We start from the raw sequence: 113,755 nt of genomic DNA on the forward strand, positions 1-113,755 counted from the left end.
GCGGGCGCCACTTCGGATTCGGCCAGGAACTTCAGCGCGGCCAGGTCGCGCGCGGTTTGCTGGATGGCGGCTTTGTCTTTGAGGCCGTTCTTTTGCACCTGCGCCAGCGATGCATCGACCTTGTCCGTGGCCCGGCGCAGCCTGTCGGCCAGCGGGTTCAGGCCCTTGCCGCGCAGGTACATCTCGAGCGGCACCAGGGCCTCGCCGGCGGCGGGGATGTCGGCGCTGGCGGGCAGGGTGGTCACGCTGCGCAGGCCGTCCCAGGTAGCGGCCCAGGCGGCCAGCGTGTTGCCGCTGGCGGTGCGGGGGTAGTCGGGCGTGCGAGCGCCAGATCCCGACCCGGCGGCGCGCAGCGGCTTGTCCATCTGCGCCCAGCGCAGGCGCTCGATGCCGCCCACCCACTGGTTCACGAATTCGCTGATGGCCTGTGTGGAGCCTTCCTGTTCGTCTTCGGCGCCCCAGTCGGTCGCGGCGGCGTCGGTAAAGGCCTTGGTGAGCGCCGCCGATTCACGCGCCACGTCCTGCGCCACCTCGTGGGCGTAGCTGCAGGCGGGGCTGCCGGGCTGGGCCGGGCGTGTCCACAGCAGCCATTCCAGCGCGGGCAGGCCCTTGGCGGGCGTGCCGATGCGCTCGAACGCCCTGGCGCCCTGGGGCTGGGCGGCGATGGCCTTGTCGATGAGCACAGGGCGCGTGGGCGCGAAGTCGATGGCGCGCTGGCTGCGGCGGCTGATGACGGGGCCCACGGACACGGCCGCCAACTGCTCCCACGCGCGGGTTGTGGCCTGCCAGGTGCTGCGTGCTGCGCTCAGCGCGGCCTGGCCGTCCGCCGCCGGTGCCTGGCACAGCGCCGCCACAGTGGGCACCAGCGTGCGTGCGCTGCGGTCAAAGTCCTGTGCGCGGGGCAGCGCCCAGTGGCCGTAGATGCCTTGCAGCGCGTGCACCGTGTCGTAGAAGGGCACGGCGTTGCGCTGCCAGGCCGGTGCCGTGGCGGGCACCTGCGCCTGGGCCGCCAGGGGCGCCAGGGCGGCCAGCCAGAGGCTGGTGCGCAGCATGTGTTGAGCGGCTGTCATAGAGACTCCACAAATTTCACCAGCGCATCGCGGTCGGCCTTCTTCATCTTGAGCACCTGGTCCTTGGCGCCCTCGGCCTCACCGCCATGCCACAGCACGGCTTCGAGCACGCCACGCGCGCGGCCGTCGTGCAGCAGGCGGGTGTGGCCGTTCACGTCCTTGATCAGGCCTGTGCCCCACAGTGGCGGGGTCTTCCACTGGCGGCCGTTGGCGCCAAAGTCGGGGCGGTTGTCGGCCAGCCGCTCACCCATGTCGTGCAGCAGCAGGTCGGTGTAGGGCCAGATGCGCTGGCCGCTCAGCGCTTTGCTGGTCAGCTGCGGGAAGGGACCACTCTGGGTGACGTAGCTCGGGCGGTGGCAGGTGGCGCACTGGGCCTGCGCAAACAGGGCTTGGCCGCGCAGCACCTGCGCGTCGTTCACATTGCGGCGCGCGGGCGGGGCCAGCGTGGCCTGGTAGAAAACCACATCGGCCAGGGTCTTGTCGTCGATCTCCACACCGGGCTGGCCTTGTTCTCCACCGCTCTTGCCGCTGGGGGCTGCCAGGCAGTCCTTCTGCGTGGGCGTGCAGGCCTCCTGCGCGAAGTGGAGCGAGGTGATGCCCATGTCGCCCAGGAAGGCGCCGCCCGTCTGGTGCGCGATGGTGGCCACATTGGCTTTCCAGCCGAAGCGGCCCAGCATCGTGCGGCCTGATGGTGCATCCCACACCTGGTTGGGGGTGCCCTTGATGGGGCCGGGGGCGGCTGCCTGGTCGGCGGCATGGGCGAGGATATCGGCCTCGGCAATCGCTTCAAGCAGGCCCACGCCGATGATTTGCGGCGCAATGCGCGGGCTGGTCATGACTTTGGGGTGCATGGGGCCGTAGCCCAGGTCGGCAAAGCCGTAGGTGGGCTTTTGCAGTGTGTAGGGCGTACCGTCGGCGAACTTGCCTTTGATGGCGTCGTAGCGCAGGGTCACGCGCCCTTCGGGTTGGACGCCCTGGATGGCTGCGTTGTTGAACTGGTCCCCGTACACGGGGTCGTGTTTGGGCCCGCCGTGCGCGTCGGTGCCGGGGATGGACAGGCGGATCAGCAAGGCCACGGTCGGGTCTTTGGTCTCGCCCAGGCGGTTGAAGATGGCTGGCGGCTCACCGCGCCCGTCCTGCACATGGCAGCCACCGCAGGACCGCGCAATGAAATGCGGGCCCAGCCCGTCGCGCGCCTTGGTGGAGGCGGGCGCTTCCACCCAGTTGCGGCGGAAGAACGAGTTGCCGATGACAAAACGCGTGCGTTCCTCATCGCTGAGGTTGGCGGCGGGGAAGGAAAAGGCGTTGCGCCCGGTGGCGAAAACGGTGGTCTCGCCGCCGGTTTTCTCGCCCAGCGGGTCGGGCGGTGGTGCCGCAGTCAGCGACTGCAGTCCCAGGCCGCCGAGGGCGACGGCAACGGTGCTGGCTGCTGCCACACGCAGGGCGCGCTGGCGGCGAATGGCTGGCAGGAGCAACATGTTCAGGGCTGCACCAGCGTGAGTTTGGTGATGCCGATGGCGTTGGCCGCGGCCACCAGGTCCTTGGCTTGGCTGGTCAGGCTGTCGATGGTCTTCTGGATGCGCTGGCGGCCCGGAGCGTCCTTGCCGCCGATGATCTCGCGGTCGAACGGCGCCTGGATGCCTTCGGCGGCAGCAACTGATGCAGTGATCTGCTTCGTGGTCTTGTCGGCCAGCGCTGCGTCCTTGGCGGCCACCAGGTCGCGCAGCGACGGGCCTTGCAGCACGCTGCCGTCCGCGCGCTTGTACTGGCCCAGCCACACGTTCTGGATGCCCAGTGCGTTGGTCACCGCGTCGCGGTGGGTGTTGTCGGAGAAGCACGAATGTTCGTCCTCCTGGTCCTGGCTGTTCAGGGCCACTTCCAGGCGCTCGCCGGCCAGTTCGCCACGCGAGAGTGAGCCCAGGCCCACCAGCATCTTGCGGATCGACTCGTTGCCGCCGCGCACGAACCTGGCGCGGTAGTTGTTCTTGGCGTCGGGTGCCCAGGCCTTCACCAGCACGGTGAGGTCGTCGATGAGCAGGTCGGTCACCACGTTCAGGTACTGGCGCCGCCGGTCGGCGTTGGGGGCCTTGCCATCCACAAAGTCTTCAAAGTTGCGGTTGCCCGGGCCGGTGTCCGACAGGTCCTGGCCCCACAGGAAGAACTCGATGGCATGCCAGCCCGTGGCAATGTTCTCCTCGCCACCGCGCTCGTTCTGGGCCGACAGGCTCTTCTTGGTGATGGCGAACTTGCGGTTGTTGACCAGGCCGGCGTTGGCCTTGCCCTGCACTCTGTCCACAAAGGATTCATCCATGGGCCAGGCATTGATGCGGCCTTCGGGGCCGTTGTCGTTGTCGATGGGGCCGCCGTAGAAGCGGAAAGCCTCGGTCTGGCCATAGAACTCGCGCGCGGCCAGCCACTTCGTGCGGGCGTCGGCCAGGGTCTCGGCCGACGGCTTGGCCGTGAAGGCTGCCACCGCTTCGCGCAGCGCCTGGGCGCTGGCCAGTGTGTCGGCGTAGTTGGAGTGCACAAGGATGGCGTAGTGCGCCGCCACGGCCGCAGGGGCCACGGTTTGCACCGCTTGGGGAGACTGGGCCTGGGGTGTGGTTGCGCTGGCGGCCTGCGCGGCGGCGCCGGTGCTGTAGGCCAGGGCAGTGGCACACAGGGCTGCCGCCAGCAGCGAAGTCTTCAGGGAGGGCGAGGTCATGCAGGGGTCTCCAAGGGGTCGCGCAGGCTGCCGCACGGACAGCCCGGGGGCTGGGCAGGGCAGCGCGAGAAATGGGTGGGAACGGAGGGCCGCACTGGCTGGTGGGGGCCACGCACCGGGTCGTGTCAGGGCGGGCGCGGGAATTGGCTGGGCGGTCTGGGGCAGCGGAAATTATACAAATGATAGTGATTCGTATTTGTTTATTCCCTTGGGTGGGGCCTGGAATCGCGTGTCACGAAACCGACGCAAAACCTTCATGGGGATGTCACCGGGGGTTTCTACGCTCCACAGGCTTTGTAACCAACAACCCCCGAGGAACCCCATGACCCACCGTGTGGATGCGCCCGAACAGGCCGTCGATTTCAACAACGAGAACGCCAACACCTCTTCCAACCCCACGTTTGACGCGGTGCTGGGCGCTCGCCTGTCGCGCCGGGGTCTGCTGCGCGGCGGCGTGGGCACGGTGGGCACGGCCATGCTGGCCGGGTTTGGCGTGAGCGCCTGTGGTGGCGGCAGCGACGATGCCGTGCCTGCGGGCCCCAAGCTGCTGGGTTTTGGCGCCGTGCCCAAGAGCCTGGCCGACGTGGTGGCCGTGCCTGCGGGTTACACCGCCAGCGTGTTGTTCGCGCTGGGTGACCCCATCGCTGCAGGTGTGGGTGCCTACAAGAACGACGGCACCGACGGCGACTTCGACAAACGTGCCGGTGACCACCACGACGGCATGGAGTGGTTTGGCCTGGGCGCGGACGGCAAGCGCAACGACAACGCCACCGAGCGCGGTCTGCTCGCCATCAACCACGAAGCCACGACCGACGAGAAGCTGTCTTCGCACTTCCTGCATGCCAATGGCGGCACCACCACCTTGCCCCGCCCCGCTGCAGAAATCGACAAGGAAACTGCCGCCCACGGCATTGCCGTGATCGAAGTGGCCAAGGCCGCAGGCAAGTGGGCCTACACGCAGAACTCGGCCCTGAACTTCCGCCTGACGGCGCTCAGCCCTATCGAGATCTCGGGCCCCGCACGCGGCAATGCGCAGCTGATCACCAAATACTCGCCCACCGGCACCACCACCCGTGGCACGCTGAACAACTGCGGCACGGGCAAGACGCCCTGGGGCACGTTCCTGACCGGTGAGGAAAACTGGTTCGGCTACTTCACCCGCAGCGCTGCCGACGATGCCGCACGCAGCAACGACAAGAGCGTGACGGCCCTCAAGCGCTATGGCCGCAACCAGGGCGCCGCATCGCGCCATGGCTGGGAGAGCGGTGGCACCGCCGACCAGTACCAGCGCTGGAACAACAGCAAGACCGGCACCTCGGCCGACGGCAGCGACGACTACCGCAACGAGATGAACGGCATGGGCTACATCGTCGAAATCGATGCCTATGACAAGACCCGCATGGCCAAGAAGCGCACGGGCCTGGGCCGCTTCGCGCACGAAAGCGCGGCCTTTGGCAAGGTGGAAGCGGGCAAGCCCTTGAGCGTGTACATGGGCGACGATTCGCGCGGCGAATACATCTACAAGTTTGTCTCCACCGCACTGTGGAACGCTGCCGATGCCAACGCTGCTGACCGCATGGCCGTGGGCGACAAGTACCTGGACAGCGGCAAGCTGTATGTGGCCAAGTTCAACGCAGATGGCACAGGCAGCTGGGTGGAGCTGTCGCTGGCGAACACCGCCATCAGCGGCTATGCCGCCTACAAGTTTGCCGACGCGGCCGACATTGCCATCAACACCCGCCTGGCGGCCGACGCCGTGGGCGCCACCAAGATGGACCGCCCCGAGTGGAATGCCGTGAACCCCGCCAACGGCGAGGTGTACTTCACGCTGACCAACAACAGCAACCGCAGTGTGAACCCCACCGGCAGCCAGTACCTGCCCGACGCAGCGAACCCCCGCGCCTACACCGACATGAAGGGCACGGCCAAACAGGACGGCAACCCCAACGGCCACCTGGTGCGCCTGAAGGAAGGTGCATCCGTATCGGCCTTCACTTGGGACGTGTACCTGTTCGGCGCCGAAGCCGGTGCCGACAAGGCGATGGTCAACATCTCGTCGCTCACGGCCGACCAGGACTTCTCCAGCCCCGATGGCCTGGCCTTCAGCAAGGCCACTGGCATCTGCTGGATCCAGACCGATGACGGCGCCTACACCGACGTGACCAATTGCATGATGCTGGCTGCGGTGCCAGGCCAAGTGGGTGACGGTGGCAAGAAGACGCTGAGCTACACAAAGGCCGATGGCTCCAAGATGGACATCGTGACCCCCGTGGGCAAGGCTGCGACCGAGAGCACGCTCAAGCGCTTCCTGGTGGGGCCAAGCGGCAGCGAAATCACCGGCGTGGCAGAAACGCCCGATGGCAAAGCCATCTTCGTGAACATCCAGCATCCGGGTGAGACCACCGCGCTGGCCAATTTGGGCGACCCGGCCAAGTACACGAGCCAGTGGCCTTCCAATGCGGGCTACGGCGCGGGCAAGCGCCCCCGCTCGGCCACGATCGTGATCACCAAGAACGATGGCGGCACCATCGGGACCTGAGGGTGCTGTGGGAGGCTTGCCTCCCAAGGTGCGAGGGCCGGCCGGTGAGCCGGCCTTTTTCTTTGTGCGGGGAGCTCTGGTGGGCCCCGCGCCGGTAGGGCGCCCACGGTGGTGGCGGGCTCCCGCTCAGTAGTCTGAGCCGTAGGGAGAAGCGGGCCGGGCGCGGGGCGCAGGGGCTGGCGCTGGTGTTGACGAGTGCGCGGGTGGTGCCGATGTGCGAGCAGGTTCGGTGGTATTTCCGGGGGTGGGAGAGTAGTCCATCTGCCCGCGCCCGTCCTTGACGCCTTTGCGTCCGGCTATTTGCCAGGCCGTGCGCTGGCTCACCAGGCCCGCCAGAAACTCCAGCTCTTCGTCGGTGTGGTTGATGGCGCCTGCAGGCGTCAGCAGCCGCCCATTGCGGGGCGTGGGCTCGGCCCAGAAGGCCTGGTGGTAGGACGATTGGCTCACCAGGCTTTCATTGCCTGCCACCAGGTCCACCGTGCCGTAGCAGTTGCAGAAGTAGCCGCGCAGCGCCTGTTCCGAGAAAACTTCGGCGTAGACCCCGGTGCCCCGGATTCCGGCGGTGGCGGTGGGCAGCACGATCTGCCGGTCGGCGCCCTTGCCCCACACGCTGGCGACTGCGCCGCTCAGCACACGCAGCACCTTGACGGCCGCGGGGGTGTCACTCTCCAGCGCCACGCGCGAGTTCTGGCGCACCATGAAGGCGCTGTCGCCCACGGTGAACACGGTGGTCGAGCCTGGGCCGGTCTCGATGCGGTCGTTGGCAGTGATGGTGTGCTGGGCCGTCAGGGGCTCGCCGTTGCGCAGCACATCGCCGCGCAGTTCCACGATGTTGCTGCGGCCCTGCGCCTGGGCGGCCACCCAGCCGCCAGACACCATCCACAGTGCGGCGGCCTGTACGAGGCTGCGCCGCTGGAACCAGGTCAGCTCTTCTTCAGAGCGGCCCTGGAGTTGATGGGGGGGATGGCGGTGTCTCGTCATGGGGCGCCTCGTGCACGGTGGCCGTGGATGGGGGATCGAAGCAGTCACGGAAGGTGAAGACCACCGACGTGAAAAACATGGCCGCCAACATCATGGCGCCGCCCACCATGATGCCACCGGCCGCCGAGCCAGCAAGCCCCGCCACCGCCAGCAGCGCTGACACGATGCTGACCACCAGGCCGCCGAGCAGGAAAACCCCCAGCCAGCCCAGCCCATAGACCACAAACGCGCCAAAGTTGCGCACACAGGCCACGATGCTGAAAAACAGCGCCTTGACGGGTGGCACACCGTGCCAGTGCACCAGCCCCGGCGCATGCCAGAACAGCAGCGACAGCGGCAAGTACAGAACCATGGACAGCCACATGGCGCTCTGGAAGGCCGGGTCCTGCGCCACCTCTTGCGTCAGCTTGGCGCCGCCCAGGTACACCTGGGCAAACTGCCCGCCGTCGATCAAAGCAGACAGGCCCATCACACCGAGGAAACCCACCGCATACAGCGCGCCCAGCACCAGCATGTCACGCAGTCGCTGGCGGCCAGTGCGAAACGCCACCAGCAATACCGTGGGCATCGGAAACCGCCCCTGCGTGGCCTCGGCGGCCGCCACCATCATGGCCAGCGTGGCCGACGGCAGCAGCGCCAGCGCAATGGCCGGGCCCACCAGGGGCACCATGGTGGCCAGCGACATGGAGGCCATGGTCATGAAGAACAGCGCAGCCAGTGCCATGGGCTGCCGCCAGAACGCCCGGATGCCAAGCTTGACCCAGGCCATGCCGGTGCGGGCGGGGACGATGTGGAGTTTCATTGAATGGGGTGCAGGAGAGGATGGGCCCGCTCAGGGGCTGGGAATTTTTGCGTACAAGGCGAGCGTGGACAACAGATTCTCAGCCTCTCAGGCCGCCTTTGCCACCGCGCCGACGGTGCGAGGGCGCAGGCAGGGCTCGGGCGTGCTGCGGACAATAGGCGAGAGGAAATAGGCGGGAATTTACCCCAGCAGCCCAATTCCGCAGTGGCGCAAGGGCAGGAGGGCCGCCGTGCCCGATGGTGTGGGGCAGAAGATCAGGCGTGTACGGGGTGCGCCACGCGGTTGCGCAGCACGCGCTCGAAGTGCGTGGGGTCGTGCGGCGTGAGCATCGATGCCTCGCGCGGCAGGTAGAAGTCCCACAGGCGCGAGATCCAGAACCGCAGTGCACCCGCACGCAGCATGGCGGGCAGCAGTTCACGCTCTGCGGCCGTCAGGGGGCGCACGGCCTGGTAGGCGTCCAGCATGCGGGTGGCGCGCTCGGCATCGTGGGTGCCGGTGGGCAGGTCAATGCACCAGTCGTTCAGGCACACGGCCAGGTCAAACAGCCAGGTGTCCACACCCGCAAAGTAGAAGTCGAAGAAGCCGGTCAGCTCTTCGCCGTCGAACATCACGTTGTCGCGGAACAGGTCGGCATGCACAGGGCCGCTGGGCAGGGCTGCATAGGCCGAACTGGCGGCCACATGGTTCTGGTAGGCCAGCTCGGACCGCAGCAGTGCCGATTGCGCTTCGCCAATGTGGGGCAGCACCACGGGCACGGTCTCGTTCCACCAGGGCAGGCCACGCAGGTTGGGCTGGCGGCGCTCAAAGTCGCGCCCCGCCAAGTGCATGCGCGCGAGCATGGTGCCCACAGCAGCGCAGTGGGCACCCTGGGGCGCCAGCTGGCTCTTGCCACGCAGCTTGTTGACCACGGCGGCGGGCTTGCCACACACGGTGTGCAGGATGTCGCCGCTCTTGTCGGCGCGTGGGTCGGGCACAGGCACACCGCCGTGCGCCAGGTGCTTCATCAGATACAGGTAAAACGGCAGCTGCTCGGCCGTGAGGCGCTCGAACAGCGTGAGCACGAATTCGCCCTGGTCGCTGGTGAGGAAGTAGTTGGTGTTCTCGATACCACCTTCAATGCCGCGCAGCTCTACCAGCTCACCCAGTTGCAAACGGCGCAGCAGCTCGCGCGCCTCGGAGTTGGAGACTTCGGTAAAAACGGCCATCGCTCAGAAGGTGTCGAAAAAGAAGGGGGTTGGCGGGGGAGCCGGTGCCGCAGGCACGGCAATCAGGCCACACACCGCCGCAGTGGACAGGGGCGGCCGCTACGGTCTCAGAACTTCAGCACGTTCCAGACGCGGGGGGCGGTGGTGGTCTCGGCGCCACTGTTGCTGCCTGCACGGCTGCGGGCGCCGTCGGGCGACTGCACTTCGTAGCTGGGCATGCTGCCCGCCTTGGGTTGCACCGAAATCGTCTGCGTTTGCCCGCCGATGCGCAGCTCGTCCACGCGGCTTCCCGCATCTTCGACCTGGATGCGCTCGGTGCGCTGGTTGGTGCGGCCCGCAGGCTGCTCTGTATTTGAGAGCGCCTCGCGCTTATCTGTTGCGCCAGGAGGAGCATTTTGGCTTGTATTCTGGGCCAGGACGGTGCTGGAGGCCATGCCCAGCAGCAAGAGGAGGTGAACAGCGCGCATCGGCCGATTGTAGAGCGCTGCCTGGCCGGCGCCGTGGCGCGGCCCAGCCGTGCACAATTGCCGGATGACTGACAAAAAGACCCTGGTGCTGGTGGACGGCTCCAGCTACCTCTACCGCGCCTTCCATGCCATGCCCGACCTGCGGGCCGTTCCCGGCGACATGACCAGTGCCGCCACGGGCGCCATTCGCGGCATGATCAACATGATGCAGGCCCTGCGCAAAGAGGTGACGGCCGACTACGCCGTCTGCGTGTTCGACGCCTCGGGCCCCACCTTCCGCGATGCCCTGTACACCGAATACAAGGCCACGCGCTCGCCCATGCCCGACGACCTGCGCAGCCAGATCGAGCCCATCCACGAGGTGGTGGACCTGCTGGGCTGGAAGGTAGTGGCCGTGCCCGGCGTGGAGGCGGACGACGTGATCGCCACCCTGGCCAACGTGGCTGCAGCGCAAGGCATTGAAGTCATTGTGTCCAGCGGCGACAAAGACCTGAGCCAACTGGTCAACGAGCACATCACCATCATCGACACCATGAGCGGCAAGCGCCGCGATGTGGCGGGCGTGACGGCGGAGTTTGGCGTGCCACCTGCGCTGATGGTGGACTACCAGGCCCTGGTGGGCGACACCGTGGACAACGTGCCCGGCGTGACCAAGGTGGGCCCCAAGACCGCCGCCAAGTGGCTGGAAGAATATGGCTCGCTCGACAACCTGATTGCCAACGCCGACGCCATCAAGGGCGTGGCAGGCAACAATCTGCGCGAGGCGATTGCCAGCGGCCAACTGGCCTTGAGCCGCCAGCTGGTCACCATGAAAACCGACTGTGCGCTGGCCGACTACATCCCCGGCTTGCCCGCGTTTGACGACATCACGCTGGACGCGCCAGACAACACCGGCCTGCTGCCGTTTTACGAAAAATACGGCTTCAAGGGCCTGGCCAGCGCGATCAAGGGTGCAGCGGCCCCCGCCGCTGCCGCCCCCACCGTCGCCATGCCCGGCCAAAGCGGCGATCTGTTTGCCGACCACTCCGCCAGCACCGTGGCCGAAGAGGCCCAGCACCGCACGGTGGTGTACGACACCATCCTGAACTGGGCCGACTTTGACCAGTGGCTGGAGCGCCTGCACAAAGCGCCGCTGGCGGCCATCGACACCGAGACTGACTCCCTCGACGAGATGCGCGCGCAAATCGTCGGCATCAGCTTCAGCGTGCAGCCCGGCGAAGCCGCCTACATCCCCCTGCGCCACGAAGGCCCCGATGCGCCCGCGCAACTGCCGCTGGATGAAGTGCTCGCCCGCCTCAAGCCGTGGCTGCAAGACCCCAAGCACCACAAGCTGGGCCAGCACATCAAATACGACCGCCATGTGTTCGCCAACCACGGCATTGAGGTGCAGGGCTACGCGCACGACACCATGCTGCAAAGCTACGTGCTCGAAGTGCACAAGCCCCACAACCTGACCAGCCTGGCCGAGCGCCACACCGGCCGCAAAGGCATCACCTACGAAGACCTGTGCGGCAAAGGCGCGCACCAGATCCCGTTTGCGCAAGTGCCGGTGGACAAGGCCGCCGCCTACTCGTGCGAAGACTCCGACCAAACTCTGGACGTGCACAACGCCCTGTGGCCCCTGCTGCAGGCGGACGACAAACTGCGCTTCATCTACGAGCTGGAGCTTGCGAGCAGCGAGGCCCTGTACCGCATCGAACGCAACGGCGTGCTGATTGACGCCCCCACGCTGGCCGCGCAAAGCCACGAGCTGGGCCAGCGCATCTTGCAGCTGGAAACCGAGGCCTATGAGATTGCAGGCCAGCCCTTCAACCTGAGCAGCCCCAAGCAACTGGGCGAAATCTTCTTCGACAAGCTGGGCATGCCCGTGGTGAAGAAGACCGCCACCGGCGCCCGCAGCACCGACGAAGAAGTGCTGGAAAAGCTGGCCGAGGACTACCCCCTGCCCGCCAAGCTGCTGGAGCACCGCAGCCTGGTCAAGCTCAAAGGCACCTACACCGACAAGCTCGCGCAGCTGGCGCTGCCACGCACCGGCCGCGTGCACACGCACTACGCGCAGGCCGTAGCCGTCACCGGGCGCCTGTCCAGCAACGACCCCAACCTGCAGAACATCCCCATCCGCACCCCCGAAGGCCGCCGCGTGCGCGAAGCCTTTGTGGCCCCCGCAGGCCGCGTCATTGCGAGCGCCGACTACTCCCAGATCGAGCTGCGCATCATGGCCCACCTGAGCGGCGACCACTCGCTGCTGCACGCCTTCCACGCCGGGCTGGACGTGCACCGCGCCACCGCCGCCGAAGTGTTTGGGGTGGAGGTCGATCAGGTCACCAGCGAGCAACGCCGCTACGCCAAGGTCATCAACTTCGGCCTCATCTACGGCATGAGCAGCTTTGGCCTGGCCAAGAATTTAGGCATCGAAACCAAGGCCGCGGCCGCCTATATCGACAAATACTTCCAGCGCTACCCCGGCGTAAAGCAGTACATGGACGACACCAAGGCCGCCGCCAAGTCCATGGGCTATGTCGAAACCGTGTTTGGCCGCCGCCTGTACCTGCCCGAAATCAACTCCCCCAACGGCCCCCGCCGCGCCGGGGCAGAGCGTGCGGCCATCAACGCCCCCATGCAGGGCACGGCAGCTGATTTGATCAAGCTGGCCATGGTGGCCGTGCAAAAAGAGCTGGACGCGCACAAGCCCAGCATCCAGATGATCATGCAGGTGCACGACGAACTGGTGTTTGAGTTGCCCGAGAGCGAGGTGGACTGGCTCAAGACCCACATCCCGCGCCTGATGGCGGAGGTGGCGGCGCTGAAGGTGCCGTTATTGGCGGAGGTGGGGGTGGGGGCGAACTGGGACAAGGCGCACTGAGCCGCGTGGATCAGGCCGCCTGCGTACCGGTGTTGGAGGTCCGCAGATCCTGGACCCCAGCAGCAGAGAGCCAGACCAGGGTACTCAGGGAGGTTTCAATTTTTGCCACGATCCCTTCGCGCGGTCCGCTGCGCCAAGCCTCTGACGCGTAGAACTGGTCTTGGCTTGGCTGCAGACCGGCCTGATCCTTGTAGGCGCAGATGAGAAAGTAGCCATTCTCTTCTTGTGCAGAAATGCCGTATGCCACGACGACGGTCTCCCACTGTCTCAGGGGGCTGGACATTGTGGGTTCCTGAAAGTTGGAGATTGCCGAGGCTAGGGCTTGCGGGCAGAGGTGTTTGGCCAGATTCGGACCTCTCCCTCAAGGGACGGAATTCGCTGTCACGGCGGGGACGGCGCAGGCCCTGAAAAAAGAAGCTGCCTAGCCAAACGCGTCTTCACCCGTGGCACACAAGCCACCTCCTGACTTCCTGGACGCCCAGGGCTCCGCGTGCCTGAACCTCACCCGACATCTGGCAATTGAGCGAAGAAAACGGCCGCCCGTTCGTTCGCATCAACTGACCCATTGCAGGCGCCACTCACGAAAAAAATTGCCTCGCAGGGCGGCACCCGCTGCACATGCATTCGCTGGCCATGCCCAATGAGTATGGAAAAGCCCCGCGACTGCAAATCGACGTTGCAAGCTGTTTCACGTCAAGTGCATGTTCACCGTACCATGCCCGGCCCAGCGCGCTCCGCAGGTTTGCGGTCTATGGCCCGCTGGGCAAACCGTCAAAGGTTGACGATCAACTACCAATACAACCCATGCACAAAATCGCTCTCGTCGTAACAATTGAATTCAAACCTGAGTCAAAAGCGTCATTTCTGCAATCTTTGCTGGATCACAAGCAGCGCTGCCTGGCAAGCGAACCGGGCACCCTTCAGTTTGAAGTGCTAGCGCCTACAGAAAGCGCCCAGTCAGTCGTGCTGTTTGAGTTGTATGCAAGCGCTGAAGCTCTGGTAGCGCATGATGCGGGTGGTAGCTTGGCATTGTTCATAGAGCAGGCAGGCCCGTTGATTACCAAGGTCTCGCGCCAACACTGCTCTGTCCTCAGTCCTTGAATTCAGCACCTCCGAGCGCTCTATTCAACAACCGTTTCCAGGGGGGTGCTTGGCGAGTTGCTGCGGGTTCGAGACCACTTGTGGGCAACTCGCTCTTTTTTGGATAGTCGCATCGCCAGATCACTGGCAGCGTAATTTGGCGCGGCGCGTCGGTGGCATTTGCCACAGCCCAGTGGCGGACAAGTCGCGTCGCTACACTTTCCGGGCAATTGCTGGCGATCTCGCCACTCTCCCTACCATTTGACTGGAGCTGTGCATGCCCGATTCCACCCCTTACACCCCCCCCGCCATCTGGCAATGGAACAAAGAAAACGGCGGCCAGTTCGCCAGCATCAATCGGCCCATTGCAGGCGCCACGCACGATAAAGAGCTGCCTGTAGGCAAGCACCCGCTGCAGCTCTACTCGCTGGGCACGCCCAATGGCGTGAAGGTGACGGTCATGCTGGAAGAGCTGCTGGCGCTGGGCCACAGCGGGGCGGAGTACGACGCGTGGCTGATTCGCATCAACGAGGGGGCGCAGTTTGGCAGCGGGTTCGTTTCTGTGAACCCCAACTCCAAGATTCCCGCGCTGCTGGACCGCACCGACCCCGCCAACCCCGTGCGTGTGTTCGAGTCCGGCGCCATCCTGATGTACCTGGCGGAGAAGTTTGGTAGCGCCTTCTTGCCCAAGGACGGCGCGGCGCGGGCGGAGTGCTTGTCGTGGCTGTTCTGGCAGATGGGCAGTGCGCCGTTTGTGGGCGGCGGGTTTGGGCATTTTTATGCCTATGCGCCGGTCAAGATCGAGTACGCCATTGACCGCTATGCCATGGAGGCCAAGCGCCAGCTGGATGTGCTGAACCAGCGCCTGGCGGTGACCGAGTACGTGGCGGGCGATGAATACACGGTGGCAGATATTGCGATCTGGCCCTGGTATGGCTTGCTGGTGAAAGGGCAGGCCTACAACGCCGGCGAGTTTTTGCAGGTGCACGAATACACGCATGTGGTGCGCTGGGCCGAGCAGGTGGCCAAGCGCCCGGCGGTGCAGCGGGGGCGCAAGGTGAACCGTGTGCAGGGTGATCTGGCCAGCCAGTTGCGCGAGCGGCACGACGCGAGCGACTTTGACACGAAGACGCAGGACAAGATCGAGGCGGCAGCAGCAGCTTCTTCCCCCGCACGCTGAGTGTTTTTGCAAGGCGTCACCATGATCACCTTGTACGACTGCGCCACGGCGCCCAGCCCGCGCCGTGCGCGCATCCTGCTTGCAGAAAAGGGCGTGCCCCACAACACCGTACAGGTGGACCTGCGCAATGGCGAGCAACTGGGCGAGGCGTATCGCCAGATCAACCCACAGTGCACGGTGCCCGCGCTGCGCACCGAAGACGGCTTGCTGCTGACCGACAACGCGGCGATCACGGCGTATGCGGAGGCGCGCTACCCGCAGCCCGCCCTACTGGGCGAGACGCCAGCAGAAAAGGCCGAGATTGCGAGCTGGAACTGGCGCATGGAGTTCGAAGGCCTGCAGGCCATTGCCGAGGCGCTGCGCAACAGCGCGCCCGCCATGGCCAACAGGGCCTTGCCCGGCGCAGTGGATTACCCACAGATCCCGGCGCTGGCGGAGCGCGGGCTGGTGCGTGTGGGGCAGTTTTTCAATCTGTTGAATGATCGATTGGCAGGCCGCGAGTTCATTGCCACTGACCGTTTCAGCGTGGCCGACATCACGGCGGTGGTGGCGCTGGACTTTGCGCGGGTGGTCAAGCACAAGCCGGGGGAGCAACACCCGCATTTGCTGCGCTGGCGCGCGGCCATGGCGCAGCGGCCGTCGATGTCGCTCTAACTATCGCGCTGCTCCAGTCCCCGTTTTAGTCGCAATGGGTGGATGCAAGGATTGCGCATCGGGCCTGTTCCTTGCATTGTTAGTTGATGCGCCTTCGCCACATAGAAGTCTTCAACGCCGTCATGCTCACCGGCAGCGTGAGCGCGGCTGCCCGCCTCATCAACGTCACGCAGCCTGCGGTCAGCCGCATCCTGGCGCATGCTGAATTGCAGCTGGGCTTTCCGCTGTTTCACCGGCTCAAGGGCAAGCTGGTGCCCACCACCGAGGCGCAGACGCTGTACCCGCACATCGAGCGCCTGTTCACCCAGCTCGACGATGTTCAGCGCCTCGCCAACAGCCTCAAGAGTGACCAGCGCGAGGGCGAGTTGCACATCCTGAGCGTGTTGGCCCTGAGCTACGAGGTGTTGCCGCGTGCGCTGCGGTTCTTTCGCCAGAAGCACCCCGATGTGAAGGTCACCATCGATGCGCTGCACTCGCCACAGATCGTCTCGGCCCTGGTGCTGCAGGAGGCAGACGTGGGCTTTGTGTTCAGCGCCATTGCCCACCCGGCGCTCACACAAGAGCACTTGGCTGATGGCCGCATGGTGTGCGTGGCGCCCAAGGGCATGCTGGGTGCGGCGCTGGTGGATGCGGGCGTGGTGCACCTGGCCGATCTGGCGGATACGCCGGTGGTGCGGTTGGATGTGCGCGACCCCATCGGCACGGTGGTCAACCATGCCTGCCGCGAAGCGGGGGTGGGGCTGCAGACAGCGATCACGGTGCAGACCTACCACGCTGCGCTGGCATTGGCGCACCATGGCCACGCGGTGGCGGTGGTGGACAGCTGCACAGCGGCTTCGGCCGACCGCAGCAAGGTGGAGGTGCTGGCGCTGGCGCCGCACATTGCTGTACCCATCAAGTCGCTGCGCACTGTGAACCGGCCCAGCTCGCTGCTGGCCAGCGCCATGACGCAATGCATGCGGCAGGCGGTGGCAGAAACCATGGCCTCCGTCGATTTACCCGACGTGGAGTAGTGCGCGCCGGGCCGTGTTGCGCAGGGCTTGTTCGCGATCCCTCACGAGATCGTGAGCAACGATCTCAGGCGGGTGCCAGCAGTTCGGCGACCTGTGCCGCTGTGCCAAACGCCAGCGTGAAGCCCAGCGAGCCATGGCCGGTGTTGAGCAGCAGGTTGTCGGGCCCACTGGCGTGTGGGCCCACCACGGGCAGGCCGGTGGGTGTGGCGGGGCGCATGCCGGTCCAGGGGCGCAGCTCCTCAAACTCGCTGCAGCCCGGGAACAGCGCGCGTGCGGCGTTGCACAGGCTCTCGATGCGTGCGGGCGGGATGCGGGCGTCATGCCCCACCAGCTCGGCCATGCCCGCCACGCGCAGGCGGTGGCCAATGCGTGCAAAGACCACCTTGCGGGCGGCATCGGTCACGTTGACGCGGGGCACCGTGCCAGGGGCGGCGTTGGCCCCGGTGGTATCGAGCGTGATGCTGTAGCCCTTGAGCGGATACACCGGCAGGCGAAGCCCCAGCGTGCGGGCCACCGCGTGGCTGTGGCTGCCCAGCGCCAGCACAAACTGCTGGGCTTCGACCGCACCGGCGCTGGTCTGCACGGCCGCAATGCGACGGCCCTGGCGCACAAAACCCCGGACCTGTGCCCCCAGCAGAAACCGCACGCCACGCGCGGCCAGCACGGCCTGCAGCCCCTGGCACAGCTTGAGGCAGTCGGCTGCGCATTCGCTGGGGGTGTAGATGGCACCGGCGATGCGGGATTGGTAGTGGTGCAGCGCGGGCTCGATCTCAGCGCAGCGGGCGGCCGACACGGCCTGCTGCTGGCTGCCCCAGGCCCGTTGCAGCTCCATCTGCCGCTGGGCAGCGGCCAGACCGGCGGGCGTGTCGTACAGCACCAGCTTGCCGGTGCGGGAGAAGTCGCAGTCGATGGACTCGGCCTGCAGCATGGCTTCGAGCCCGTGGCGGCTCAGTGCGGCCAGGGCCAGCAGGCGTTCGGTGCTGCGTTCGGACGTGTGCCGGTTGCATGCGCGCAAAAAGGCAAGGCCCCAGTGCCACTGGTGTGTGTCCCACTGCGGGCGCAACTTGAGCGGGGAGCTGGGCGACAGCAGCAGGCGGGGCAGCTGGCGCCAGATGCTGGCGTCGGCCAGGGGCTGCACATAGCTGTAGCTGAGTTGGGCGCCATTGCCGCCACTGGCGCCCATGCCAGGCTGGGCCTGGTCGATGACGGTGACCTGGAAGCCGCGCTGCTGGAGTTCATACGCCGTGGCCAGGCCGACAATGCCTGCGCCCAATACACATACCTGCATCTTGTGGGGAATGGATGGTTGACTGATTGCAGGCCAATGTAGGGCGCGGTCTGCGCTTTGAACAATGCCAATGCCGAGCCTGCCTATGCCGGTAAGTTATGTGCTTCAGCCTCCATCGCCCCAGGCCTGGCCTTTGCATGGGGCATGGCGCAAATGGTGCGTGCTGAAGCAATTTGGTGCAGCGGTGTGCACTGCAAAAGAGCCATAACTTTTCATCATGACGCACCCCCGCGAATGAATTGTTCAAAGGCGCCGCGAGTTTTTACAGTGCCCCTGCGTTCTGTTTTTCCTCAACCCGCGTACCCGCTTACCTGCTTTTTTTGCAAAGGGATCCCCATGAAGCTCTCCGCCGTCACGTCTGCTGCCCTGGTGTGGGTTGGCCTGCTGTCCTGCACCGTGGCCCATGCCGACACCCTCAAGAAGATTGCCGACTCGGGCAAGATCACGCTGGCCTACCGTGAGTCGTCGGTGCCCTTCAGCTACCTGTCGGGCCCGGGTGTGCCCGTGGGGTTTTCGGTGGACATTTCCAACGCGGTGGTGGACGCGGTGAAGAAGCGCCTGAACAACCCGGCCATCAAGGTGGAGCTGCAGGCCGTGACATCGCAGAACCGCATTCCGCTGCTGACCAACGGCACCATTGACCTGGAGTGCGGATCGACCACCAACAACACGGTGCGTGGCAAGGATGTGCAATTTGCCATCAACTACTTCTACACCGGCACACGCCTGCTGACCAAGAAGACCTCGGGCGTCAAGAACTACGCCGACCTGGCCAGGAAGAAGGTGGCCAGCACCTCGGGGACCACCAACGCGCAGGTCATCCGCAAGTACAACCGCGACAACAACCTCGACATGGACATCGTGCTGGGCAAGGACCATGACGACTCCCTGTTGTTGGTGGATTCGGGGCGGGCTGAGGCTTTTGCGATGGACGACATCCTGCTCTTTGGCCTGATGGGCAATCAGCGCAACCCCGCCGAGTGGATGGTGGTGGGCGATTCGCTGCAAGTGGAGCCCTACGCCTGCATGCTGCGCAAGGACGACCCGCAGTTCCAGGCGCTGGTCAACGGCGTGATCGGCGGGATGATGAAGTCCGGCGAATTCGACAAGCTCTACACCAAGTGGTTCATGTCGCCCGTGCCGCCGCGCAACCAGAACCTGAACCTGGCTATGAGCAAGGAGCTGCGCGAGAACCTGGTGGCGCAGAGCGACAAGCCCGCACAGTAAGCCGGAGTACGCATGTCTTTGGTGTCTGCAAGCCCCACGCACGCCCCGCAGGTGGTGGGCATCCTGGGCGGGATGGGCCCGGCTGCCGGGGCTGATTTTGTACGCCTGTTTGTGCAGGCCTGCACAACACGCATGGAGGTGCTGGGTATTCCGGTGCGTGACCAGACCTACCCCGAGCACTGGCTGGCGCAGGTGCCCATCCCGGACCGCACGGCTGCACTGAGTGACACGCGCCCCGGTGCCCACCAGCCCGCAGACCCCATGCTGCAGGCCACCGGGCGGCTGGCTGCGCTGGGTGCGCGGGTGGTGGCGATTGCCTGCAACACGGCCCACGCGTGGCACGGCATCCTGCAGCAGCGGTTTCCGCAGATGGTGGTCTTGCATGGCGTGCAGGAAGTGGTGGCCGAGCTGTCGGCGCGCAAGGTGCAGGGCGTGGGGCTGCTGGCCACACGCGGCGCCTACGACGCGGGTCTTTACCAGCGTGAGCTGGAGCGGGCGCGCATCGCCTGCTTGGTGCCCGAAGACCATGAGCGCGAGCAGCTGATGCAGGGCATCTATGAAGGTGTGAAAGCGGGCAATTACCCGCTGGCGCGCCAGCGCTTTGAAGCTGTCTCGATGGCGCTGCAGGAGCGCTACGGCGTGTCCACGCTGATCATGGGTTGCACCGAGATTCCGCTGGCGCTGTCGGAGCATCCCCGGCTGGAAGGGATATCGCTGGTGAACCCCTCGGTGGTGCTGGCCTCGGCGCTGGCCCGGCATGCTTACTGCGATATGCCCACCGAGGGCATTGCCCAGGCCTGAAAATTTTCAGGCCAGAAGCCTTGAGGGTCACTGCAGGCGGCGTGTCTGGCGCATTGGGCCCCGGGATCAGCCCGTCGCATCAAACACCTCCAGCCGGTTGCGGCCGCCATGTTTGGCGCGGTACAGGGCCGCGTCGGCGGCCTGCACCAGGCTGTCTGGCTGGGCCCCAGGGCGCGGCACCACGCTGGCCACCCCCGCACTGAGCGTGATGATGGGCGCCGTGGGCGAGCGGGGGTGGGCCAGGGCGGCCGAACGCAGGCTGTCCATGCAGCGCTGGGCGGCCGTCACCGCATCGGCCACGGTGGCGTCGGGCAGCAGCAGCACAAATTCTTCGCCACCATACCGCGCAGCAATTTCGTCCGCACGGCGGATGTTGCCCTGCAGCAGTTGGGCCACGCGGCGCAGGCATTCATCGCCCGCCAGGTGGCCGTAGTGGTCGTTGTAGAGCTTGAAATGGTCGATGTCGATCAGCACCACGGCCAGTGGCAAGTGGTGGCGGCCGCAGCGCATCCACTCGGCGGCCAGCCGCTCGTCAAAGCGGCGCCGGTTGCTGATGCCGGTCACGCCGTCGGTGGTGGACAGCAGGGCCAGCTTGGCGTTGGCGGCGGCCAGTTCCTGCTCCTTGCGCACCAGCTGGGTCACATCGGTGCGCACACCGGCGATGCCGCCCTGGGGGGTGCGCCGTTCGTCGGCCTGCAGCCAGCGGCCCTCGGGCAGGCGCTGCAGCACGGCCTGATTGGCCGCGCGGTGGTCGGCCACGCGCTGGGCGACCCAGTTCTCTTCGTTGCCTACGGCGTCCAGGTACTGGCCCCTCTCGGCGCCGTAGCGTGCAATCTGCTCAAACGTGCTGCCTGGCACGATCACCGGCGCGGAGATGGGGTAGAGCCTGCGGTACTGCGCGTTGCACACCACCAGCCGGTCGTCGGCATCGAACAGGGCGAACCCTTCGGGCAGGGATTCCACGGCGTCCTGCAGCAGCTGGCGCGCCTGCTGGGCTGCCTCCTGGGCGCTTTCCAGGGCCTGGCGCTGCTCGATCAGGTCGGTGATGTCCAGGCGCACCGCCACCACATAGTTCTCGGGGGTGCGGGTTTCGTAGATGTTGATCCAGCGCCCGTCGGCCAGGCGCTGCACCAGAGTGGACGTGCGGCTGCCGTGCTCGGACAGGCGCTCGGCGATCCAGGCCTCCTCGCGGCCCTGGGCCGAGGGGATCAGGCCCCGCTCCACCGAATAGCGCAGGATGTCTGCAAAGGCCTTGCCCAGATGCTCTGCGTAGTTCATGTGCGGGTACATGCGCGTGAGCTGCTGGTTGAAGAGCACCAGCCGGTCCTGCTCGTCAAAGATCTCGATGCTCACGGGCAGGGCCTCGACCGCACGCTCCAGCAACTGCCGTATGCGCTGGTTCTCTTGCCGGGCGGCATCGACCTTGTGGCGCTGCTCGATCAGGTCGCTGATGTCCAGGCGCACCACCACCGTCATGCCCGAGGGCGTGCGGCTTTCGTGCATGTGCATCCAGGCGCCGTTCGGGTAGTGGCGCACCTCCGGGCCGGGCCGGTGGCCGCGAAGCGCCAGCTCGTGCGCCAGCCACAGCTCTTCCTGGCCGCTGGCCTCCGCAGGGATGCCGTGGCGCAGGCCCGCACGCAGCAGCTCTTCGTAGGTCTTGCCCAGCGATTCAGCCACCGGCAGGTGCGGGCGCAGGCGTGCCATCTGGTCGTTGCACAGCACCAGGCGGTCGTTCTCGTCGTAAATTTCGAGCCCGGCGGGCATGGCATTGACCGCTTCGCGCAGGCTGCGTTCGGCGCGCTCGGCGTCGTGCAGCGCCTGCTTGAGTGCGCGCTCCTTGTGCACCACATCGGTGATGTCGGCACGCAGCACCACCACGCCGCCGCCTTCGGTGAGGCGCTCGGTGATCCGCATCCAGCGGTCGCCTTCGACTTCCTGCACCTCGGGCAGGTTGGGGGCGCGGTGGCGGGCCATGCGGTGGGCCAGCCAGGTGTCCACGTCGGGCCGGGCGTCCACGATGTGGCCGGAACGTGCGGCGCGGCGTAGCACATCCTCGAACAAGGTGCCGTAGTCGAGGGCCATCGAGGTGCCCGTGTTCACCTCGCGGTACTGGGCGTTGCACAGCACCAGGCGGTCGTCGGCGTCATAGATGGCCAGCCCGTCCGGCAGGATGTCGAGCGTGGCCGACAGCTGGGTGTTGGCGCGCTGTGCGGCCGCCTGGGCATCGTGGGCGGTGGCGCGCAGCGCCAACACCTGCCGCACCAGCCACCATGACAGCAGAGCGCTGGCCAGCAGACCGGCGCCTGCTGTGGTGAACGCGATGCGGGTGACCAGGTCCATCGACCGGCTGGCCAGGGCCCAGGTCAGCAAGGCCAGGCCGCCGCTGCCACAAGCCCCCGCCACCAGCAACGCCAGCAGGTGTCCGCGCGGCAGGGTGGAGGGCGTGGTGCGGTGCATGCGGTGGGGCAGTCGCGGCTAGGGGCTGAGGGGCTGGTTTACCTGGCGGGTATGGGGTGGGTGGGTGGGGCGCACGCGGCAAAAGCCGGGCGGTTCGAAGAAAGTCTAGCAGTGCTGCCCCAATTTCGATACCCGAAAATGCCGCCCTGCGGTAAACCCCAGCTGGCTGCAGACGTCGCCTTGAGCCCGCTCCGGGGGCTGCCGCAAGGCGGCCTGCAAAACCCCGCAACAAGCCCTAGACTGCGGGGCTCGTCCCCTTCTTGGCCCCCTTTTTTGGAGAACCCCCATGTTCAATGACGACCTCCACGCCGATGCCCACGCCCTGTTGCCCGGGCGCACCACCGACGCGGGCGCCACCCGCCGCACCGCGCTGCAGGCGGCGCTGGGCCTTGGTTATGCGGCTGCAGCCGCGCCCATCATGGCCCAGACGGCCATTGCCACACCCGCCGATGGGCTCACGGTGGGGGAGGTGAGTTTCACGGTCAACGGCTTCAAGGTGCCCGCCTATCGTGCTGCGCCTGCGGGCAAGACGGGCCTGCCGGTGGTGCTGGTGGTCCAGGAGATTTTTGGCGTGCACGAGTACATCGCCGACACCTGCCGCCGGTTCGCCAAAGCGGGCTACCTGGCCATTGCGCCGCAGTTGTATGCGCGCCAGGGCGATCCCTCGCAGTACACCGAAATCGCCAAGCTCATGGCCGAGGTGGTCTCCAAGGTGCCCGACGCCCAGGTGATGGCCGACCTGGACGGCGCCGTGCAGTGGGCCGCCGCCAACGGTGGCGACGCGGCGCGTGTGGGCATCACCGGCTTTTGCTGGGGCGGCCGAATCACCTGGCTGTATGCCGCACATGGCCCGGTCAAGGCCGGTGTGGCCTGGTATGGCCGCCTGGTGGGCCAGGCCAGCGAACTCACGCCCAAGCACCCGGTGGACATCGCCCCCATTCTCAAGGCGCCGGTGCTGGGTCTGTATGGCGAAAAAGACACCGGCATCCCTCTTGACACGGTTGATAAGATGAAAGCTGCCTTGGCCGGTGGCTCGCCGCAGGCCAAGGCATCGGATTTTGTGGTGTACCCCGATGCGCCCCACGCCTTCCATGCCGACTATCGCCCAAGCTACCGCAAGGAAGCGGCCGAGGATGGCTGGAAACGTGCGCTGGCCTGGTTCAAGGCCCAGGGCGTGGTGTGACCCCTCCCGCGTGACCGAATCCGGCGCTGTGCCGGTGGGTTGACAGCAGCCGCCCCCACGGGGGCGGCTTTTTTGTCGCGGTTTGGGGTGTGTTTTTGAAGAGCAAATAGGCCTTTGCGCCTATCTATAAAGCGTATTTAGCTATGACTTTGGTAGCGATCATCCTGGCCACACTGGCCGCAGGCATTGGCAGCGTGTGGCTGGCCGCGCTGCTCATGCGGCTGGGCCTGGGCGGGCGGGCCGACAGCGTGGGGCCCCAGCACCTGCTCAGCCTGGCGGCGGGCGCGCTGCTGGCCACGGCCTTCATGCACTTGCTGCCCGAGGCGTTCGAGAGCCAGGCGGGCGCCCACGACCTGTTTGCCACGCTGCTGGTGGGCGTGGTGTTCTTCTTTTTGCTCGACAAGGCCGAGCTGTGGCACCACGGGCATGAACACAGCCACCCGGAGCCCGCACCGCAAGGCCACGGGCATTCCCACGATGCCCAACACGGCCATGACCATGGCCATGGCCATGCGCACCATCACCACGGCCCGCGCTCGGGCGGCTGGGCCGTGCTCACGGGCGACAGCGTGCATTGTTTTGGCGACGGCATCCTGATCGCCTCGGCCTTCATGGCCGACCTGCGCCTGGGGGTGATTGCTGCCGTGTCGGTGCTGGCGCACGAGGTGCCGCACCACATGGGCGACCTGGTGGTGCTGCGCCAGACCAGCACCAACCGCCGCATGGCGCTGGTCAAGGTGTCGCTGGCCGGGGCGGTGACAGCGCTGGGCGGCGTGGTGGGCTACTTCCTGGTGGGGCAGCTGCAAGACCTTTTGCCCTACTTCCTGGCGGTGGCGTCCAGCAGCTTTGTGTATGTGGCGCTGGCCGACCTGATTCCCCAGCTGCAAAAGCGCCTCACGGCCAGGGAAACCATTGCGCAGATCGCCTGGTTGATCGCGGGCATGGTGATCGTCACGCTGGTGAGCGGGGCGGCGCACGCGCATTGATGTTGCGGGTGGGCACCGGTGGGTGCCAGCCGGGCCTGGCCCCGCCTTTTCAGAGGGAGTAGCCCCCGACTACCGCCCCGGCAAGCCTATATTTGTCGATTGCTATATTGTTTGTAGCTAACTTCTGTTGATGGTAGCGCGGAGGGGCCCTAAAAAGCTTCCAATCTACCGCGCCAACTCTTCCCGCACCGCTGCCACCTGCCTGCGCGACACCGCCAGCAGCTCGGTCGATCCCTGCAGGCGCACGGCCCAGCCTTCGCCTTCTTCGGGGTCGTAGTGTTTTTCGAGCGCGCGCACGGCGCGGCGGGCCACCAGGGCGTTGCGGTGGATGCGCATGAAGCGCGGCGCGAACTTGGCTTCGATCTCGCTGAGCGAGCCGTCCATGATGTAGCTGCGGGTGGGGGTGCGCACGGTCACGTACTTTTGTTCGGCCTTGAAGTACAGCACCTCGGCCAGGGGCAGGCGCTCGGTACGGCCCCGGTCCTGGATCAGCAGGGTTTCGCCCTCGGGTACGCTGGGGGCTGCGGCCGGCGCGGGGGCGCGGGCGCTGCGCTGCACCTTGGCCAGCGCCTGCTGCAGGCGCTCGCGGCGCACGGGTTTGGTGAGGTAATCCACGGCATCCAGCTCGAACGCGCTCACCGCATGGTCGGCGTGGGCCGTGACAAACACCACCGCCGGGGGCTGGGGCAGGGCCTGCAGCGCATGCGCCAGCGAGAGGCCGTCCTGCCCCGGCATGTGGATGTCCAGCAACACCAGGTCGAACGCGCGCCCCCCCGTGGGCCCCAACTGCGCCAGTGCCTCGCCCGCGTTGGCGGCCTCGGCCACGGAGATGCGCTGGGTGTCGGCGCAGTCGGACAGCAGGGTGCGCAGGCGGCTGCGGGCCAGGGCTTCGTCGTCAACGATGAGGATGTTCATGGCAGCGGTCATGGGGAGTGGGGATCGTCCGGGAGCGGATGCTCGTCGGGTGCAGGCACCGCGCCCCGGCGCAGCGGTGGCGCACCCCGGCGCAGGGGGGGCCGCACGCGGGCCGATTGGCCGGGGCGTTGTCTGGATTCGGGCAACGGCAGCGAGATGCGCACCTGGTACAGGCCATCCTGCACGCCCGCCGTGAATTCGCCCTGCACATCGTGCAGCAGCGCCAGCCGGGCCCGCACATTGGCCAGCGCAATGCCATGCCCTTTGCTACTGCCCGCGCCGGTGTCGTCAGGCGTACCGTGGCGGCCTTCCTTGGGGGGCAGCGTGTTGGTGATGCGCACCACCACGCGGCTGCCGCGCAGCTCGGTCAGCACCCGCAGCTTGCCGCCGCGCGCACTGGGCTCCACGCCATGTTTGACGGCGTTTTCGACCAGCGGCTGCAGCAGCAGCGGGGGCAGGCGGGCGTTGTCGGTGCGCGGGTCCAGGTTCCACTGCACCTGCAGGCGTTTGCCAAAACGCACCTCCTCGATGGCGAGGTAGCGGCGCGCCAGCGTGATCTCTTCGGCCAGCGTGACCGATTCACCTTGCTCCACCAGGGCCACGCGGAACAGGTCGGAGAGGTCCTCCAGCAGCGATTCGGCCTTGGCGGGCTCTTCGCGCACCAGGGCGATGGCGCTGTTGAGGGTGTTGAACAAAAAATGCGGGCGGATGCGCGACTGCAGCTCGGTCAGGCGCGCCGTGGTGGCCGCCGGGGTGCGGCCCCGTGCGCGCAGCACCAGGGCTGCCACCAGCATCGCGGCCAGCAGGGCGCCCGTGGCTGCGCTCGCCAGCCAGGGGGGCGAGGCGGCCATGCCCACCAGCGCCAGCATGCCGCAGCCATAGGCACCGGCCAGCGCGCCCAGCAGCACGCCGGCCGCATACTGCTGCGCGGTGGACAGGCGCTGCAGCACGGTCTTGAGGCTGCAGGCCGTGATCAGCCACACCAGCGTGGCGGGCAGCGCGCCGCCCGTGAGCAGCGCCAGGCTGGCCAGCCACTGCAGCGGGCTGCTGGCGCCATACATGGCCCCCACGCCCACCACCACCTCCACAAACAGCACGGCCCGCAGCACCACGCCGACCTGGCAGGCATCAAACACCAGGGCCCGACCACGCGGCGGCTGCCCGCCCGGCCCGGCGCCCGCAGCGGCCCGCACGCTGCGCACGGACCGTTCTGGAGGCGCAGAATCCGGCAGCGGGGGCGGGGTCGATAAAATTTGCGTGTTTTGCATTGCGGCGCCCGGGTTGTCCGGGTGTCTGAACTTCCGGATTATTGCCCTCCTTATGTCCAAAGCCCAAGCCACCAGCGCTGACTCTGCGCCGTCCCACAACCAGCTCGACACCAAGGCCCAGGCCTGGTCGGCGCTGTTTTCCGAGCCCATGAGCGATCTGGTCAAGCGCTACACCTCCAGCGTGTTCTTCGACAAGCGCCTGTGGCAGGCCGACATCGCTGGCAGCCTGGCGCACGCCGAGATGCTGGCGGCTCAGGGCGTGATCTCTGCCGCCGACCACGCCTCCATCCAAAAAGGCATGGCACAGATCACCGCCGAAATCGAGTCCGGCGCCTTTGAATGGAAGCTGGACCTTGAAGACGTGCATCTGAACATCGAGGCGCGCCTGACCCAGCTGGTGGGCGACGCCGGCAAGCGCCTGCACACCGGCCGCAGCCGCAACGACCAGGTGGCCACCGACGTGCGCCTGTGGCTGCGCGGCGAGATCGACCTGATCGGCGACCTGCTGAAAGAACTGCAAGTCTCGCTGGTGGATGTAGCCGAGCAGAACGTCGAGGTGATCCTGCCCGGCTTCACCCACCTGCAGGTGGCCCAGCCCGTGAGCTTCGGCCACCACATGCTCGCCTATGTGGAAATGTTCAACCGCGATGCCGAGCGCATGGCCGACGTGCGCCGCCGCACCAACGTGCTGCCGCTGGGCAGCGCCGCACTGGCGGGCACCACCTACCCGCTGGATCGCGAGCGCGTCGCCAAAACCCTCGGGATGGACGGCGTGTGTCAGAACAGCCTGGACGCCGTGAGCGACCGCGACTTCGCCATCGAATTCACCGCCGCCGCCAGCCTGTGCATGGTGCACGTGAGCCGCCTGAGTGAAGAACTCATTATCTGGATGAGCCAGAACTTCGGCTTCATCAAGATTGCCGACCGCTTTACCACCGGCTCGTCGATCATGCCGCAGAAGAAGAACCCCGACGTGCCCGAACTCGCGCGCGGCAAGACCGGCCGCGTGGTCGGCCACCTCATGGGCCTGATCACGCTGATGAAGGGCCAGCCCCTGGCCTACAACAAGGACAACCAGGAAGACAAGGAGCCGCTGTTCGACACCGTGGACACGCTCAAGGACACGCTGCGCATCTTTGCCGAGATGGTCGGCGGCCAGCTGAACCCTGCCACCGGTAAGAAGGAGGGCGGCATCACCGTCAATCCGCAGGCCATGGAGCAGGCCGCACTCAAGGGCTACGCCACCGCCACCGACCTGGCCGACTACCTGGTGAAGAAGGGCCTGCCGTTCCGTGACGCGCACGAGACGGTGGCGCACGCAGTGAAGGCCGCCACCTCGCACAACTGCGACCTCTCGGAGCTGCCGCTCACGGTGCTGCAGGGCTTCCACCCCCAGATCGAGAAGGACGTGTACGAGGTGCTGAGCCTGCGCGGCTCGCTCAATGCGCGCAATACGCTGGGCGGCACCGCGCCCGCCCAGGTGCGTATCCAAGTCGCCCGCCACCGCGCGCGCCTGGAAAAGTAAGGACGGCCCCCTGAGGCGCTGTGCGCCTTCCTCCCTCCCGAACTGCTGCGCAATGCGGGAAGGGGGATTCCGCCACCGCAGTGCGGTGGCCGCTGGCCCGGGTCGTGCTTGGTGCACGGGCGATCTCCACAGCCCCCTTTTTTGTTGAATCAACCTGAGTTCTGCCATGACAACAACCTCCCGCCGCAAACTGCTGTCCCGCCTGGTGCGCACCGGTGCCTTTGTGGGCGCCGCACTGGCTGTGGGCCTGGCATCGGCCCAATCGGCCAAACCCATCCGCCTGCTGGTGGGTTTTCCACCCGGCGGCGGCACCGATGCCATTGCGCGCACGCTGGCCGAAAAGCTCAAGGATGAGCTGGGCCAGCCCGTGGTGGTCGAAAACCGCCCCGGTGCGGGCGGCCAGATTGCCGCGCAGGCGCTCAAGGCCTCGGCGCCAGACGGCACCACGCTGTTCCTCACGCACGACCACACCATCTCCATCCTGCCCCAGGTGGTCAAGAACCCCGGCTTCGACCCCGCGCGCGACTTTGTGGCCGTGGGCGGTTTTGCCACCTTTGTGAACGCGTTTGCCGTCTCGGGTGGCACCCCCGCCAAGTCGTTCACCGAATACGTGGGCTGGCTCAAGGCATCGGGCGGTGGCAAGGGGGCGGTGGGCATTCCTGCACCGGCCTCCACGCCGGAGTTCCTGGTCAAGCTGATCGGGCAGAAGTACCAGCTGGACCTGGTGTCCGCACCCTACCGGGGCAGCGCCCCCATGATGGCTGACATGCTGGGCAACCAGATCAGCGCGGGCGTGGCCTCGGTGCAGGATTTCATGGAAAACCACAAGGCGGGCAAGGTGCGCGTGGTGGGCGTGCTGGGCACCAAGCGCCAGGCTGCGATGCCCGACGTGCCCACGTTCGATGAGATGGGCCTCAAGGGCTTTGAAGACCTGCCGTACTACGGCATCTACGCCCCCACCGGCACGCCGCAGAAGTTCATCACCGACTTCTCGAGCGCGCTGGCCAAGGTCGTGGCCCAGCCCGATGTGCGCGACCACCTCACGGCCATGGGCCTCACGGTGGGCCATATGTCGCCCCAGCAACTGGCCGCGCGCGAGAAGGCCTACACCGAGGCCTGGGCGCGCATCATCAAGACCAGCGGCTTCGTGGCGCAGTAAGCCGGCCCAGGCAGGCCGGGGCTGGCGCCCAAGATGCGGGCGGGCCTGCCGCGCGCAGGCTGCGTTCGCTTATGCTGTGCCCGGCCTCCGCGCTCCGGGCGCAGTTCCGGTGTGCGAGGGGTCGCATTTTTTTGCACTCCTTCTTTTCCCATGCCCACCAGCCGCCTTCCTTCCAACTGGATCCAGCATCGGTACCTGCCCCTGGTGGTGGGGGTGTGCAGCGGCGCGCTGGCCGCGCTGCTGGCCTGGGTGGTCATCGACATTTCGCACACCAAGGCCCGGGCCGAGATTGCGGCCCAGGCGCAAAGCCACCTGCTGCAGATCCGCGATCGGCTGGACCGGCAGCTGCAAAGCACCTTGTCGGTGCCTGAAACGGTGGCTGCCTTCATTGCCGCGCAGGGCAGCATGGCGCCCGACATCTTTGCCACCGTGGTCGGCCGCCTGCTGGAGCACCAGCGCAACATCCGCAACCTGGCGCTGGCGCCCGACAACGTGATCGCCGACGTGTATCCGCGCGTGGGCAACGAGCGCGCCATCGGCCTGCGCTACCTGGACAATCCACAGCAGCGCGGCGCCGTGGAGCGGGCCATCCAGTCCCGCCGCACGGTGGTGGCGGGCCCCATCCCCCTGGTGCAAGGGGGGCTGGGCATCATCAGCCGCACGCCCGTGTTTCTGGCCCACCCGCCCGAGCGGCCGCCCGTGGGCGGGCCGCAGTACTGGGGCATCGTGTCGCTCACGGTCAATGCCGACACCCTGTTTGCCGACGTGGGGCTCAACTCCGAGCAGATGGGCTTTCAGGTGGCGGCGCGGGGCCTGGACGCCATGGGCGCGCAGGGCGCAGTATTTGTGGGTCGCCCCCAGCTGTTTGACGAAGCCCCGGCCACGCTCGATGTGCCGCTGCCCGGTGGCGGCAGCTGGATTCTGGGGGCTGTGCCCACGGGCGGCTGGGGCGCCGCAGGCCGTGCGCCCGCATTGGTGGTGATGCTGGCCTATGCCTTTGCGCTGGTGCTGGGTCTGCTGAGTGCGCGGCTGGTGCGGGCGCACCAGCAGGTGCTGGCCCTGGCCAGCCACGACCGCCTCACGGGGCTGCCCAACCGGCGCCTGTTTGAAGACCGCCTGTCGCAAGCCGTGCTGGCGGCCTACCGCGACCACCGCGCCGGTGCGCTGCTGCTGGTGGACCTGGATGGCTTCAAGGCCGTCAACGACAGCCTGGGCCATGGCAGTGGCGACCAGGTGCTGGTGCGTGTGGCGCAGCGCCTGACGGGGCTGGCGCGCGCCAGCGACACGGCGGCCCGCCTGGGGGGCGATGAATTTGCGCTGGTGCTCAACGCCGTGGCCTCGCCCGAGGCCGCCATGGAGCAGGCGCACAAAGTGCTGGCGGCGCTGGTGGCGCCCATCGGGCTCGACAACGGCCAGCATGTGCTCACGGGGGCCAGCATCGGTGTGGCGCTGTTCCAGGGCCCGGCGGTGGAGTCCCTGTCCGCGCTGATGGACCGTGCGGACCGCGCGCTCTACGCCAGCAAACATGGCGGCAAGGGCCAGGCCACGCTGGCCGATGCACCGGCGGGCGGTGCCACGGCGCAGCCGGGCTGACCGGCAGGGGTGTGCGCTGGCACCCCCCTTGGTTCGTCAGTGCAGGGCCACCTGGGGTTCGCTGCGGGGCGCGCCGCCTAGGCCCATCTTCTTGCCCGTTTCGGGTGGTGGCAGCACGGCGGGCAGGCCCAGCGCCTGGATGGCCAGTTCGCGGTGCCAGCCCTGGATGTGCTGCAGGTGGTGCTCCTCGTTTTTCTCCACGGCCTTGTGGGCGGCCTTCAGCGTCTGACCCACGTCGCCCACGGCCACCCGGGCCACCCGGCCCAGCAGCTCCCAGTTGGCGTGGTCCTTGGTTTCGGCGTGCAGCACACATTCGCAGGCCACGCGCTGGGCGGTGTCCGGGTCGCTGGTGCGCTGAGCGGTCTCGATGGCTTGCACCCAGGCGTCGCCCAGTTGCCGGACCACGGCCCGCGCGGCCGTGGGGGCCTGCGGGTCCAGGCCCAGTGCGTCGCACATGCGGCGCACCACACCCTGGTGCGCCTGGCTGTCCCTCAGGTAGCCCTGCCATTCTTTCTTCAGGGCGGGGTGGTGGGCGCAGGCAAGGGCGGCGCGGTACACCCGCTCGCCGACCTGTTCGGTCTCCATCATCTGCAGCACCAGTTCATCCAGCTGGTGGCTGTCGTAATGCACGCGGTTCATGGCATCTCCTTGCAGTGGGATTGGCGTGGGCCGCGCGCTAGGCAGGGGGAGGGCCGCGCAACGCAGCAGCTTGGAACAGGTTTTTGCCAGTGTGCGCACTTTGGGCGGGCCTGTCCATCGGGGGAAAAGCCCGATGGCTACCCCGGCAGACTGCATTGCAGCCCCTATACGTAAGCGCTTGCAACGCTGCGTTGGCCCAGGTGCCGTTTTGTTACGCTCGCAGGTCGCGCCAATCCCCTTCCCCGCGCGGGGGCACTGGGGACGCCTGCCCTGGGCAGCCCGACAGGCTCCCAGTTCCTTCGGAGGGGAAAAATGAACAAGAAACAATGGATGCTGGCGGTCAGCCTGTCGCTGGTGGCCTGGGGGGCGCAGGCCCTGCAGATCAGCAGCTTCTCGCCGCAGGGCGAGGTGGCGCGTGTGCGCCAGGTGGTGGCCAAGTTCGATGCCGCTGCGGTCAATTTTGGCGACCCCAAGGCTCCCGCGCCCCTGAGCCTGAGCTGCAGCGACGCCAACGCCGCCAAAGGCACGGGCCGCTGGACGGGCGAGCGGGAATGGGTGTTTGACTTCGAGCGCGACCTGCCGCCCGGCGTGCGCTGCACGGCCACCGTCAAGATGGGGTTCAAATCGGCCCTTGGCGCTGAGCTGACGGGCACAAAAAGCTATCAATTCAATAGCGGTGGCCCGTTTGTGCAGGTCATCCGCCCCAACCCCTACGAACAGATCGACGAAGAACAGTTCTTCGTGCTGCAGCTCAACGGCCCTGCCACCGTGGCCAGCGTGCAGGAGCATGTGTGGTGCACTGCCGAGGGAGTGGGCGAGCGCATTCCCGTGCGCTTGATCGAGGGTGCGCAACGCGCCGAAATCCTCAAGGCGCTGGGCCTGGAGAAAAGCGCGCAGCAGGATCCGCTGCAGTACGCCACCCTGGCCTGCAACCGGCGCTTCACCTCGGGCTCGCGCATGCAGATCGTGTTTGGCAAGGGGGTGGTCACGCCCAGCGGGGTGCCCAACACGGTAGAAAAGCGCTTTGACTTCAAGGTGCGCGAGCCGTTCTCGGCCGAGTTCAGCTGCGAGCGCGAGAACGCGCAGGCCGCCTGTCTGCCCATCCGGCCCCTGCAGCTGTCCTTCAACACGCCGGTGCCGCGCAGCCTGGCCACGGCCATCCGCCTCAAGTCGGCCAAGGAAACCCTCAAGCCCCAGACCGATGGCGGCATCGAAAGCCAGAAGGGCGATGCGCTGGTCAACAGCGTGCAGTTTGCCGCGCCCCTGGCCGAGAACACGGCCTTCACGCTGGAGCTGCCCAAGGATTTCAAGGACGCCTCGGGCCGCCCGCTGCGCAATGCAGACAACTTCCCGCTCAAGGTGTCCACCGGCGGCATGCCGCCCCTGGCCAAATTTGCAGCGGCGCCGTTTGGCATCGTCGAGCGTTTTGCCGAAGGCCCCGCATCAGACAACCCGCCCGCGCTGCTGCCGGTGACCCTGCGCAATGTGGAGGCCGCCCTGCGCGTGCAGGGCCTGCAGCCGGGCACGCCCGGTGCAGCGGCACCGGCAGGCAAGGTCAGCACGCTCCAGCCCGGCACCGATGCCGAGATCATTGCGTGGTTCCGCAAGGTCAAGCGCTATGACAACTACGTGGTGGACCGCAAGCAGGCCCGCCAGGACGTGACCGGCCCGCTGCCCAAGGTGCTGGACGACGACCGCAGCCATGTGCAGACACGCATGCTGTCGCTGCTGGCGGGCAAGGGTGGCGTGAAGACGCTGGACCTGCCCAAACCATCGAGCAACGACCCGCGCCCATTCGAGGTGGTGGGCATTCCGCTCTCGCCCGGCTTTCATGTGGTGGAGATCGCATCGCAAAAACTCGGCGCCTCGCTGCTGGACGACCGCCATGGCGAAGGCCGCACGATGTACGTGCGCACCTCGGCCCTGGTGACCAACCTGGGCGTGCATTTCAAGCTGGGCCGCGAGAACGCGCTGGCCTGGGTGACCACGCTGGACAAGGGCCAGCCCGTGCAGGGCGCCAAGGTGCGCGTGTCCGACTGCCGGGGCAACGAGGTGGGCACCGCCACCACCGACGCCCAGGGTGTGGCCCGGATCGAGGGGCTGTCGCCCGAGGCACCCACCTGCAGCGGCGATGACTGGACCCAGGCCTATTTCGTGAGCGCACGCTCCAAGGGGGCAGACGGCGTGGAAGACATGGCCTTCACCTGGAGCGACTGGCAGCGTGGCATCGAGCCCTGGCGCTTCAACGTGCCCACGCACACCGGCCCGCGCCCTACCGAGCGGGCCCACACCATTTTCGACCGCACCCTGCTGCGCGCAGGCGAAACCGTGTCGATGAAACATGTGCTGCGCACCGAAACCCGCAAGGGCTTTGGCCTGCCCAAGGAGCGGCCCGAGACCCTGGTGATCACCCACCTGGGCAGCGGCCAGCAGTTCACCCAACCGCTGGCCTGGCGCGACACCGCCACCGGCGGCCTCAGTGCGCAAAGCAGTTTTGCCATTCCGCCTGCGGCCAAGCTGGGCGTTTACCAGGTGGAGCTGCGTAACGATGCGGACAACGAACGCAGCTTCAGCTCGGGCGAGTTCCGGGTCGAGGAGTTCCGCCTGCCGGTGCTGGAAGGCCGCATCGCGCCTGCCGACAAGAAGGCGCTGGTGCGCGTGCGCTCCGTGCCCACCGATGTGCAGATCAACTACGTGGCCGGTGGCGGCGCGGCCAACCTGCCGGTGCGCGTGTCGGCCATGGTGCGCGGCAAGTCGCTGAACTTCAGCGACTACGAGGCGTTCAGCTTCACCCCCCCGCGCAAGCGCGACCAGTCCAACGCCAACAGCGATGACGAGGAGGCCACGGCCAGCCAGGATGCGCGCGTGATTGCCGACAAGCTGCCGCTCACGCTCAACAAGGACGGCGCGGGCAAGGTCACCATTGACAACGTGCCCCAGGCGCGCCAGCCGCAGGAGCTGGTGATGGAAGCCACCTACGCCGACCCCAACGGCGAGGTGCAGACCCTGCGCAGCACACAAACCCTGTGGCCCGCCGGTGTGGTGGCAGGCATCAAGACCGAGGGCTGGGTGTCGGCCCGCCAGAAGATCCGCTTCCAGGCGCTGGCGCTGCAGCACACCGGCAAGCCCGCGCCTGACGTCGCGCTGCAGGTGCAGGCGATTGCGCGCATCACCACCACCACGCGCAAGCGCATGGTGGGCGGCTTCTACAGCTACGACAACCAGACCGAAACCAAGGACCTGGGCACGCTGTGCAGCGGCAAGAGTGATTCGCGCGGCCTGCTGCTGTGCGAGTCCAAACTCGACGAGGCGGGCGAGGTGGAACTGGTGGTGACGGCCACCGACAAGGACGGCAACACCAGCGTGGCCGCATCGTCGGTGTGGGTCACGCGCCAGGGCGAGCTGTGGTTTGGCGGCGAAGACCACGACCGCATCGACCTGCTGCCCGAGAAGAAGAGCTACCAGCCCGGCGAGACCGCCAAGTTCCAGGTGCGCATGCCCTTCCGCTTTGCCACGGCCCTGGTGGCGGTGGAGCGCGAAGGCATCATCGACACGCAGGTGGTGCAGCTCAACGGGCAGGACCCCACGGTGAGCCTCAAGATCCAGCCCGAGTGGGGGCCCAACGTGTACGTGAGCGTGCTGGCCCTGCGCGGCCGCCTGCGCGAGGTGCCTTGGTACAGCTTCTTCACCTGGGGCTTCAAGTCGCCGCGTGAGTGGTGGACCTCATTCTGGTACGAAGGCCGTGAATACCAGGCGCCCACGGCGCTGGTGGACCTCTCCAAGCCCGCGTACCGCCTGGGCCTGGCCGAGATTCGCGTGGGCACGCAGGCCCACCAGATTGACGTGAAGGTGCAGGCCGACAAGGAAAGCTATGCCGTGCGCGGCAAGGCGCAGGTCACCATCACGGCGACCCTGCCGGGTGGCAAGCCCGCCGCTAATGCCGAAGTGGCTGTGGCCGCCGTGGACCAGGCGCTGCTGGAGCTGATGCCCAACAACAGCTGGAACCTGCTCGAAGCCATGCTCCAGCGCCGCAGCTGGGGGGTGGAGACATCGACCGCGCAGATGGAAATCATCGGGCGCCGCCACTATGGCAAGAAGGCCGTGCCCGCCGGTGGTGGCGGTGGCAAGGCGCAGACGCGCGAGCTACTCGACACGTTGTTGCTGTGGGAGCCCGCGCTCAAGCTCGACGCCAATGGCCAGGCCAAGGTGACGGTGCCGCTCAACGATGCGCTGACCACCTTCAAGATCGTGGCCGTGGCCGATGCGTCCACCGGCCTGTTTGGCACCGGCAGCACCAGCATCCGCGCCACGCAGGATTTGCAGATCATCAGCGGCCTGCCGCCCCTGGTGCGCGAGGACGACCAGTTCCGCGCCCAGATCACGCTGCGCAATACCACCAAGGCGGCGATGAAGGTGGAGGTGGCCCCCCGCGCCACGCTGCTGGAGCTGAAGCCGCAGACCATCGACATCCCGGCCGGAGAGGCGCGCGAGGTGTCGTGGAACGTGACCGCACCCGCCCAGCTCGCGCAGACCCGCACCCAGGCCATCCTGTGGGAGATCGAGGCCAAGGACACTGTCAGCGGCGCGCGCGACGCGCTCAAGGCCAGCCAGAAGCTCATCCCGGCCGTGCCGCTCACGGTGCAGCAGGCCACGCTGGTGCAGGTGGATGGCAGCTTCAATCTGGACGTGAACCCGCCTGCTGATGCTTTGCCCGGACGGGGCGGCCTCAAGCTGGCGCTGCAGCCCAAGCTGGCCGAAGGGCTGCCCGGCGTACGCGACTGGTGGGCCCGCTACCCGTTTGCCTGCCTGGAGCAAAAGACCAGCAAGGCCGTGGGCCTGCGCGATGGTGCGTTGTGGCAGACGGTGGTGGCGCAGCTGCCCAACTACCTTGACAGCGACGGCCTGGCCAACTACTTCCCGCCGCGCGATGGCGATGCCAACCGGGGCAGCGACACGCTCACCGCCTACGTGCTGGCCGCCACGCACGAGGCCGCCGCCATCAACCCCGCCTTTGCGCTGCCCGACGATGTGCGCGCCCCCATGGAGCGCGGTCTGATCGCCTTCATCGAAGGCCGCATCGAGCGCAGCTTCTGGAGCCCGCGCAAGGACCTGGACATGCGTAAGCTCGCCGCCATCGAGGCGCTGTCGCGCTACGGCAAGGCCCAGGGCCGCATGGTGAGCAGCATCACCGTGGCGCCCAACCAGTGGCCCACGCACGCGGTGATCGACTGGGTGAATGTCTTGAAGCGCGTGGCCGATGTGCCGCAGCGCGACCAGCGCCTGGCCGAAGCCATGCAGGTGCTGCGTGCACGCCTGTCGTTCCAGGGCACCAAGCTCATCTTCAGCACCGAGCAGGACGACTATTGGTGGTGGCTGATGCAAAACGGCGATGTGAACACCGCGCGCCTGATGCTGGCCGTGATGGACGACCCCAGCTGGAAGGACGACATGGGCCGCCTGGCCAATGGCTTCATCGGCCGCCAGAAGGCGGGCGCCTGGCACACCACCACGGCCAACCTGTGGGGTGGGCTGGCGCTGGAAAAATTCAGTGCCAAGTTCGAGGCGGTGCCAGTCTCCGGCACCACCAAGGCCAGCATGGGTGGCAACACCGCCAGCGTGGACTGGAGCAAGGTCGAGCGTGTGAAGACCAGCGACCTGACCGGCGCGCCCCACCAGGGCACCTGGTTCGGCGCCCCTGCATCGCCGGGCAACCTCAAGAACAACGGCATGTTCCTGCCTTGGACATCCGCTGCTGGCAAAACCGGTGGTAAGGAGCAGCTGGCTGTCGCGCACCAGGGCCCCGGCAAGCCCTGGCTCACACTGCAGTCGGTGGCCGCCATCCAGCTCAAGGCGCCGTTTGCGGCAGGTTATGCCATCACCAAGACCATCACGCCCGTGGAGCAGGCCAACAAGTCGCTGCCAGCAGGCCAGTACACGCGCGGCGACGTGCTGCGCGTGACGCTGGAAGTCAACGCCAGCGCCGACATGACCTGGGTGGCCATCACCGACCCCGTCCCGGGCGGCGCCACCATCCTGGGCAGCGGCCTGGGCCGCGACTCCGCCATCGCCACGCAGGGCGAAAAGGCGCGCACCGGCCCCGGCTGGCCCGCGTTTGAGGAGCGCAGCTTCGAGTCCTTCCGCAGCTACTACGAGTACCTGCCCAAGGGCACTGTCAAGATGGAATACACCGTGCGCCTGAACAACGTGGGCGACTTCGCGCTGCCCCCGAGCCGTGTCGAGGCGATGTACGCGCCCGAGATGTTTGGCGAGTTTCCCAACGCGCGGGTGAAGGTCGAAGCGGCGAAGTAATTCGCTGTTGCACCACATGCATCTTCAGCCACCCCAACCCGCTCCATCACGGCCATGAGCCTCAGCGTATTTGTCGAGCTGCGGTTCTGGCTGCTGGTGGTGTTTTCGGTGGTGCTGCCCGTGGGCATCTATGCGCTGCTGTTGGCCACCCGGTCCATCTCGCGCATGGCGGTGTTGGGCTTTGGCGTGGCGCTGGTGCTGATTGCGGGGGTGGACGTGTACCTGCTGCAGTCGCTCGCGTCGCTGGCCAAGACAACGCCGTCGCTGGCGGACGACGCGGTGTTCCTCTCCGAACTCAGCATCGCGCTGTATGTGCTGCCTGTGGTGTTTGGTGGCATTGGCGTCAACCTGATGTCGCATGTGCTGCTGCGCCACCTGAGCGAGGCAGAAACCCGGTTTGACCGGGAGCATCCCGATGATTGAACGGTGGCGATCTCCCTTGCGCCCCGGGTGGTGCGCGGTGCTGGCTGGCACCCCCCTGGCCGCCCACGCTCATGGGCAGGAGGTGCTGGCCGTGGTGTACGCCCAGGCGGCGGTGGTGGGGGTGTGCCTGCTGCTGGTGTGGTGGGTGCCTGGGCTGCGCGCGGGCCGCTGGGCTGTGGCGCTGGGCTGCGGGGCCGGGGTGGTGCTGGCCTGGGCGCGAGTACTGGATTTGCCCCGCCAGTCCCACGCTGCCGAGACCATGGCCTGGATGGTGCTCTCGCCGCTGCTGGGCGCCGCCGGGGCCGTGCTCTGGGCCTGGGTGCGCCGAGGCCGCCATGGTCGCTGACATCGGCCTGGCCGCGCGGGTGGGGCGCTGGTGGCGGCAGCATGCCCCTAGCCCGTTGGCGTTGTTTGCTGCGTTTTTGATAGCTTTTGCGGCAAGCCCAGCGCGCGCAATACCCACTTTTGACGAGGTGCGGGCTGATTTCAAACCCTCCGACACCGTGCTGCTCTCGCGCGAAGGCGAGGTGGTGCAGCGCCTTCGCACCGACCCCACGGTGCGGCGCGGGCGGTGGGTGCCGCTGGCCGACATCTCGCCCGCGCTGCGCCAGGCGCTGGTGCTGAGCGAGGACAAGCGCTTTTTTGAACACAGCGGGGTGGACTGGCGCGCCGCATCGGCCGCCGCCTGGGGCAACCTCTGGAACCAGCGCACACGCGGCGCCAGCACCATCACCATGCAGCTGGCGGGTTTGCTCGACGGCCCGGACTCCGATTTCCTGCGCCAGAGGCCGGGCGGGCGCACCGTGGTGCAAAAACTGGGGCAGACGGTGGCCGCCCAGGTGCTGGACCGGCGCTGGCGCAAGGACCAGATCCTGGAGGCCTACCTCAACCTCGTGCCGTTTCGCAGCGAGCTGGTGGGCATCGACGCGCTGAGCCGCACGCTGTTTGGCAAGGCTGCCCATGGCCTGGACGACCGCGAGGCGGCCGTGGCTGCCTCGCTGGTGCGCGCGCCCAATGCCCGGCCTGCGCTGGTCGCGCAGCGGGCGTGTGGGGTGTTGCGCGATATGCAGCGGAGTGGCGTCGGCGGTAGTGGTAGCGGTGGTAGCGGTGGTAGCGGTGGGGCCCGCATCGCCTGCGATGCGCTCGACCTGTTCACCACCGCCGCGCTGCAGCGCCGCGCGTTTGACGCGAGCGAAGGTGTGGCCCCGCACTTTGCGCGCCACCTGCTGCGCCAGCGCTTTGGCAAGGACAGCGTGGTGCCCGAGCGTGTGCAGAGCACGCTGCGCGCACCGCTGCAGCGCTTTGCCGTGCAGACCCTGCAGCAGCACCTGCGCGAGCTGCGCGGGCGCAATGTGGAAGACGGCGCGGTGCTGGTGCTCGACAACGCCACGGGCGCGGTGCTGGCCTGGGTGGGCTCGTCGGGCCAGCTCAGCCAGGCGAGCGAGGTGGACGGCGTGCTGGCGCTGCGCCAGCCGGGCTCTACGCTCAAGCCGTTTCTGTATGGGCAGGCGATTGCAGAGCGGCGCCTCACGGCCGCGTCGCTGGTGGATGACTCGCCCGCGCACATCGCCACGGCGGGCGGGCTCTACATCCCGCAGAACTACGACCGGCAGTTCAAGGGCTGGGTGTCGGTGCGCACGGCGCTGGCGGCGTCGCTCAACGTGCCGGCGGTGCGCACGCTGGTCATGGTCACGCCCGATGCGTTCCACCGCCAGCTCGGTGCCGTGGGCCTGCCGCTGCGCGAGAGTGGTGATTACTTCGGCTACAGCCTGGCGCTGGGCAGTCCCGAGGTGCCGCTCTTGCATCTGACCAACGCCTTTCGCACACTGGCTAATGGGGGGCGGCTGAGCCCGGTGGCCCTGGCCTGGCCTGCCACGGGCCGCCCACCCGCGTTCACCCAAGGGATGGACCCGCGCGCGGCCTTCATCGTGGGCGACATCCTCTCGGATGTGAACGCTCGCGCCCGCACCTTCGGCACCGACAGCGTGCTCGCCACGCGCTTCTGGACGGCAGTGAAGACCGGCACCAGCAAGGACATGCGCGACAACTGGGCCGTGGGCTGGTCCGAGCGCTACACCGTGGGCGTGTGGGTGGGCAACGCCAGCGGCGCGGCCATGCACGACGTGAGCGGCACCAGCGGCGCCGCGCCCATCTGGGCGGCGGTGATGGGCTTTTTGCACGCGCGCGAGCCCAGCCGTGCACCCAGGCCGGCGCAGGGGCTGCTGCAGGCGAAGGTGCGGTTTGGTCCAGGGCCCGTGGCAGATGGCATGCTGGGCCGTGCGCCCGACCTCCGCCTGCCGCTGGAGGCCGCGCGCGAAGAGTGGTTTGTGCAGGGCACGCAGCAGCCCTTGTTTGCTATTGATTCAGTAGCTGATAAGCCATATCCATCGCGCGCAGAAGGCCCAAAAAGCTTCAAAAAAGAGCTTGCCCAGGCGGCCGAGGCACCCGGCAGTCCGGCCCGCATCACCGCGCCCGCTCCCGGCACCATCATTGCGCTGGACCCGGACATTCCCCCCGCGCGCCAGCGCCTGCAGTTCACGGCCACGGGCGACGGGCTGCTCTGGCGCATGGATGGCAAGCCCCTGGGCCGGGGCCCGCGTGTGGCCTGGCTGCCCTGGCCGGGGCGGCATGTGGTGCAGATCACCGATGCCCGAGGGCAGGTGCTGGACGAGATCCGCATCGAGGTGCGCGGAGCGGGCGTGGTGGCAGGCACAGGGACATCCCTAACCCGTGCGGCAACGCCTTGACGCGCCCAAAGCCGAGGAATACGGTGTGATTTCCCCATTCAGCGCCCCGATACGGGTCGCCTAAAATGGTTACAAATTATTTCTATGCCGTTTTTGCGCCAGTTCTTTTCGCATCGCCTGATCTGGCTTGCTGTGTTGGTCTCTTTGGGGATCGGTGCGCTGTTTGCGCGCTCGATCTGGACCATCCGCCAGGACGAATGGAACTACGCTGCGCAGACCAATGCCAACCTGGTGCAGACCCTGGAGCAGGGCCTGGGCTGGGTGCTGGATTCGTTCGACAAGTCCCTGGAGGGCGTGGCCCGTGAGGTAGGCCGCCCCGAGGTGTGGGCGCTGCCCGCCGAGCTGCGCGCGCGGGTGGTGTTCGACAACTCGCTGCGCGCCCGAGGCGCGGGGGATGTGCTGGTGCTAGATGCCCAGGGCAACATCATCCTGGATTCCGGCTCGCTCGTGCCGCGCAAGGCCAACCTCGCCGATCGGGACTACTTCCTGGCGTTCAAGAAAGACGGGCACCAGGGCCTGTACATCGGCAAGCCCGTGCCTTCGCGCATCACAGGGCTCAATATCCTGCCCTTGTCGCGGGCGTATTTCCATGCCGATGGCAGCTTTGCGGGCGTGGTGGTGGGGGCCGTGCGCCTGAGTTACTTCAACGAACTCTTTGGTGCGCTGGACATGGGCTCCAACAGCGGCGTGAATCTGTTCCGCAGCGATGGCGTGGTGATCTCGCGCTTCCCCTACGGTGACATGGATGTGGGCAAGACGATTGCCGGGTCGCCCAACATGCTGCGCTTTCAGAAAGAGGGCAATGGCGCTTTTGTGGGCACGGCGGCGCTCGATGGGGTCGAGCGCCTGTATGCCTTCCGGCAGGTTGGCGAGTTCCCGCTCATCATCAACGTGGCCCAGGCCACCGACACCATCCTGGGCAAGTGGTACCGCAGCTCCCTGTGGTTGGGTGGCTTTGCGCTATTGCTGATGGCTGCCTGCCTGGGGCTGGCCCTTTTGTTCGTGCGCGAGCTGACCCTGCGCCAGAAGGTGGCGGCCCGGCTCAGCGAGGCCGAGCACGATGTGCGCACCATCCTCAACAACATGCCGTCGATGATCGGCTACTGGGACGCGCAACTGCTCAACCGCTTTGCCAACAAGTCCCACTTCGAGTGGTTTGGCATCCAGCCTGAGCGGCTGCGGGGCATGCACTTCAGCGAGCTGGTGGGCCCCGAGCGTTTTGCGATGAACAAGCCGTTTCTGGAGCGCGCGCTGCAGGGCGAGCCGCAGCTGTTCGAGAGCACCTTGCTCGACGTGCATGGCGTGTCGCGCCACATCATCGTCTCGTATGTGCCCGACACCGAGGCGGGCGCCGTGCGCGGCATTTTTGTGCAGACCACCGACATCTCCGACCGAAAGCGCATGGAGGACGAGCTGTTTGACGAAAAGGAGCGCGTGCGCCTCACGCTGCAGTCCATTGGCGATGCCGTGGTCTGCTCGGACGCCCGGGGCGCTGTCACTTACCTCAACCCGGCGGCCGAGCGGCTCACGGGCTGGCAGGCCTTTGATGCCGCAGGCCACAACGTCGATGAGGTGGTGTGCCTGCGCAGCCCGGACAACGATGCGCTGCTGCCCAGCCCGTTGCGCACCGCCATCCAGCAAGGCTCTGTGATGGAGGCCGTGCGGGGCATCGTGGTGCACCGCCGCAGCGGCCAGCGCTTTCAGGTGGAGGAAACCGCCAGCCCCATCACCGACCGCCATGGCGCCGTCAAAGGTGCGGTGGCCGTGCTGCGCGACGTGACCGAGGCCGTGGCCATGGCCGAGCGCATGGCGCACCTGGCGCAGTACGACGCACTCACCGACCTGCCCAACCGCGTGCTGTTGCACGACCGCGCCCAGCTGGCCATTGCCCAGGCCCGGCGCGACGGCAAGTCGCTGGCCGTGATGTACCTGGACCTGGATGGCTTCAAGGAAGTCAACGACCGCCTGGGCCACGACGTGGGCGATGTGCTGCTGGTGCAGTTTGCCCAGCGCCTGAAGGCGGCCGTGCGTGCGTCTGACACCGTGTGCCGCCAGGGCGGCGACGAATTTGTGGTGCTGTTGCCCGGCCTGGAGGGCGCCGAGCCCGCGCGCAGTGTGGCGCGCAAGATCCTGGCGTCGTGCGACGCGCCCTTCGAGCTGGCGGGCGAGCCCATGCGCGTGGGGCTCAGCGGCGGCATCGCGCTGTTCCCGCAGCATGGCGACACCTTCGACGCACTCTCGCGCCACGCCGACAGCGCCATGTACGCCGCCAAGCGCGGTGGCCGCATGCGCTTCATGCTGTACCGGGGGGCTGACGTGGAACCCGAGGTGGTGTTGCCCGACGTGGTGGTGGGGGCCGAAGGGTGAGCGGCGGGGGCTGGGTGCATGGTTTGCTACTAAATTTGTAGCTATTACCGCATGTCCATTGCGCGGAGAAGGCACTTTTTTCTTGAAAAGCAGCCGTCCGCGCGCCACGCACAGAGGCTGCGCTGAAAATTTGTTGCAGCCCGTCGAAATAATTTTGATGGCTGCCCCCGGCGCCTGCGCCTACCATCTGGCGCATTCCCCACCCTGGAGAGCCTGCGTGCCTGACCTGTCCAAAATCACCTGCATCGAAGACCTGCGTGCCATCGCCCAGCGCCGCGTGCCGCGCATGTTCTATGACTACGCCGATTCAGGCTCGTACACCGAGGGCACCTACCGCGCCAACGAAAGCGACTTCCAGCGCATCAAGCTGCGCCAGCGCGTGGCCGTCAACATGGAAGGCCGCACCACCCGCACCACCATGGTGGGCCAGGACGTGGCCATGCCCGTGGCGATTGCGCCCACGGGGCTCACCGGCATGCAGCATGCCGATGGCGAGATCCTGGGCGCCAAGGCGGCCAAGGCCTTCGGCATCCCGTTCACGCTCTCGACCATGAGCATCTGCTCCATCGAAGACATTGCCGAACACACGGGCCGCCACCCGTTCTGGTTCCAGGTGTATGTGATGCGCGACCGCGACTTCATCGAGCGCCTGATCGACCGCGCCAAGGCCGCCAACTGCTCGGCGCTGCAGCTCACGCTCGATCTGCAGATCCTGGGCCAGCGCCACAAGGACATCAAGAACGGCCTGTCGGCCCCGCCCAAGCCCACCATTGCCAACCTCATCAACCTGGCCACCAAGCCGCGCTGGTGCCTGGGCATGCTGGGCACAAAGCGCCGCAGCTTCGGCAACATCGTGGGCCACGCCAAGGGCGTGGGCGATTTGTCTTCGCTGTCGTCGTGGACGGCCGAGCAGTTCGACCCGCAGCTCAACTGGGGCGATGTGGAGTGGATCAAGAAACGCTGGGGCGGCAAGCTGATCCTCAAAGGAATCATGGACGCCGAAGACGCGCGCCTGGCCGTGAACAGCGGCGCGGACGCGCTTATCGTCAGCAACCACGGCGGCCGCCAGCTCGATGGCGCGCCATCCTCCATTGCCGCGCTGCCAGGCATTGCCGCAGCGGCAGGCAAGGACATCGAGGTCTGGATGGACGGCGGCATCCGCAGCGGGCAGGACGTGCTCAAGGCCCGTGCGCTGGGTGCACAGGGCACGCTGATCGGGCGCAGCTTCCTGTACGGCCTGGGCGCCTTTGGCGAGGCGGGCGTGACCCGCGCGCTGCAGATCATCCAGAAGGAGCTGGACATCACCATGGCGTTTTGTGGCCACACCAACATCAACAACGTGGACCGCTCCATCCTGCTGCCGGGTACGTTTCCCGTCGCCTGAGCCGGGAGGCGTTACCGGGCGGCTGCCTCCGGTGACGGCAGGCGTTTGAGGGTGGCCAGATAGGCCACCACGTCCTCACGGTCGCGCGCTTTGTCGAGCTGGTAGTCCATGGCTTGGCCGGGGATCAGCGCCTCGGGGTCGCGCAGCCAGGCCTTGAGCGTGTCCCGCGTCCACAGAATCTTGCTTGCGCTCAGCGCGGGCGAATAGTCAAAGTCCTTCAGCGCCCCCGCGCGGCGCCCCAGCACGCCCCGGTGAGCCGGGCCGTCTCCGTGCTGGTCGGCGCTGTGGCAGCTACTGCAGTGCGCGGCATACAGCGCGGCACCACGTTCTACCGACTGGGCGGCAGCGGGGCTGTGGGCCGTCCATAGCAGGGCGGCTGCCACGGCTACACAATGAACAAGGGGCACTGGGCGAGGCAGGGGCATGGCGGGGAGCGACGGGTGGAAAGCGCCTTGGGCGCGAGCAGGCGAACCCTTGCAATACGGCCTCTCCATCCATCTGGATTCATTCGGCCCTGTCCGGGTGGGGAAAATCCGGCGACACGTGACTCTGCTGCCGAGACGCTGTTTGTGCCCCCACTACATCCAAAGTGCCCGCTGTGGCGTATTCACCTACAGCAATGCCCTGCAGGCACTGCCGAACCGACCAATCCCAGAGAATGGGCGCATGAGCACCCTCCACCCAGACAGTGAACTGATGGACCTCCTAGATCGTATTGCCGCGCAGGACGATTCCGCGCTGAAGAGACTGTACGAGCGCACCTCGTCGCAGCTTTTTGGCCTGGCCCTGCGCATCGTCCGCAACCGTGACGCTGCGGAAGATGTGCTGCAGGAGGCGTTCTTGACCATCTGGCGCAGCGCAGGCAGCTACCGCGCATCGCTGAGTCCGCCCATGGCCTGGATGGGGCTTATCGTGCGCAGCCGGGCGCTGGATGCCCTGCGCAAGCGCACCTCCGACCGGGCCGATCTGATGAACGAGCTGGACGATGACATGGCCCAGACGCTGGAAGGCGACTCGCCCAACCCCATGGACGCTGCCGACGCCAGCGAGCAGGCCTTTGCCCTGCACCACTGCCTGGGCAAGCTGGAGAGCAAACAGCGCGAGGTGGTGAGCCTGGCCTACCTGCGCGACCAGAGCCATGGCGAGCTGGCCGAGCAGCTCAAGCTGCCGCTGGGCACCGTCAAGACCTGGATTCGCCGGGGGCTGGAGCAACTGCGTGCCTGCATGGCGCGCTATGCCTGAGGTCGTCGCCATGAACATCACCCAACACCCCGATTTGCTCGACCGCCTGGCCGCCAGCTACGCCCTGGGCACGCTGCGCGGTGGCGCCCGCCGCCGCTTTGAAACCCTGGCGCGCGAGCACGCCACCGTGCGTGCCGCCGCCCTGGTGTGGCAGACCCGCTGGTCGGGCCTGACCGAGCTGCAACCGCAGGTGGCGCCGTCGCCCGCCGTCTGGACGCGCATTGACAACCTGGTGCGGGCTGGCCAGCTGGAGCAGGCCATGCTGGCCGCCCGGCAGGCCGCGCCTGCCCCGGCCTCCGGCGGCTGGTGGCGCAACCTGCTGGTGTGGCGCGGTGCCGCCGCTGCTGGGGCCATCGCCACACTGGCGGCGGTGGTGGTGGGCGTGCAGGTCAACGGCGGCCTGCGCGCCACCACGGGCGCGCAGATCGCGGCCCTGCAGCAGCAACTGCAGTCCGCGCCCCAGATCCAGTACGTGGCCGTGCTGGCGGACGACAAGGCGGCTGCGTCCATGCTGGTCACCTTCGATCCCAAGAACAACCAGCTGGTGCTGCAGCGCGTGGGCGGTTTTCAGGAAAGTGCGGACAAATCCCTGCAGCTGTGGGCGCTGCCGCCCGCAGGCGGGCCGCGTTCGCTGGGTGTGCTGGGGCAGGACAAGCTGCTCAAGCTGGTGGCCCAGGAGGGCGATGTGAAAGAAGTCCCCACGCTGGCCATCAGTCTGGAGCCCAAGGGGGGGGTGCCCAGCGCCACCGGCCCGACCGGGCCGGTGCTGTTCAAGGGCGCTCTGATCCGCAAGGCCACCTGACACCCGGGTTTCAGGCAGTTGCGTACAGGTCTGGAAGAACCGGTGGCGAAAGAAAAGAATAGTTGCCACCGTTGAATCCACGGGTTTCTCTTCGTCGTATTCAAGGTGGGGTGCTTGGCACCCCACCATCCACCTACGAGGAGATCCCCATGCCATTGAAAAAAATCAGTCTGGCCGTGCTGGCTGTTCTGGCTGCCAGCGCAGCGGGCGTCAGTCTGGCGTCCAGCCACCGCGAGGCGCCGTTCATCACGACCCAGCCCAAGGTTGACGGCAGTGATTTCTACCTGTTCAACAGCTACGAACCGGGTCGAGCGGGTTTTGTCACCATGATCGCCAACTACCTGCCGCTGCAGGATGCCTATGGCGGCCCCAACTACTTCAGCCTGGACTCGAATGCGCTGTACGAGATCCATATCGACAACAACGGCGACGCAGCGGAGGACATCACCTTTCAGTTCCGCTTCAAGAACACGCTGAACAATGGTGGCAACGGCATCACACTCGATATCGGCCCTGACGGTGCCCGCAAGAAGGTGGCCATTCCGCTGCGCAACGCCGGTGGCATCAGCGGCGCAGCGGGCGACCCGCTGGCCTACCGCGAAGAGTACGAGATGTTCATCGTGCGCGGTGACCGCCGTACCGGCAAGCGCGAGCAGATCACCATGGCCGGTGGGGGCACCACCTTTACCAAGCCCATCGACTACATCGGTGAAAAATCGCTGGGCAATGCGGCCGCCTACGACGCCTACGCCGGCAAATATGTGTATGGCATCAACATCCCCGGCTGCTCCACCCCCGGCAAGGTGTTTGTGGGCCAGCGGCAGGACCCGTTCCCGGTGTCGTTGGGCACCATCTTTGATCTGGTGAATGCACCTGCCGCCGTCATCACCAGCGAGTCGAATGCTGCGGCCTTCGGCGCGGGCCAGATTGCCAACAAGAACGTGACGTCGCTCGCGGTGGAAGTGCCCACCAATTGCCTCACGGCGGCATCGGGCGAGAAGGTCATTGGCGGCTGGACCACTGCCAGCCTGCGCCAGGCCCGCTTGCTCAATGGCAAGCCAGACTCGGGCCTGCAGACCAGCGAGAAGGCCGGTGGCGCATGGACGCAGGTCTCGCGCCTGGGCATGCCGCTGGTCAACGAGGTGGTGATTGGCCTCAAGGACAAGGACAAGTTCAACGCATCCAAGCCCAAGGATGATGCGGCCAACTTTGCGGACTACGTGACGCACCCCACGCTGCCCACGCTGGTCGAGACGCTGTTTGGCGCAAAGGCCCCCACGAATTTCCCGCGTACCGACCTGATGACGGCCTTCCTCACGGGGCTGCCCACCGTCAATCGCCCCGGCAACGTCACCGGCCTGGGTGCTGGAGGCCCCCTGGCCGAAATGCTGCGCTTGAACACGGGCATTGCCGCCACGGCTGCGGCTGCGCAGAACTCGCTGGGGGTGGTGGCAGGGGATGCGGCCGGCTTCCCGAACGGCCGCCGCTTGGGCGACGACGTGGTGGACGTATCGCTGCGCGTGGCCATGGGTGCGCTGTGCACGGTGACGGGTGCCACGGACACGCTCAAGGTGGGCTGCAAGCCGGGTGATGCCCCGGCAGGAGGGGTAGCGTTTGTGGACGGCTCGCGCACCAAGGCGACGGACTACCGTACGGCGTTTCCGTATGTGAACCCGCCGCTCCCCGGTGCCAAGAACTTCTGATCCGAAGGAGCCACACCATGCAAAAGAACCTTCGGATTCAGCACCTGGCCCTTACTTCGGTGGCGGCATTGGCCATCACCGGTTGCGGCGGGGGCGGTAGCGGCGACAACACGGCAGACCCTGGCAATGGGGGCCCCGTGATGGTGAACGCGTTCGCGTTTGTGCAGCCCATTGTGGCCAGCGGCGCATCGGACACCACCGAACCTCAGGCGGTGGACCAGCTGGTGCTGTCCACTACCGAGACTGAAGAGCCCGATTCGCGGCTCTGACCCTTGCGCGATGTCTTGGCTGCGCCCCGAAGGGGTGTGGCCAGGGCGTGCGTGGGTGATTGTGTCTCTTTCGATATCCGCTGTTGTCACGAGCCCATGAAGAAACCTCATCACTGTGTGTGCGTGGCCTTGTGCCTGGTGCTATGGGCGGGCACGGCCCTGGCGGCCTTGCCGCAGGACTTGCCACCCGGCCTCGATGCCGATGTGGTCGAGCGTCTGCCCGAGCGTGTGAGCGCAGCCCCCGCCACGCCCCAGGCCGCCGCCACCACGGCCCGGCGCTGGATCACGCTGTCACGCGAGACGGCGGACCCGCGTTACCTGGGCCGGGCACAGGCGGCCCTGGCTCGCTGGTGGGGCCAGGCGGATGCCCCGGCCGATCTGCTGGTGTTGCAGGCCACCGTAGAGCAAGGGCGCCATGAATTTTCAGCAGCGCGCGCCACGCTGGAGCGCGCCTTGCAAACCAACCCCGCACAGGTGCAGGGCTGGCTCACGCTGGCCACGCTGGAGCGTGTGGCCGCGCGCTATCAGGCCGCCGAGGCCGCCTGCCGCAACGTAGCCCGCCACGGTGCTGCGCTGTATGCCACCGCCTGCCTGCTTGAAACCCGTTCACTGCAAGGCCAGCACGATGCCGCGCGCAATGGCTTCACCGCACTGCGACAGCAGGTTGCGGGGGATGCTGCCCAGCGGGCCTGGATCGGGTCGCTGCTGGCCGAGAGCGAAGAGCGCGCAGGGCGCGATGACGCTGCCGACGCGGCCTACCGCCGCAGCCTGGCCGATGCCCCCGACGGCTACACGGCGCTGGCCTATGCCGACCAGCTGTTGCGCCGCAATCGTGCGAGCGCCGCACTGGAGGTGCTCAGGCACCAGCCCGACAGCGACTCCGTGCTGCTGCGGCGCGCGCAGGCCCTGCGGCTGATGGGGGACGCCGCGTGGCAGCCCCTGGTGCGCGACCTGGAAGCGCGTTTTGCCGCCATCGCGGCGCGCGGAGAGGGGCTGGACGCCCACGCCCGGGAGCGTGCCATGCTGGCGCTGTGGTTGCAGGGGCAACCCGCCGCCGCATGGAAGGCGGCCCTCACCAACCTTGCCCTGCAAAAAGAGCCACTCGACTGGTGGCTTGCACTGCAGACCTCTGAGCAGTCGGGCGACGCTGCTGCCCACCAGGCCGTGCGGCAGGCCCTGCAGCAAGCAGGACTGCAAGACCTGCGCCTGGCGCGCTGGCAGACCCGGGGAGCCCAATGATGCGCTGCATGCACTGGTTAACGGGCCTCCTGCGCCCACACGGGCGTTCCCTGCGGGCCATGGTGGCTGTCGCGTTGGCTGCCGCAGCACTGGCGCCCAGTGCCTGGGCCCACAAGGCCAGCGACGCCTATCTGCGGGTGGCGGATGCCCCGGCATCCCTGGGCACTGCAGGGGCGGGCGCATCGATAGGCCTTGTGCTGTCGGTGGCCTTGAAGGATGTGGATGCCGCGCTGGAGCAGCTCGATGCCGATGGCGACCGTCAGCTCACATGGGGCGAGGTGCGACAGTCCATGCCCGCCATCGTCCAGTGGGTGGGCCAGGGCATGTTGTGGCAGTGCGACGGAACGGCGACGGTGCCTGCCTGGCGCTTTGAAGCGTTGGAGCAGCGCACCGATGGGCGTTACGCGCGGCTGGCTGCCACGCTGCCCTGTGCGCCAGCCCAGGCGGTCACTCTGCGCTACGGCCTGATGCAGGGCATCGACCCCACACACCGCCTGCTGGTGGGCGGCGCGTTGAGCGGCCAGACGCTGGCAGCCGTGCTGGCCCCTGACGGGCGCTCGGGCACCGACCTGCGCTCTGCGGGCAGCCGCGCAGGACAAGCGGGGGCAGACGGTGCGGAAGGGGCTCAAGGTGCGGACGCAACAGAGCCCGGCGCCACACGCGGCGGGTTGGCCACGCTGCTGCACTTTGTGACCGAGGGGGTGCACCACATCCTGTCTGGCTACGACCACCTGGCCTTTTTGCTGGCACTGTTGCTGCCCATCTCCCTGGCGCGGCCGCAGCCCCGCCACCGCGATCTGCCATTGCACACGGAGTCCGGCACCACACCGATCGCTGAAACCCCGGCCTCCGGCGCCAGGGACCGCTTCGCCGGGATCAAGGCGCTCCTGCTCACGGTGACCTGTTTCACCGTGGGCCATTCCATCACGCTCGCACTGGCAGGCCTGGGCTGGGTCACCGTGTCGGGCAACTGGGTGGAGCCCGCCATTGCCATCAGCATCGGCATCTCGGCGTTGCTGAACCTGTTTCCCGTCCAAGGCCTGCGCAGTAGCTGGCTTGCTCTGGGCTTTGGGCTGGTGCACGGGCTGGGTTTTTCCGGGGTGCTGGTTGAAGCGGGCGTGGCGGGGGCTTCGCTGTTGTGGGCCCTGGCGGGGTTCAACCTGGGGGTCGAAGTGGGCCAACTGATGGTGGTCGCCCTGTGGTGCGCGGTCTCGGTGGCACTGGCGCGCAGGGCGTGGTACCGCTCGGTGGTGGTGCATGGGGGCTCCGTCGCGTTGCTGGTGCTGTCGCTGTACTGGACCGTGCAGCGCCTTGCCTTCGCTGGCTGACGAGAACGGTGGCCAGTCCGTCGTGGGGGCCGGACCCTGATCAGGCGCTAAAGACCCTTTGCGGTACTCTGGATTCACATCTGGACGTCGCCCGTGTGCGTAATGACGCTGTCGTAGCAATTATTTACAAACACGAGGAGCGCCCCATGAAGAGTCCCCTTTCCATCGCCGTGCTGGCTGGCGTTGCACTGGCCTGCAGTGCGGCCCAGGCCGATACCGGCAAGCTGCTGCTCACCGGTGGTGTCAGCACCATCGCCGGATCGGCGGGCGGCGGGCTGACCCCCTGGGCAGTGATTGGCAGCAATGCCACCGAGGGCGAGGTGGGTGTCAGCGCCTATGCCACCCGTGCTGCGACCCAGGATTACAGCCTGAACGGCTATGGCGTGGCCCTGGGCCTGCACGACCGCCTGGAGCTGTCGCTGGCGCGCCAGGACTTTGATGCCTCGCCCGCGATCGCGCTCAACGGCATTGCGCCGTTTGGCGTGACACCCGGCCAGCACATCAAGATGGATGTGCTCGGCATCAAGCTCAAGGTGGCGGGCGACGCGGTGCTCAACAGCGACAGCTGGATGCCCCAGATTGCGGTGGGGCTGGAGCACAAGCAGGTGCACCCGGGCTCCATCAGGTCAGTGCTGGACTTTCTGGGCACCAAAACCAGCGGCACCGATGTGTACGTGAGCGCCACCAAGCTGCTGCTGGCGCAAAGCGTGCTGGTCAATGGCACGCTGCGCTACACCAACGCCAACCAGAACGGCCTGCTGGGCTTTGGCTCGGCCGCACCTGGCAAGAACAGCCGCAGCCTGCAGCCCGAGTTCTCGGTGGCGTACCTGATCAACAAGAACCTGGCGGTGGGCGCCGAATACCGCTTCAAGCCCAACAACCTGCAGGCGCTGGGCGCTGCGGCAGGCCTGGGCGCTGCGCTGCGCGAAGACGACTGGAAGGACATCTTCGTGGCCTGGGCGCCCAGCAAGAACGTGTCGCTCACGCTGGCCTATGTGGACCTGGGCCGCATCGTCCCCGGCATCACCAACAACCGCCGCCAGACGGGTTACTACCTGTCGGCCCAAGTCGCTTTCTGAGGAGTTTTCATGGCACACCCCCGCACCCTCATCGCCCTTGCCATCGCCCTGAGTGGCTTGCTGGCAGCCCCGGCCTTTGCGCAGACCGCTGCAGCGCAAGCGGCAGCCACCGCTGCCGCTGCCCCGGCAGGCCTGTACCAGGCGCTGGGTGAAAAGCCCGGCATCACCCGCCTGATGGACGACTTCGTGAACCGTGTTGTCAAAGACCCACGCATTGGCGGCCACTTCAAGGACGTGAAACCCGCCGCCCTCAAGGAGAGCCTGACCGACCAGATCTGCCAGCTGAGCGGCGGCCCTTGCAAATATGAAGGCGCTGACATGAAATCGGCCCATGCCGACATGGACATCAACAAGGGCCATTTCAACGCCCTGGTCGAGGTGCTGCAAAGCGCCATGGATGCCCAGGGCATACCCTTCGCCCAGCAAAACCGCTTGCTGGCCCTGCTGGCGCCCATGCACCGGGACGTGATCACCACCCGTTGAACCACCATGAGAAATACTCTTGTTTTGATAGCTATCAGTGCTTTGTGGACGGGCGCTAGCGCCGGAAATATCCAGATCCAGGTGCTGGACCGCGAGGGCAAACCCGTGCCCGACGCCGTGGTGGTGATCTACCCTGGCAACGCAGCGGGCACGCCGCCCAATCTGCTGCAGGCCAGCCCCACCATCGAGCAGGAAAAAATGCGCTTTGTGCCTGCGGTGACGGTGGTCTCGGCAGGCACTACGGTGCGCTTCACCAACCAGGACCGCTGGGACCACCATGTGCGCGGCAACCCCACCGGCGTAGCCCCGGCTGCTGCGCCCGGCGCGGCGACCAGTACCAATTTCGAATTACGCCTGGCGGGCAAGACCGACGGAAAGCCCGCCAACTTTGCCGACGTGAAGCTGGACGCGCCCGGCGTGGTGCTGCTGGGCTGCCACCTGCACGGCTCCATGCGCGGCCATGTGTTTGTGACGGACTCGGCCTGGTCGCTCAAGACCGACAACGACGGCATTGCGCGTTTTCCTGCCGTGCCCGATGGTGCCGCCCAGGTGCGCGTCTGGCATGCCGAACAACTGGTGGACCTGCCACGCAAGGCCCTGAACGTGGTGCCCGGCCCCGTGCTCGACACCGTGCAGCTCAGCGTCGTGCCCCGCGTGCGCCGCGCCCCACCGGCCTCACCCGGCAACACACCCGGCAACACACCCGGCGGGCCCATGGGCTCATACAGTCTGGCGCCTGCACAGGACGCCCACGCCCACCACCGCGGGAGCTGACCCACCACCGCAGCGGGTGGTCCACCGGGCGGTGGGTCAGCAAGCAGCCTTTTCGCTAGGGGTTCAGCCCGGCAGCTTGAGTCCGCCCGGGCCCGAGGGCACGGTGTTGGCGCTGCTCTTGGTGCCCTGGGCCGGGGGCAGGGGGTTGGCATTGCCCACCTCCTGCTTCACGCTACCCACCGGGGCATTCAGGTAGAGGTACAGCGCCTGCGCATCCACATCGCTGAGCTGGCCCAGCGATTCGAAAGGCATCACCTGGATGGGCGTGCCATCGGGCCGCTTGCCGGTGCGCAGCATGGCCACAAAGCTGGTGGCGTTGGGGTAGCGCGCCAAGGCGCTGTCGGCGCTGTGGGAGCCGGGGCGGATGTCGGAGGCCGCAGGCCAGTCGGGCGGGCCGCCCGGGATCTTGCCGCCCGACAGGTCTGCGCCGTGGCAGCCGATGCACATGTTGGCAACGTACTGGCCGTTGGCCAGCGTCACGCCCGCAGGCACGGGGCGCGAGGGCGCCAGCTGGTGGTCGATGCGCGCGGCAGCGTCAGGGATCACGCCCAGGCCATACAGCACCCAGGCGGGGCGGGGCAGCTCCACCACCGCCTGCTGGGTGCTCTCCTGGGGCGGCAGCTGGCGGATGTACGACACCAGCGCGTTCAGGTCGTCGTTGGTGAAGCGGTTGTAGTCTTCGCTGGGCATCACCATCACGGGGCGGCCGTTGGGCTTGACGCCGTGGCGGATCACGCTGTTCCAGTCCTCGGGCTGGTAGCGGCCCACCACGCCTGCGGACGTGATGTTGGGCCCCGCGATGCGCGTGCCCTTGCCATCGTTCACAAACTCGCGGCCCGTGCCCTGCGCGCCGTGGCAGTCGGTGCAACCACGCGATGCATACAGGTAGCGCCCGCGTTCAATCGTTTGCGCATCGGTGGTGTAGGCCACGGGGCGCGGCTTGATGTCGATGTAACGGTTGCGCCGCTGCTCGGCCAGGTACAGGCCGCTGGCTGCGGTGGCGGCCACGATCACGCCCAGCAGCATGGCGCCGCCTGCAGTCCATTTGATCCAGCGTTTCATGGTGGTATCCCTCTTCTTCGATTCGACGACCCAATTGCCGTGTTCAGGCGGCGGATTCTGAATTCGAAGCAGCGGTTTGGGGCACCCCATGCCGCAGTGTGTGGCGGGGCCGGTGACATTTGTCACAAACAGCCCGCTGGTGTGAGCAGGCGTTGCCTGCTCACACCCTTCTCAGCGCTCGACGGTCTTGTTCCAGCGCGTGTTCCAGGCGGGGCGGTTGGCGTTCACGCTGTCCCAGTCCAGCGTCACGGCATTTTTCATCCACTGGCTGATCTGGGCGACCTGGGCCGCGCCTTCGCCCACGGCCGGTGCCTTGGGGTTGGTGGGGATCTGCGCGCCAAATTGCAGCACGTTGGCCTGTGCCAGCGGGCTCAGCAAAAATTCGGCGAGCTTCTGTGCCAGCTCGGGCTCGCTGTTTTTCGCAATCACGCACTGGCCGGTCATGAGCACCACCGAGCCTTCCTTGGGCTGTGCATATTCCACCGGGATGCCCTTGGACTTGAGCGCTGCCACCGCCGTGGGTGTGAGCGGGAACAGCGCAGCCTCACCCGTCTGCACCATCTCGGAGATCTTGGCCGAGCTGGGGATGTACTCCAGCACATTGGGGCCGATGGTCTTGGCCCAGTTGTTGAAGCCTGGCTCCACGTTCTTGTCGTTGCCGCCCTGGATGCGGTTGAACATCAAGAAGCCGTGCAGCCCGAAGGACGACGACGGCATGGACTGGAACACCACCTTGCCCTTGAACTTGGGGTCGGCAAAGTCCATCCACGACGTGGGCGCGGCCCAGCCCTTTTCGGCAAACATCTTGGTGTTGTAGGCAATGCCCGTCATGCCCAGGCTCACGCCGCTGGCCAGGTCGTCCTTGAAGCGCGCGGCAGGGTAGATGTCGTTCAGGTGCGGGTTGGGCTTTTGCTTCTCGCACAGGCCCATGCCCATGGCGCGCACCATGATGCCGTCATCGAGGAACATCACGTGCATCTGCGGCTTGTCCTTGTTGGCCTGGGCCTTGGCCAGGATGTCCGAGGACGTGCCGGGCACCACCACCACGCGCGCGCCGTGCAGCTTTTCAAAGGCCGGGAACACGTACTGCGTGTATGCCTTCTCCATGGTGCCGCCGTTCATGCCGATGTACAGCGTCTTGGTTTGTGCAACGGCGGCGCCGCTGGCGGCCAGGGCCGTGGCAGCAGCCGCTGCGGCCAGCAGGCCACGGCGCAGGGAGACAACGTTCGAGCGGAAAGCGAAGTTCATGGTGATTGCCTTTCGGGTGGGGAGGGGGGTGATGAAAGATCGGCGGGCTCAGTGGGCCTGCACTGTGGTTGTGGGGATGGCGCCAGCGGCGGGCGCGGGCGGTTCGTCAAAGCGAGCGAGAGAAAACGCGTCGATGGGTGTGCTGGTCTGCCCGTCGCGCGCCAGTTCGGCCAGCACCTCGCCCACGGCGGGGCCGATCTGGAAACCCGCGCCCGCAAAGCCGAAGCCGTGGACCAGGCCCGGCGTGGTGCGGCTTTTGCACAGCACGGGCTGGCGGTCGGGCAGGTAGCCTTCGGTGCCGCTCCAGGTGCGGATGAAATGCGCGTGTTTGAGCGCAGGCAGCAGCTCGATGGCCTGCTCTGTGAGCGATGCGATGGCGCCGCGCTCCGAGCGCGCGCGGTCGGCATCGAGCCAGAAGCCCGAGCCGCCGCCCAGCACCAGGTTGCCGCGTTCTACCTGGCGGCAGTAGATGCCACCACCTTCCACGCCCAGGCTCCAGCGCATGAAGTAGGGCAGGGGCTCGGTGACCATCATGGCCGGGTGGCCGGAGCGCAGCGGCACGGCTTCGCCAAACTGAGCGGCCAGGGCACCCGCCCAGGCACCTGCGCAGTTGAGCACCACGGGCGCCTGCACCTGCAGCGCAGTGCCCGACTGCAGCGTGAATTGCCTGCCGCTGTGCTCGATGCGCGTGAGCGGCGAGCGCTCGAAGATCTGCGCACCGGCACGCTGGGCTGCCAGCGCGAACGCGGGCGACACCAGGCGCGGGTTGGCCTGCCCATCGTCCACACACAGCGAACCGCCCACGGCCTTGCCGCCCAGCCACGGGCATTCGGTGCGCAGGCGCCCGTCGCTGATCAGCTGGATGCCCAGCTCGAAGTCGCGGCTGATGTCTGCATAGTGCTCCAGCGAAGCCATGTCCGCTTCACTGCGTGCGATCTTGAAATGCCCGGTGCGCGCGTATTCGCCATCGGTGCCGATCAGCTCGGGCAGGCGCGCCCAGATCTGGTGAGCGCGCTGCGCCAGGGGCAACTGGCTCAGCGGGCGGCCCTGGCGGCGCACGCCGCCGTAGTTCACGCCGCTGGAGCGCGAGCCGCACAGGTCGCGCTCCAGCAGCACCACATCCACGCCCTTGCGGCGCAGCGCTAGCGCGGCCGATGCGCCCACGATGCCGCCGCCGACAATGGCGACGTCGGTTTGGATGGTGCGGGTGGGGTGGCTGCTCATGCGCTGGCTCCCGCGTCGGCGCTCTGCCGCACTTGCCGTGCCTGCAGGTGGATTGGTATCGGCTTGATAGGGGCCTGCCCGCGCAGGCGGCCCACCAGCTCCACGGGCTTGCCGGTGGCCTGGGCCAGGATTTCAGCGGCTGCCACGCCGCAGCTGCGGCCCTGGCAGCGGCCCATGCCCACGCGGGTAAGGGCCTTGAGCCGGTTCATCTCGTCGGCGCCGCTGTCGCGCACACAGGCGCGCAACTCGCCCGCCGTGATGTTCTCGCAGCGGCAAACCACCAGCGCATCGGGCGCGTGTGCGGCCCAGTCGGTGGGGAAAGGGAAGGCACGCTCCAGCCCCTGGCGAAAGCGCATCAGATGGCTGAGCTGGCCCCGCAGCGTTTGCATGCGGGCAGCATCGACAGCCGCACCGTGGTCTTGCAGCAGCGCCAGCGCCGCCAGCTCGCCCGCCCACTCGGCGGCATCTGCCCCCATGATGCCCGCGCCATCGCCCGCCAGGTACACGCCTGGCACGCTGCTGCGGCCGTCGGCATCCCGCTCGGGCAGGTGGGCGCGGTGCAGGGGCACCCAGGCAAAGCGGCAGCCCAGCAGGTCGGCCAGCTGGGTCTCTGAGCGCAATGCGTAGCCAAAGCCCACGGCATCGCAGTCCATCGTGTGCTCACGTCCGGCGCCATCGGCCCACACCACACCCGCCACGCGGGTGTCGCCCAGCACACGCACGGGGCGCACACCGCTGTGGATGGGCACGCCGTGCGCGCGCAGCCACGCCACGTAGTACACGCCTTTGGCAAACACCGCAGGCTGGGTGAGCATGGCGGGCACGGCGGCCATCTGGTCGGTGAGCCTTGCGGTATCCAGCACGGCGGCCACGGTGGCCCCTGCCTTCACATACTGGTAGGCCACCAGGTAGAGCAGCGGGCCCGTGCCCATCAGCACCACGCGGCTACCAATCGCACAGCCCTGGAACTTGAGCGCCACCTGCGCGCCGCCCAGCGTGTACACGCCCGGCAGCGTCCAGCCCGGGATGGGCAGCACCCGGTCTGTGGCGCCGCTGGCCACGATGAGCTGGCTGTAGGGCACCGTGCGCGTGGTCTGTGTGGGGCCATGCAGCACGTCCAGCAGGCCGCCCTGGGCATTCCACACCAGGCTGTCGGGCTGGTAGTCGATATGGGTCTGCATGCCATCGAGCGCGCTGTGCACCGCCGTGGCGCGCGCAGCCTCGGTGCCATACAGCGTGGCCGGGGGGCGTTCAAAGTGCGCGGGCGGGCGGCGGTAGATCTGCCCACCGCCGCGCGCGGCCTCGTCGATCAGCACAGGGCGCACGCCATGGGCCGCCAGTGTCTGCGCGGCGCGGACGCCAGCGGGGCCCGCGCCCACGATCACGGGTTGCAAAGAGGGCGCGGTTGTCATGCCTGGCCTCCGGTGGCCAAGGCCATCGTGTCCACGGGCTCGGTGCGCAGTGCCAGGCCCGGTGCAATGAAGGTGCTGCAGGCGCGCAGGCGCTCGCCGCTGTCGGTCTGCACCCAGCAGTCCTGGCAGGCGCCCATCAAACAAAAACCTGCGCGGGGCTCGTGGCTGAATTCGTTGCGGCGCAGTTGCGCATGCTGGGTGAGGATGGCGGTCAGCACCGTGTCGCCCTGCAGGGCGGTGGCGGGTTGGCCGTTGAGGGTGAAGTGCACGGGCGCACGGCTCTTTTCGGCCACACGGTGCAGCAAGGCTGGGCTGGAACTCATGGTGTGGGTGCTCATCTACTTCCGGCCCACGAGGACGCGGTCCAGTCCATACACACGGTCCAGCAGCACCATGGCGCAGGCCGTGACCGCCACCATCAGCGCCGACACGGCGGCCATCAGCGGGTCGATGGATTCTGTGGCGTACATGTACATGCGCACCGGCAGCGTCACCGTGCTGGGCGAGGTGACGAAGATCGACATGGTCACTTCGTCAAAGCTGTTGATGAAAGCCAACATCCACCCGCCCGTCACGCCCGGCAGGATCATCGGCAGCGTGATGCGCGTGAACACCGTGGCCTGGCTCGCGCCCAGCGACAGGGCTGCATGCTCGGCACTGCGGTCAAACCCCACCAGCGCCGCCACCACCAGCCGCAGCGTGTAGGGTGTGACGATGAGCGCATGCGCCACCACCAGCCAGCCAAAGCTGCCCGTGCCGCCGATCAGTGCAAACAGGCGCAGCAGGGCCACGCCCAGCACCAGGTGCGGAATGATGAGTGGCGACAGGAACAGGCCGTTGAGGAAACCGCGCCCGGGAAAGTCGTAGCGCGTGATCGCAATGCCCGCAGGAACGGCCAGCACCGTGGCCAGCGTGGCCGATGCCAGGGCCAGCCACAGGCTGTTCCAGAACGACTGCACAAAGTCGGAGTGCTCGAACACCGCCTTGAACCAGCGCAGCGAGAACTCGGTGGTGGGCAGCGTCAGCGTGTTGTGCGGCGTGAAGGCGACGATGCACACCACCAGCAACGGGGCAAGCATGAAGGTGATGACCAGCGCGTTGAACGCGAGGGCGAGGGGGCCGTTCTTTTGCATCTTGGTTATCCCAAAGACTTTTTGTAGCGGCCTTCAACCAGCCGGTTGTAGCTCAGCATGACCACCAGGTTGGCCACCAGCAGCGTCAGCGCAATCGCGGCGCCCAGCGGCCAGTTCAGCTCGTGCAGGTACTCGTCGTACACCACCGTGGCCACCATCTTCAGCCGCCGACCGCCCAACAAGCCGGGGATCGCGAACGAGCTGGCCGCGAGGCCAAACACGATCAGGCTGCCCGAAAGGATGCCGGGCAGCACCTGCGGCAACACAATGCGCCGCAGCGTGGTGAAGGGCGAGGCCTGCAGCGACAGGGCCGCGTTTTCCACGCCCGGGTCGAGCTTCTGCAACGATGTCCACACGGGGATCACCATGAAGGGCAGCATCACGTGCACCAGCGCAATCACCACCGCAATCTCGGTGTAGAGCATCTTCACCGGGCCGATGCCCACCAGGCCGAAGGCGGCATTCACCAGCCCCTCGGGGCCCAGCAGCATGCTCCAGCCAAACGCGCGCACCACCACCGACACCAAGAGCGGCGCCAGCACCACCAGCAGCAAGATGGAGCGCCACGGGTTGCGCATACGGCTGAGCACATAGGCCTCGGGCGCGCCAATCAGCACACAGATCAGCGTGACCAGACCGGCGATCCAGAACGTGCGCCAGAAGATCGCGTGGTAGTACGAATCGGCAAACACATGGCCGTAGTGCTCCAGCGTGAACTCGCCCGCTTTCACCCCCGTGGCCGGGTCGAAGGCGTTGAACGAGAGCACGGCTGTGAGTGCCAGCGGCACCAGCAGCAGCACGGTGAATAGCAGCAGCGCCGGGCCGGACAGCCACCAGGGCAGGGCCTTTTTGCCCAGCAACTGATGGGGCGTTGCTGCCGTCGTCGTTGTCGTTGCGCTTGTCATGGCGTGGCCTCGGCTTCGGCCATGGCCGCTTCATCGGCAGGCAGCAGGCGCATGCAGTGGTCGGGCCAGTCCAGGCCCGTGCGCTCGCCTTCGTCGAGTGCGCTGCGGCCATCGTTGGGCGCCAGCACCATCAAATCGCCCATGGCCGTGCCCACGCGGTACAGCCACTGGCTGCCCAGGAAGAAGCGCTCGCACACCTCGCCGTCGATGCGGCCCTGCACCGTTGGCACCAGTTGCAGCTTTTCGGGCCGCACGCTCAGCAGCACGGCCGCACCGGGGCGGAACTGCGCGCCCTCCACCTGCACCTCGATGGGCCCTGCGCCCACATGGGTGTGTGTGGCGCTGGCCGTGGTCACCTTGCCGGGCACCAGGTTGGCCTTGCCCACAAAGGTAGAGATGAAGCGCGTGCGTGGGTGTTCATATACGCGGTGCGGGTGGTCAATCTGCGTGGCACGGCCGGCCTCCATCACCACCACGCGGTCGCTGATGGACATGGCTTCGCTCTGGTCGTGGGTGACCATCACCGTGGTGGTGCCCACCTTGCGCTGGATCTGCCGCAGCTCGAACTGCATCTCTTCACGCAGCTTGGCGTCGAGGTTGGACAGGGGCTCGTCCAGCAGCAGCACGGGCGGCTCGATCACCAGCGCGCGTGCCAGCGCCACGCGCTGGCGCTGCCCGCCCGACAGCTCGCGCGGGTAGCGGCCTGCGTGTTTTTCCAGGTGCACCAGGCCCAGGGCCTGGGCGACGCGCTCCTTGCGCTCGGCCTTGGGCACCTTGCGCATCTCCAGGCCAAAGCTCACGTTGTCGGCCACCGTCATGTGCGGGAAGAGGGCATAGCTCTGGAACACGATGCCCAGCCCGCGCGTGTTGGCCTTGGCATGCGTGATGTCGCGCCCCGCCAGCTCGATGCGGCCACTGCTCACCGCCTCGAAGCCCGCCACCATCTGCAAGGTGGTGGTCTTGCCGCAGCCCGACGGGCCCAGCAGCGATACGAACTCGCCTTTTTCCACCGAAAGGTTCATGGACTGCACCGCGCAGGTGCTGCCATAGAACTTGGTCACATCCGTGAGTTGAAGGAAGGACATGCGTGGGCCTTTCTGCTGTCTGTCTTTTCTGGATGCCGTCGCCCGGTTTCCTTGAGGGGATACAGGGCAACAGACGGTGTCTTGGAACGCCAGGCTGCCTGTATTCCAGTTTGTGGAGCGGTGTGCACCGCTGTGGTGCACCTTGTTCCCTGAAATTGGACTTGCCCGGTGATGTTGATTCACTCTATTGCAATATGCGAACCAGCTCGACTCGGGTATTCCATTAAACAGAATTTTTCTTCAATTTATTCCGTTTAATGGAATATGAGGATTAGAATGCAACCCATCTATTCCGCAGGAGTGACGCATGGAAGCAGCATCCGCAGGCACGGGCGGCGTACCCCGGGTCTTTGCCCTTATCCGCGCCCTGGTGGCCGTGCAGGCCGAGGGGGGGCGAGTCACCCAATTGGCGCGCGCGATTGGCCTGACCCAGGGCACCACGCACCGTTTGCTGCAATCGCTGGTCGCTGAGGGCATGGTTGAGCAGGACGAGCGCAGCAAGCTCTATCGCCTGTCCACGGAGTTCTTTGCGCTCGCGGCCAAGGCGGGCAACCCTGGCGACCTGCGCAGCATCTGCCGCCCTGCGCTGCTGCGCCTGAGTGCCAGCCTGGGTGACAGCATCTTCTTGTTGGTGCGCAGCGGGTTCGACGCGATCTGCCTGGACCGCAGCGAGGGGCCGTTCCCCATCCGCTCATTCACTGGCGACATTGGCGGCCGCGTGGCGCTGGGTGTGGGGCAGGGGGCCTTGTCCATCCTCGCCTTCCTGCCTGAGGCTGAGCGCGAGGAAGTGATCCGTTTCAATCTCTCGCGCGTGCGCGAGTACGGCGTGTACGACGAGGTCTATCTGCGCACCGAGATCGAGCGCGTGCGCCAGAGTGGCTATGCCGCGCGCAACACCGGCCTGCTCGAAGGCATGGCCGGGGTGGGGGTGCCCGTGCTCGACCGCGAAGGCCGGGCCGTGGCCGCGCTGAGCGTGGGCACCATCTCTGCCCGCCTCAACGAAGACCGGCTGCCCACCGTGGTCGAACTGCTCAAGCGCGAGGCCGCCGCCATCGGCCCGCGCATCCACCCCTTCGATGCCACCCTGCGTCGGCCTGCGCAAAGCCTGGCGGGGCAGCCGTCTGAGCAACTGCTGGCGCCGCCCGGCGCCGCCAACTCTTCGGTGTGATGGCACGCGCGTGCTGCACCCGACGTGCGGTTCGCTGTGATGACGGATTGGATGTGGCCTGTTGTTCCAGTGCGCAGACCGCCCGCCCAGCCGCTGCAAAAAAGCGCCAAATCCCAGAGGTGTGGTGCCGATAGAACGCAGCACTACCAAGGTGGCTTTGCGTCGCTATAGTCCGCGCTTTCCTGTGCGCAGGCAGCTCCACCGGCAGGTGGATGCAGATTGCGGCACTGCCACCCATTCACCGAGCCAACGCGACCCCATGAGCCTGCAACAAACCACCCCCGGGTACCTCGACCAATGCCGCGCCGCACAGCGTGCCGAACAAGAACAATCCCTGGCCATCACCGACAACTGGGCGCATGTGGACAAAACTAAGGTGCATGCCGACTTCGACGCCTTCTACAAAGAGCTGGCGCCGCTGATCGACGCCAATGCCCCCGAGTCCGAGGCGATTCAGGCACTGATGGAAAGACACTTTGCCATCGTTGCGCGGTTCTACGTGCCATCGCGCGATGCTTACGTGGGCACCGCGCTGTTCTACGCCGACAACGCCGATATGAAGACCTTTCACAACACCTACCACCCGCGCATGGTGGAGTTTCTGGGCGACGCCGCATATTGCTACGCGCTGCAGAACCTGCAGTAATACCTGCAGAGAGCCTCGGCGCAGGCCATTGTGCAGAGATGGGGCATCGCCCCGCAAGGCCTGCAGGTCGTCAACGGGTGGCATACAGCAGCAGGTAAGCCCGGGTAATCTCGCGGCTCCTGCTTGTCGTTTTTTGGGGTCGCACACCCCTGGAGGCTGCTTTGACTCTCAAACCTATTGCACTCTCTGCGACCTTGCAGCCGCCACTGGCTTCCAGCCTGCCGTACAGCTTTGGTAGCCCTGTGCCACTGCACAACGGCGCCTGCCTGCTGCTATGGGTTGCAAGTGCCCTGGCGTTCGCCCTGTTGTTGCTGGTTCCGCGTTGGTGGCAGGGTGCGTGGGTCGGCGTTTTGGCCGCGCTGCTGTTTGTGGGCGTGCAGTGGGCGGGGTTGCGCGTCGCCGTGGGCCAGGACTGGGTGGCCCTGTTCAGACGCCCCCGTTGGCGCGATGTGGCGTTGGCATTGGCCGCCGTGCCGCTGGTGTTGGGCTTGCCTGCCCTGGTGGCGGTGTACGGGCTCGGCATGTCACACCTCAGTGCCAACGCCAGTTTGGATGTTGCGGCGGGCCTGACTTCGGCACAGCTGGTGGTGCGGTTTGCGTTGACGGCCGTGCAATTGCTGGGTGAGGAACTGGTCACCATCCTGCCCCTGCTGGCCACCGTGGCTTTGCTGCACCGCGCTGGCATGCCTGCCCGCTGGGCTGTTGCCTTTGCGTGGGTGGCCACGGCGCTGCTGTTTGGTGCGCTGCACCTGCCCACCTACCAATGGCATGTCGGCCAGGCCCTGCTGGTCATCGGCACCGCGCGTCTGGTGCTCACGGCCGTCTTCATCTACACCCGCAACCTGTGGGCCAGCACCATCGCCCACATTGCCAACGACTGGGCGATCATGGCCTTTGCGCTGGCCTTTTCAAGCAGCGTGGGCACCTGACTGAACGGGCCCTTGGCCTCAAGGAGTTGCTGGTGGACTTTCTCAAGATCCTCAAGTCGTTTGAAGACTTTGTGTACGAAGCCCTGATCTGGCTGGTGTTGTTGCCCAAAACGTTGTGGCGCATCGTGCTGCATCCCCGCCAGATGGTGGCTTACGTGCAGACGGAGCAAACCCGCGAGGGCGACGACCGCTACGGCGACGCCATCAGCCCGCCGCTGCTGCTCATCCTGTGCGTGCTGGTGGCCCATGTGCTGGATCTGGCGCTGCGCAAGCAGGCCGACCAAGAGATGGGCTCGCTGGCCGCCGCACTGCTCAAGTCCGAGCAAAACCTGCTGATGTACCGCACCATGGCCTTCGGCATCTGGTCGCTGGCAGGCGCTGTCTGGTACATGCGCCACAGCCGGCAGCCCATCCACCGCGTGAATTTGCGCAACCCGTTTTACGAGCCGTGCTACCTGGTGGCGCCATTCGCGCTGGCCATGTCCATCAGTACCTCGTTCGCTCTGTCTGGCGGGGTTCTGCCGGCAGTGGGCGTGGGGCTGGCGGGGCTGGCGCTACTGTGGTTTTGTGTCGCTGAGTGGCAATGGGTGCGCGAACGTGCGGGGCTGGGTGCCGGGCATGCCGCGCTGGTGGCAGGGGCACTGGTGGTGCTGGGGCTGGTGGCGAATACCGGGCTGGGGTACTTGTTGCGGCATTTGTGAGCACGCCAATGGGCGATGTACACCGTTGTGATGGACGGGCCAGCGCAAAAAATCATCGGCAGGGCTGGATGTCAGGCTGTTGTGCTCCTCCGCCGCCCTCCAATCCCTGCCGACCTGGGTGCGCTTCGGAGTCAGAACACCGCCAGTGCCCGGGCCACTTGCGCGTGCGCATCGGTGTCAATGACGCAGTTGTGGGCCACCACCACCCGTGTGAAGGGCCAGCGCAACAAACGCTCCGCACTGCGGGCCGCTGCAGCCCGGTCGCGCACCAGCGCACGCACCGTGAGCGGCACGGCCAGCTTGCCCCGCACCCCCGTCAGCGTGGCATAGGCCCGCGTGGGCCAGGGCAGATCACCCGCCATCCACTGCAGCAGGTCCGTCACGATCAGCGTGGCCGATGGCCGGTGAAACCACACCGATTCATTGCCCGCTGGAATGCCCTCGAATGCAAAGTGCTCCAGCTCCGGCAGCCACTCGGGCAGGTCGCCCGCAGGCAGCGCACGCAAGGTTGCGGCCAGGTCCCGCCGCTTCTGCGCAAGCCCTTGCGGGCCGTAGACCACCGCGCCCGGAAAGGCCTGTGCACAGGGCGCCAGAAACAGGTGGTGCATCTTGTTCGGCGCCACGATAAAGGCCACGCTGCCGAGGTCTTGCACCTGGCGCAACAACGCGCTGCCGGGCGGCATCGGAATGGGCGAGTGGATCAAAAGCTTGCGCCCTGGCAGGCGCACCACCGTCATGCGCGTGGTGATGGGAAGGCTGTTGGCCTTGAAGGCGTGGGTGGCGTGCCAGAGGTGGGTGTCGAGGGGTTCAAGTTGCATGGCGCGGGATGGTGCCTTTGCGAGGGGGGTGGGGTCTTGAACGAAGGCGACACTGGGCTCTGGGTGCTGATGTGTCTTGCTCTGTGGGTATGTGGGCAAATGTCAGCGCTGTGTTTGGGCCGCAGAGCCCAGCACCTGGGACATTTGCGTCAGCATCCACCGATGGCCCGGGGTGCTTGCATGCCGGGGATGGAAGAACGCCTTGAGCGTGTACGGCGGCGTGCGCAAGGGCGCTGGGTGGATGGCGAGCGGCAGGCTCGCCGCAGCATGAACCGCCGCACTGTGCGGAAGTGTCAGAAGGAGATCGGTGGCTGCAATGATGCTGGTCGCAGCCAGCATGCTCGGAAGCTCCAGCGCTACATCGCGCGCTTGCTTCATCTGAAGCAGCGCTCCGTCAATCACACTCGTTTCATGCTCCCAGGGAAGAACGGCGACATGCCGTTCCTTCAGGTATTGGGCTAGCGTAAGCTTGCCTTGGATGCGTGGATGGTCGGCCCGCGCGAGCACCACGTAGTCGCCTTCCATGAAGGTGACGGAATCTAGGCCCTTATGGATGGTGGCGCTTTCGTCTGCGAACCCCAGGGCGAAATGCGCGCGGCCACATGCCAGTGCTTCCACGGAATCACGGCGTCGCGAATGCTCCACCTTGATGCGTATCCGGGGCGCCACGGCCGCCACGGCAGCAACCAATGGAGGCAGGAGTGCGAATGTGGTGAAGTCCGTGGCCGTGAAAACGAAGGTTTGCCGACTGCTTGCCGGGTTGAACGAGCGGCCTTCGCCCAGGCTCGTCGAGAGCAGGCGCAATCCATCCTGCACGCCGTCCGCCAGCCTCCTGGCCTTTGCCGTGGGCTCCATGACCGTCCCCTCGCGAACGAACAACTCGTCCAGCAAGGCGGAGCGAAGACGCGCCAGCGCATGGCTGCACGCCGAAGGGCTGATCGCCAGCTCGTCAGCAGCCACCGCCACGCTGCGGTGCCGCAGCAGGGCGTCGAATACCAACAGCAGGTTCAGGTCCAATTGGCGAAGAGCATCGTGCATGCTGTTCACTATAGCCTGAAGAAAATGCAGTACATGCATTGAGGGGCATGCGTACCATTGGCCTGTTCTCACAGTTCTTTTTTTCGCCCCTTTCCTCCACCATGTCTGTTGCCTCCTCTGCTTGCTCCCCTTTTCGCAACGCCATCGCCTGCGATGCGCAGCGCTGCTTTCAGATCGAATCGGCTGCGTACGGCGGTGACGAGGCGGCGACGCTGGAGAAGATAACGAAGCGCATCGCCGACTATCCCGAAGGTTTCCTGGTGATGGAGCTGGAGGGGCAGGTGGTGGGTTTCATCAACAGCGGCTGCGCACACGAGGTTGCTATGGCGGATGATGCATTCAAGCAGTTGGTGGGTCATGACCCTGCTGCGTCGCACGTGGTCATCATGTCTGTTGCGGTGGATCCCGTGCACCAGGGTAAGGGCTACTCCCGTCGCATGATGGAGCGGTTTGTCCGCGGGATGGTAGAGCGGGGCAAGACCAGTATTCATCTGATGTGCAGGGAGCGCCATGTTGGTCTGTATGAACGCATGGGCTACCGGTATGTCAGGCCGTCGGCCTCTGGCCATGCGGGACTTGCTTGGCACGAGATGGTGATGGAGCCGCTGCCGATGTGAGAGCAAGTGCAAGACGCCGACGATTGCCGCTGTGCAGACCTGCAGCTACCTGATATTCCTGAGACTTGAAACCAGCCTTTTCCCATGTACCCAGTTTTTCGCCCCTGTTCCCCTGGGGATGCAGCGGGCTGTCTTGAAATCTTTGACAGCAACACCCCGCCGTTTTTTGATCCATCCGAACGTGCCTATTTCGTGAAGTTCTTGGAGGAGAACAGTTGCCACTACTTTGTTCTGGAGCAGGCGCAGGCCGTGGTGGCTTGCGGCGGATACTGCGAGGATGCGCAAGGTGGCATGGTGCTGGTTTGGGGCATGGTCCGCCGTGACCTGCACCGACGAGGCCTGGGAAAGGTACTGGTCCACCAGCGTGTCCAAAGGATCCTGCAGGCCCATCCCGGCGCCCCCATTCGTCTGGAGACCAGCCAGCACACCCAAGACTTCTATAGCCACCAGGGGTTCAGGGCAATGGACTGTACCCTGGACTTTTACGGCCCTGGGTTGCACCGCGTGGAAATGGTACTCACACCAGCCTGAACCTGCCGCGCATCCTCGCGCAGGGTGGCCCCCCCTATGTTCGCACGTGAGGGTGTGAAGGGCTCTGGCCGTACCCACCTCAGTTACTGTCCGTGCCCCGCACACTCCCCCACCACCCAATCCCTGAACGCCTTCACCAGCGGCGTCTGCGCTCGCGCCTCGGGGTACACGAGGTAATACGCATCGGTGCTGGTCAGCACCTGGTCTGACAGCTCCACCAGGCTCCCCGCAGCCAACTCCTGCTCGATCAAGAAGCGCGGCAGCAGCGCCGCCCCCAGGTGCGACACAGCTGCCTGCGCAATCATGGCGAAGTGCTCGGACTGCGGGCCGCGCAGGGCCAGGGCCGTGGGGGCACCCACCCGCTCAAACCATTCGGCCCACTGGGTGGGTCGGGTGCTTTGCTGCAGCAGCACCACGCGCGTCAGGTCGTGCGGGGTGTGGATGTTGTGGCGGTCGCGGTAGGTGGGACTGCACACGGGCACGGTTTCTTCGTGCATCAGGTATTCGCACACGGCGCCCGCCCAGTGCGGGTTGCCGAAGTGTATGGCGGCGTCGAACGGGGTGCCTGCAAAGTCAAAGGGCTCAGTGCGTGCCGAGAAGTTGACCATGGCCTCGGGGTGCAGGGCCATGAAGCCACCCAGGCGCGGGATGAGCCAGCGTGTGCCCAGCGTGGGCAGCACGGCCAGGTTGAGCAGGCCGTCGGTGCTGGAGAACGCCATGGCTTTCTGTGTGCTGGCCGACAGTTGCTGCAGCACGTTTTGCACATCGGCCGCATAGACGCGGCCCGCGTCGGTCAGCACCACGCGCTGGCGCACGCGGTGGAAGAGGGCGGTGCCGATCTGCTCTTCCAACTGGCGGATCTGGCGCGACACGGCGCTTTGGGTGAGGTGCAGCTCCTCGGCCGCGCGCGACACGCTCTGGTGGCGGGCGGCGGCCTCGAAGGCCAGCAGGTCGGCGGTGGAGGGCAGGAAGGCGCGGCGCAGCAGGGTCATGCCAGGTTATGCGTTGGGGGAATGATGGTTGAAAGCAAAAATGGGGCCTTTTGAGTCATTGCCGCGCATTGGATATAGGGTAAAGGTCCTGATATTTTCAGGCACTTCATTCTGATTTGTGATCAAGTAGTTCCATTTTTTTGCTATCCAGCGCGGCGCGATTGGCGGATATTGGCGCATTCATTGCGTGTGTTCTCCCACGCTGCTGTCTTCTATCCGCCTCCATCCACCCTTGCGAGCCGCCATGTCTGCCACCTCTGTCGCCACCTCCCTCGTGTCCGAAGTCGATCAACTGCTGCAACGCCTGGGCGTGCCCCGCGCCGCCTACACCGGCGGCACGCTGGCGGCCCGTTCGCCCATCACGGGCGAGGTGCTGGCGCAGGTGCCACAGCAAAGCCCGGCCGACGCCACGGCCGCCATCGGCCGCGCGCATGCGGCCTTTTTGGCGTGGCGCAATGTGCCCGCACCGCGCCGGGGCGAGCTGGTGCGCCTGCTGGGCGAAGAGCTGCGCGCCGCCAAGGCCGACCTGGGCCTGCTCGTGACCATCGAGGCGGGCAAGATCCCGTCCGAAGGCCTGGGCGAGGTGCAGGAGATGATCGACATCTGCGACTTTGCCGTGGGCCTGTCGCGCCAGCTGTACGGCCTGACGATTGCCACCGAGCGCCCCGGCCACCGCATGATGGAAACGTGGCATCCGCTGGGCGTGTGTGGCGTGATCTCGGCCTTCAACTTCCCCGTGGCCGTGTGGTCGTGGAACGCCGCGCTGGCGCTGGTGTGCGGTGACTCGGTGGTGTGGAAGCCTTCGGAAAAGACCCCGCTCACCGCCCTGGCCACGCATGCGATTGCACAGCGCGCCATTGCACGCTTTGGCGTCGATGCGCCCGAAGGCCTGCTGGAGCTGATCGTGGGCCAGCGCGACATTGGCGAGGTGCTGGTGGATGATGCCCGCGTGCCTGTGCTCTCGGCCACAGGCTCCACCGCCATGGGCCGCGCCGTGGGCCCGCGCCTGGCAGCGCGGTTTGCGCGCGGCATTCTGGAGCTGGGCGGCAACAACGCGGCCATCGTGGCTCCCACGGCTGATTTGGACCTGGCACTGCGCGGCATTGCCTTTGCCGCTATGGGCACGGCAGGCCAGCGCTGCACCACGCTGCGCCGCCTGTTTGTGCACGAAAGCATTTACGACCAGCTGGTGCCTCAGCTGGCCAAGGTGTACGCCAATGTGCAGGTGGGCAACCCGCGCACGCCCGGAACGCTGGTGGGCCCGCTGATCGACCGCATGGCTTTTGACGGCATGCAAAAGGCGCTGGAGCTAAGCCGTGCGCTGGGTGCCACGGTGCACGGTGGTGGCCGCGTGGAAGGCATCGGCGGTGCCGATGCGTACTACGTGCGCCCTGCGCTGGTCGAGCTGCAAAAGCACGAAGGCCCCGCGCTGCACGAAACCTTTGCGCCCATTCTGTACGTGGTGCGGTACAGCAGCATCGACGAAGCCATTGCCATGAACAACGCCGTGGGGGCGGGCCTGTCGTCGTCCATCTTCACGCTGAACGTGCGCGAGGCGGAGCAGTTCATGTCGGCCGCCGGTTCGGACTGCGGGATTGCCAACGTGAACATTGGCCCCAGCGGCGCCGAGATCGGTGGCGCGTTTGGTGGCGAAAAGGAAACCGGCGGTGGCCGCGAGGCGGGCTCGGACAGCTGGAAGGCCTACATGCGCCGGGCCACCAACACCATCAACTATTCGACCGCTTTGCCGCTGGCGCAGGGCGTGACGTTTGACGTGTAAGCCACGCGCTGCTGGCACCGTTCATGTTGACCGCTAAGGCCCCACACCCCATCGTCATCATTGGCGGTGGTGTCATCGGCAGCGCGATTGCGTACTTCCTCACGCTGCAGCAGCCGGGCTGCGAGGTGGTGGTGGTCGAGCGCGACCCGACGTACGCCCGTGCCTCATCGGCCCTGTCGGCCAGTTCCATCCGCCAGCAGTTTTCTACCGATATCAACATCCAGATCTCGGCGTTTGGCATCGGCTTTCTGCGCAACGTGGGCCAACTGTTGGCGTGCCATGGTGATGTGCCCGACATCGGCCTGCACGAAGGCGGCTACCTGTACCTGGCCACCCAGGCGGGCGAAGCCACGCTGCGCGAGAACCACGCACTGCAAAAGCAGCACGGCGCCGATGTGGCGCTGATGAACCCGCAGCAACTGGCAGAGCGCTTTCCGTGGCTGGCGCTGCAGGATGTGGTGCTGGGCTCACTGGGCATGTTGGGGGAGGGCTGGTTTGATGGCTACCTGCTGCTCACGGCCTTGCGCAAAAAGGCGCAGAGCCAGGGCGTGCGCTACATGGCCGACGAGGCTGTGGGGCTGGATACGGTGAGCAGCGATGGCGTGTTGCACGTAAACGCGGTACGCCTGCAAAGCGGCACCGTGCTGCCTTGCCGCTATGCCGTGAATGCCGCTGGCCCCTGGGCTGCGGCGATTGCAGGCTGGGCGGGCATGGATCTGCCCGTGGTGGGTAAGCGCCGCACGGTGTTCAACCTCGCCAGCCCCGCCGCGCTGCCGGGTTGCCCTCTGCTCATCGACACCAGCGGCATCTGGCTGCGGCCCGAAGGCAAAGGCTTCATATGCGGCTTTGCGCCGGATGCGGACAACGACGCCGACTTTGCCCCGCTGGAGCCCGAGTACGACGCGTTTGACCACCACATCTGGCCCACCCTGGCCGAGCGTATCCCGGGCTTTGAGGCACTGCGCATGCAGGGCGCCTGGGCGGGCTACTACGAGATGAACACCTTCGACCATAACGCCATCGTGGGCCTGCATCCGGCGTGCGACAACCTGGTGTTTGCCAACGGCTTTTCGGGCCACGGCCTGCAGCAGTGCCCCGCTGTGGGCCGGGGCGTGGCCGAGCTGTTGCTCACGGGCAGCTACCAAAGCCTGGACCTGTCGCCGCTGTCCATCGAACGCATTGCGCGCAACGCGCCGCTGCTCGAAAAAAACGTGATCTGAGCGCTATCGTTACTGCCAGTTTTCCCTCGCCCTTTTCTCAACCTGCCAATCACAACACATACGGAGACAACGACATGGCAATTTCCCGCAAGACCTTCACTGCGCTCGCTGCAGGCCTGGCCCTGGCCTGCATGGCCACAGCCCCTGCGCAGGCGCAGACGGTCACCCAGCCCACGCTGGAGAAGATCAAGGCCAGCGGCAAGGCCGTGCTGGGCGTGCGCGAGACCTCGCCGCCCATGGCCTATGCGCTGGGCGCGAATGAAAAATACGTGGGCTACCACGTCGAGTTGTGCGAGCGTGTGCTCAAGGAGATCGCACCCGACGCCAAGCTCGAATACATGGCGGTGACGGCACAGAACACGCTGCCCTTGGTGCAAAACGGCACGTTGGATATTGGCTGCGGTCCCACCACCAACAACACCGCGCGCCAGCAGCAAGTGGCCTTTGCGGTGACCACCTACGTGAGCGAAGTGCGCATGGCGGTGCGCAAGGACTCCGATCTCAAATCCATCAGCCAGCTGGCAGGCCGCACCATTGCGGCGTCCACCGGTACCACCGCTGTGCAGCTGCTGCGCAAGCAAGAGCGCGCACTGGGTGGCGCCCCCATCAAGACCGTGCTGGGCAAGGACCACCACGAGAGCTTCCTGCTGCTGGAGACCGGCCGCGCTGATGCCTTTGTGCTCGACGACAACCTGCTGGCCGGGATGATTGCCAACTCCAAGGACCCCTCGGCCTACCGCATCGTCGGCGAGCCGTTGGGCGCTGAGCCCATTGCCCTGCTGTTCCGCAAGGACGACCCAACCTTCAAGGCCGCGGTGGACGGTGTGCTCACCAAGCTCATGCAAAGCGGCGAGATGGAAAAGATCTACACCAAGTGGTTTGTGAACCCCATTCCGCCCAAGAACATGAGCCTGAACCTGCCGCTGGGCACCACGCTGCGCCAGCTGTTTGCCACCCCCAACGACAAGCCCCTGGAGACCTACCAGCAATGAACGCTCCCATCCTCGCCACAGCCTTCCGCGCGGCCGACCGCCTGGGCGCCATCGGCGTCTCCGAAATTGTGCGCCTGACGCAAGAGGCTAACCAGCTCAAGCGCCAGGGCCAGCCCGTGATCGTGCTGGGCCTGGGCGAGCCCGATTTCGACACACCAGCCCACATCCTGGAGGCCGCGCAAAAAGCCATGGCGCGGGGGGAGACGCACTACACGGTGCTGGATGGCACGGCCGAACTCAAGGCCGCCATCCAGCACAAGTTCAAGCACGACAACGGGCTGGACTTTGCGCTCAACGAAATCACAGCCGGTGCAGGCGCCAAACAGATCCTCTACAACGCGCTGATGGCGTCGGTGAACCCCGGTGACGAGGTGATCCTGCCCGCGCCGTACTGGACGTCGTACGCCGACATGGTGCTGATTGCGGGCGGCGTGCCGGTGGTCGTGCCCTGCACCGAGGCCAACGGCTTTCGCATCACCCCCGAGCAGCTGGAGGCCGCTATCACGCCGCGCACGCGCTGGGTGTTCATCAACTCGCCTTCCAACCCCAGCGGCGCGGCCTACAGTGCCGAGCAACTGCGGCCGGTGCTCGAGGTAGTGGAGCGCCACCCGCAGGTGTGGCTGCTGGCGGACGATATCTACGAACACATCCTGTATGACGGCCGCGCGTTTGCCACGCCTGCTGCCGTGCTGCCGTCACTGCGCGATCGCACGTTGACGGTGAACGGCGTCTCCAAGTCGTATGCCATGACGGGCTGGCGCCTGGGCTACGGTGCAGGTCCCAAGGCGCTGATTGCGGCCATGGCCGTGGTGCAGAGCCAGGCCACGTCGTGCCCTTCATCCATCAGCCAGGCGGCTGCCGTGGCGGCACTCACGGGGCCGCAAGACGTGGTGCGCGAGCGCTGCCAAGCGTTCCAGGACCGGCGCGATCTGGTGGTGGCCGCACTCAATGCCTCACCCGGCCTGCGCTGCCGTGTGCCCGAAGGCGCGTTCTACACCTTTGCCAGCTGTGAAGGCGTGCTGGGCCGTACCACGCCCGGCGGCATGCTGCTGCGCACCGATGCCGACTTCTGCGCCTATTTGCTGCGCGAGCACCATGTGGCGGTGGTGCCTGGCGGGGTGCTGGGGCTGGCGCCGTACTTCCGCATCTCTTACGCAGCCTCTACCGCTGATTTGCAAGAAGCCTGCGCGCGCATCCAGCGCGCCTGCCAGGCGCTGTTCTGAATTTTTGATCCGATACCGTTGATATGAACCCGACTTCCCTCACCCCCCGCACCGGCGGACAGATCCTGGTGCAGCAGCTCATCACCCATGGCGTGAAGCAGCTCTTTTGTGTGCCCGGCGAAAGCTACCTGGCTGTGCTCGATGCCCTGCACGATGCAGACATCGGCGTGACCGTGTGCCGCCAGGAAGGCGGCGCGGCCATGATGGCCGAGGCGCAGGGCAAGCTCACCGGCCAGCCCGGCATCTGCTTTGTGACGCGCGGGCCGGGCGCCACCAATGCCTCGGCCGGTGTGCACATTGCGCACCAGGATTCGACCCCCATGATCCTGTTCGTAGGCCAGGTGGCCCGCAACGCCATGGGGCGTGAGGCGTTTCAGGAGCTGGACTACAGCGCCGTGTTTGGCACCATGGCCAAGTGGGTGGTGCAGATTGACGACCCGGCCCGTGTGCCCGAGCTGATCTCGCGCGCATTCCATGTCGCCACCTCGGGCCGCCCCGGCCCCGTGGTGGTGGCGCTGCCCGAAGACATGCTGACCGAGGCCGCCACCGTGGCCGATGCGCTGCCCTACCAGGTGACGGAAACGCACCCCGGCGCCGCGCAAATGGCCGAGCTGGCGCAGCGCCTGCAAGCTGCCAAAAATCCAGTGGCGATTCTGGGCGGCAGCCGCTGGTCCGAGCAGGCGGTGCGCGAGTTCACCGCGTTTGCCGAAGCGTGGTCCCTTCCCGTGTACTGCTCGTTCCGCCGCCAGATGCTGTTCCCGGCCACGCACGCTTGCTACGGCGGCGACCTGGGCCTGGGCGTCAACCCCAAGCTGCTGGCGCGCATCAAGGCGGCGGACCTGGTGATGGTGGTGGGCGGTCGCTTGTCGGAAGTGCCATCGCAGGGCTACGAACTGTTCAACATTCCTACCCCCGCACAGCCCCTGGTGCATGTGCATGCTGATGCGGATGAACTGGGCAAGCTCTACCGCCCCACGCAAGCCATCCACGCCACACCCCAGGCGTTTGCTGCGGCGCTCAATGCGGTGCGCCCCACGGCGGCTGTGTCTTGGAAGGCCCACACAGAAGCCGCCCATGCCGAATATCTGGCCTGGAGCGACACGGCCCCCATCCGCATCCCCGGCAACCTGCAGATGGGCCAGGTGATGCAGCACCTCAAGGAAGTGCTGCCCGCCGACACCATCTTCTGCAACGGCGCTGGCAACTTTGCCACGTGGATTCACCGCTTCTGGTCCTTCACCACCTACGCGAGCCAGCTTGCGCCCACCAGCGGGTCGATGGGCTACGGCCTGCCCGCAGGCGTGGGCGGCAAGCGCCTGTGGCCGCAGCGCGAGGTGGTGATCTTTGCGGGCGATGGTGACTTTCTGATGCACGGGCAAGAGTTTGCGACGGCTGTGCAGTACGGCCTGCCCATCATCGTGGTGCTGCTGGACAACGCCATGTACGGCACCATCCGCATGCACCAGGAGCGCGAGTACCCCGGCCGCATCAGCGCTACGCAGCTCAAGAACCCGGATTTCAAAGCCTATGCCCAGGCCTTCGGCGGCCATGGTGAGCGCGTTGAGCGCACCGAAGACTTCGCCCCCGCCCTGGCCCGCGCCCGCGCCAGTGGGCTGCCCAGCGTGCTGCACTGCCTGATCGACCCCGAAGCGATCACGCCCACGGGCACGCTGCAGGGCATTCGCACAGCGGCGTTGGCAAAACAGTGATGGCGACCTGGCGATAGCGCCGGGGAGTGGGGTGGGCGCGGTGTGGCAGCAGGCTGTCACACCGCCGCGCACAATAGCGGGCGTGACCGTTCCCGCATCTGAATTTGCTGAAAGCGACCCCGCAACCCCGGCCCAGACCGGGGGCAAGCTGCGCCGCATTGCCCACCTCGACATGGACGCCTTCTTCGCGTCGGTCGAACTGCTGCGCTACCCGCAGCTCAAGGGCCTGCCCGTGGTCATTGGCGGCGGGCGGCGCAAGGTGGACGAGTTGCTGCTGCGCGGTCCGGATGGCACCGAGGAGCGCGAGCGCCGCTTTATTCCTGTAGAAGATTTCCCGCTGCTCAAGGACTATGTGGGCCGGGGCGTGATCACTACGGCCACCTATGCCGCGCGGCAGTTTGGCGTGGGGTCGGCCATGGGCATGATGAAGGCGGCCAAGCTCTGCCCCCAGGCCATCGTGCTGCCGGTGGATTTTGACGAGGTGCGGCGCTTTTCGCGCACCTTCAAGGCCGCCATCACCGAGATCGCCCCCGTGATGCAGGACCGGGGTGTGGACGAGGTGTACATCGACTTCACCGACGTGCCCGGCGGGCAGCGCGAGGGTGGGCGCGTGTTGGCGCGGCTCATCCAGAAAAGCATCTTCGACAAGACGGGGCTGACCTGCTCCATTGGCGTGGCGCCCAACCGCCTGCTGGCCAAGATGGCGAGCGAGTTCAACAAACCCAACGGCATCTCCATCGTCTATGCAGAAGACCTGCAGGAAAAGATCTGGCCCCTGAACGTGCGCAAGGTCAACGGCATCGGCCCCAAGGCAGGCGAGAAGCTCGCGCGCCTGGGCATCGAGACCATCGGCCAGCTGGCGGCGCAGGACCCGCAGTGGCTCATCGGCCACTTTGGCAAGTCCACCGGCGCCTGGATGCACCGCGTGGCCTGGGGCCGCGACGACAGCCCCGTGGTGACCGAGAGCGAGCCCGTGAGCATGAGCCGCGAGACCACCTTCGACCGCGACCTGCACGCCGTGCGCGACAAGGCGGAACTGGGCGCGATCTTCACCGACCTGTGTATGCGTCTGGCAGAGGACCTGCAGCGCAAGGGCTATGTGGCGCGCACCATCGGCATCAAGCTGCGCTACGACGACTTCAAGATCGCCACGCGGGACCACACGGCGGGCACCTACACGGCCGATGGCGCCACCATCCGCCAGTTGGCAGGGCAATGCCTCAAGCGCGTGCCTTTGGACAGGCGTCTGCGGTTGCTGGGGGTGCGTGCCAGCTCTCTGGCGCGCATGGGTGAGGAGCCTGTGCTGATTGCGGCACGCATCCCTCCAGCTTCGGTGACCGGCGAACTGTTCCGCTGAAAAACGCGGCCCAACCGCTGCACATGCCATGGCCCGTATCGACCGCATCGGCGCCATGTCGCATTGAAGATACAGCTGCAACCCAAAAATTGACGCGCCTCAACTACTGCGCTGGCTGAGCATCTTCGGAAGGTACGCCATAAGGCTGGATGCTTCGTGCGCATGCAAAATCGTTCGACTGCTTTCCCCGAACAACTTTCATGCGAGTGAATCTTCCCGTTACGCAACACGAGTACGCTTATCCAGACGACCAACTCCTCGTGTCTACCACCGATGCCCAAGGCCGCATCACCCACTGCAATACCGCGTTTGCTGAGGTCAGCGGCTATAGCTACGACGAGCTGATGGGACAGCCTCACAATCTGATTCGGCACCCGGACATGCCGGAGGAGGCTTTCAAGGATATGTGGGCCACCATTGGTCGGGGGCGGCCATGGTCGGGTATTGTCAAAAACCGGCGCGCCAACGGCGATCACTATTGGGTAGAAGCCAACGTCACCCCCATTCTGGACAACGGTAAACCCGTGGGCTACATGTCGGTGCGGTTCAAACCGCGGCGCGATCAGGTCGTGGCTGCTGAGGCGTTGTACGCCAAGATTGCGCAGGAGCGTAGTTCTGGGCACTCCACCATCAAACTGCATGCTGGCCGTGTGCGCCGATTAGGCTGGCGCGACCTGCCGGGGCGCTTGCACCGCATGACGATGACCCAGCGCCTGGCTCTGGGCGTGGTGCTTGCCATGGGCCTGGGCTTTGTGCCTGCTTTGCTGGGACTGAGCGGCGGCGCCGCCGTGGCGGTACAGGCGGGACTGTCTTTGGTCGGCGCTGCGGCGTTGCTGGCGTGGTTCCACATAGACGTAGCCCGCCCTTTGGGGGCGCTGGACGAGTTCGCCGCCGCGTTGGCGGCGTGCAACCTCAAGGCGGGAATGACCAAAATTCATCCTCACGTGCTCAGCCCGCTCACCCGCAGCATGTGGCAGGTGCAGATCAACCTGCTGGCGGTAATCTCGGACGTTCGTGCCGAGGTGAGTGTGTTCATGCGCACCAGCGAGGACATATCAGCCAGCGCACATGAGCTTTCCGCTCGCACAGAGGATCAGGCCAGCAGCCTGGAGGAAACCGCAGCTTCGATGGAGCAGTTGGCCAGTACCGTGCAGCACACTGCCGGTGTGGCGCGCCAGATCGCTACCCAGAGCCAGGGCAGCAGCGATATAGCTCACCAGGGCAACGTGGCGGTGGGCAGCGCCAACAAAGCGATGCAGGCCATCGCGGGATCGTCGCGGCGTGTGGCCGATATCATCGGCATCATCGAGGGGATCGCCTTCCAGACCAACATCCTGGCACTCAATGCAGCCGTGGAGGCGGCCCGTGCGGGGGACCAGGGCAGGGGCTTCGCGGTGGTGGCCTCCGAGGTCAGGGCGCTGGCTCAACGCAGTGCCAGCGCCGCCCATGAGGTCCGTGACCTTATCAACAGCTCCTCTGAGCAAGTGGGTGCTGGCGCCGACTATTCGGCTCAGGCGCAGGCCACCATCGCCAGTGTGGAGAAGTCGGTGCGCGAGGTCACGCGCCTCATGCGCGAAATCACCAACGCTACCAACGAGCAGTCGCAGGGCATATCGCAGGTCAACGAGGCGGTGATCCGGTTGGAAACCGTTACCCAGCAGAATGCCAATATGGTGGACGAAACCGCGCAGGCGGTCGCGGTGCTCAGCCAGCGCACCAAGACGCTCAATCGTGCAGTGGACGTGTTTCGTATGTGAAACCAGCGGGTCTCTGGGCGCCCTGCCAGTGTCGTCCGCTATTGCAACAAGAGCAGCCAGCGCTTGTCTGTAATAGTCTGGCTGCCTTTTTTGTGCACCCTGCTGTCTGATTTTGCACGGTCACCTTTCTTGACGATTTCTTACGTCAGACTTACATTGAAATCTGCTCACGCTGAGGAGATTTCCATGACGCTGAACGAGCTGCAACGCATCAAGCAATGGCATGTCGCACACCGGAGGGATCACCCTTTCGAATACCACCTGTGGGACCTGGTGCTGACGTTGTGGCTCATGGGTTGGGTGGGCTGGTTGCCCGTTTGCGCCTTCGGCGAGCCCTGGGGTGCACCCCTGTGCTTGGCTGGCACGCTGTTGCCCAGCCTTTACGTCACCTGGCGCGCACGGGCGCACCGGACGCAAAAGTTGCGCTGCGACTGGATTCGATGATCTTCCTTGGTCGGCCGCAGTGCATTTCAACGCGTGTGCAGTCCTGCCAATCCGACCCGCAGCAGGCGCCCGGCGGCGCCTTTACTGCCGTGCCGTGCGCACATTGCGCGGCAGGCCCTGGGGGTGGCTGGTGCGCAGGGGGTTGATGTCCAGCCCGCCCCGGCGCGTGTAGCGCGCATACACGGTGAGCTTGATGGGTTTGCAGCGCGCCCACAGATCCATGAAGATGCGCTCCACGCACTGCTCGTGAAATTCGTTGTGGTTGCGAAAGCTCACCAGGTACTGCAGCAGGCCTTCCTGGTTGATTTGCGGGCCGCTGTAGCTGATCTGCACGCTGCCCCAGTCGGGCTGGCCGGTGACGAGGCAGTTGCTTTTCAGCAGGTTGCTGGTCAGGGTTTCGGTCACCGGGCCCGCGTTGAATTCGGCCGTCAGCAGCTCGGGCGCGGGCTGGTACTGCGTGCATTCCACATCCAGCCGGTCCAGGCTCAGGCCGTCCAGCTCGTGCACGGGCTCCTGGTCGAACAGCTCGGGCGCGATGAGCTTCACGCCCACGGTGGCGGGGTGCTCGGCGCCGCGCCACACGGCTTCGCTGATGTCGGTGCGGATGCGGGCCTGTACCTCGGCCATGTCGGCAAAACGCGTGTTGTTGAAGCTGTTGAGGTAGAGCTTGAACGACTTGCTCTCGACGATATTGGGCGTTTCGCAGGGCACGGTGATGTGCGCCAGCGCCACCTGCGGCTTGCCGCGCGCATTCAGCCACGACAGCTCGAATGCCGTCCACAGGTCGGCCCCGAAAAAGGGCGCAGCGCCCGTGATGCCGATTTCGGCCCGCTTGCCCGCGCGCGGGATGGGGAACAGCAGCGAGGCGTCGTACTGGTCCACATAGGCCGATGTTTTGCCGAGCTGGGATTGTTCTGGCGTGTTCATGCTGGTGCGGTGATATGAATGTTTGCTATTATTTTAATAGCTATAAAGGTGTGATGGACAGGCGGTAGGGGCTGTTTCTATTTGAATTCTCGCTCGCGCATCCACTTGGTGGCTATCCACTTCTCGCCTGCAATCACCGGGGCGCCGCCGTGCAGGGTGCGTGTGGAGGTGTGGGGGCGGTCGTAGCTGAAGAACACCGCATTGCCACGCTGCGGGCCGACCTCGACATGCACGTCGGGGAAGGTGGTGCCGCCGCCTTTTTCGGGGGTGTTGAGGTACATCACCAGCGTGCCCACACGCTGCCCGCCGCGCTTGACGATGGTGGCGGTGCCGGGCTCGGCGGGGTCGAAGTAGTCGTAGTGGGGCTTGTACTCGGCGCCTGGGCGGTAGTGCAGCACCTGCAGGCCTTCGCCGTTTTCGATGGGCCAGTTCAGGAGGCGCGCGATGCGGGCCTCGATGCGCTGGATCAGCGGGGTTTCGCCGCGCTGGAAGAACATGCCGTCGCTGGTGCGGTCGTCGTTGACCTCTTCGCCACCCGTCTTGGTGGCCACCGTGAGCGAACGTGCCAGGCGGGGCTCGGCGTCGGCAATCAGGGCATCACATTCCTCGGGCGAGAGCAGGTTGCCAAACACCACGATGCGCGGCTGGGCCATGGCCAGCAGCACGTTGACCATGCGGTCGCCGCAGTCCACCTGCGAGGGCGATGCATCGAGCGGTGGCTCGGGCACGGGCACGGCCGAGGGCAGGCCCTGTTGCACCGCCAGCTCGTTCAGGTGGTCCTGCAGCGTGATCTCCAGCGCGTCGGCGGCCACATCCTCGTCCCAGCCTGCGTCGCGCATGGACTGCAGCACCACGGGCGCTGCGTGGCCGGCCTGCGCCTGCTCGATGATCCAGCGGCGCAGCTCGGGCGTGATGGCCTGGCGCGCCGTGTGGGTACGCTGGGCTGTGACGGTGCTGTCGGAATGCGTGTCAGAGCGTGATGCCATGGCGGTCCTTCAACGGGGTACGGGCTGTTGGGCAGAACAATTTACACGGCAGGCGCCGCCTTGCGCCGGAACACCAGGCGCTCGGGCTCGGATGATGCCGGTGCAAAGGCATAGCCGTCCAGATCAAAACCTTCGAGCTTGTGTGGCGTGGCAATGCGGTGGGTGATGGCATAGCGCGCCATCAGGCCGCGCGCGCGCTTGGCAAAGAAGCTGATGATCTTGTAGTCGCCGCCTTTCCAGTCCTCGAACACACATTCGATCACGCGGGCCTTGAGCGCCTTGCGGTCCACGGCCTTGAAGTATTCCTGCGAGGCGAGGTTGACCACCACCGGTGTGGTGTCGGCACGCAGCCGGGTGTTCAGGTGCTCGGCAATCTGGCTGCCCCAGAACTGGTACAGGTTGCTGCCCGCACCGGTGGCCAGGCGCGTGCCCATCTCCAGGCGGTAGGGCTGCATGCGGTCCAGTGGCCGCAGCACGCCATACAGGCCGCTCAGGATGGCCACGTGGCTTTGTGCCCAGCCCAGGTCGTCGGGGCTCAGGCTGCGGGCTTGCAGCCCGTCGTACACATCACCGTTGAAGGCCAGCACGGCCTGGCGCGAATTGCTGGCCGTGAAACGCGGGCGCCATGCCTGGTAGCGCGCCACATTCAGCGCCGCGAGCGTGTCGCTCAGGGCCATCAGCGAGGCAATCTGCTGCGGGGACTGCGCACGCAGCACCTCGATGAGGGCCGTGGATTGCGGCACAAACTGCGGCGTGGTGTGTGGCAGGCCCTCGGACAGGGGCGTGTCGTAGTCGAGCGATTTGGCGGGGGACAGCAGGAACAGCATGGGGGCGAAAAGCTCTCGGGTCTTTGGGGGGGGCGATCGGCCAGCAGCGTTGCTGGCGCTACAGGAAATGGTACTTGCTGAGCCCTGGCCGCGGGTTGCCCAAGGGTAATGGCGGGGGGCGCAAGCAGCACTCGCAAACCGTTTGGATGGTTTTGCCGCGCACCAAAAAAAGAAGGCGGCCGGGGCCGCCTTCTGGGGGCACAGCCACCGCCCGGGGGCAGCAGCCATGTGCGCGCGCCTTACGCCGCTGGCGGCTGCTCAAAAGGCAGCGCCATGGCCGACAGGTCGCGGCGGGTTTCCACCAGCACCAGCGGGCCTTCGTCCAGCACCACCACGGGGGGGCGTTCGCGGGGCACGTGGATGGGCTTGGGTTCGGCGGCAATCGCGGCCTGCACGGCAGCGATCTTGTCCACATCGGAGTTCACCCATTGCAGACCCGACGAGGCAGCCACTTGCTGCAGCGCATCGACAGGCAGCGTGAACGCCTGCACGCGGGGCAGACCGCCCTTGGCTGGGGCGGTTGCAGGGGTGGCCGCCGGAGCGGGTGTCACTGCAGCGGGCGCGGCAGGGGCTGCAGCCACAGGCGCTGCAGCTGCCGCTACGGGCGCGGGCGCAGCAGCCACGGGGGCTGCCGCAGTGGCTACGGCTTCGGTGGCTTCGGGCGCTGCGGCCACTGGAGCCGCGGGCGTGGCGGCCGGGGCACTGAAGTAGCTGCGGCGTGGTGGCTCGTCCTGCTCGGAGGCTACGGGCGCCACAGGGGCTGCAGCGGGCTCGGCCTGGGTGGGGTCGAAGTCCAGCATGGCCGGTGCGGCGGCTGCGTCGGCACCGTTGCCATCGCGGGGGCCACGTTCACCGCGTTCACGGCGGTCACGGCCATAGCGGTCACGCGAACGGCGCTCGCGGCGCTGTTCTTCTCCACCGGCACCCTGGCCATTGCCAGGGGCGTCATTGCCGCTCAGGTCCAGGTCGGGCAACGAGGCCATGGGCGCGGTGTCCACAAAGTCGCCAGGCACGGCGGGGGCTGTGGCCGCTGCGGCTTCCTGGGCTTCTACGGCGCGGGGTGCGCGTTCGCCACGGGGAGCGCGGTCACCACGGTCACCGCGTTCGCGGCGGGGGCCCCGTTCGCCACGGGGTTGCTGGGCTGGAGCGCCTTCGGTGCCGGTGCCCTGGTTGCCTGGGCCCTCCACCTGCGCACTGGCGGCGGTGTTGTCACCATTCAGGCCGGCGGTGTGCTGGCGGGGCTCGGCATCGCGGCGGCCACGGCCACCGTCACGGCCATCGCGTCCGTTGCGGCCACCACCTTCGCGGCCTTCGCCTTCGGGGCGGCGGTCGGCGTCACGCGGTGGGCGGCTCTCTGCGTCGCGGGGGGCGCGGCCTTCGGCCGAACGTTCGCCACGGCGGCCACGGCCTTCGCCGCTGCCCGCTTCGCGGTTGCCGTCACGGGCACCTTCGCGCTGGCCATCACGGCTGCTGTCCCGGTTGCCATCGCGGCCACCGCTGCGGCGGCCACGGCCTTCGCCATTGCGGCCTTCGCGGCGGGGTTCACCACGGCCAGCAGGCTCGGCGGCCGGTGCAGCTGCGGGGGCTGCCACCGGGGCAGGGGCCGCTGCGGGGGTGCCACCAAAGCCGAACAGGCTCTTGAGCCAGGCAAAGAAGCCTTGTTCTTGGGGAGCTGCCGGTGCAGGCGCGGCCACGGGGGCTGGTGCGGGTGTCGGTGCTGCGGCGCCACGTTGTGGCTGGCCTGCACGTGGTGGGCGGGCTGCGCCTTCGGGGCGGGGCTCGGCCACGGGGGCGGGAGCATCAGGCAACACGCCCTTGATCACCGGGGTTTGCTTGTTGGTGGGCTCCTGCGAGCGACGCGTGACAGACGTCGGGTCTTCCACTTCTTCGGCAAGCTTGTAGCTGGCCTCGATGTGGTCCAGGCGCGGGTCGTCGTGCTTGAGGCGTTCCAGGCGGTAGTTGGGGGTTTCCAGCGTCTTGTTGGGCACCATCAGCACGGCCACGCGCTGCTTGAGTTCGATCTTGGCGATCTCGGTGCGCTTTTCGTTCAGCAGGAACGAGGCCACTTCCACCGGCACCTGGCAGTGCACGGCGGCGGTGTTGTCCTTCATCGACTCTTCTTGAATGATGCGCAGGATCTGCAGCGCCGACGATTCGGTGTCGCGGATGTGGCCCGAGCCGCCGCAGCGGGGGCAGGGGATGGATGAGCCTTCGCTCAATGCAGGCTTCAGGCGCTGGCGGCTCATTTCCATGAGGCCGAACTTGCTGATGGTGCCGAACTGCACGCGGGCGCGGTCCTGGCGCAGCGCGTCGCGCAGGCGGTTTTCCACTTCGCGGCGGTTCTTCGACTCTTCCATGTCGATGAAGTCGATCACGATCAGGCCGCCCAGGTCGCGCAAGCGCATCTGGCGGGCCACTTCATCGGCGGCTTCCAGATTGGTGCGGGTGGCGGTTTCCTCGATGTCGCCGCCCTTGATGGCGCGGGCCGAGTTCACGTCCACCGAGACCAGCGCTTCGGTGTGGTCGATCACGATGGCACCGCCCGAGGGCAGGCTCACGGTGCGGGCGTAGGCCGACTCGATCTGGTGCTCGATCTGGAAGCGGCTGAACAGGGCGGCGTCGTCGCGGTAGCGCTTCACGCGGGCGGCATGCTCGGGCATGACGTGCGCCATGAACTGCTGCGCCTGTTCGTAGATGTCGTCGGTATCGATGAGGATGTCACCGATGTCGTTGTTGAAGTAGTCGCGGATCGCGCGGATCACCAAGCTCGATTCCTGGTAGATCAGGAACGCGCCCCGGCCACCCTTGGCGGCGCCGTCGATGGCGTTCCAGAGCTTGAGCAGGTAGTTCAGGTCCCACTGCAGCTCAGGCGCAGTGCGGCCGATGCCGGCGGTGCGCGCAATGATGGACATGCCGTTGGGGTACTCCAGCTGGTCCATCGCCTCCTTGAGCTCGGCGCGGTCCTCGCCCTCGATGCGGCGCGACACGCCACCGCCACGGGGGTTGTTGGGCATCAGCACCACATAGCGGCCTGCCAGGCTGATGAAGGTGGTCAGGGCTGCGCCCTTGTTGCCACGTTCTTCCTTTTCGACCTGGACCAGCAGCTCCTGGCCTTCCTTGATGACTTCGTTGATGCGCGCCTGGCTGGGCGAGACGCCGGGGGCGAAGTACTGGCGCGAGATTTCTTTGAAGGGCAGGAAGCCGTGGCGGTCTTCGCCGTAGTCCACAAAACAGGCTTCCAGCGAGGGCTCGACGCGCGTGACGACGGCCTTGTAGATGTTGCCCTTGCGCTGTTCGCGCCCTTCGATCTCGATTTCGTAGTCGAGGAGTTTTTGTCCATCGACGATGGCCAGGCGCCGTTCTTCGGGCTGCGTGGCGTTGATGAGCATCCGCTTCATGATGCGATTCCTTCAGTGTGTTGCGGACAGCAGCGGTGCAACCATCCCTCTCAGCGGGGAAAGCTGCGCGGGCTGCCGCCCACAGTTCCAAACCATTAACAACAAGCTCTACAGGAGCTGTGAATGCCTGGACTGACGCATCGAAACGAAGGGAATTGCCGGGAATGCCAATGATCTGCCGCGCTCTAGCGCAGCATCGTGAGGCAGGGGCGCGTGGATGGGGGCGAGTGGTAGGAGCGCAGTTTTGCTAGCAAAAAAGTAGCTGATTGCGCTTGCTGGCTGGGCGTTAAGGGCGATTTTGAGCATGCAGCCAAAGGCCGCAGCCTCCGCCACAGGGTCATCATCCATGCCATCAACAGCCACATGCTCGCTTCGATCCGCTGACAGGCTGCGCCCGGGTAGGGAACATCTGCCAGCTTGGGGGATTCCGTATCAGTGTTTCAATCTGTCAGCCCGCCGCGTGGCATGCGGGCCACCACAGGCATCTGGCCTGCAATCTGCGCGCACGACACCCGCTGGCATCGACCTGCCTGCGTGAAGCAAAGGGCTGAGTGGACTAAACTCCAGACAAATCAACCACTTACATGACAACGCGCAGGTGAAACACATTATAGGGGCCAAACCGCCCATCGCCCCTGCGGGGCTACCCGCAGCCCGCCTGGTGGAGGTGGACGAAGACTCCGCAGGCCAGCGGCTCGACAACTTTTTGATACGCCACCTGAAAGGTGTGCCAAAAACGCATGTCTACCGCATCATCCGCAGCGGCGAGGTACGCATCAACAAAGGCCGCGTGAGTGCCGACACGCGCGTGGAAGCGGGGGACGTGGTGCGCCTGCCGCCCGTGCGTATCTCCGACAAGGTGGCCGAAAAGGCCGAGCGCCCGGCGCCCGCGCGCGAATTTCCCATCCTGCTCGAAGATGAGCACCTGATCGCCATCGACAAACCTGCGGGCGTGGCGGTGCACGGCGGCAGTGGTGTGAGTTTTGGCGTGATTGAACAACTGCGCCAGGCGCGCCCGGCCTCCAAATTCCTGGAACTGGTGCACCGGCTGGACCGCGAAACCTCGGGCATCCTGCTGGTGGCCAAGAAGCGGTCAGCGCTCACTCACTTGCAAGACCAGTTCCGCGAGCGCGAGACGGGCAAGACCTATCTGGCGCTGGTCACCGGCACCTGGCCTGCCAACAAGAAGGTCATCGACCTGCCGCTGCACAAATATTTGCAAGCGGATGGAGAACGCCGCGTGCGTGTGACCACGGCCGACGACCCGGACGGCATGCGCTCCATCACTCTGGTCAAGGTGCGCAGCACGGCAGCCTCCCGGCCGGAGCAGGGCCTGTCTGCGATGTCGCTGCTGGAGGTGACCATCAAGACCGGCCGCACCCACCAGATCCGTGTGCACCTGGCCAGCCAGGGCCACGCCATTGTGGGCGACGACAAATACGGCGATTTCGACCTCAACAAACGCCTGCAGAAGCAGGGGATGAAGCGCATGTTCCTGCATGCATGGCGGTTACAGTTCAACCACCCCACCTCGGGCGAACGTGTGCAACTGAACGCCGAGCTGCCCCCCGAGCTGGCCGATTTTTTGCCCACCGCCTGAAGATCCTGCGCGAAAAAACTCTGCTTCCATGTCTGTCAAAAACTTCCGTCCGCGCCGCTTCGACCTGATCGCCTTTGACTGGGACGGCACCTTGTTCGATTCCACCGCCATCATCGTGCGCTGCATCCAGGCGGCGGTGCGCGATGTGGGCGGCACCGTGCCCACCGACAAGGAGGCCGCCTATGTGATCGGCATGGGCCTGATGCAGGCGCTGGCCCATGCGGCCCCCGATGTGCCGCCCGAGAAGTACACCGAGCTGGGCAACCGCTACCGCTTTCACTACATCCAGCACCAGGACGACCTGAGCCTGTTCGACGGCGTGCTGCCCCTGCTGAACGACCTGCGCGAGCGCGGCCACCTGCTGGCCGTGGCCACGGGCAAAAGCCGACGTGGGCTGGACGAGGCACTGCACTCGGTGGACTTGCGCGGCGTGTTCGACGGCTCGCGCACCGCCGACCAGACCGCAGGCAAGCCTCACCCGTTGATGCTGCAGGAGCTGATGGCCGAATTCGACGTGGCACCCGAGCGCCTCTTGATGATTGGGGACACCACCCACGATCTGCAGATGGCCGTCAACGCGGGCTGTGCGAGCGTGGGGGTGAGCTATGGCGCTCACGAGCCCGATGTCTTCCACGCGCTGAATCCGTTGGCGGTGGTGCATTCGGTGCGTGAACTGCACGACTGGCTGCTGCAGCACGGCTGAGGCTGGTTGGCGCGACGTGACCCCTTCCATGCACACGCCCCCCGAGCAGGCCATCCCTCTGTGCAACAGCACCGACCTGGTCGATGGTGGCCGGGCCGTGGCGTTTGATGTGCACTATGCAGGGCAGACCTGCCGGGCCTTCGCCATCCGTTACCGGGGCCTGCCCCACGCCTATCTGAATCGCTGCACCCATGTGGCGATGGAGATGGACTACCAGGAAGGCCAGTTTTTTGACGACACCGGCCAGTGGTTGCTGTGCGCCACCCATGGGGCGGCCTACCTGCCCCACACGGGCCAGTGTGCCGGAGGCCCCTGCCGGGGCGGGTTGGTGAAAATAGTTTTGTCAGAGAGCGAGGGTGTGGTGCACTGGCATACTGCCTACAACCTGCAGCCCGTGGAGTTCTAGACAATCCAGACGAAAACCTCCACCAGCAGCCACTTGCCACCCGCCGCCTGCGTGGGGGCACAGGCAGCAGCGGTGCAGCGCCCAGGACACAAGACATGACCGACCCCCAATCGCCCGGATCCTCGGGTTTTGATCCAAAAACCAACCCTGCGCCCGACCTGTGGGCGCAAGCAGCTACAAATTCAGGAGCATCTGTGAGCGACCCATCGCGTGAACCCGGCTGGGAGCGCGCCACGCTGGAAAAGCTGGCCTTCTCCGCCCTCAACGAACAGCGCAGCGCCCGCCGCTGGAAGATTTTTTTCCGCCTGGTATGGCTGGCGCTGATTGCCGCCGTGGCCTTCACCGCCCTGCGCCAGGCCTCGCCCAGCGCCAGCAAGAGCACCCCCCACACGGCGGTGGTGGACATCAAGGGCGAAATTGCCAGCGGTGCCGAGGCCAGTGCCGAGTTTGTCGTCGCCGCCATGCGCAGCGCGCTCGAAGACGAAGGCTCGCAGGCGCTGGTGCTGCTGATCAACTCGCCGGGCGGCAGCCCGGTGCAGGCCGGCATCATCAATGACGAGATCATTCGCCTCAAGGCCAAGCACAAGAAGCCCATCTATGCCGTGGTGGAAGAAACTTGTGCCTCGGCCGCCTACTACATTGCTGCCGCTGCCGACGATATCTACGTGGACAAGGCCAGCATCGTGGGCAGCATCGGTGTGCTGATGGACGGTTTTGGCTTCACCGGCACCATGGAAAAACTGGGTGTGGAGCGCCGCCTGCTCACCGCAGGCGAAAACAAGGGTTTTCTCGACCCCTTCAGCCCGCAGACCGAAAAGCAGCGCGCCTATGCGCAGACCATGCTCGACCAGATCCACCAGCAGTTCATCGCCGTGGTGAAGGCCGGCCGGGGCGACCGCCTCAAAACCACGCCCGACACGTTCAGCGGCCTGTTCTGGACCGGCCAGCAGGCCGTGGAGATGGGCCTGGCCGACAAGCTGGGCAACCTGGACTACGTGGCGCGTGAGGTGGTCAAGGCCGAAGACATCATTGACTACACCCGCCGCGACAACGTGGCCGAACGCCTGGTCAAGCGCTTTGGCGCTGCGATGGGGGTGGGCGCGGTCAAGTCACTGTCGTTGGCGGGCCCCCAGCTGCGCTGACTGTGATCCACCCGGCCGGACGGCCGGTGACCGCCAAAAAATGCCCCGGATGGAGTCTCCATCCGGGGCATTTTGCGTTGGGGTTGCTGGCTGTGCCGCGCCTGCGGTGACTCTCAGAAGGAGAGGGGGCATTGCCTTGGGGGGCGCATCAAGGGGTGACGCCCTCAGCTGTCCACCCCGCCGGCCTTGCGCTGGCGCGAGCCGTCTTCCAGGATGGTGTCGTCCGCCACCAGCTTGCCACTTTCGTCCCACTGCTTGCGTGCCGTGAGCCGGGTGCGCCCGCGTGCATCGGGGTCGGAGTACTGCTCTTCCAGCGCCAGGCGGCCGTTGTCGTGAAAGGCCTGCTGCGTGCCCACGGGCCACTGGTCGGCATTGAGCTGGTCGCGCCGCGCCAGCTTGCCGTCGTCCCGGTACATCTCGCGCAGCAGGCGGGCGTCCTTGCCGGTGCCGCTCCAGGCGCTGCGCTCGCGCACCGCGCCGTTCAGGTACCAGCGCTCCACCTGCACCTCGCGGCCTTCGGCAAAGCTGCGCTGCTCGATGAGCTGGCCCGAGGCGCCATAGCGCTTGGCGCTCAGCAAGTGGCCGCGGGTGTCCCGCAAGGTGCGTTCGTCGGGCGCGAAGACGCGTTCCTCGCGCAGCACGCTCTTGCCGCCTTCGGTGGTGAAGCCCTTGTGCACCCGTCGGCCATCCACCACCAGTTGCTGGGCAGAGACGGTGCCGTCGGCGGTCCATTCGGTGGCGTTCAGCAGCCGGCCCTGGTCGTAGCGCAGCTGGGCCGAGCGCGCACCGCTCTCGGCATAAAGCAGGGTGTCGGTGGCGCCGTCAAAACCGCAGAGTTTGCGGTCTTCAGGCAGCACGCTGGTGCGCGGGCACAGCAGGCGCGCTGGCTGGCCTTTGCTGGTGTACTCCACGTAAAAAAGCTCCTGGCCCTCGCCGTGGAAGGACACGCGCTCCACACGGCCGCTGGCGTCGAAGCGGCGCACCGCGCCCTGGGTGCGGCCGTTGTCGGCGGTTTCCTCGCGCCGCACCTGGCCGTTGGGCCAGAACTCCGCCACCCGGCCGTGGCTGTTGCCGCGGTCGTTCACCGTGCGTTCGCGCTGCAGGCGGCCGTCGCGGTCGAACATGCGCTCCTGGCCCATGAACTTGCCGTTTTGCAACTGCTGTTCACGCTGCACATGGCCGGTGTTCTCGTCGCGGCAGCGCACCAGGCCCGACTGGCCCGCCGTTTCAGCGCCATTGGAAATGTTGATCGCCTTGCCATTCAATTCACAACGAATAATGGCCTCTGCGCGCGTTCCATAAGCACCAATAGCTATTAAAAATATAGCAATTGGGTGGAAGTGCTTTGCCATGCTCAGCGGCCCAGTGCAAACACGACCGGGGTGCGGTTGTCGGGCGGTGCGGGTTGTTGGCGCCATTGCCGCACCAGCTGGCTGTGGATGCGTGCGTCGGGCAGCGTCAGCCCGCTGGCCAGCGCCAGCCGGGTGTGGGGCTGCAGTGTCTGCACCAGGGCCTGCCACAGGGCGGCGTTGCGGTACGGGGTTTCGATGAAAAGCTGGGTCTGCCCCGTCTTGAGCGCCAGGCCCTCCAGCTCCTTGATGCGCTGGGTGCGCTCCTGGCTGTCCTGGGGCAGGTAGCCCACAAAGGCGAAGTTCTGTCCGTTCAGCCCGCTGGCCGCCAGGGCCAGCAGCAGAGAGACCGGGCCGACCAGGGGAACCACCGGGATGCCAAGGTCATGCGCAGCGCGCACCACGGACGAGCCGGGGTCGGCCACAGCGGGCATGCCCGCCTCGCTGACCAGGCCGATGTCGTGCCCGTTCAGTGCTGCGGCCAACAGCGGGCGCGCGTCGAACGGGGCCGAGCCTTTGTCGCCGTGGTCGCCTTTTTTGTGGACTTCGCGTGGCAACTCGGTGATCTGCTGTTGCTGCAGGGAGGCTGCCAGGGGATGAAGGGCGTCAATGCGCTTGAGGTATGCGCGTGTGCTCTTGGCGTTTTCGCAGACCCAGTGGGTCAGGCGTGCGGCCGTCTGCAGGGTGGCCGAGGGCAGGGCGTCCTGCAGCGGGGCCTGGGTGTCGCAGCCAAAGTCGAGGGGGGCTGGAACCAGGTACAGCGTGCCGGTTTTCGCGCTCATGGCAGCACCAGCCCTGCAGCGCGCAGCATGCGGCAGGTGCGGATCAGCGGCAGGCCGATGAGCGCTGTGGGGTCGTCGCTGTGGATGGCGTCGAGCAGGGCGATGCCCAGGCCTTCGCTTTTGGCGCTGCCTGCGCAGTCATAGGGCTGTTCGGCGCGCAGGTAGCGCTCGATTTCTTCGTCGGACAGGTCGCGGAACTTCACCTCCACCGGGGCGAGGTCTGCTTGCTCAAAGCCGGTGGCGGCGCACACCACGGCCAGCGCGGTCTGGAACACCACGGTCTGGCCGCGCATCTGGCGCAACTGCTGCACGGCGCGCTCATGCTGGCCCGGCTTGCCCAGCGGCTCACCGGCCAGGTCGGCCACCTGGTCGGAGCCAATCACCACGGCCTCGGGGTGTTGTTGCGCCACGGCGTGTGCCTTGGCCAGCGCCAGGCGCAGGGCCAGCGCACGCGGCGCTTCGCCGGGCAGGGGGGTTTCGTCCACATCCGGGGCCACCACGGCAAAAGGCAGGTTCAGCCGCTCTAGCAATTCACGCCGGTAGCGCGAGGTGGAGCCCAATACCAGAGGGCGCTGCAGGGAGGGGGATTGATGCATGCGCCGATTCTCTTACACTGCCGCCATGACCAAGGAATTCTCCCCGCAGCGCCTGGACGTGAAAGCCTTTGCACAGGCGGGCGGACGGCTGGCGGGCCACGACTCGCTGCTGAAGTACGAACGGCTGGCCCAGGAGGCCAAGGGCCTGCACCCGGACCTCCTGGTGGACTGGGAGGCGGTGGGCGAAGTGCGTACCGCGCTGGGGGGCATGGGGCAGGTGTGGCTGCACATCAAGGTGCGCGCAAGTTTCCCCATGGAGTGCCAGCGCTGCATGACCCCCGTGGACGTGCCGCTGGAGGTGGACCGCGAGTTCCGTTTTGTGGCCGATGAGGCCACGGCCGAGGCCCTGGACGACGAGAGCGAGGAAGACCTGCTCGCCCTGAGCCGCGAATTTGACCTGCACGAACTCATCGAGGACGAGCTGCTGATGGCCTTGCCCGTGGTGCCCAAACACGACGAGTGCCCCACGGCCGTGCCGCTGGCGTCTTCCGACGAGGATTTCGAAGAAGCCAACGCCGAAAAGCCCAACCCCTTTGCCGCGCTTGCCGGGCTGCGCAAGGACCCCAAGGGGTGATTGGCTGACCCAAAAATCATTTGGGTTATAATCGTGGGCTTCACGCGAATCCCATCGTGTCTTTTGGGCTGATCGCGTTTTTACCAACCTACTCAAGATCAGGAGCCATCATGGCCGTTCAGCAAAACAAAAAGTCCCCTTCCAAGCGCGGCATGCACCGCTCGCACAATGCCCTGAACGTGCCAGGCATTGCTGTGGAACCCACCACCGGTGAAACGCACCTGCGTCACCACATCAGCCCCAACGGTTTCTACCGTGGCCGTCAGGTGCTGAAAAACAAGTCTGAAGCCTGATTTCAGCCTCCACCAAGGCCCGCAACTACTTTGCGTAGTGCGGGCCTTTGTTTTGACCGTCGTATTTTTCTTCCGGCCCCATCCGTTGGTCGGACAAGTCGCCCATGATCACACTGGCTGTTGACTGCATGGGGGGCGACCATGGCCCCCGCGTCACGCTCGCGGCGTGCCGCCAGTTTCTCGAACACCACCCCGACGCCCGCCTGCTGCTTGTGGGGCTGCCCGACAGCCTGCAAGCATTTGCGCACGACCGCGCCGTCATCGTCCCGGCCTCCGAGGTGGTGGCCATGGACGATCCGGTGGAGGTGGCGTTGCGCAAGAAGAAGGACTCTTCGATGCGTGTGGCCATCCAGCAGGTCAAGGATGGCGCGGCGGCGGCGGCTGTCTCTGCGGGCAACACCGGCGCTTTGATGGCCATTGCCCGTTATCTGCTTAAAACACTGGATGGCATTGACCGCCCCGCCATTGCCACCCAGTTGCCCAATGCCACGGGCGGCGCCACCACGGTGCTGGACCTGGGGGCCAATGTGGACTGCTCAGCCGAGCATCTGCTGCAGTTCGCGGTGATGGGCTCGGCCCTGGTGTCGGTCCTTCAGGAGGGGGGTGAGCCCACGGTGGGTTTGCTGAACATCGGCGAAGAGGTCATCAAAGGCAGCGAAGTCATCAAAAAAGCGGGTGAACTGCTGCGATCTGCCGCCAAGTCTGGCGATTTGAACTTTTTTGGCAATGTTGAGGGCAACGACATTTTCAAAGGCACCGTGGACATCGTGGTGTGTGACGGTTTTGTGGGCAATGTGGCACTCAAGGCCAGCGAAGGTGTGGCCTCGATGATCATCGGTGCGCTCAAGACCGAGTTCTCGCGCCACATCTTTACGAAAATGGCTGCGATCATCGCTTATCCGATTCTAAAAGCGCTCATGAAGCGCATGGACTACCGTCGGTACAACGGCGCAGCCCTGCTGGGCCTGCGCGGACTGGTGTTCAAGAGCCATGGATCGGCCGACGCCATGGCCTTCGAGCAGGCTTTGAACCGGGCGTATGATGCAGCCCGCAACAACCTGCTCGACCGTGTCCGGACCCGGATTGCGCATGCGGCGCCGCTTTTGGTGCCTGCAGATGCCCAGCCCCAGCCTGGCGTTGCGGCGACCGCACAATAATGAGACGTTATTCCCGCATTACCGGCACCGGCAGCTGCCTGCCCCCCCGCCGGTTGACCAACGCCGATCTGGTGGCCGAACTGGGCCAACGCGGCATCGAAACCTCGGACGAATGGATTGTGGAGCGCACTGGTATCCGGGCGCGCCACTTTGCGGCCCCCGATGTGGCCAGCAGTGATCTGGGTGTGGAGGCGGCTCGCCATGCCCTGCAGGCGGCCGGTTTGCAGCCGACGGACATCGACCTGATCATCGTGGCCACGTCCACGCCCGACATGGTGTTCCCCTCCACCGCCTGTATCTTGCAGAACAAGCTGGGGGCCAATGGCTGCCCTGCGTTCGACGTGCAGGCGGTCTGCAGCGGCTTTGTGTACGCGCTGTCAGTGGCGGACGCCATGATCCAGACGGGGGCGGCCAGCCGTGCGTTGGTGATCGGTGCCGAGGTTTTCAGCCGCATCCTGGACTTCAATGACCGCACCACCTGCGTGCTGTTTGGTGATGGCGCTGGTGCGGTGGTGCTGGAGGCGTCGGAGACGCCCGGCATTCTGTCGAGCGACCTGCACGCTGACGGCAAGCATGTGGGCATCCTGTGTGTGCCAGGCAATGTGTCGGGTGGCCAGGTGCTGGGGGATCCCCTCCTCAAGATGGATGGGCAGGCGGTTTTCAAGTTGGCAGTGGGGGTGCTGGAAAAGGCCGCCCACGCCGCGCTGGCTAAGGCCGGGCTGACCGAGGCCGATATCGACTGGCTGATTCCGCACCAGGCCAACATCCGCATCATGCAGGGCACGGCCCGCAAGCTGAAGCTGTCCATGGACAAGGTGGTGGTCACGGTGGATCAGCATGGCAACACGTCTGCGGCGTCCATTCCGCTGGCGCTCGACCACGCGGTGCGTTCCGGCCAGGTCAAAAAGGATGAGACCCTGCTGCTGGAGGGGGTGGGTGGTGGCTTCACTTGGGGTGCCGTGCTCCTGAAGTTGTAGCTATAAATCCAATATGGGCAGGCGGTAGCGCCCAATTTCTCTCAAACTTCTGGATTTTTCATGACGTCTTTTGCATTTGTCTTTCCCGGACAAGGCTCACAGTCCGTGGGCATGCTCGATGGTTGGGGCGACCACCCCGTGGTGGCGCAGACCCTGCAGGAAGCATCGGATGCCTTGGGTGAAGATGTGGGCGCCCTGATCAAAGAGGGCCCCAAGGAGGCGCTGGCGCTGACCACCAACACCCAGCCTGTGATGCTGGTGGCGGGTGTGGCGGCTTGGCGTGTCTGGCGTGCCGAGGGGGGCGCGGCCCCGGTGGCGTTGGCTGGGCATTCGCTCGGTGAGTATTCGGCCCTGGTGGCTGCGGGTGTCCTGACGCTGGCGCAGGCGGCTCCGCTGGTGCGACTGCGCGCTGCGGCCATGCAAGAGGCCGTGCCGGTGGGCACCGGCGCCATGGCAGCCATCCTGGGCATGGAGGCCTCCAAGGTCATCGCCGGGTGTGCCGAGGCGCTGGCATCGTTCGGGCCCGGCACCGCCGAGGTGGTCGAGGCTGTTAATTTCAACGACCCGATCCAGACCGTGATTGCTGGCACCAAGGCGGGCGTGGACAAAGCATGTGAAGTGCTCAAGGCTGCGGGTGCCAAGCGCGCGCTGCTGTTGCCGGTGTCGGCGCCTTTCCACTCCAGCCTGATGAAGCCTGCAGCCGAAAAGCTGCGCGTGGCCCTGGCCGACGTTGCTTTGGCTGCGCCGCAGATTCCGGTGGTCAACAACGTGGACGTGGCGGTGCAGCAGGGCGCCGAAGCCATTCGCGATGCGCTCTACCGCCAGGCCTTTGGTCCGGTGCGCTGGGTGGAGTGCGTGCAAGCGCTCAAAGGCCGTGGCGTGACCCACATCATTGAAAGTGGCCCTGGCAAGGTATTGGCAGGCCTCACCAAACGCATCGACCCCGAACTGGTCGGCGCTGCATTGTTTGACTCGGCCACGCTGGCCGAAACCCGGGAGTTGTTGGCATGACGGAATCGACCCAGACGGCAGTACAGGCAGCGCAGGTGGCGCTGGTGACCGGCGCATCGCGCGGCATTGGCGCGGCGATTGCCTTGGAGCTGGCTGTGCGTGGCTACCAGGTCGTGGGTACGGCCACCACGGACGAGGGCGCTGGGCGGATCAGCCAGGCGTTGTCGGCCTACCCAGGTTGCCGTGGTGCGAACCTCAATGTGAACGACGCTGCGGCTGTCGAGGCGCTGATGGATGCCATTGTGAAGCAGCAGGGCGGCCTGCATGTGCTTGTGAACAACGCTGGCATCACGCGCGACACCCTGGCCATGCGCATGAAGGACGACGACTGGGATGCGGTGCTCGACACCAACCTCAAGGCCGTGTTCCGCATGAGCCGTGCGGCCATCCGCCCGATGATGAAGCAGCGTTTTGGCCGCATCATCAGCATCACCAGTGTGGTGGGTGCATCGGGCAATCCGGGTCAGGCCAACTATGCGGCGGCCAAGGCTGGCGTGGCCGGCATGACGCGCGCACTGGCCCGTGAACTGGGCAGCCGCAACATCACCGTGAACTGCGTGGCGCCGGGTTTCATCGAGACCGACATGACCTCCGTGCTGCCCGAAGACCAGCAAAAAGCACTCAATGCACAGATCCCGCTGGGCCACATGGGCAAGACAGCGGACATCGCACACGCCGTGGCATACCTCGCCTCGCGCGAGGCTGGCTATGTGACGGGGCAGGAGTTGCACGTCAATGGCGGCATGTACATGTAATTGAGACAAGTTAACGCCGGTTCATCCGGACGGCGGGTCGTTTAGGGGCTTCTCCTTAAGCGGCTAGAATCGCGGATTCATTCACAACCCCCAGAGGGAAACCATGAGCGATATCGAAGCACGCGTCAAAAAAATCATTGCCGAACAACTCGGTGTGGAAGAGTCCCAAGTCACCAATGAAAAGTCCTTCGTGGCAGACCTCGGTGCCGACTCGCTCGACACGGTGGAACTGGTGATGGCTCTGGAAGACGAATTCGGCATCGAGATCCCGGACGAAGACGCCGAGAAGATCACCACGGTGCAAAACGCCATCGACTACGCCAATACCCACCAGAAGGCCTGAGCGGCGCCCTGCGCCTGACTCAAGCGATCAGCAGAAGGTTTTTACGCATGAGCCGTCGTCGCGTTGTCGTGACCGGCCTGGGTTGCGTCAGCCCCGTGGGTAACACGGTGGCCGATTCCTGGGCCAACCTCCTTGCCGGCAAGTCCGGCATTGATCTCATCACCAAGTTCGACGCGTCGAACTTCGCCTGCAGGATTGCAGGAGAGGTCAAAGGTCTTGACCTGGAGTCGTACATCAGCGCCAAGGATGCGCGCGCGATGGACACCTTCATCCACTTCGGCATTGCCGCTGCTGCACAGGCTGTGCAGGATGCTGGCTTGCCCACGGGCGAAGCGCTCAGTGACGAGTTCGCCACGCGCATTGCCTGCGTGATCGGCTCTGGCATTGGTGGCCTCCCGCTGATCGAAGACACCCATGCGGAACTGGCCAGTCGTGGACCACGGCGTATCACGCCGTTTTTTGTACCCGCGTCCATCATCAATATGGTGGCCGGCCATGTGTCCATGCGCTTTGGCTTCAAGGGGCCGAATCTGGCTGTGGTGACTGCCTGTACAACGGGCTTGCACTGCATCGGAGAAGCGGGCCGCATGATCGAATACGGCGACGCGGATGTGGTGGTGGCCGGTGGCACGGAGTCCACGGTCTCGCCGCTGGGCATTGGTGGCTTTGCGGCCATGCGTGCCTTGTCCACCCGCAATGACGATCCCCAAACTGCCTCCCGCCCCTGGGACAAGGACCGCGACGGTTTTGTGCTGGGCGAAGGCGCTGGCGTGATGGTGCTCGAAGAGTACGAACACGCCAAGGCCCGTGGCGCCAAGATTTACGCCGAGCTCAGTGGCTTTGGCATGAGCGCGGATGCGGGCCACATGACCGCCCCGAATATGGACGGCCCCCGCCGCGCCATGCTCAGCGCCTTGCGCAATGCGGGTATCAATGCCGACCAGGTGGATTACCTGAATGCGCACGGCACGTCTACTCCGCTGGGCGATATCAACGAGACCAACGCCATCAAGGCGGCCTTGGGTGCACATGCCTACAAGACCGTCGTCAGCTCCACCAAATCCATGACGGGCCATCTGCTCGGTGGTGCCGGGGGGATTGAAAGTGTTTTCACTGTGCTGGCCTTGCACGAACAGAAGGTGCCTCCCACCATCAATCTGTTCAACCAGGACCCCGAGTGCGATCTGGACTACTGCGCCAACACGGCGCGTGACATGAAGATCGACGTGGCCGTCAAGAACAACTTCGGTTTTGGCGGCACCAACGGGACGCTGGTTTTCAAGCGTATCTGATCCCTTTGGCTGCTTGCTCCATCGCGGCGTGTATGCCCGTGGACTGCCATTGCGAAACACCCCAGGTGCCCATCCCCTGCTTGGCAGGGCGATGGGTGTTTGCCGGGTGTTTTTTTGTTGGCTCGCTGGCGGTGCTTTTCCCATGAACCGTCTCACACGGCGCGCGCCTGCGGTGTTTTACCCCTTGCGGTGCAGCAGGACTTTGGGTGTCGCGCTGGCTGGTTTGGTGCTTGCGGGGGCGGCGGTGCTAGGTGCTTGGCTTGCAAGTGGGGCGAGGCCGTCCTGGGGTGCTGTGATTGCGGCTGGCGCTCTTTGGTTGGCAGCTGCCGTTGGTGCGATGCATTTCTGGCGCCGCCAGTGGGTGGGCGCCCTGCGTTGGGACGGGCAGGGCTGGACGATGGAGCGCGACGGGTCTGGCGAAATATTCCGGGCACTTTCCGCGCCACCCGAAGTCCTTCTTGACCTGCAGGCCCACCTTTGGGTGTGTGTCTCTCCTGCGGGGCATCGCCGTACCTGGCTTTGGCTGGAGCGTGCAAGCCAGCCCGAGCGCTGGCTGGACATGCGCCGTGCGGTATATTCGCGCGCCGTACCGCGCGCTGACAACGCTGATGCAACCGCCCCGGCCACGGCCGCCGGGCGTGAATCCTGAGTATCCATGACTGTAAATTCGCCTTCTCCCTCCGAAGACAGCGATCTCCACCTGGTGGAGCGCACGGTAGCGGGCGATCAGCGCGCCTATGAACTGCTGGTCATCAAGTACCAGCGCCGCATCGAGCGTTTGATCGGGCGCATGGTGCGCGACACGGATATCGTCCAGGACATTGCGCAAGAGACTTTTATCCGGGCCTATCGGGCGCTCCACCAGTTCCGTGGCGACGCGCAGTTCTACACCTGGCTGTACCGCATTGCCGTCAACACTGCCAAAAAGGCGCTGATGGACATGAAGCGCAACCCGGTCATTTCCGAGAATGCCTTTCGGGGCAGTGACGACGAGGATGAAACTTCCCGGCTCGGACACGAACTAACCAGCGACGAAACCCCCGAGACCGTGCTGGCCGCCCAAGAGATTGCGCAGGTGGTGAATGCGGCCATGGAGGCATTGCCCGATGACTTGCGCCAGGCAGTAACGCTGCGCGAGATTGAGGGCCTGAGTTACGAAGAGATCGCAGCGGCCATGGGATGCCCCATCGGCACGGTGCGGTCCCGGATATTCCGGGCGCGCGAGGCCATCTCGGCCAAAGTGCGTCCCCTGCTTGAGAACCAGTCGGGCAAACGGTGGTGAGGTGATGGAATGAACAAGGCTAAAACAGGTACCAATGAATGGGCGGGTGGCCCTGCGGCCCAAGGGGTGGATCCCAGGGAGCGGCTCTCTGCCCTGGCCGATGGCCAGCTCCACGGTGACGAACTGGAGGCTGCATTCGCCTACGCGTCTGGGGATGAAGAAGGGGCCAAGACCTGGCAGCTGTATCACATGGTGGGTGATGTGCTGCGCTCCGCAGATCTTGCACAGCCTGCCAGTCCGGCCTTCATGGCCCGCTTGCGTGAGCAGTTGGCCCAGGAGGCGCCTCCGGTGCGTTCCCATGTCCCGACCCCGGTGGAGGTGGTTGCCGCCGGGTTGCCCGAGGCGGCCAATGCGTCCGTGTTCCGCTGGAAGATGGTGGCGGGCTTTGCTTCATTGGCCGCTGTGGCGGCTATAGGCTGGACGTCCCTGGCCAGCTTGCAGGGGGCGGGACCTGCCGGAGCGGGCGCCCAGTTGGCGGCGGTGCCCGAGCGCAGCACCCCTGTCCAGGGGGCGCCTGTGGTGGCCGTGGCCGATGCTGACGGGCAACAAGTGATGCTCCGAGATCCCCGGCTGGATGAGCTGCTGGCGGCCCACAAGCAGTTTGGCAGCACATCCGCACTGCAGATGCCTGCCGGCTTTCTGCGCAATGCAACGTTTGAAACTCCAGGTCGGTGAGTCTGGAATAGGTATGCCTGCTACAGGCGTTGAGATCGCGTGATGAACACATCGGGAGTGCTGGGCGTTGTCAGAATCCTTCGCAATCGGTGGCTGATGCCCTGGTGGGTCGCTGTTGCATGTGGCTTGGGGGCTTCTGCGGTGATGGCTGCGGCCCCGGGGGGCGGCCATGCTGCCGCTCCTTCTGCAGATGTGGCTGCTGCACCCGCTGAGCGTGATATGGCGCAGTGGGTGGAGCGCATGCACAGTGCGCCCTGCCGGAAATCCTATGCCGGGGTGTTCGTGGTGATGTCTGCGAACGGGGCGATGTCCAGTTCTCGCATTTGGCACGCGTGCGACGGGGCGCAGCAGATGGAGCGGGTGGAGTCTCTGAGTGGTACGCCGCGCACTGTGTTCCGGCGCAACGATGAGGTGCGCACTTTCTTGCCGCAGGCGCGTGTTGTGCGCACGGACCGTCGCGACGCTGCCGGGCTTTTCCCGCGAGTGCCCGTGGTCAGCGGTACGTCCATGGCCCAGTTCTATACCTCCCAGCTGCTTGGACAGGAGCGGGTGGCAGGGTTTGTGGCCGATGTGGTGTGGTTCAAGCCTATGGACGCCTTGCGGTTCGGTTACCGCCTCTGGGTAGAGCGCGATACCGGGTTGGTTGTGAAATTGCAAACCCTGGCCCTGGATGGCCGGGTGCTGGAGCAGGCGGCTTTTTCGGAGCTGGATTTGAACGCATCGGTGCGGGTGGAGCAACTCTCCCGATTGATGGATTCCACATCGGGCTACAAGGTGATCGCCCCGACTGTGGTGAAGACGACGGCCCAGGACGAGGGTTGGGCGTTGCGGCAGCCGGTGGCTGGTTTCGTGCTCGTCAGCTGCCATCGGCGTGCAGTCTCTGCGGCAGACGATGCCCAGAGTGTGCTGCAGTGTCTGTACTCCGACGGCCTGGCTTCCGTTTCTTTGTTCCTGGAGTCCTTTGATCCTCAGCGCCACCCGGCGCAATCCCAGGTGTCAGGCATGGGTGCGACGCAGTTGCTGGCCCAGCGGGTATCGCCCGATACCTGGCTCACGGCGGTTGGCGAGGTTCCGCAGCAGACGCTGCGCCTCTTTGCCGGGCAGCTCGAACGCTTGCGCTGAACGGCTTCGTGTTCTGTGTTGGGCGCCACCGCTGTCCAGCTGCTGACGCACTGCGAAAGTGGGGCCCTCGCCGGGAACCAATTCGCTGCACACTCTTCACAGTCACAGCAAGTTGATGGACAGCATTTGCACAATTCACGAAAGGTCGAAGATGACGAAGTTCGATGGAAATAAGCTGCGCTCTGTGGCATTGGCGTGCATGTTTGCCGGGGTCGCCAGCGCCGTGGCGTTGCCTCAGGCAGCGTGGGCTCAACCAGCGGCGGTGGTCCGGGGTTTGCCAGATTTCACCGAGTTGGTGGACCAGGTGGGGCCATCGGTGGTCAACATCCGTACGGTCGAAAAAGCATCGTCCCGCGCTGGTGCCAATGGTATGGATGAGGAGATGCTGGAGTTTTTCCGGCGGTTTGGTGTGCCTATCCCCAACCAGCCTCGTCAGCAGCGCCCGCAGAGGCCGCAGCAGGAAGAGGAACAGCAGCCACGGGGAGTGGGATCTGGGTTCATCCTGACGGCGGACGGTTTTGTCATGACCAACGCCCACGTGGTGGAGGGGGCCGATGAGGTCATCGTGACGCTTCCGGACAAGCGCGAGTTCAAGGCCAAGATCGTGGGGGCAGACAAGCGCACGGATGTGGCCGTGGTCAAGATCGAGGCGACGGGCCTGCCTGCAGTCAAGGTGGGGGACGTGAGCCGCCTGCGTGTGGGTGAGTGGGTCATGGCGATCGGCTCCCCCTTCGGACTGGAGAACACGGTCACGGCCGGCATCGTGAGCGCCAAGCAGCGCGACACGGGCGACTACCTGCCGTTCATTCAGACCGATGTGGCCATCAACCCCGGCAATTCAGGCGGTCCGCTGATCAACATGCGTGGCGAGGTGGTGGGCATCAACAGCCAGATCTATTCCCGCTCGGGTGGCTTCATGGGCATCTCGTTTGCCATTCCCATGGATGAAGCCATGCGGGTGAGTGAGCAGTTGCGCGCCTCGGGGCGCGTGACGCGCGGGCGCATCGGCGTGCAGATTGGCGCAGTCACCAAGGATGTGGCCGAGTCGATTGGCCTGGGCAAGGCGCAAGGCGCCCTGGTCACTGGCGTGGAGGGTGGGTCGCCCGCCGACAAAGCCGGTGTGGAGGCGGGGGACATCATCACGCGGTTCGACGGGAAACCTATCGAGAAAGTGGCCGATCTGCCGCGTCTTGTGGGCAACACCAAGCCTGGAAGCAAGAGCACGGTGACGGTGTTCCGTCGCGGGGCGTCGCGTGATCTCGGCATCACCATCGCCGAGATTGAGCCCGACAAGCCTGCTGCAAAGCTCGCTGAGCGCGAAGAAAAACCCAAGGCATCTGCGGCTGCACAACAGGTGGGGCTGTCGGTGACGGAGCTGACAGACGCGCAAAAGAAAGAGTTCAAGCTCAAGGGGGGCGTGGTGGTGGTGACTGCCACTGACGCTGCTGCCCGTGCAGGCCTGCGCGAGGGGGACATCATTCTGTCGGTGGCCAATACGGAAATCTCGGGGGTGAAGGAGTTCGAGTCCGTGCTGGCCAAAGCCGACAAAAGCAAGTCCGTCAATGTGCTGTACCGGCGTGGTGAGTGGGCCCAATACGCCCTGATCCGGTCTGGCCGCTGAAGAGGCGGTGACAGGGAAGGGGAGTTGCGGGTGACCGATTCCCCTTGTCTTTGATCAGGCCTTTGGGGGCTCATTTCTTTTTTTGTGTTTTTTGCGGTTGCCTTCCGAGGATGTCTAGATGTTAGCTTTTGCTAACTTTTTGAAGGTCCTTCAACTGAATTCGATAGAATAGAGGCATCCGTTAAACGCTTATCTGCATATTGACTGGCGTCGGGTTCACGATGCGGGATGTTTCTGTGTAATGCACAGCTGATCCACAGCTCACCCACAAGTTGTCCAGCGTTGTTGTTGCGCCAACTGTGAATAAACTGTGTATAAAATCCCTGTTGCAGACCGGCAACTCCCCTTGGGTACAGTCAGGCGGGCTTTTCCAAGCGGCCTTTTTGCCTACAATGAAGATCCAACTATCGCAGTTGCCAATGATTGTTGGTTCAGGGCGCGTCGCCACTCGACGCGCCCTTTTTTCTTGTGGGCGCCGTTTTAATTCAATCACTTGACGCTTTCCGTTGATGAATCACATCAGAAATTTTTCCATCATTGCGCACATCGACCATGGCAAGTCGACGCTGGCTGACCGCTTGATCCAGCGGTGTGGCGGGCTTGCGGAGCGCGAGATGGAGGCCCAGGTCCTGGACTCGATGGACATCGAAAAAGAGCGTGGGATAACCATCAAGGCGCAGACCGCTGCGCTGCAGTACAAGGCGCGCGATGGCCAGATCTACAACCTCAATCTGATCGATACGCCGGGCCATGTGGACTTCTCCTACGAGGTCTCTCGTTCACTGTCTGCATGTGAGGGCGCACTGCTCGTCGTCGATGCCTCGCAGGGAGTGGAAGCCCAGACGGTGGCGAACTGCTACACGGCGCTGGACCTGGGTGTGGAGGTGGTGCCAGTCCTCAACAAGATGGATCTGCCCAACGCCGACCCAGACAACGCCAAGGCCGAAGTGGAAGATGTGATCGGCATCGACGCGACCGATGCCATCCCCTGCTCGGCAAAAACGGGCATGGGCATCGACGAGATTCTTGAAGCCATTGTGGCCAAGGTGCCCGCGCCGCGTGGCGCTGCGGACGGCCCGCTGCGCGCGATGATCATTGATAGTTGGTTTGACAGCTACGTGGGCGTGGTGATGCTGGTGCGCGTGGTCGATGGCCGTTTGCTGAAAGGCGAACGCATCAAGATGATGGCCAGTGGCGCGGTGTACAACGCGGACAACCTGGGTGTGTTCACGCCTGCCAACGAGCCGCGCAATTCGCTCGACGCAGGGCAGGTGGGCTACATCATCGCCGGCATCAAGGAACTGCAGGCAGCCAAGGTGGGCGACACGATCACCCTCGAAAAGAAGTTGCCCAACAATGCGGGCCCTGCCGCCGAGGCGCTGCCCGGCTTCAAGGAAATCCAGCCCCAGGTGTTTGCTGGTCTGTACCCGACCGAGGCGAGCGAATACGACTCGCTGCGCGATGCACTCGAAAAGCTCAAGCTCAATGACGCCTCTTTGCATTACGAGCCGGAAGTCAGCCAGGCGCTGGGTTTCGGTTTCCGCTGCGGCTTCCTGGGCTTGTTGCACATGGAAATCGTGCAAGAGCGTCTGGAGCGCGAGTTTGACCAGGACCTCATCACGACGGCGCCCAGCGTGGTCTACCAGGTGGTCAAGGCCGATGGCGAAGTGATCATGGTCGAGAACCCTTCAAAGATGCCCGACCAGGGGCGGCTGGAGGAGATCCGCGAGCCCATCGTCACGGTGCATCTGTACATGCCCCAGGACTACGTGGGCCCGGTGATGACGCTGGCCAACCAGAAGCGTGGTGTGCAGATGAACATGGCGTACCACGGTCGCCAGGTGATGCTCACCTACGAAATGCCACTCGGCGAAATCGTGCTCGACTTCTTCGACAAGCTCAAGTCGGTGTCGCGCGGCTATGCCTCCATGGACTACGAGTTCAAGGAATACCGTGCGTCCGACGTGGTGAAGGTGGACATCCTTCTAAACGGCGAAAAGGTAGATGCACTCTCCATCATCGTGCACCGCTCGCAATCTCAGTACCGGGGTCGCGCCGTAGTTGCCAAGATGCGCGAGATCATCAGCCGCCAGATGTATGACGTGGCCATCCAGGCTGCGATCGGCGCCAACATCATTGCGCGCGAGACCATCAAGGCCTTGCGCAAGAACGTGCTGGCCAAGTGCTACGGCGGGGACATCTCCCGCAAGCGCAAGCTGCTCGAAAAGCAGAAGGCGGGCAAGAAGCGGATGAAGCAGATCGGTTCGGTCGAGGTGCCCCAGGAGGCGTTCCTGGCCATTTTGCAGGTGGAAGATTGATGCAGTTCATGCAAATTCTCACGTCTCTGGTGCTGGCCGGGTTCGCTGGTTATGTCGGTGCCTGGTATTTTGGTGCCATCGAGGGCAACTTCGCGTTGCTGCTGTTCCTGGCCACGGTGATTACTGGCGCTTACTGGGTGGCAGAGCGGTTCTACTTCTTGCCGCGCCGCCGCCTTGCTGCGCAGGCGATCGAAGATGCGGCTGTGGCGCGCCGCGCCGAGCTGGACCGCATGGGCATTCAGAAGATCGATGTGGATGTGCAGGAGGCCAAGGGCCAGATCCTGATGCAGCCCTGGTGGTTGGACTGGACTGCCGGACTCTTCCCTGTGATCGTTGCGGTGTTTTTCTTGCGCTCGTTCCTTTTCGAGCCGTTCAAGATTCCGTCTGGCTCCATGATCCCGACCCTGCTGGTGGGGGACCTGATCCTGGTGAACAAATTCACCTACGGTCTGCGCCTTCCGGTGATCAACACAAAGATCACGGAAGGCAACAAGCCGGTGCGGGGTGATGTGCTGGTGTTCCGGTATCCGCCTCAGCCCAGCATGGACTACATCAAGCGTGTGGTGGGTGTGCCCGGAGACGAAGTGGCCTACATCAACAAGCGCCTCACCATCAATGGCAAGGCCATCGACACCAAAGCGGTGCCAGATTTTTTTGAAGAAGACGCGATGCGTTACTTCAAGCAGTTTGAGGAAACGCTGGGTGAGAAGCCGCACCGTTTGCTGAACAACCCCGACGTGCCCGCCTTTGTGCAGGGTGCCAGCAATTTTGCTTATCGCGAAAACTGCCGCTACAGTGTTGAAGGCGTTGCCTGCAAGGTCCCTGAGGGCCACTATTTCATGATGGGCGACAACCGCGATAACTCGCTGGACTCCCGCTACTGGGGGTTTGTCCCCGAGGGCAATATCGTGGGCAAGGCCTTTTTTGTCTGGATGAATTTCGGTAATTTCAAGCGCATCGGTTCGTTCCACTGATGCGCGCAGTTGCCGCACACCACATAGTGAGGGGGTTATTTATGCATAAGAATCGTACCGCAAGCCGTTCGCGTCAGCGTGGTTTGTCCTTTTTTGGATTGGTTTTTATTGGTCTGATCGCGGTAGCGGTGTTTGCCATCGGAGGTCAGTCCGTGCCTATTTACTTGGAGTACACGGCCGCTAAGAGGGCCATTGAAAAGGCGAAGGTCGAAGACACGGTGACTGGGGTGCGTGCTGCTTTTGATCGTGCCGCAGCAATTGACGACATCCGGTCGATTCAGGGCAAAGACCTGGAGGTCACCAAACGCGGTGACAAAGTGATCGTGTCGTTCAAGTACGCACGTGAGATCCCTCTGGCGGGGCCAGCCTATCTGGTCTACCGCTTTGAAGCGCAGACCAACTAGGTGCAGTCAGGTCTCATCGCGCTGCAGGGCCGCCTGCAGCATGTCTTTTCCAATCCTGCGCTGCTCCAGCGTGCCACCACGCACCGCAGTTTTTCTGCGGACCACAACGAGCGGCTCGAATTTCTGGGCGACTCCGTCCTGAACCTAGCGGTGGCCAGTCTGCTATACCAACGGCTGTCCGCATTGCCCGAGGGCGATCTGTCGCGGGTGCGTGCCAACCTGGTCAAGCAAGACACCTTGCACCAGCTGGCCTTGCGGCTCAAGGTTTCCGAGGTGTTGCGTCTGGGGGAGGGCGAGGCCAAGTCGGGTGGGCAGCAGCGCCCGTCTATTCTGGCCGACGCCCTGGAGGCCCTGATTGGCGCGGTATACCTCGATGCGGGTTATGCCAGTGCCGAAGCGCTGGTGCACCGGCTGTTTGAAGGGGTGGAGATCAATCCCCAGATGCAGGCCGCTTCCAAGGATGCCAAAACCGCGTTGCAGGAGTGGCTCCAGGGCCGCAAAATGAAGCTGCCGCAGTACCAGGTGGTGGCGACTGTGGGCGCGGCCCACCGCCAGACCTTTGATGTCGAGTGCGATATTCCCGAACTGGGCCTGACCGAGCGTGGCATCGGTGGTTCGCGCCGGGCGGGTGAGCAGGCGGCGGCTGCGGCCATGCTGGCCACATTGAAAGCAAAGAATTTATGAATGATGCTACGAAAAATGTAGCTGGTGACGAGAGCGCAGAAGGCGCTCCCGTGCAAAACGACCTGGAGGCCATGCTGGCCGCCGCTGCGGTGCCTGCTGCCGTGCCGGGGCAGCGCTGTGGCGTGATCGCCATTGTGGGCAAGCCCAACGTGGGCAAGTCCACGCTGCTCAATGCGTTGGTGGGGCAGAAGATCAGCATCACCTCGCGCAAGGCGCAGACCACGCGTCACCGCATCACGGGCATCCGCACGCGGGAGCAAACCCAGTTCATCTTTGTGGACACGCCGGGTTTCCAGACACGCCACGCCACGGCGCTCAACAAGTCGCTGAACAAGACCGTAATGGGCGCGATCGGCGATGTGGACCTGATCCTGTTCGTGGTCGAAGCCGGCAACTTCACGCTGGCTGACGCCAAGGTGCTTTCCCTGTTCAAGCCCGGCATTCCCACGCTGCTGGTGGCCAACAAGCTTGACATGGTGCACCGCCGTGCCGAGCTGGCACCCTGGCTCAAGAGCATGCAGGAGCGCCACCCGTTCGCCGAATTCGTGCCCATGTCGGCCAAGAACAAGGGCGACATCGAGCGCATGTTTGGCATCTGCGCCAAATACCTGCCCGAGCAGGCCTGGTGGTACGCCGAGGACGAGCTGACCGATCGCAGCGAGAAGTTCCTGGCCTCCGAAACCGTGCGCGAAAAGTTGTTCCGCTTCACGGGTGATGAGTTGCCCTACACCTCGACCGTGGTCATCGACAAATTCGATGAAGAAAAGAGCAAGCAGCACAAGCGCCTGGTCAAGATCGCCGCCACCATCGTGGTCGAGCGCGACAACCACAAGATGATGGTCATTGGCGACAAGGGCGAGCGCCTCAAGCGCATCGGCACCGAGGCCCGCCAGGAGCTGGAAAAACTCATGGATGCCAAGGTGTTCCTCGAACTCTGGGTCAAGGTGCGCTCGGGCTGGGCCGACGACGAAGCGCGCGTGCGCTCCTTCGGCTACGAGTGAACTGCGGGCCCTGATTCGCCCACCGGCTGGCCTGCCGTCCCCAGCGGCAGGTTGTTGTTGTCACCCTCTCGCACCACCTTCCCAGAAAAAGCACCGTGGCTGCCGCCAAGCGCATTGCCGATGAGCCCGCCTTCGTGCTGCACAGCTACGACTGGAGCGAGTCCAGCCTGATCCTGGAAGTCTTCTGCCGCCGCCAGGGGCGTGTGGCCCTGGTGGCCAAAGGTGCCAAGAAGCCCAGTTCCAACTTCCGCCCTGTGCTGCTGCCGCTGCAGCCCCTGCTGCTCACCTACACCCTGGCGGGCGACGGCACGGCCGACATCCACACCCTCAAGGGTGCCGAGTGGGTGGGCGGCCATGTGATGCCCACCGGCGATGCGCTGCTCTCGGGCCTGTACCTCAACGAACTGCTGCTGCGCCTGCTGGCGCGGGCCGATGCACACACCGCGCTGTTCGACGCCTACGCCGGTGTGGTGCGCGTGCTGGCCAGCGAACATGGCGACGCGCTGGAGCCTGTGCTGCGCAGCTTTGAATTGCTGCTGCTGCGCGAGATCGGTCTCTTGCCCAGCCTGGATGCGCAGACCATGACGCTGGAGCCGCTGAACGCCGACGCCCGCTACACCCTGGTGGCCGAGGGCGGCCTGCGGGTAGCGTCCGCCACCGACCGCGCGGCGCTGGCGGGCCGTCAGTGGATGGCCTTGCAACGCGCGCTGGACGATGGCTCGGCCAGCTACACCGCCACGCTGCGCGCCTGTGCCCCCATCGCAGCAGAACTCAAGCCCCAGCTGCGTACCGTGCTGCAATACCATTGCGGCAGCCCGATGCTGCGCACCCGCCAGCTCATGATTGATCTGCAGGCCCTATGAACCCGCCCTCCCATCCCGCTTCGCACCCCGCCACCGCCCTCTCGGTCAACGTCAACAAAGTCGCACTGCTGCGCAACACGCGCCACCTGGGCATCCCCAGCGTCACGCGCGCGGCCGAGCTGTGCCTGCAGGCGGGCGCGCAGGGCATCACGGTGCACCCCCGGCCGGACGAGCGCCACATTCGCAGCCACGACGTGTTTGAGCTGGCTGCGCTGATGAAGGCCTGGCCCGACCGCGAATACAACATCGAAGGCAACCCCTCGCAGAACCTGATGGATTTCATCCGCCAGGTGCGGCCCCACCAGGCCACCTTTGTGCCCGACAGCGAAGACCAGTTCACCAGCGACCACGGCTGGAGCTTTCCGCAAGACGCCGAGCGCCTCAAGCCCCTGATCGCCGAATGCAAGGCGCTGGGCGTGCGCGTGAGCCTGTTCATGGACCCGGTGCCCGAGCAGATGGCTGCCGCCCGGGCCGTGGGCGCCGACCGGGTGGAGCTGTACACCGAGCCCTACGCCGCCGCCTGGGGCACGCCGCAGCATGTTGTGGAACTCAAGCGCTACGCCGCCGCCGCGCAAGCCGCGCTGGACGCAGGCCTGGGTGTGAATGCAGGCCACGACCTCAACCGCGACAACCTGGAGGCCTTTGTGCGCGAAGTGCCCGGCGTGCTGGAGGTGTCGATTGGCCACGCCCTCATTGCCGACGCTCTGGAGCTGGGCTACACCGCCACGGTGCTGGCCTACCTGGCGTGTATCCAGGCCGGGTTTGCTCGTCCAGTCGCTAACTCCTGATTTGATAGCTGCTAAGGCATGATGGTCGCGCGGTAGCAGCCATTTTTATTCAAAAAAATCCCATGATCTACGGCATTGGCACCGACATCTGCGACGTGCGCCGCATCGCCGCCAGCCTGGAGCGCCATGGCGATCGGTTTGCCGAGAAGGTGCTGGCCGAAGGCGAGCTGGCCACCTGGCGCGAGCGCAGCCGCCGCTGGCCCGACCGGGGCCTGCGCTACCTGGCCACGCGGTTCTCCGCCAAGGAAGCGTTCAGCAAAGCCGTGGGCCTGGGCATGCGCATGCCCATGACTTGGCGCCATTGCGAGGTGGCCAAGCTGCCCACCGGCCAGCCGGTGATCGTGCTGCACGGCGCGCTCAAGGAGTGGTTCGAGACCCAGGGGCTGAAGGCACACCTGAGCGTGACCGACGAGACCGACTACGCCGCCAGCTTCTGTGTGGTCGAGAAAATTTAAAGAAAATTGGCCTTTCCCGCGCAACTGGTAAGCGCTGATAGCTATTGTTTTGATAGTAAATCTCTGATGGATTCCGATGACTGAACACGCACCCCTGATTCTCGACGTGGCGGGCACCACACTCACCGACGTGGACCGCCGCCGCCTGGTCCACCCGCTGACCGGCGGTGTGATCCTGTTTGCCCGCAACTGGGAAAGCCGCGCGCAGCTGCTGCAGCTCACCAGCAGCATCAAGGCGGTGCGCGACGACCTGCTGATCTGTGTGGACCACGAAGGCGGCCGTGTGCAGCGCTTTCGCACCGATGGCTTCACCCACCTGCCGCCTATGCGCGCGCTGGGCGAGATGTGGATGGATGACGGCCAGGGCGCCAAGGCCGTGCCTGGCAGCGGCGCGCTGCGCGCCACCAATGCGGCCACAGCAGCGGGCTATGTGCTGGGGGCCGAGTTGCGCGCCTGTGGCGTGGACTTCAGCTTCACGCCCGTGCTCGATCTTGACTGGGGCGAAAGCGGCGTGATTGGCGACCGCTCCTTCCACCGCGACCCACGCGTGGTGGCGCTGCTGGCCAAGAGCCTCATGCACGGCCTGCTGCAGGCGGGCATGGCCAACTGCGGCAAGCACTTTCCCGGCCACGGCTTCGTCAAGGCCGATTCGCACACCGATGTGCCGGTGGACAAGCGCAGCCTCAAGGCCATCCTGGCCGACGACGCCGCACCGTACCCCTGGCTCAGCAGCACGCTCACCAGCGTGATGCCCGCCCACGTCATCTATCCCAAGGTGGACAGCCGCCCCGCCGGTTTTTCGCAACGATGGCTGCAAGACATCCTGCGCCGCCAGATGCGGTTTGATGGCGCCATCTTCAGCGACGACCTGAGCATGGAGGGCGCGCGCCGCCTGGACGGCCAGGTGGTCAGCTACACCGATGCCGGCATTGCAGCGCTGCAGGCGGGTTGCGACCTGGTGCTGCTGTGCAACCAGAGCCTGGGCGACGGCCAGGCGGTGGACGAGCTGATCGACGGCCTGGAAAAGGCGCGCAAGCAGGGCCGCTGGCAGCCCAGCGCAGACAGCGAATCGCGCCGCCTGGCGCTGCTGCCCGAAACCTTGCCCCAGCCCTGGGACGAACTGATGCTGCAGCCTGCGTACATGCAGGCGCTGGATCTCTTGCCCTGACCTCCATGCCCCGACCTGCCAGCGGCAGGCAGACAGGCCTTGCTGTGTCCTGTCCCCCCGTCAGGTGCAGCGTTAGGGGGTGTTGAAAGGGCTCGGCGTCACGGGCGCCGGTGCGGCTGCAGAGGCATTGGCGGCTGCACCGGCCTCCGCTGCGGCGGTGAGCTGTGGGGCAGGGGGTGGTGGTACCCCCTGAAACCTGCGCACCACACGCTGGAACACCAGCGCATTGGGAATCTGCAGCCAGGCCACCTGTCCGGCTGCGGCGCCGTGGTCTTCCAGCGTGGTGTAGAGCAGGTTGATGTCCACCACGCGGCCCTTGGCGCCAGGCTTTTCGGCGGTGTCCAGCACTTCGATGTAGTCACCAATCTTGAACGGCCGCACGGTGAAGATCAGCAGCGCACAAAACAGGTTGGACAGCACGCTCCACGCCGCGAAGAAGGCGACGGCCCCCACCGTGGCAAAGCCGGTGAAAGCGGTCCAGAGCACGGTGGCCGACACGCCCATGCGCTCCAGCACCAGCAGCGCCGCACTGGCCACGATGATCCAGCGGATCAGCCCGTTCATGGGCACCACCAGCTCATCGGGCACTTGGTAATGGCTGCTGGCGCGGCGCACGATGCGGCGCAGCACACGCTGCAGCAGCCAGGCGGCGAACAGGATCAGCAGGATCTGCGTGCCGGGGATGATGACCTCCAGCCAGTCCTGCACCCAGTCGGGCAGGCGGGTTTTCAAGAGCTGCATGCGGGAGGCCACGGTGCGTGCATTGCGCTCCGTGGCGTCAAACGAGAAGGCGGAAAAGAAACTCAATTGCGCAGTTGCTCCACGGTGTCCATCTGCATTTCAAAACTGAAGAAGCGGTTGCGGCCCTGGGCCTTGGCGGCATACAGGGCCTGGTCGGCACGCATGATCATGCTCTCGGCATTGGTGCTGTCGTCGGGCACGCAGGTGGTAATGCCCCCCGACAGCGTGAGCGTGCTGCCCAGGGGCGAGTTGGCATGCGCAATGGCCCGCACCTTGAGCAACTGCCCCAGCGCACGCGCAAACGTCATCGCGCCCGAGCGGGGCGTGTTGGGCAGGATGAGGGCGAACTCTTCGCCGCCGTACCGCGAGGCCACGTCCCGGGGGCGCACGCACACTTCGCGCAGCAGGCGGCCCACCTCTTTCAGGCAGGCGTCGCCTTGCACGTGGCCGCTGGCGTCGTTGAAGAGCTTGAAGTGGTCCAGGTCGCACAGCATCAGCGTGAGCGGCGTGCCGTCGCGCCGTGCGGCCAGGATCTCGTTGTGCAGGATGCGGTCAAAGCCTCGGCGGTTGACCAGGCCGGTGAGGGCGTCGATCTCCACCATCTCATTGAGGCGCTGGTTGGCCGCATGCAGCTCGGCCGACATCGTCACCAGCCGACGGCGCATGTCCAGCAGGCGCCGCATGGCACGCAGCTTGGCCATGAGCACGATGGGTTTGACGGGTTTGACCAGGTAGTCGTCGCCGCCCACCTCGATGCCGCGCCACACATCCAGCTCGTTGTCCAGGCCGGACAGGAAGATGA

The 113,755-nt window shown here is 65.8% G+C and carries 102 protein-coding genes (2 of these 102 running past the window's edge); 68 read left to right on the forward strand and 34 right to left on the reverse strand.

Annotation, left to right across the window (positions count from 1 at the left end; genetic code table 11):
• The 3 genes in view from AvAM_RS05280 to AvAM_RS05290 are tightly spaced (at most 2 nt apart) and all read right to left on the reverse strand, a layout consistent with a single transcriptional unit that may run on beyond the window.
• Window positions 1–1,070, reverse strand: partial view of an imelysin family protein gene (locus AvAM_RS05280; protein WP_137746101.1) — the 5' portion only. 43 nt of this gene lie to the left of the window's left edge; 1,070 of the gene's 1,113 nt are visible here — the first part of the coding sequence; it begins with the start codon at window positions 1,068–1,070; its stop codon lies beyond the left edge, outside the window.
• A complete protein-coding gene (locus tag AvAM_RS05285; protein WP_137746102.1) occupies window positions 1,067–2,548 on the reverse strand; it encodes a di-heme oxidoredictase family protein in 1,482 nt (493 codons plus the stop codon). Before AvAM_RS05285 ends, AvAM_RS05280 begins: the two co-directional genes overlap by 4 nt.
• Window positions 2,549–2,550: 2 nt before the next feature.
• Window positions 2,551–3,774, reverse strand: coding sequence for an imelysin family protein (locus tag AvAM_RS05290; protein ID WP_137746103.1), 1,224 nt, complete (start codon window positions 3,772–3,774; stop codon window positions 2,551–2,553).
• Between the two features lie 322 nt (window positions 3,775–4,096).
• Between AvAM_RS05290 and AvAM_RS05295 the strand changes: the two genes are divergently transcribed.
• Window positions 4,097–6,313, forward strand: coding sequence for a PhoX family phosphatase (locus AvAM_RS05295; protein ID WP_137746104.1), 2,217 nt, complete (start codon window positions 4,097–4,099; stop codon window positions 6,311–6,313).
• Window positions 6,314–6,439: 126 nt separating this feature from the next.
• Here AvAM_RS05295 and AvAM_RS05300 read toward each other — a convergent pair whose 3' ends face one another.
• From AvAM_RS05300 to AvAM_RS05315, 4 genes are all read right to left on the reverse strand, one after another.
• A complete protein-coding gene (locus tag AvAM_RS05300) occupies window positions 6,440–7,294 on the reverse strand; it encodes a FecR family protein (protein WP_249367951.1) in 855 nt (284 codons plus the stop codon).
• Window positions 7,248–8,096, reverse strand: a complete 849-nt coding sequence (locus AvAM_RS05305; protein WP_137746105.1) for a BPSS1780 family membrane protein — start codon at window positions 8,094–8,096, stop codon at window positions 7,248–7,250. Before AvAM_RS05305 ends, AvAM_RS05300 begins: the two co-directional genes overlap by 47 nt.
• Before the next feature lie 254 nt (window positions 8,097–8,350).
• A complete protein-coding gene (locus AvAM_RS05310) occupies window positions 8,351–9,301 on the reverse strand; it encodes a homoserine kinase (RefSeq protein ID WP_137746106.1) in 951 nt (316 codons plus the stop codon).
• 107 nt (window positions 9,302–9,408) lie between these two features.
• Entirely contained in the window at window positions 9,409–9,768 is a 360-nt protein-coding gene (locus AvAM_RS05315; protein ID WP_137746107.1) for a hypothetical protein, read from the reverse strand.
• Window positions 9,769–9,832: 64 nt separating this feature from the next.
• On the opposite strand from AvAM_RS05315, the gene polA reads away from it, so the two are divergent.
• A complete protein-coding gene (polA, locus tag AvAM_RS05320; protein WP_137746108.1) occupies window positions 9,833–12,631 on the forward strand; it encodes a DNA polymerase I in 2,799 nt (932 codons plus the stop codon).
• A gap of 10 nt (window positions 12,632–12,641) precedes the next feature.
• Here polA and AvAM_RS05325 read toward each other — a convergent pair whose 3' ends face one another.
• Window positions 12,642–12,914 (reverse strand): NIPSNAP family protein, encoded by a 273-nt coding sequence (locus tag AvAM_RS05325; protein WP_137746109.1) that lies wholly within the window; start codon window positions 12,912–12,914, stop codon window positions 12,642–12,644.
• A 521-nt stretch (window positions 12,915–13,435) separates the two neighbouring features.
• On the opposite strand from AvAM_RS05325, the gene AvAM_RS25605 reads away from it, so the two are divergent.
• From AvAM_RS25605 to AvAM_RS05345, 4 genes are all read left to right on the forward strand, one after another.
• On the forward strand, window positions 13,436–13,732 hold the full coding sequence (locus AvAM_RS25605; protein ID WP_171012142.1) for a putative quinol monooxygenase: 297 nt from the start codon (window positions 13,436–13,438) through the stop codon (window positions 13,730–13,732).
• Window positions 13,733–13,988: 256 nt separating this feature from the next.
• Entirely contained in the window at window positions 13,989–14,891 is a 903-nt protein-coding gene (gene yghU, locus AvAM_RS05335) for a glutathione-dependent disulfide-bond oxidoreductase (protein WP_137746111.1), read from the forward strand.
• A 21-nt stretch (window positions 14,892–14,912) separates the two neighbouring features.
• Window positions 14,913–15,545 (forward strand): glutathione S-transferase family protein, encoded by a 633-nt coding sequence (locus AvAM_RS05340; protein ID WP_137746112.1) that lies wholly within the window; start codon window positions 14,913–14,915, stop codon window positions 15,543–15,545.
• An 86-nt stretch (window positions 15,546–15,631) separates the two neighbouring features.
• Window positions 15,632–16,558: a LysR family transcriptional regulator gene (locus AvAM_RS05345; RefSeq protein WP_137746113.1), complete on the forward strand. Its 927-nt coding sequence runs from the start codon at window positions 15,632–15,634 to the stop codon at window positions 16,556–16,558.
• A gap of 64 nt (window positions 16,559–16,622) precedes the next feature.
• On the opposite strand, the gene AvAM_RS05350 is transcribed toward AvAM_RS05345, so the two are convergent.
• A complete protein-coding gene (locus AvAM_RS05350; protein ID WP_171012143.1) occupies window positions 16,623–17,846 on the reverse strand; it encodes a D-amino acid dehydrogenase in 1,224 nt (407 codons plus the stop codon).
• A gap of 336 nt (window positions 17,847–18,182) precedes the next feature.
• Between AvAM_RS05350 and AvAM_RS05355 the strand changes: the two genes are divergently transcribed.
• Together AvAM_RS05355 and AvAM_RS05360 are read left to right on the forward strand one after the other, a co-directional pair.
• Window positions 18,183–19,073: a transporter substrate-binding domain-containing protein gene (locus AvAM_RS05355; RefSeq protein ID WP_137746114.1), complete on the forward strand. Its 891-nt coding sequence runs from the start codon at window positions 18,183–18,185 to the stop codon at window positions 19,071–19,073.
• Window positions 19,074–19,085: 12 nt separating this feature from the next.
• Window positions 19,086–19,874, forward strand: a complete 789-nt coding sequence (locus tag AvAM_RS05360; protein ID WP_137746115.1) for an aspartate/glutamate racemase family protein — start codon at window positions 19,086–19,088, stop codon at window positions 19,872–19,874.
• Between the two features lie 66 nt (window positions 19,875–19,940).
• Here the strand turns inward: AvAM_RS05360 and AvAM_RS05365 are convergent, their stop codons facing one another.
• Window positions 19,941–22,331 carry a GGDEF domain-containing protein gene (locus AvAM_RS05365; RefSeq protein WP_137746116.1) on the reverse strand — a complete coding sequence of 797 codons (2,391 nt, stop codon included), beginning with the start codon at window positions 22,329–22,331 and terminating at the stop codon, window positions 19,941–19,943.
• Between the two features lie 286 nt (window positions 22,332–22,617).
• Here AvAM_RS05365 and AvAM_RS05370 point away from each other — a divergent pair, with 286 nt between their 5' ends.
• Together AvAM_RS05370 and AvAM_RS05375 are read left to right on the forward strand one after the other, a co-directional pair.
• Window positions 22,618–23,514: a dienelactone hydrolase family protein gene (locus tag AvAM_RS05370; protein ID WP_137746117.1), complete on the forward strand. Its 897-nt coding sequence runs from the start codon at window positions 22,618–22,620 to the stop codon at window positions 23,512–23,514.
• Window positions 23,515–23,657: 143 nt separating this feature from the next.
• Complete coding sequence (locus AvAM_RS05375; RefSeq protein ID WP_137746118.1) at window positions 23,658–24,500, forward strand: ZIP family metal transporter; 843 nt, start codon at window positions 23,658–23,660, stop codon at window positions 24,498–24,500.
• Between the two features lie 165 nt (window positions 24,501–24,665).
• Here AvAM_RS05375 and AvAM_RS05380 read toward each other — a convergent pair whose 3' ends face one another.
• Both AvAM_RS05380 and AvAM_RS05385 read right to left on the reverse strand, forming a co-directional pair.
• On the reverse strand, window positions 24,666–25,415 hold the full coding sequence (locus AvAM_RS05380; RefSeq protein WP_137746348.1) for a LytTR family DNA-binding domain-containing protein: 750 nt from the start codon (window positions 25,413–25,415) through the stop codon (window positions 24,666–24,668).
• An 8-nt stretch (window positions 25,416–25,423) separates the two neighbouring features.
• Window positions 25,424–26,683 carry a sensor histidine kinase gene (locus AvAM_RS05385; protein ID WP_137746119.1) on the reverse strand — a complete coding sequence of 420 codons (1,260 nt, stop codon included), beginning with the start codon at window positions 26,681–26,683 and terminating at the stop codon, window positions 25,424–25,426.
• Between the two features lie 52 nt (window positions 26,684–26,735).
• On the opposite strand from AvAM_RS05385, the gene argH reads away from it, so the two are divergent.
• The 3 genes from argH to AvAM_RS05400 all read left to right on the forward strand — a co-directional run bounded on the left by argH (window position 26,736) and on the right by AvAM_RS05400 (window position 30,960).
• Window positions 26,736–28,208 (forward strand): argininosuccinate lyase, encoded by a 1,473-nt coding sequence (gene argH, locus AvAM_RS05390; RefSeq protein WP_137746120.1) that lies wholly within the window; start codon window positions 26,736–26,738, stop codon window positions 28,206–28,208.
• A 166-nt stretch (window positions 28,209–28,374) separates the two neighbouring features.
• The gene (locus tag AvAM_RS05395) at window positions 28,375–29,367 is read left to right on the forward strand and encodes a Bug family tripartite tricarboxylate transporter substrate binding protein (protein ID WP_137746121.1); all 993 of its coding nucleotides are present in this window, start codon (window positions 28,375–28,377) and stop codon (window positions 29,365–29,367) included.
• Between the two features lie 150 nt (window positions 29,368–29,517).
• Window positions 29,518–30,960, forward strand: coding sequence for a diguanylate cyclase domain-containing protein (locus tag AvAM_RS05400; RefSeq protein ID WP_137746122.1), 1,443 nt, complete (start codon window positions 29,518–29,520; stop codon window positions 30,958–30,960).
• Between the two features lie 36 nt (window positions 30,961–30,996).
• Here the strand turns inward: AvAM_RS05400 and AvAM_RS05405 are convergent, their stop codons facing one another.
• Window positions 30,997–31,599: a hypothetical protein gene (locus AvAM_RS05405; protein ID WP_137746123.1), complete on the reverse strand. Its 603-nt coding sequence runs from the start codon at window positions 31,597–31,599 to the stop codon at window positions 30,997–30,999.
• 312 nt (window positions 31,600–31,911) lie between these two features.
• On the opposite strand from AvAM_RS05405, the gene AvAM_RS05410 reads away from it, so the two are divergent.
• From AvAM_RS05410 to AvAM_RS05435, 6 genes are all read left to right on the forward strand, one after another.
• A complete protein-coding gene (locus AvAM_RS05410) occupies window positions 31,912–37,908 on the forward strand; it encodes an alpha-2-macroglobulin (RefSeq protein WP_137746124.1) in 5,997 nt (1,998 codons plus the stop codon).
• A gap of 54 nt (window positions 37,909–37,962) precedes the next feature.
• Entirely contained in the window at window positions 37,963–38,331 is a 369-nt protein-coding gene (locus AvAM_RS05415) for a hypothetical protein (RefSeq protein WP_137746125.1), read from the forward strand.
• On the forward strand, window positions 38,324–38,677 hold the full coding sequence (locus AvAM_RS05420) for a hypothetical protein (protein ID WP_137746126.1): 354 nt from the start codon (window positions 38,324–38,326) through the stop codon (window positions 38,675–38,677). Before AvAM_RS05415 ends, AvAM_RS05420 begins: the two co-directional genes overlap by 8 nt.
• Entirely contained in the window at window positions 38,667–41,078 is a 2,412-nt protein-coding gene (gene pbpC / locus AvAM_RS05425; protein ID WP_137746127.1) for a penicillin-binding protein 1C, read from the forward strand. Before AvAM_RS05420 ends, pbpC begins: the two co-directional genes overlap by 11 nt.
• An 84-nt stretch (window positions 41,079–41,162) precedes the next feature.
• Window positions 41,163–43,445: a diguanylate cyclase domain-containing protein gene (locus AvAM_RS05430; RefSeq protein WP_137746128.1), complete on the forward strand. Its 2,283-nt coding sequence runs from the start codon at window positions 41,163–41,165 to the stop codon at window positions 43,443–43,445.
• A gap of 217 nt (window positions 43,446–43,662) precedes the next feature.
• Window positions 43,663–44,829 (forward strand): alpha-hydroxy acid oxidase, encoded by a 1,167-nt coding sequence (locus tag AvAM_RS05435; protein ID WP_137746129.1) that lies wholly within the window; start codon window positions 43,663–43,665, stop codon window positions 44,827–44,829.
• A gap of 11 nt (window positions 44,830–44,840) precedes the next feature.
• Here the strand turns inward: AvAM_RS05435 and AvAM_RS05440 are convergent, their stop codons facing one another.
• The gene (locus AvAM_RS05440) at window positions 44,841–45,212 is read right to left on the reverse strand and encodes a cytochrome c family protein (protein ID WP_249367954.1); all 372 of its coding nucleotides are present in this window, start codon (window positions 45,210–45,212) and stop codon (window positions 44,841–44,843) included.
• 283 nt (window positions 45,213–45,495) lie between these two features.
• Here AvAM_RS05440 and AvAM_RS05445 point away from each other — a divergent pair, with 283 nt between their 5' ends.
• The 9 genes from AvAM_RS05445 to AvAM_RS05485 all read left to right on the forward strand — a co-directional run bounded on the left by AvAM_RS05445 (window position 45,496) and on the right by AvAM_RS05485 (window position 53,748).
• Window positions 45,496–46,071, forward strand: coding sequence for an RNA polymerase sigma factor (locus AvAM_RS05445; protein ID WP_137746131.1), 576 nt, complete (start codon window positions 45,496–45,498; stop codon window positions 46,069–46,071).
• Window positions 46,072–46,081: 10 nt separating this feature from the next.
• The gene (locus AvAM_RS05450; protein ID WP_137746132.1) at window positions 46,082–46,873 is read left to right on the forward strand and encodes an anti-sigma factor domain-containing protein; all 792 of its coding nucleotides are present in this window, start codon (window positions 46,082–46,084) and stop codon (window positions 46,871–46,873) included.
• Between the two features lie 149 nt (window positions 46,874–47,022).
• Window positions 47,023–48,576 carry a DUF4331 domain-containing protein gene (locus tag AvAM_RS05455; RefSeq protein ID WP_137746133.1) on the forward strand — a complete coding sequence of 518 codons (1,554 nt, stop codon included), beginning with the start codon at window positions 47,023–47,025 and terminating at the stop codon, window positions 48,574–48,576.
• 17 nt (window positions 48,577–48,593) lie between these two features.
• Window positions 48,594–48,845, forward strand: a complete 252-nt coding sequence (locus AvAM_RS05460) for a hypothetical protein (RefSeq protein WP_137746134.1) — start codon at window positions 48,594–48,596, stop codon at window positions 48,843–48,845.
• 96 nt (window positions 48,846–48,941) lie between these two features.
• The gene (locus tag AvAM_RS05465) at window positions 48,942–50,084 is read left to right on the forward strand and encodes a hypothetical protein (protein ID WP_137746135.1); all 1,143 of its coding nucleotides are present in this window, start codon (window positions 48,942–48,944) and stop codon (window positions 50,082–50,084) included.
• Window positions 50,085–50,092: 8 nt separating this feature from the next.
• Window positions 50,093–51,412, forward strand: coding sequence for a HupE/UreJ family protein (locus AvAM_RS05470; protein WP_212742257.1), 1,320 nt, complete (start codon window positions 50,093–50,095; stop codon window positions 51,410–51,412).
• Window positions 51,413–51,558: 146 nt separating this feature from the next.
• The gene (locus AvAM_RS05475) at window positions 51,559–52,491 is read left to right on the forward strand and encodes a DUF3034 family protein (RefSeq protein ID WP_137746137.1); all 933 of its coding nucleotides are present in this window, start codon (window positions 51,559–51,561) and stop codon (window positions 52,489–52,491) included.
• Window positions 52,492–52,500: 9 nt separating this feature from the next.
• A complete protein-coding gene (locus AvAM_RS05480) occupies window positions 52,501–52,974 on the forward strand; it encodes a group 1 truncated hemoglobin (protein ID WP_137746138.1) in 474 nt (157 codons plus the stop codon).
• Between the two features lie 6 nt (window positions 52,975–52,980).
• On the forward strand, window positions 52,981–53,748 hold the full coding sequence (locus AvAM_RS05485) for a plastocyanin (protein WP_249367955.1): 768 nt from the start codon (window positions 52,981–52,983) through the stop codon (window positions 53,746–53,748).
• Between the two features lie 63 nt (window positions 53,749–53,811).
• Here AvAM_RS05485 and AvAM_RS05490 read toward each other — a convergent pair whose 3' ends face one another.
• From AvAM_RS05490 to AvAM_RS05525, 8 genes are all read right to left on the reverse strand, one after another.
• The gene (locus tag AvAM_RS05490; protein WP_137746139.1) at window positions 53,812–54,810 is read right to left on the reverse strand and encodes a c-type cytochrome; all 999 of its coding nucleotides are present in this window, start codon (window positions 54,808–54,810) and stop codon (window positions 53,812–53,814) included.
• A gap of 171 nt (window positions 54,811–54,981) precedes the next feature.
• Window positions 54,982–56,058, reverse strand: coding sequence for an ABC transporter substrate-binding protein (locus tag AvAM_RS05495; protein ID WP_137746140.1), 1,077 nt, complete (start codon window positions 56,056–56,058; stop codon window positions 54,982–54,984).
• 48 nt (window positions 56,059–56,106) lie between these two features.
• The gene (locus AvAM_RS05500) at window positions 56,107–57,282 is read right to left on the reverse strand and encodes an FAD-binding oxidoreductase (protein WP_137746141.1); all 1,176 of its coding nucleotides are present in this window, start codon (window positions 57,280–57,282) and stop codon (window positions 56,107–56,109) included.
• On the reverse strand, window positions 57,279–58,694 hold the full coding sequence (locus tag AvAM_RS05505; RefSeq protein ID WP_137746142.1) for an NAD(P)/FAD-dependent oxidoreductase: 1,416 nt from the start codon (window positions 58,692–58,694) through the stop codon (window positions 57,279–57,281). The genes AvAM_RS05500 and AvAM_RS05505 overlap by 4 nt, the downstream gene beginning before the upstream one ends.
• Window positions 58,691–59,017 carry a (2Fe-2S)-binding protein gene (locus tag AvAM_RS05510; RefSeq protein ID WP_137746143.1) on the reverse strand — a complete coding sequence of 109 codons (327 nt, stop codon included), beginning with the start codon at window positions 59,015–59,017 and terminating at the stop codon, window positions 58,691–58,693. The genes AvAM_RS05505 and AvAM_RS05510 overlap by 4 nt, the downstream gene beginning before the upstream one ends.
• 15 nt (window positions 59,018–59,032) lie before the next feature.
• Complete coding sequence (locus AvAM_RS05515; RefSeq protein ID WP_137746144.1) at window positions 59,033–59,827, reverse strand: ABC transporter permease; 795 nt, start codon at window positions 59,825–59,827, stop codon at window positions 59,033–59,035.
• 5 nt (window positions 59,828–59,832) lie between these two features.
• A complete protein-coding gene (locus AvAM_RS05520) occupies window positions 59,833–60,732 on the reverse strand; it encodes an ABC transporter permease (RefSeq protein WP_137746145.1) in 900 nt (299 codons plus the stop codon).
• Complete coding sequence (locus tag AvAM_RS05525) at window positions 60,729–61,817, reverse strand: ABC transporter ATP-binding protein (protein WP_137746146.1); 1,089 nt, start codon at window positions 61,815–61,817, stop codon at window positions 60,729–60,731. Before AvAM_RS05525 ends, AvAM_RS05520 begins: the two co-directional genes overlap by 4 nt.
• Before the next feature lie 307 nt (window positions 61,818–62,124).
• Here AvAM_RS05525 and AvAM_RS05530 point away from each other — a divergent pair, with 307 nt between their 5' ends.
• From AvAM_RS05530 to AvAM_RS05545, 4 genes are all read left to right on the forward strand, one after another.
• Complete coding sequence (locus AvAM_RS05530) at window positions 62,125–62,985, forward strand: IclR family transcriptional regulator (RefSeq protein WP_137746147.1); 861 nt, start codon at window positions 62,125–62,127, stop codon at window positions 62,983–62,985.
• A gap of 259 nt (window positions 62,986–63,244) precedes the next feature.
• The gene (locus AvAM_RS05535; RefSeq protein WP_137746148.1) at window positions 63,245–63,631 is read left to right on the forward strand and encodes a TipAS antibiotic-recognition domain-containing protein; all 387 of its coding nucleotides are present in this window, start codon (window positions 63,245–63,247) and stop codon (window positions 63,629–63,631) included.
• A 161-nt stretch (window positions 63,632–63,792) separates the two neighbouring features.
• The gene (locus tag AvAM_RS05540) at window positions 63,793–64,560 is read left to right on the forward strand and encodes a CPBP family intramembrane glutamic endopeptidase (RefSeq protein ID WP_137746149.1); all 768 of its coding nucleotides are present in this window, start codon (window positions 63,793–63,795) and stop codon (window positions 64,558–64,560) included.
• Window positions 64,561–64,592: 32 nt separating this feature from the next.
• Window positions 64,593–65,261: a hypothetical protein gene (locus AvAM_RS05545; protein ID WP_137746150.1), complete on the forward strand. Its 669-nt coding sequence runs from the start codon at window positions 64,593–64,595 to the stop codon at window positions 65,259–65,261.
• A gap of 131 nt (window positions 65,262–65,392) precedes the next feature.
• Here AvAM_RS05545 and AvAM_RS05550 read toward each other — a convergent pair whose 3' ends face one another.
• Window positions 65,393–66,079: a DUF4336 domain-containing protein gene (locus AvAM_RS05550; RefSeq protein WP_137746151.1), complete on the reverse strand. Its 687-nt coding sequence runs from the start codon at window positions 66,077–66,079 to the stop codon at window positions 65,393–65,395.
• Between the two features lie 102 nt (window positions 66,080–66,181).
• Window positions 66,182–67,117 carry a LysR family transcriptional regulator gene (locus AvAM_RS05555; RefSeq protein WP_171012146.1) on the reverse strand — a complete coding sequence of 312 codons (936 nt, stop codon included), beginning with the start codon at window positions 67,115–67,117 and terminating at the stop codon, window positions 66,182–66,184.
• Window positions 67,118–67,218: 101 nt separating this feature from the next.
• On the opposite strand from AvAM_RS05555, the gene AvAM_RS05560 reads away from it, so the two are divergent.
• Together AvAM_RS05560 and AvAM_RS05565 are read left to right on the forward strand one after the other, a co-directional pair.
• Entirely contained in the window at window positions 67,219–67,734 is a 516-nt protein-coding gene (locus tag AvAM_RS05560; RefSeq protein ID WP_137746350.1) for a GNAT family N-acetyltransferase, read from the forward strand.
• Window positions 67,735–67,818: 84 nt separating this feature from the next.
• Window positions 67,819–68,265, forward strand: coding sequence for a GNAT family N-acetyltransferase (locus AvAM_RS05565; RefSeq protein WP_137746153.1), 447 nt, complete (start codon window positions 67,819–67,821; stop codon window positions 68,263–68,265).
• 83 nt (window positions 68,266–68,348) lie between these two features.
• Here AvAM_RS05565 and AvAM_RS05570 read toward each other — a convergent pair whose 3' ends face one another.
• Window positions 68,349–69,257, reverse strand: a complete 909-nt coding sequence (locus AvAM_RS05570) for a LysR family transcriptional regulator (protein WP_171012147.1) — start codon at window positions 69,255–69,257, stop codon at window positions 68,349–68,351.
• A gap of 244 nt (window positions 69,258–69,501) precedes the next feature.
• Between AvAM_RS05570 and AvAM_RS05575 the strand changes: the two genes are divergently transcribed.
• From AvAM_RS05575 to AvAM_RS05610, 8 genes are all read left to right on the forward strand, one after another.
• A complete protein-coding gene (locus tag AvAM_RS05575; protein WP_137746154.1) occupies window positions 69,502–71,037 on the forward strand; it encodes an aldehyde dehydrogenase family protein in 1,536 nt (511 codons plus the stop codon).
• A 23-nt stretch (window positions 71,038–71,060) separates the two neighbouring features.
• Window positions 71,061–72,257, forward strand: coding sequence for an FAD-binding oxidoreductase (locus AvAM_RS05580; RefSeq protein ID WP_137746155.1), 1,197 nt, complete (start codon window positions 71,061–71,063; stop codon window positions 72,255–72,257).
• Between the two features lie 74 nt (window positions 72,258–72,331).
• A complete protein-coding gene (locus AvAM_RS05585) occupies window positions 72,332–73,249 on the forward strand; it encodes an amino acid ABC transporter substrate-binding protein (RefSeq protein ID WP_137746156.1) in 918 nt (305 codons plus the stop codon).
• Entirely contained in the window at window positions 73,246–74,472 is a 1,227-nt protein-coding gene (locus AvAM_RS05590; protein ID WP_137746157.1) for a pyridoxal phosphate-dependent aminotransferase, read from the forward strand. Before AvAM_RS05585 ends, AvAM_RS05590 begins: the two co-directional genes overlap by 4 nt.
• Window positions 74,473–74,495: 23 nt before the next feature.
• On the forward strand, window positions 74,496–76,181 hold the full coding sequence (locus tag AvAM_RS05595; protein WP_137746158.1) for a thiamine pyrophosphate-binding protein: 1,686 nt from the start codon (window positions 74,496–74,498) through the stop codon (window positions 76,179–76,181).
• Between the two features lie 172 nt (window positions 76,182–76,353).
• Window positions 76,354–77,538 carry a DNA polymerase IV gene (locus AvAM_RS05600; protein WP_137746352.1) on the forward strand — a complete coding sequence of 395 codons (1,185 nt, stop codon included), beginning with the start codon at window positions 76,354–76,356 and terminating at the stop codon, window positions 77,536–77,538.
• A gap of 260 nt (window positions 77,539–77,798) precedes the next feature.
• The gene (locus AvAM_RS05605) at window positions 77,799–79,295 is read left to right on the forward strand and encodes a PAS domain-containing methyl-accepting chemotaxis protein (RefSeq protein WP_307722877.1); all 1,497 of its coding nucleotides are present in this window, start codon (window positions 77,799–77,801) and stop codon (window positions 79,293–79,295) included.
• Between the two features lie 186 nt (window positions 79,296–79,481).
• A complete protein-coding gene (locus tag AvAM_RS05610; protein ID WP_137746160.1) occupies window positions 79,482–79,739 on the forward strand; it encodes a hypothetical protein in 258 nt (85 codons plus the stop codon).
• An 81-nt stretch (window positions 79,740–79,820) separates the two neighbouring features.
• Here the strand turns inward: AvAM_RS05610 and queF are convergent, their stop codons facing one another.
• The 4 genes from queF to AvAM_RS05630 form a co-directional block, all read right to left on the reverse strand.
• Window positions 79,821–80,666, reverse strand: coding sequence for an NADPH-dependent 7-cyano-7-deazaguanine reductase QueF (gene queF, locus AvAM_RS05615; protein WP_137746161.1), 846 nt, complete (start codon window positions 80,664–80,666; stop codon window positions 79,821–79,823).
• A 77-nt stretch (window positions 80,667–80,743) separates the two neighbouring features.
• Window positions 80,744–81,652, reverse strand: coding sequence for a 2OG-Fe(II) oxygenase (locus tag AvAM_RS05620; RefSeq protein WP_137746162.1), 909 nt, complete (start codon window positions 81,650–81,652; stop codon window positions 80,744–80,746).
• A 41-nt stretch (window positions 81,653–81,693) separates the two neighbouring features.
• Window positions 81,694–82,479 carry a peroxide stress protein YaaA gene (gene yaaA / locus AvAM_RS05625; protein ID WP_137746163.1) on the reverse strand — a complete coding sequence of 262 codons (786 nt, stop codon included), beginning with the start codon at window positions 82,477–82,479 and terminating at the stop codon, window positions 81,694–81,696.
• A gap of 239 nt (window positions 82,480–82,718) precedes the next feature.
• On the reverse strand, window positions 82,719–85,877 hold the full coding sequence (locus AvAM_RS05630) for an Rne/Rng family ribonuclease (RefSeq protein WP_137746164.1): 3,159 nt from the start codon (window positions 85,875–85,877) through the stop codon (window positions 82,719–82,721).
• 598 nt (window positions 85,878–86,475) lie between these two features.
• Between AvAM_RS05630 and AvAM_RS05635 the strand changes: the two genes are divergently transcribed.
• The 4 genes from AvAM_RS05635 to AvAM_RS05650 all read left to right on the forward strand — a co-directional run bounded on the left by AvAM_RS05635 (window position 86,476) and on the right by AvAM_RS05650 (window position 89,728).
• Window positions 86,476–87,477: an RluA family pseudouridine synthase gene (locus tag AvAM_RS05635; RefSeq protein ID WP_137746165.1), complete on the forward strand. Its 1,002-nt coding sequence runs from the start codon at window positions 86,476–86,478 to the stop codon at window positions 87,475–87,477.
• A 28-nt stretch (window positions 87,478–87,505) separates the two neighbouring features.
• The gene (locus AvAM_RS05640) at window positions 87,506–88,180 is read left to right on the forward strand and encodes an HAD family hydrolase (protein WP_137746166.1); all 675 of its coding nucleotides are present in this window, start codon (window positions 87,506–87,508) and stop codon (window positions 88,178–88,180) included.
• 28 nt (window positions 88,181–88,208) lie between these two features.
• The gene (locus AvAM_RS05645; RefSeq protein ID WP_137746167.1) at window positions 88,209–88,586 is read left to right on the forward strand and encodes a Rieske 2Fe-2S domain-containing protein; all 378 of its coding nucleotides are present in this window, start codon (window positions 88,209–88,211) and stop codon (window positions 88,584–88,586) included.
• A gap of 95 nt (window positions 88,587–88,681) precedes the next feature.
• Complete coding sequence (locus AvAM_RS05650) at window positions 88,682–89,728, forward strand: S49 family peptidase (RefSeq protein WP_137746168.1); 1,047 nt, start codon at window positions 88,682–88,684, stop codon at window positions 89,726–89,728.
• A 164-nt stretch (window positions 89,729–89,892) separates the two neighbouring features.
• Here AvAM_RS05650 and AvAM_RS05655 read toward each other — a convergent pair whose 3' ends face one another.
• The 3 genes from AvAM_RS05655 to AvAM_RS05665 all read right to left on the reverse strand — a co-directional run bounded on the left by AvAM_RS05655 (window position 89,893) and on the right by AvAM_RS05665 (window position 92,455).
• A complete protein-coding gene (locus tag AvAM_RS05655) occupies window positions 89,893–90,993 on the reverse strand; it encodes a toxin-antitoxin system YwqK family antitoxin (protein WP_137746169.1) in 1,101 nt (366 codons plus the stop codon).
• 89 nt (window positions 90,994–91,082) lie between these two features.
• Window positions 91,083–91,859: an SAM-dependent methyltransferase gene (locus AvAM_RS05660; protein ID WP_137746170.1), complete on the reverse strand. Its 777-nt coding sequence runs from the start codon at window positions 91,857–91,859 to the stop codon at window positions 91,083–91,085.
• On the reverse strand, window positions 91,856–92,455 hold the full coding sequence (locus AvAM_RS05665) for a Maf family nucleotide pyrophosphatase (protein ID WP_137746171.1): 600 nt from the start codon (window positions 92,453–92,455) through the stop codon (window positions 91,856–91,858). The genes AvAM_RS05660 and AvAM_RS05665 overlap by 4 nt, the downstream gene beginning before the upstream one ends.
• Window positions 92,456–92,480: 25 nt before the next feature.
• On the opposite strand from AvAM_RS05665, the gene AvAM_RS05670 reads away from it, so the two are divergent.
• The 22 genes from AvAM_RS05670 (at window position 92,481) to nagZ (ending at window position 112,212) form a co-directional block, all read left to right on the forward strand.
• Window positions 92,481–93,029, forward strand: coding sequence for a DUF177 domain-containing protein (locus AvAM_RS05670; protein WP_137746172.1), 549 nt, complete (start codon window positions 92,481–92,483; stop codon window positions 93,027–93,029).
• A gap of 110 nt (window positions 93,030–93,139) precedes the next feature.
• On the forward strand, window positions 93,140–93,322 hold the full coding sequence (gene rpmF / locus AvAM_RS05675) for a 50S ribosomal protein L32 (protein WP_005794249.1): 183 nt from the start codon (window positions 93,140–93,142) through the stop codon (window positions 93,320–93,322).
• Between the two features lie 104 nt (window positions 93,323–93,426).
• Complete coding sequence (gene plsX / locus AvAM_RS05680; protein WP_137746173.1) at window positions 93,427–94,479, forward strand: phosphate acyltransferase PlsX; 1,053 nt, start codon at window positions 93,427–93,429, stop codon at window positions 94,477–94,479.
• Window positions 94,479–95,456, forward strand: a complete 978-nt coding sequence (locus tag AvAM_RS05685) for a beta-ketoacyl-ACP synthase III (protein WP_137746174.1) — start codon at window positions 94,479–94,481, stop codon at window positions 95,454–95,456. The genes plsX and AvAM_RS05685 overlap by 1 nt, the downstream gene beginning before the upstream one ends.
• A gap of 60 nt (window positions 95,457–95,516) precedes the next feature.
• Window positions 95,517–96,467, forward strand: coding sequence for an ACP S-malonyltransferase (fabD, locus tag AvAM_RS05690; RefSeq protein WP_137746175.1), 951 nt, complete (start codon window positions 95,517–95,519; stop codon window positions 96,465–96,467).
• On the forward strand, window positions 96,464–97,222 hold the full coding sequence (fabG, locus tag AvAM_RS05695; RefSeq protein WP_137746176.1) for a 3-oxoacyl-ACP reductase FabG: 759 nt from the start codon (window positions 96,464–96,466) through the stop codon (window positions 97,220–97,222). Before fabD ends, fabG begins: the two co-directional genes overlap by 4 nt.
• Before the next feature lie 103 nt (window positions 97,223–97,325).
• Complete coding sequence (gene acpP / locus AvAM_RS05700; protein WP_137746177.1) at window positions 97,326–97,565, forward strand: acyl carrier protein; 240 nt, start codon at window positions 97,326–97,328, stop codon at window positions 97,563–97,565.
• A gap of 47 nt (window positions 97,566–97,612) precedes the next feature.
• Window positions 97,613–98,857: a beta-ketoacyl-ACP synthase II gene (gene fabF / locus AvAM_RS05705; RefSeq protein WP_137746178.1), complete on the forward strand. Its 1,245-nt coding sequence runs from the start codon at window positions 97,613–97,615 to the stop codon at window positions 98,855–98,857.
• Window positions 98,858–99,194: 337 nt separating this feature from the next.
• Window positions 99,195–99,506 (forward strand): hypothetical protein, encoded by a 312-nt coding sequence (locus AvAM_RS25870; RefSeq protein ID WP_249367957.1) that lies wholly within the window; start codon window positions 99,195–99,197, stop codon window positions 99,504–99,506.
• 6 nt (window positions 99,507–99,512) lie between these two features.
• Window positions 99,513–100,139: an RNA polymerase sigma factor RpoE gene (gene rpoE, locus AvAM_RS05715; RefSeq protein ID WP_137746180.1), complete on the forward strand. Its 627-nt coding sequence runs from the start codon at window positions 99,513–99,515 to the stop codon at window positions 100,137–100,139.
• 9 nt (window positions 100,140–100,148) lie between these two features.
• On the forward strand, window positions 100,149–100,814 hold the full coding sequence (locus tag AvAM_RS05720) for a sigma-E factor negative regulatory protein (protein ID WP_137746181.1): 666 nt from the start codon (window positions 100,149–100,151) through the stop codon (window positions 100,812–100,814).
• 42 nt (window positions 100,815–100,856) lie between these two features.
• Window positions 100,857–101,936, forward strand: a complete 1,080-nt coding sequence (locus AvAM_RS05725; protein WP_137746353.1) for a MucB/RseB C-terminal domain-containing protein — start codon at window positions 100,857–100,859, stop codon at window positions 101,934–101,936.
• 151 nt (window positions 101,937–102,087) lie between these two features.
• Window positions 102,088–103,557: a DegQ family serine endoprotease gene (locus AvAM_RS05730; RefSeq protein ID WP_137746182.1), complete on the forward strand. Its 1,470-nt coding sequence runs from the start codon at window positions 102,088–102,090 to the stop codon at window positions 103,555–103,557.
• Window positions 103,558–104,066: 509 nt separating this feature from the next.
• Complete coding sequence (gene lepA / locus AvAM_RS05735) at window positions 104,067–105,875, forward strand: translation elongation factor 4 (RefSeq protein WP_137746183.1); 1,809 nt, start codon at window positions 104,067–104,069, stop codon at window positions 105,873–105,875.
• A complete protein-coding gene (gene lepB / locus AvAM_RS05740; RefSeq protein WP_137746184.1) occupies window positions 105,875–106,849 on the forward strand; it encodes a signal peptidase I in 975 nt (324 codons plus the stop codon). Before lepA ends, lepB begins: the two co-directional genes overlap by 1 nt.
• Before the next feature lie 41 nt (window positions 106,850–106,890).
• A complete protein-coding gene (locus tag AvAM_RS05745) occupies window positions 106,891–107,253 on the forward strand; it encodes a DUF4845 domain-containing protein (RefSeq protein WP_137746185.1) in 363 nt (120 codons plus the stop codon).
• Complete coding sequence (rnc, locus tag AvAM_RS05750) at window positions 107,254–107,937, forward strand: ribonuclease III (RefSeq protein WP_137746186.1); 684 nt, start codon at window positions 107,254–107,256, stop codon at window positions 107,935–107,937.
• Complete coding sequence (gene era / locus AvAM_RS05755) at window positions 107,934–108,938, forward strand: GTPase Era (RefSeq protein ID WP_137746187.1); 1,005 nt, start codon at window positions 107,934–107,936, stop codon at window positions 108,936–108,938. Before rnc ends, era begins: the two co-directional genes overlap by 4 nt.
• 95 nt (window positions 108,939–109,033) lie before the next feature.
• The gene (recO, locus tag AvAM_RS05760) at window positions 109,034–109,801 is read left to right on the forward strand and encodes a DNA repair protein RecO (RefSeq protein WP_137746188.1); all 768 of its coding nucleotides are present in this window, start codon (window positions 109,034–109,036) and stop codon (window positions 109,799–109,801) included.
• Window positions 109,798–110,589 carry a pyridoxine 5'-phosphate synthase gene (locus AvAM_RS05765; protein WP_137746189.1) on the forward strand — a complete coding sequence of 264 codons (792 nt, stop codon included), beginning with the start codon at window positions 109,798–109,800 and terminating at the stop codon, window positions 110,587–110,589. Before recO ends, AvAM_RS05765 begins: the two co-directional genes overlap by 4 nt.
• A 62-nt stretch (window positions 110,590–110,651) precedes the next feature.
• The gene (gene acpS / locus AvAM_RS05770; protein ID WP_137746190.1) at window positions 110,652–111,044 is read left to right on the forward strand and encodes a holo-ACP synthase; all 393 of its coding nucleotides are present in this window, start codon (window positions 110,652–110,654) and stop codon (window positions 111,042–111,044) included.
• Window positions 111,045–111,120: 76 nt separating this feature from the next.
• Entirely contained in the window at window positions 111,121–112,212 is a 1,092-nt protein-coding gene (gene nagZ, locus AvAM_RS05775; protein WP_137746191.1) for a beta-N-acetylhexosaminidase, read from the forward strand.
• 72 nt (window positions 112,213–112,284) lie between these two features.
• On the opposite strand, the gene AvAM_RS05780 is transcribed toward nagZ, so the two are convergent.
• Window positions 112,285–112,953, reverse strand: coding sequence for a mechanosensitive ion channel family protein (locus AvAM_RS05780; protein WP_249367977.1), 669 nt, complete (start codon window positions 112,951–112,953; stop codon window positions 112,285–112,287).
• 62 nt (window positions 112,954–113,015) lie between these two features.
• Window positions 113,016–113,755 carry the 3' portion of a diguanylate cyclase domain-containing protein gene (locus AvAM_RS05785; RefSeq protein WP_137746193.1) on the reverse strand. 295 nt of this gene lie beyond the right edge of the window, so 740 of the gene's 1,035 nt are visible here — the last part of the coding sequence; its start codon lies off the right edge, out of view; the stop codon is at window positions 113,016–113,018.

This window comes from Acidovorax sp. NB1 (assembly GCF_005405905.1).
In the GTDB taxonomy this organism is placed as follows: domain Bacteria; phylum Pseudomonadota; class Gammaproteobacteria; order Burkholderiales; family Burkholderiaceae_C; genus Acidovorax.

Coding starts and splice junctions, on each gene's coding strand:
- AvAM_RS05400 (WP_137746122.1), top strand. CDS start 29,518: ATGCCCACCAGCCGCCTTCCTTCCAACTGGATCCAGCATCGGTACCTG.
- AvAM_RS05500 (WP_137746141.1), bottom strand. CDS start 57,282: ATGAGCAGCCACCCCACCCGCACCATCCAAACCGACGTCGCCATTGTC.
- AvAM_RS25605 (WP_171012142.1), top strand. CDS start 13,436: ATGCACAAAATCGCTCTCGTCGTAACAATTGAATTCAAACCTGAGTCA.
- AvAM_RS05465 (WP_137746135.1), top strand. CDS start 48,942: ATGAAGAAACCTCATCACTGTGTGTGCGTGGCCTTGTGCCTGGTGCTA.
- AvAM_RS05555 (WP_171012146.1), bottom strand. CDS start 67,117: ATGCACGATGCTCTTCGCCAATTGGACCTGAACCTGCTGTTGGTATTC.
- polA (WP_137746108.1), top strand. CDS start 9,833: ATGACTGACAAAAAGACCCTGGTGCTGGTGGACGGCTCCAGCTACCTC.
- AvAM_RS05325 (WP_137746109.1), bottom strand. CDS start 12,914: ATGTCCAGCCCCCTGAGACAGTGGGAGACCGTCGTCGTGGCATACGGC.
- AvAM_RS05780 (WP_249367977.1), bottom strand. CDS start 112,953: ATGCAGCTCTTGAAAACCCGCCTGCCCGACTGGGTGCAGGACTGGCTG.
- AvAM_RS05350 (WP_171012143.1), bottom strand. CDS start 17,846: ATGCAGGTATGTGTATTGGGCGCAGGCATTGTCGGCCTGGCCACGGCG.
- AvAM_RS05600 (WP_137746352.1), top strand. CDS start 76,354: ATGGACGCCTTCTTCGCGTCGGTCGAACTGCTGCGCTACCCGCAGCTC.
- rpoE (WP_137746180.1), top strand. CDS start 99,513: ATGACTGTAAATTCGCCTTCTCCCTCCGAAGACAGCGATCTCCACCTG.
- AvAM_RS05650 (WP_137746168.1), top strand. CDS start 88,682: ATGACCGACCCCCAATCGCCCGGATCCTCGGGTTTTGATCCAAAAACC.
- yaaA (WP_137746163.1), bottom strand. CDS start 82,479: ATGCTGTTCCTGCTGTCCCCCGCCAAATCGCTCGACTACGACACGCCC.
- AvAM_RS05375 (WP_137746118.1), top strand. CDS start 23,658: ATGACTTTGGTAGCGATCATCCTGGCCACACTGGCCGCAGGCATTGGC.
- AvAM_RS05575 (WP_137746154.1), top strand. CDS start 69,502: ATGTCTGCCACCTCTGTCGCCACCTCCCTCGTGTCCGAAGTCGATCAA.
- AvAM_RS05460 (WP_137746134.1), top strand. CDS start 48,594: ATGCAAAAGAACCTTCGGATTCAGCACCTGGCCCTTACTTCGGTGGCG.
- acpP (WP_137746177.1), top strand. CDS start 97,326: ATGAGCGATATCGAAGCACGCGTCAAAAAAATCATTGCCGAACAACTC.
- AvAM_RS05590 (WP_137746157.1), top strand. CDS start 73,246: ATGAACGCTCCCATCCTCGCCACAGCCTTCCGCGCGGCCGACCGCCTG.
- AvAM_RS05485 (WP_249367955.1), top strand. CDS start 52,981: ATGAGAAATACTCTTGTTTTGATAGCTATCAGTGCTTTGTGGACGGGC.
- AvAM_RS05285 (WP_137746102.1), bottom strand. CDS start 2,548: ATGTTGCTCCTGCCAGCCATTCGCCGCCAGCGCGCCCTGCGTGTGGCA.
- AvAM_RS05515 (WP_137746144.1), bottom strand. CDS start 59,827: ATGCAAAAGAACGGCCCCCTCGCCCTCGCGTTCAACGCGCTGGTCATC.
- rpmF (WP_005794249.1), top strand. CDS start 93,140: ATGGCCGTTCAGCAAAACAAAAAGTCCCCTTCCAAGCGCGGCATGCAC.
- AvAM_RS05670 (WP_137746172.1), top strand. CDS start 92,481: ATGACCAAGGAATTCTCCCCGCAGCGCCTGGACGTGAAAGCCTTTGCA.
- AvAM_RS05730 (WP_137746182.1), top strand. CDS start 102,088: ATGACGAAGTTCGATGGAAATAAGCTGCGCTCTGTGGCATTGGCGTGC.
- AvAM_RS05585 (WP_137746156.1), top strand. CDS start 72,332: ATGGCAATTTCCCGCAAGACCTTCACTGCGCTCGCTGCAGGCCTGGCC.
- AvAM_RS05310 (WP_137746106.1), bottom strand. CDS start 9,301: ATGGCCGTTTTTACCGAAGTCTCCAACTCCGAGGCGCGCGAGCTGCTG.
- AvAM_RS05300 (WP_249367951.1), bottom strand. CDS start 7,294: ATGACGAGACACCGCCATCCCCCCCATCAACTCCAGGGCCGCTCTGAA.
- pbpC (WP_137746127.1), top strand. CDS start 38,667: ATGGTCGCTGACATCGGCCTGGCCGCGCGGGTGGGGCGCTGGTGGCGG.
- acpS (WP_137746190.1), top strand. CDS start 110,652: ATGATCTACGGCATTGGCACCGACATCTGCGACGTGCGCCGCATCGCC.
- AvAM_RS05665 (WP_137746171.1), bottom strand. CDS start 92,455: ATGCATCAATCCCCCTCCCTGCAGCGCCCTCTGGTATTGGGCTCCACC.
- fabF (WP_137746178.1), top strand. CDS start 97,613: ATGAGCCGTCGTCGCGTTGTCGTGACCGGCCTGGGTTGCGTCAGCCCC.
- fabG (WP_137746176.1), top strand. CDS start 96,464: ATGACGGAATCGACCCAGACGGCAGTACAGGCAGCGCAGGTGGCGCTG.
- AvAM_RS05640 (WP_137746166.1), top strand. CDS start 87,506: ATGTCTGTCAAAAACTTCCGTCCGCGCCGCTTCGACCTGATCGCCTTT.
- yghU (WP_137746111.1), top strand. CDS start 13,989: ATGCCCGATTCCACCCCTTACACCCCCCCCGCCATCTGGCAATGGAAC.
- AvAM_RS05455 (WP_137746133.1), top strand. CDS start 47,023: ATGCCATTGAAAAAAATCAGTCTGGCCGTGCTGGCTGTTCTGGCTGCC.
- AvAM_RS05475 (WP_137746137.1), top strand. CDS start 51,559: ATGAAGAGTCCCCTTTCCATCGCCGTGCTGGCTGGCGTTGCACTGGCC.
- AvAM_RS05570 (WP_171012147.1), bottom strand. CDS start 69,257: ATGACCCTGCTGCGCCGCGCCTTCCTGCCCTCCACCGCCGACCTGCTG.
- AvAM_RS05630 (WP_137746164.1), bottom strand. CDS start 85,877: ATGAAGCGGATGCTCATCAACGCCACGCAGCCCGAAGAACGGCGCCTG.
- AvAM_RS05765 (WP_137746189.1), top strand. CDS start 109,798: ATGAACCCGCCCTCCCATCCCGCTTCGCACCCCGCCACCGCCCTCTCG.
- AvAM_RS05415 (WP_137746125.1), top strand. CDS start 37,963: ATGAGCCTCAGCGTATTTGTCGAGCTGCGGTTCTGGCTGCTGGTGGTG.
- AvAM_RS05530 (WP_137746147.1), top strand. CDS start 62,125: ATGGAAGCAGCATCCGCAGGCACGGGCGGCGTACCCCGGGTCTTTGCC.
- AvAM_RS05595 (WP_137746158.1), top strand. CDS start 74,496: ATGAACCCGACTTCCCTCACCCCCCGCACCGGCGGACAGATCCTGGTG.
- AvAM_RS05495 (WP_137746140.1), bottom strand. CDS start 56,058: ATGAACTTCGCTTTCCGCTCGAACGTTGTCTCCCTGCGCCGTGGCCTG.
- AvAM_RS05305 (WP_137746105.1), bottom strand. CDS start 8,096: ATGAAACTCCACATCGTCCCCGCCCGCACCGGCATGGCCTGGGTCAAG.
- AvAM_RS05525 (WP_137746146.1), bottom strand. CDS start 61,817: ATGTCCTTCCTTCAACTCACGGATGTGACCAAGTTCTATGGCAGCACC.
- AvAM_RS05610 (WP_137746160.1), top strand. CDS start 79,482: ATGACGCTGAACGAGCTGCAACGCATCAAGCAATGGCATGTCGCACAC.
- AvAM_RS05720 (WP_137746181.1), top strand. CDS start 100,149: ATGAACAAGGCTAAAACAGGTACCAATGAATGGGCGGGTGGCCCTGCG.
- AvAM_RS05745 (WP_137746185.1), top strand. CDS start 106,891: ATGCATAAGAATCGTACCGCAAGCCGTTCGCGTCAGCGTGGTTTGTCC.
- AvAM_RS05660 (WP_137746170.1), bottom strand. CDS start 91,859: ATGAGCGCGAAAACCGGCACGCTGTACCTGGTTCCAGCCCCCCTCGAC.
- lepB (WP_137746184.1), top strand. CDS start 105,875: ATGCAGTTCATGCAAATTCTCACGTCTCTGGTGCTGGCCGGGTTCGCT.
- AvAM_RS05420 (WP_137746126.1), top strand. CDS start 38,324: ATGATTGAACGGTGGCGATCTCCCTTGCGCCCCGGGTGGTGCGCGGTG.
- AvAM_RS05685 (WP_137746174.1), top strand. CDS start 94,479: ATGAGACGTTATTCCCGCATTACCGGCACCGGCAGCTGCCTGCCCCCC.
- AvAM_RS05480 (WP_137746138.1), top strand. CDS start 52,501: ATGGCACACCCCCGCACCCTCATCGCCCTTGCCATCGCCCTGAGTGGC.
- AvAM_RS05370 (WP_137746117.1), top strand. CDS start 22,618: ATGTTCAATGACGACCTCCACGCCGATGCCCACGCCCTGTTGCCCGGG.
- AvAM_RS05395 (WP_137746121.1), top strand. CDS start 28,375: ATGACAACAACCTCCCGCCGCAAACTGCTGTCCCGCCTGGTGCGCACC.
- fabD (WP_137746175.1), top strand. CDS start 95,517: ATGACGTCTTTTGCATTTGTCTTTCCCGGACAAGGCTCACAGTCCGTG.
- AvAM_RS05645 (WP_137746167.1), top strand. CDS start 88,209: ATGCACACGCCCCCCGAGCAGGCCATCCCTCTGTGCAACAGCACCGAC.
- AvAM_RS05580 (WP_137746155.1), top strand. CDS start 71,061: ATGTTGACCGCTAAGGCCCCACACCCCATCGTCATCATTGGCGGTGGT.
- lepA (WP_137746183.1), top strand. CDS start 104,067: ATGAATCACATCAGAAATTTTTCCATCATTGCGCACATCGACCATGGC.
- AvAM_RS05355 (WP_137746114.1), top strand. CDS start 18,183: ATGAAGCTCTCCGCCGTCACGTCTGCTGCCCTGGTGTGGGTTGGCCTG.
- AvAM_RS05470 (WP_212742257.1), top strand. CDS start 50,093: ATGCACTGGTTAACGGGCCTCCTGCGCCCACACGGGCGTTCCCTGCGG.
- AvAM_RS05445 (WP_137746131.1), top strand. CDS start 45,496: ATGAGCACCCTCCACCCAGACAGTGAACTGATGGACCTCCTAGATCGT.
- AvAM_RS05620 (WP_137746162.1), bottom strand. CDS start 81,652: ATGGCATCACGCTCTGACACGCATTCCGACAGCACCGTCACAGCCCAG.
- AvAM_RS05565 (WP_137746153.1), top strand. CDS start 67,819: ATGTACCCAGTTTTTCGCCCCTGTTCCCCTGGGGATGCAGCGGGCTGT.
- AvAM_RS05510 (WP_137746143.1), bottom strand. CDS start 59,017: ATGAGTTCCAGCCCAGCCTTGCTGCACCGTGTGGCCGAAAAGAGCCGT.
- AvAM_RS05405 (WP_137746123.1), bottom strand. CDS start 31,599: ATGAACCGCGTGCATTACGACAGCCACCAGCTGGATGAACTGGTGCTG.
- nagZ (WP_137746191.1), top strand. CDS start 111,121: ATGACTGAACACGCACCCCTGATTCTCGACGTGGCGGGCACCACACTC.
- AvAM_RS05560 (WP_137746350.1), top strand. CDS start 67,219: ATGTCTGTTGCCTCCTCTGCTTGCTCCCCTTTTCGCAACGCCATCGCC.
- AvAM_RS25870 (WP_249367957.1), top strand. CDS start 99,195: ATGCATTTCTGGCGCCGCCAGTGGGTGGGCGCCCTGCGTTGGGACGGG.
- AvAM_RS05340 (WP_137746112.1), top strand. CDS start 14,913: ATGATCACCTTGTACGACTGCGCCACGGCGCCCAGCCCGCGCCGTGCG.
- AvAM_RS05430 (WP_137746128.1), top strand. CDS start 41,163: ATGCCGTTTTTGCGCCAGTTCTTTTCGCATCGCCTGATCTGGCTTGCT.
- AvAM_RS05725 (WP_137746353.1), top strand. CDS start 100,857: ATGAACACATCGGGAGTGCTGGGCGTTGTCAGAATCCTTCGCAATCGG.
- AvAM_RS05365 (WP_137746116.1), bottom strand. CDS start 22,331: ATGCACCGCACCACGCCCTCCACCCTGCCGCGCGGACACCTGCTGGCG.
- AvAM_RS05410 (WP_137746124.1), top strand. CDS start 31,912: ATGAACAAGAAACAATGGATGCTGGCGGTCAGCCTGTCGCTGGTGGCC.
- AvAM_RS05290 (WP_137746103.1), bottom strand. CDS start 3,774: ATGACCTCGCCCTCCCTGAAGACTTCGCTGCTGGCGGCAGCCCTGTGT.
- queF (WP_137746161.1), bottom strand. CDS start 80,666: ATGAACACGCCAGAACAATCCCAGCTCGGCAAAACATCGGCCTATGTG.
- AvAM_RS05490 (WP_137746139.1), bottom strand. CDS start 54,810: ATGAAACGCTGGATCAAATGGACTGCAGGCGGCGCCATGCTGCTGGGC.
- AvAM_RS05380 (WP_137746348.1), bottom strand. CDS start 25,415: ATGAACATCCTCATCGTTGACGACGAAGCCCTGGCCCGCAGCCGCCTG.
- AvAM_RS05550 (WP_137746151.1), bottom strand. CDS start 66,079: ATGCAACTTGAACCCCTCGACACCCACCTCTGGCACGCCACCCACGCC.
- AvAM_RS05385 (WP_137746119.1), bottom strand. CDS start 26,683: ATGCAAAACACGCAAATTTTATCGACCCCGCCCCCGCTGCCGGATTCT.
- AvAM_RS05535 (WP_137746148.1), top strand. CDS start 63,245: ATGAGCCTGCAACAAACCACCCCCGGGTACCTCGACCAATGCCGCGCC.
- argH (WP_137746120.1), top strand. CDS start 26,736: ATGTCCAAAGCCCAAGCCACCAGCGCTGACTCTGCGCCGTCCCACAAC.
- plsX (WP_137746173.1), top strand. CDS start 93,427: ATGATCACACTGGCTGTTGACTGCATGGGGGGCGACCATGGCCCCCGC.
- era (WP_137746187.1), top strand. CDS start 107,934: ATGAATGATGCTACGAAAAATGTAGCTGGTGACGAGAGCGCAGAAGGC.
- AvAM_RS05345 (WP_137746113.1), top strand. CDS start 15,632: ATGCGCCTTCGCCACATAGAAGTCTTCAACGCCGTCATGCTCACCGGC.
- AvAM_RS05450 (WP_137746132.1), top strand. CDS start 46,082: ATGAACATCACCCAACACCCCGATTTGCTCGACCGCCTGGCCGCCAGC.
- AvAM_RS05315 (WP_137746107.1), bottom strand. CDS start 9,768: ATGCGCGCTGTTCACCTCCTCTTGCTGCTGGGCATGGCCTCCAGCACC.
- AvAM_RS05520 (WP_137746145.1), bottom strand. CDS start 60,732: ATGACAAGCGCAACGACAACGACGACGGCAGCAACGCCCCATCAGTTG.
- AvAM_RS05295 (WP_137746104.1), top strand. CDS start 4,097: ATGACCCACCGTGTGGATGCGCCCGAACAGGCCGTCGATTTCAACAAC.
- AvAM_RS05505 (WP_137746142.1), bottom strand. CDS start 58,694: ATGACAACCGCGCCCTCTTTGCAACCCGTGATCGTGGGCGCGGGCCCC.
- AvAM_RS05360 (WP_137746115.1), top strand. CDS start 19,086: ATGTCTTTGGTGTCTGCAAGCCCCACGCACGCCCCGCAGGTGGTGGGC.